Origin of the sequence: Virgibacillus siamensis, from assembly GCF_039522605.1 — a bacterium.
Taxonomy (GTDB): Bacteria; Bacillota; Bacilli; order Bacillales; family Amphibacillaceae; genus Lentibacillus; species Lentibacillus siamensis.
The window spans coordinates 1-115,343 of the sequence record NZ_BAAADS010000016.1 but is presented as its reverse complement, the minus strand read 5'-3'; the positions used below and the strand labels follow the sequence as shown (position 1 = coordinate 115,343).

The window sequence follows — 115,343 nt, the reverse complement described above, 5'->3', positions numbered from 1 at the left end:
CAGCAATCTGTTAACCAGTAATCTTCCAACAGGCACGACTGAAATCATTAAAGACATCAACCAAAAAGACCGCATCGTAACCTGCACATGGTAATTAAATCCATGCTTGGGCGCCATTTATCGAACACATAAAAAATATACTAGATTCGTAGTTTAAATCTATCAACCCCTGTCCATACTGTTGATAAATCAGTTGGAGAGGGGTTTTTGACGGTGAAGAAATTTATTATTGGCGCTATTATTATTTTTATTATCGTATTTTCCATGCCAATTAAAGGCATCAGTGAAGAGAACAGTTCGGAACTGGATGTGAAGGTCATTCCGGATGAAGCGATTCGACTCCGGATTTTGGCAAACAGTGACGGCGCGGCTGACCAGGCGCTGAAACGAATGGTGCGGGATGAGGTCAGTGAAGTTATTTCGAAATGGGTTAAGGATATTACAGATATCAATGAAGCAAGAAAGATGATTGAGAAACGGATTCCTGAAATAAAGCAAATCGTCGGTGATGTACTGAAACGGGAAAATAAGCAGTCCGAATATGATGTTAAATACGGCAAAAACATATCCTTTCCGGCTAAACTTTACGGTTCGTATATGTATCCGGCCGGTAAATATGAAGCGGTACTGATTACACTTGGTGAAGGCAAAGGCGCCAACTGGTGGTGTGTATTGTTTCCACCGCTCTGTTTTCTGGATTTTTCAAATGGAACGAGTGTGGCCAAGGCAGCACCCGAGTCGGATAAAGAAAAGAAAGAGTTGGAAGAAGAGGAAGAGCCTGTAGAAGTGAAGTTTTTTCTGTTTGAGTGGTTTGATTGGTTATAGGTTTGGAAGTTTCCGCATAAGATGATAGAAATACAATATTATCTTAAGAGGTGATGAGGATGAAACTTGTACCAGCAGATAAGGCACCGAAAAAAGAATTAACACGTTTTTTGGACAAAAATGAGAATGTGGACGGCGACTTACTTGTGGATAAAGGGTATGCCGTGGATGTGGATGGTCAAATTGAAGGGTGTTTTGTATTGGATGCTGTGGAAGACGGGATCTATTGGCTCAAACAGCTGTACATCACGAAAGATGCTGCGTCCAAGCTGCCTGTACTGCTTGAAGCTATTTTAACCCTGGCAAAAGAAAAGCAGGCGCAGAAAGTATATGTCCACAGTCATCAGCCAATGGTGGATATCTTACTGGAAGCATTGCAATTTCATCCACAGGCAGGGAGTGAATGGGTGGATAAGTACCCGATTGAAAAAGGAAATTGGTGGACATACAACGTTTCGTGAGTTATGCACAAAAACTGTGGATAATATGTGTGGAATCTGTGCATAAATTTAACGACTTATGAACATAGCAATTATATTAATACGTGTTTTGTGGATAGTCTGTGGATAAGTGTCTGCAGACTATTTATTTTGCCAAAAAAACATCGTTGGACTAGAATAAATTTACACAATAAGTTAAATAGAGTTAGCGAGGTACGAGCATGCGAGAAACAAAACGTTGGAATATAAATACAGATGATGGAGCAATCAAAGAGGCGGCTGCCCTGTTGAAACAAGGAAAAACGGTGGCATTTCCGACTGAAACGGTCTATGGTCTGGGAGCGGATGCCACTAGTCAACAAGCGGTTTCCGGAATTTTTCAGGCAAAAGGGCGGCCTGAGGATAACCCGTTGATTGCTCATGTGGCAACAAAAGACCAGCTGCGCGAATTGGTAACCGATTTGCCGCCGCTTGCGGAAACGCTGATAGATGCATTTACACCAGGGCCGCTGACAATGATTCTGCCGTCAAACGGAATTTGTGCAACGAATGTAACAGCCGGGTTATCCACAATCGGAGTTCGAATTCCGGATCATCCGGTCGCACATAAACTATTGAAAACGTGTGGAATTCCAATCGCCGCGCCAAGTGCCAATATTTCCGGAAAGCCGAGCCCGACCACCGCGAATCATGTCTGGGCGGATTTGCATGGAAAAATTGACGGGCTTGTGGATGGCGGTCCGACCGGAGTAGGTGTGGAGTCGACGGTTGTGGATTGTACACAGGATCTTCCCGTTATTTTACGGCCGGGCGGTATTACGAAAGAACAGATTGAACAGGTTACCGGCGCCGTCATGGTTGATCCGGCACTTGCAGGTTCACCTGACAAACCGAAAGCGCCCGGCATGAAATATACCCATTATGCACCGGAAGTTCCAATGTGGCTTGTGGAGGGATCCCCTGAAAAGATTCAAGCAGTTATCAACAGGGCACAGAAAGAACACAAGCAAGTCGGTGTGATGGCGAGCAATCAAACCGCAGAAAAATTGCAGGCCGATCAGATGATATCACTCGGCGGCAATATGCAGGAAATAGCCGCTAATTTATACGATGTATTGCGTGAATTTAAAAATGGGGATACAGATCTGATTCTTTGTGAAACATTTCCGACTGAAAATATCGGCCAGGCCGTGATGAACCGCCTAGAAAAAGCCGCTTCGGAATATATGAAGGAATAGCAGCAATCATAAACAGCCGAACCCGGTTTCCTTCTGTCATATTCACCTTTGGACATGCATATAGTGTAGTAGCATGTCCGGGGAGGAATGTGAATGACGGCTTATCAGATTGGGGAAATGGTTTCCCTCATATTCATGGCAATAGCGCTTGGGATGGATGCATTTTCTGTCAGTCTTGGGCTCGGGATGCGGGAAATTCGCCTGAAACGCATTGCCGTAATTGGCATCGTTATTGGATTATTTCATATCATCATGCCATTTATTGGAATACTATTAGGGCAAGTAATTTCGCAGCAAATCGGTCAATACGCGGTGCTTGCAGGCGGCTTGCTGCTTGTGGGAATCGGTGCGCAGACAGTTTTTTCAGCATTTAATCATGAAACAAGGAGATTTGTCCAGCCGGTAGGAGCCGGGTTGTTTATCTTTGCAGTCAGTGTGAGTCTGGACAGTTTTTCAGTCGGGCTCAGCCTGGGGATGTCCCAGGTTAAAGCAGTCATTGCACTATTGCTGTTTGGGGCGGCAAGTATGATTCTGACATGGACCGGCCTGATTTTGGGACGAAAAGTCCACGGACTGCTTGGCGTATACAGTGAAATTTTAGGCGGCAGCATTTTGTGCGGATTCGGGTTGAATATGCTATTTTGATGACTGATGGATTTTCTGCGGCTCAGCGGGAAATCTTTTTTATTGCCGATTTTCTCTGACATGTATTTTTTTCTGTGGTATAGTTTGTGTTATGGAAGTTTTAAAATGGGGGTTTCGAATGAATATTTTGTTCGTCTGTACCGGAAATACGTGCCGAAGCCCGATGGCCGAGGCGTTGATTCGACATAAAATGCCGGATGTCAGTGTACAATCGGCGGGGATTTTCGCGGTCAATGACCAGCGTCCGAATTCGAAAGCGATCAAGGCGCTGGAACAGAAAAACATTCCGATCGATGCCAGGTCACAGCCTGTTACGGATAGTTTGCTGGACTGGGCAGACCTTGTGATCACGATGACTACACAGCACAAGCAATCGCTGATTATGCAGCACCCTGACTTCCAGGATAAATATTATACATTAAAGGAATATGTTTCCGAAACTGACAAAAAAGTTTGGAACGAATTGACCAAGGCATATGCAGAATTGGAAGAAAAACGATCCAGTATCATTCAGGAAAACCAGCATCAGATCAGCAAGCCAAAGCTTGAAAAGAAATTGGCCGAAGAACTGGAAGATGACATAAAAAACATCCGATATCTGGAAGCGAATATTATTAATTATGATATTTCCGATCCGTTTGGCGGGAGTTTTGAAACATACCAGGAAACGCTTGACGAACTGGAGAAATATATCGGACTGCTAGTAAAGAAAATCAAGTGAGGATTAAGTGAACGAACCGGACATGGTTTCAGCGGAATGAAACGGAAATACTTAAAATTTAAGCGAAACTCGTGCATAATGGAAATAGATTGGAAACTACATTGAGAGGAGTGTACGAACCATGAAAGTCATTTTAACATCAGATCATGCCGGGGCAGCATTGCGTGAAGAAGTGCGGAATCTGCTTGAGGAAATGAATATCGACTATGAAGATACCGGCTGCTCATGTGAAACTTCTGTTGACTATCCGGACTATGCATTGCCTGCTGCTGAACGCGTGGCGAAAGGTGAATTTGACCGGGGAATATTCATTTGCGGTACAGGGATCGGTATGTCCATTTCTGCCAATAAAGTAAAAGGCATCCGCTGTGCACTGACCCATGACGTATACAGTGCAAAATTGACCCGTCAGCACAATGACTCCAACGTTCTCGCAATGGGTGAACGTGTGGTTGGACCGGGTCTCGCAACAGAAATCGCCAAAACATGGCTGGAAACAAACTTCGACGGTGGCCGGCATGCCAACCGGGTAGGGAAAGTTACTGCTTATGAAGATCAATAAAGCGAACCTTTTTATCATTGATAGCTGGCAGCTGCTCCCCATAATCAAGAGCGGGGATTTGCCGCCAGTTTAAAAGGCAGGCGATCAGCATGAACGATTTTATTCAGCAGGTTAGGCAGGATACCGAAGCTGTTTTGACAGAGTTTCAAAACAGCGGTTACGTGAAAAAAGATGACTTATTTGTAATCGGTTGCTCAACAAGTGAGGTTACCGGCAGCAATATCGGCACATCCTGGAGTGATGAAGCTGCAGCGGTGATGTTCAGTGTGCTGCGGGATATGCAGCAGCAAACAGGTGTTAAACTGGCTTTTCAATGCTGTGAACATTTAAACCGTGCGCTCGTTGTCGAAAAGGAAACGATGCAAAACCGGCATCTCGAGGAAGTCTCGGCAGTTCCAATGCCTGGTGCGGGCGGATCAATGGCATCTTATGCGTACCATCATATGGAGCAGCCAGTTGTGGTTGAAACGATCCAGGCTGACAGCGGCATTGATATCGGGGAAACGATGATTGGCATGCATCTGAAAAAAGTTGCCGTTCCGCTCCGTTTTAAGCAGCGGGCAATCGGCGAGGCACGAGTTAATGCCGCACGCACCAGACCGAAACTGATCGGCGGCAAGCGTGCAGTCTATGAACCTATGAATTAAGTAATGTACACACTACAAGGGGGAATAACGTTGGAACATGTAAAACAATCAGATCAGGAACTGTACAATGCAATGCAGGATGAAAAAAAGCGTCAGCAGGAAAAGATTGAATTAATTGCTTCTGAAAATTTTGTTTCCGAAGCAGTTATGGAAGCAATGGGCTCGGTGCTGACGAATAAATACGCGGAGGGCTACCCCGGCAAACGCTATTATGGCGGGTGTGAACATGTTGATGTTGTTGAGAACCTTGCCCGTGATCGCGCCAAAGAACTTTTCGGAGCAGACCATGCCAATGTGCAGCCGCATTCCGGTGCACAGGCGAACATGGCCGTTTACTTTACTGCACTTGAGCCGGGTGATACGGTGCTCGGTATGAGTCTGGATCATGGTGGACACCTGACCCACGGCAGTCCCGTAAACTTCAGCGGAAAGCTATACAATTTTGTGGACTACGGGGTGGAGAAAGAGTCTGAAAAACTGGATTATGATGCTGTTCTGGAAAAGGCCAAAGAAGTGCAGCCAAAAATGATTGTTGCGGGTGCAAGTGCCTATTCACGCGAACTTGATTTTGCCAGGTTCCGCGAAATAGCTGATGCGGTCGATGCATATCTGATGGTTGACATGGCACACATTGCCGGTCTTGTTGCAGCAGGCCTGCACGACAATCCTGTGCCACACGCACACTTTGTCACGACAACAACCCATAAAACGCTGCGCGGCCCGCGTGGCGGCATGATTCTTTGCAAAGAGGAATTCGCGAAAAAAATTGACAAAGCTGTTTTCCCTCGTATGCAGGGCGGCCCATTGATGCACGTTATCGCGGCAAAAGCGGCATCATTTAAAGAAGCATTGTCCGATGATTTTAAAGCATACAGCAAACAGATTGTGGTCAATGCCAGCACGCTCGCCGAAGCATTGGTCGCTGAAGGTGTGCGCGTTGTATCCGGCGGAACGGATAACCACCTGCTGCTTGTTGATGTAACAACGCTTGACTTGACCGGAAAAGTTGCCGAAAAAGTCTTGGATGATATTGGTATTACAGCAAACAAAAATACGATTCCGTTTGACCAGGAAAGCCCGTTTGTGACAAGCGGCCTCCGGATTGGCACGGCAGCCGTAACGACACGCGGCTTTTGTGAAGCGGAAATGAAGGAAATCGCATCGATTATTGCTCACACGCTGAAAAATCATGAAGATGAAGCAGCCTTGCGTGAAGCAGCAAATCGTGTCAAAGCGCTGACAGATAAGTTTCCATTATATGCTTAACAAATCAGGATGTTCCCTTGGACGGGGAGCATCCTTTTGTTGTCTGCAGCGGTGGGATTTGCAGGTGCATCAGTTCATTCTGTTTCTATTCCTTCCTATCAGCAACAATCGGATTCTTATCAGCAACTTTTGCAAATCTATCAGGAACTTTTATGATTCAATCAGGAACATTTGGGATTCTATCAGCGAAAACAGCACTTCTATCAGCATTTCATTTCAAATGAAACTCAGTGCAACATTAACTCTGACTTGAAAGCACCTCTTTTTTTCAGTACAATTTTAAAGATGCAACAAATAATGAAGGAGTGATCAGAAAATGGGTAAAGTGCACGTGCTGGATCATCCATTAATTCAACATAAGTTGACGTACATACGAGATAAAGATACAGGAACAAAGGAATTCCGTGAACTTGTTGACGAGGTTGCAATGCTGATGGCATTCGAAATCACACGTAATCTCCCGCTTCAGGAAAAAACAATCAATACCCCCGTTATGGAAGCACAGACGAAAGTGCTTGCCGGTAAAAAAATCGGACTGATCCCGATTCTGCGTGCCGGACTTGGTATGGTGGACGGGATGCTGAAATTGATCCCTGCCGCACGTGTCGGACATGTCGGGTTGTACCGTGATCCCGAAACACTTAAACCGGTTGAATACTATATCAAGCTGCCGAAAGACATCGAGGAGCGTGAACTGATTGTTATTGATCCGATGCTTGCGACAGGCGGGTCAGCAAATGACACCATTCACTCCTTAAAAAAACGCGGAGCAAAACAAATCCGCCTGATGTGTCTGGTTGCGGCTCCAGAAGGCGTTGAGGTAATCAAAGAAGAGCATCCGGATGTTGACATTTATCTGGCTGCACTCGATGATAAATTGGACGACCATGGTTACATCGTACCAGGGCTTGGTGATGCGGGTGACCGCCTGTTCGGCACAAAATAAAAGTGGAGTGAACTGACGATGGCTGGACGGATTAAAGTGATGACAACGTTCGGGACGAGACCCGAAGCAATAAAAATGGCTCCGCTTGTTCTCGAACTGAAAAAGCGGCCGGAAATGTTTGAGCCAATTGTGGCAGTAACCGCGCAGCATCGCGAAATGCTCGATCAGGTGCTTGATATTTTCGGAATAACACCGGATTTTGATTTGAATATCATGCGGAAAGAGCAATCCCTTGCGCAGATTACAACCCGCGCATTGGAGGGGCTTGATGAGATTATGAAAAAAACGCAGCCTGACATTGTGCTTGTTCACGGCGATACAACGACAACATTTGCCGCATCACTCGCCGGTTACTATAACCAGATTGCGGTTGGGCATGTGGAAGCGGGGCTCCGCACCTGGGATAAATATTCACCGTATCCGGAAGAAATGAACCGGCAGCTGACTGGCGTAATGGCGGACCTTCATTTCGCGCCAACGGAAAAATCGCGGCAAAATCTGCTCGCTGAAAATAAACGAGCCGACCGTATTTTCGTAACGGGCAACACCGCAATTGATGCATTGAAAACAACAGTCGATGAAGCGTACGCAAGCCCAGTGCTGGACGGTCTCAATGGTAAACGGCTGGTGCTTATGACGGCCCACCGCCGCGAAAATCTCGGCAAAAACATGCAGCACATGTTTCGGGCGATAAAGCGGCTCGTTGAAACCCATGATGATATCCAGGTGATTTATCCGGTCCATTTGAATCCGGTTGTCCAGGAGACTGCGAACGAGATACTTGGTAATGACGAGCGCATTCAGCTGATTGAACCGCTTGGGGTGGTGGATTTCCATAATTTCGCCGCCAGATCACATCTGATTTTGACCGATTCCGGCGGCGTACAAGAGGAAGCCCCGTCCCTCGGCGTTCCCGTGCTCGTGCTGCGTGATACAACGGAACGACCTGAAGGCATTGACGCTGGCACATTGAAACTCGCCGGCACCGACGAAGATGCTATTTTTGAAATGGCACATGAATTGCTGTCGAATTATGATGCTCATGAACGAATGGCCGCCGCGTCGAATCCATATGGCGATGGCCGGGCATCGGAGAAAATCGCCGATGCAATCGAGAAGTATTTTAAAGAAGCAGGAAGGTAAGGAGACCCAGTAAACGCGCTGGGTCTTTTTTCTTGTGGAATGGTGGAAGTGCAGCTACATGAATTTGGAAAACATCGACCGCACGGAGGCGAACATCAACCGCAGAACGCAAACATCGACTGCAAGACGGCGAACATCAACCGTTCGGAGGCAAACATCGACCGCAAGACGGCGAACATCAACCGTTCGGAGGCAAACATCGACCACAAGAGGGCGAACATCGACCGTTCGGAGGCAAACATCGACTGCAAGAGGGTGAACATCAACCGTTCGGAGGCAAACATCGACTGCAAGAGGGTGAACATCAACCGTTCGGAGGCAAACATCAACCGCACGGGGCCAAACATCAACCGCAGAACGCGAACATCAACCGCACTGGATCATTATCCGGCGCTTCACCTTCGAGCGCAAAAATTCGCACCTCGCCAATGCATGATTTTCCTTTTTTTACAAAACCTAACCGCAAAAAGGGGACATGATGCATGCGCTACATAATGATTCTAATTTTGACCGCAATTTCACTGCTGCCATCAACCACCGACGCAGCAATAAATCAAACAAGCGACAATAATAATAACAAGGCATCCGTCATCATCGAGGTGGAGGGCGACCCGCACGAGCATAAACAATATATTAACAACCACTATCCGTACGTTGAAGTGATTGCGGTTTATGACACGCTGTTTAATGGAATCGCGCTGAAAGCATCACCAAAGCGGTTTGAGCGGATGGGATCGCTGGATTTTATAAAAGCAATACATCCGACGACCGTCTTTGAAACGAATGTAACCCGCTCACAACAACCGGGCAAACTGACCGAATCAATGAAAAAAAATGCCGTGATCCCGGCAGCAATCAACAATACTGACTATACCGGTGACGGAGTGCAGGTTGCCGTGATTGATACCGGGATCGCATACAACCATCCGGATCTCACCGAAAACTATAAGGATGGGTTTGACCTGGTTGATCTGGATGGTGATCCGATGGAGACCCTTAAATCACAGGGGATTCCTACGATGCACGGGACACATGTAGCGGGAATTATTGCGGCTGATGGACAGATGACCGGCGTTGCGCCTGATGCGGATATCTATGCGTATCGCGCACTTGGTCCAGGCGGCCGCGGGACATCGGTACAGGTGATTGCTGCACTCGAGCAGGCAGTCCTCGATGGGGCGGATGTCATCAATCTTTCACTCGGAAATGCGGTTAATGGTCCGGATTTTCCGACGAGTGTGGCGGTTAATCGGGCGGTTGAAAAAGGTGTGACAGTGGTGATCGCGAACGGCAACAGCGGGCCGAAAAAATGGACAGTCGGATCACCCGCAACAGCCGCGAAGGCCATTTCAGTCGGAGCGGCGGCTCATCCGCAAAAGGTCCCGTATTTAAAAGAGAGTCTGCTTGATAAAAAAATCCCCTTGACGCTGATGGCAGGTTCACAGCCTTGGGAATTCACGACTGATTACGAGGTAGCACCGTTTTCCGGGAAAAATGTGCAGGGAAAAATAGCACTGATCGAGCGCGGCAAAGTACCATTTTATAAATTGGCAAAGCGGGCTGAGGAAGCTGGTGCAATTGCCGTGCTGATTTACAATAATACGAAGGGAAGTTTTCGCGGATCGGTTGAAAACACAGGCAACCCTGTTCGCATTCCAGTCGCGTCGGTTACGAAAGACGAAGGGGAATGGCTGCTTCAGCATACAAAAAATAACCATTTATATATGGACACCAATTATGCGACAACTAAATTGGATATTGCCGCATTCAGTTCGCGTGGTCCGGTAACCGTCAACTGGGATCTCAAACCGGATGTCAGTGCGCCGGGAACCAACATTTTGAGCACGGTGCCGGGCGGGTATATGCAGCTGCAGGGGACGAGTATGGCCGCACCGCATGTCAGTGGTGCGATAGCCTTAATCAGGGAAGCGCATCCTGACTGGTCAACGAAACAAATAAGTGGGGCTTTGAAGACAACGGCACACACAATCAGTGGAAAAAACGACACGCCAATCAGCCCGATTATTCAGGGGATGGGGGAAATTAATCCAAAAGCAGCGATCAACACCACTTCCATTTTGTACAACCCGCTGCTGTCGTATGGGAAGATTGATTCCTATAAAGAAACGAAAACGATTCATTTAAAAGTCGAAAACACCAGTAAACACCAGCAAACCTATACATTTAAAACTCCCGATATGAAGCGGGGCATCATGTGGCATTTACCGCTTTCCTTCACCATTCCGTCAGGGGAAACGAGAAAAGTGCCGGTGGAACTTAGTGTCAACAGCAGTCTTTTGGATAATGGCATTCACCAGGGCTGGCTGACCTTAAAGCAGGATGATAAAACATATGAGCTTCCATATCTGTTTATTAATCAAACTGCCGATTATCCAAAGGCAATGGGCTTCGGTTTTTCGCTGAAACCATTTTCTAATGAGAAGTACATGTATCAGATGTATGTTACCGAGCCTGCGGAAAGCGTTGAGGTGAATCTGTATAATCCGGATACGCTTATCTATGACCGGACCTTTTTAAAAATGGAGGATGTTGAAGCAGGAATGGTCAAGGGGCACTTAAAAAAGTCCGAGCTTGGAAAACCGGGTAAATACCATGCCGTCATTACCGTACATTTGAAAAACGGCCAAATTGAAAGTCACCAAACAGAGGTGACCATTGTGAAAAAACCCTAGTATCCGCATTCCGGCTATAAAATGATAAACTTCAATCACCGTTCACAGAATCGTCATTTTCTAGACAACAACTATCATTTATAATGTACAGTGTAAAAGAATTTTCAAACGGAATGCGGTCAGGCTGTGTATGCCACAGTAGCGAAAAAGTTGTCGAAAACAGCTGAAATTTGATTGTGTAAAATTGGCAGCAGACAAACTTTTTTTGATGTCATATTGTAATTGACATCGGACTGTGGCTAATGTACACTAGCGTAGTGTGGAATGGTAAGGTTTTCAGTGTAAACTGAAATAATTGTGTTTTTTAGTAGAAAAATCTTACTTAGTATAAAAAATCATTCCACCACTGCAGTGATATACCTCACATTGCTTCTTAAAATTTATGAGGAATCTACCCTGGATTTTTTTTGCCCTGATGTAATGGGCCGACCAGGTTTTTCTAATGTGGATGGCGGCAATCCAGTCTGGGTTCAACAACAATGCTGACTGGTTGCACAACATAATCAGGAGAAGAGTCAAATCATGTCAAACTATGATCTTATGATAACCCGTCAGCGAAAATGGATGTTTTACTTACTTGCAATATTGGTGCTGGGGGCCGGCTTTACTCCATATCCGCGAATTTTCCTCGGACTCCTGTTAGGAAGCACAGCCAGCTTTTACAATTTATGGCTTCTGCAAAAAAAGATTGATGATGTAGGAGAAGCAGTGGCCGAAAATAAGAAAGTAAAAGGTGTTGGCACATTGGGGAGGCTTGCGTCAGTCGCACTGGCAGTATTGATAGCACTTCGCTTTGAAGAACATTTCCACATTATAGCAGTAGTAGTTGGACTAATGACATCCTATATTGTCATTCTTGCAGATTTTTTTGTATCTGAATTTAAAAAGTAATGAGAGAGGGGTGAAAAAGTGGATCATGAAGCACCAATCATAGAAGATGTTTTTGGTATTTCCTGGCTGGACTTTAATATGTCCAACGTTCTGATGATTATAATTGCTTCAGCCATTGTATTTGTCATTTGTTTGCTGGCATCCAGAAGCCTGCAAATGAAACCGACCGGGGCCCAGAATGTGATGGAGTGGATTATTGACTTCGTACGGGGAATGGTCAATGATACGATGGAATGGAGTACAGGCAGGATTTTTCTGCCAATGGCACTGACACTGATCACATACATTTTTGTCAGTAACCTGATGGGTGTATTTACATTGGCAACATTCGGCAATGAATTATGGTGGAAATCACCGACATCTGATGCGGGAGTGACATTGACATTATCGGGGATGGTAATTATTTTATCAAACTACTACGGTGTCAAAGTCAAGGGCGGCAAGGAGTATTTCAAAGGATTCTTCAAACCGTTCCCAATATTTTTCCCAATCAAAATAATCGAGGAATTTGCCAACTCTTTGACACTGGGTCTCCGGTTATTCGGTAACATTTATGCGGGTGAGGTATTACTTGGATTACTCGCAGGATTGATGACTTCAGGAGCCGTTGGATTCATCGGTGGTGCAATTCCAATGTTGGCATGGCAAGGATTCAGTATCTTTATCGGTGCCATCCAGGCATTTATTTTTACATTGCTGACATTAGTATACTTATCGCAAAAGTTCAGTGATGATCATTAAGATTTATTTCGAATAATTGGTAATAAACCTGTTCATGCAGGATTAATAAAAATTACAAACATTTCTTGAGGAGGATTTTCAAATGGGAGTATTAGCAGCAGCAATCGCAGTTGGATTAGCCGCAGTTGGTGGCGGTATTGGTAACGGTCTTATTGCAAGCCGTACAGTTGAGGGGATTGCCCGTCAGCCGGAGCTTAAAGGACAGCTTCAAACGACAATGTTTATTGGTGTAGGTTTGGTTGAGGTTATGCCGATCATCGCAGTCGTTATCGCATTTATGGTTATGTAGTAGACGAACAGAATAGGCGGAGAAGATTTCTTCGCCATTTTATGTTGCACATGGAATATGAATTGCTGAAATGTTAGATGGAAGGAGTGAATACTGTGCCGACATCCACTGGATTTTCTACAATATATGCCGGAATCGGCGGGCTCCATGTTGGAGATATGCTTGTTCAGCTTGTTTTCTTCATTATTCTATTGTTGCTGCTTCGCAAATTTGCGTGGGGACCCCTAATGGGGATTATGCAGCAGCGTGAAGAATATGTGGCCAATGAAATAGAATCCGCTGAAAACAGCCGCAAAGAAGCTGAAAAAGCGCAGGAAGAAGCTGCAGCTCAATTGAAACAGACGAAGCAGGATGCGCAGCAAATCATTGAGGATGCAAAACGTACCGGTGTTAAGCAGGAGCAGGAGATTGTTCAGTCCGCAAAAGAAGAGGCTGAGCGAATCAGGCAGGCTGCACAGGAAGAAATTCAAAATGAGAAAGAAAAAGCAATCCAGGCATTGCAGGATAAAGTTGCTTCATTATCTGTTCTGATCGCAAGCAAGGTTATTGAAAAAGAAATTAGTGCACAGGATCAGGAAGAACTGATCAACGAATATATTAAAGAGGCAGGAGAAGAGCGATGAGTGAAGCAGTAGTTGCCAATCGTTATGCAGACGCTCTTTTCCAGATTGCCAATGAGCAAGGCAAAACAGAACAGCTGATGGAAGAATTTGATGTGCTGGGAGAAATTTTCCGGACTAATCATGAATTGAATGCATTTCTGGAGCATCCCCGCGTCAGTAATAGCCGGAAAAAACAATTTATCGGTGACGTGTTCAACGATTTTTCGGTCAATGTAAAGAACACACTGAAAATTTTGGTTGAACGCCATCGTACTGAAGTTATTCCTTCTATTATTGATCACTATATAAAACTGATGAATGATGCAAAAGGAATCGCTGAAGCAACTGTATACTCGGTTCGTGAATTGTCAGATGATGAACGGGAACAGCTTGAAAAAACGTTTGCGAAACGGTTGAACAAACAAATGGTCAAGCTGCAAAACGTTGTGGATCCATCCGTACTCGGCGGTGTGAAAGTACGTGTCGGAAATTCGATCTATGATGGAACCATCAGTGGCAAATTGCAACGGCTCGAGCGAAATATAGGTATTGCAAACTAAAGAAGATAGGGGTGAAATGGTATGAGCATCAAAGCTGAAGAGATCAGTAGTCTGATTAAACAGCAAATCGAGAATTATGACTCGGAAATTGAAGTGAGCGATGTCGGCACAGTTATCGAAGTCGGTGACGGTATTGCACGTGCTCATGGTCTTGATAACGTGATGGCCGGTGAGCTTCTCGAGTTCGCAAATGGTGTCATGGGCTTGGCACAAAACCTTGAAGAATCAAACGTCGGGATTGTCATCCTTGGACCGTTTACAGAAATTAAAGAAGGCGATGAAGTTCGCCGTACAGGAAGAATCATGCAAGTACCTGTCGGTGAGGAGCTGCTTGGTCGTGTTGTTAACTCGCTTGGTCAGCCAATCGATGGCAAAGGACCTGCGGAAACATCCAAAACACGCCCGATTGAATCAGCTGCACCTGGTGTAATGGATCGTAAATCGGTTGATGAACCGCTGCAAACAGGTATTAAGGCAATTGACGCACTCGTACCAATTGGACGCGGTCAGCGTGAATTGATTATCGGGGACCGTCAAACAGGTAAAACAACAGTAGCAGTTGATACCATTTTGAATCAGAAAGACCAGGACATGATTTGTATTTACGTTGCAATCGGTCAGAAAGAATCAACGGTCAGAAGCACTGTTGAAACATTCCGCCGTTATGGCGCACTGGATAACACAATCGTTGTATCTGCAGGTGCATCAGACCCTGCACCAATGCTTTACCTTGCACCATATGCCGGTGTATCAATGGGTGAAGAATTTATGTACAACGGCAAGCATGTACTTGTTGTCTATGATGACTTGTCCAAACAGGCGACGGCATACCGTGAACTTTCATTGCTGTTGCGTCGTCCTCCAGGTCGTGAAGCATTCCCAGGGGATGTATTCTACCTGCACTCCCGTTTATTGGAACGTGCAGCAAAGCTTAGTGATGCAAAAGGCGGCGGTTCTTTGACTGCACTGCCATTTGTTGAAACTCAGGCAGGCGACATCAGTGCGTATATCCCAACGAACGTTATTTCTATTACGGATGGACAGATTTTCCTGCAGTCAGATTTATTCTTCTCCGGTGTACGTCCGGCGATTAACGCAGGTTTATCCGTATCCCGTGTTGGTGGTTCCGCACAAATTAAGGCGATGAAAAAAGTTGCCGGTACATTGCGTCTTGACTTGGCATCATTCCGTGAACTGGAAGCATTTGCCCAGTTCGGGTCAGACCTTGATAAAGCAACCAAAGCAAAACTGGGGCGTGGTGAACGTACAGTTGAAATTCTGAAGCAGGGATTGCATAAACCAATGGCTGTTGAAAAGCAGGTTATGATTATTTATGCATTGACAAAAGGCTTCCTTGATGATGTTCCAGTAGAAGATATTACACGCTTTGAAGAAGAATTCCACATTTGGCTCGATGACAATCGTAAAGAGCTGCTCGCATCCATTCGCGATACAGGAAAACTTCCGGAAGCTGATGACATGAACGATGCAGTAGAATCTTTTAAAAAGAAATTTCTACCTTCAGATAAATAAACGAGGAACACGCAACCTTTTCATGAAAGGGCGGTGAAAAAGCTTGGCATCATTACGCGATATAAAAGCACGTATTCAATCAACAACCAAAATGAAACAGATCACGAAGGCAATGGAAATGGTATCTGCTTCAAAATTGAGCAAGGCTGAAATGAATGCAAAACAATTTGTACCATACAGCGAGAAGATGCAGGAAGTGGTCGGCAGCATTGCGAACGGCAACAAGAGTGCAAAGCATCCGATGCTGCAGGAGCGTGACGTTAAAAAGACCGGCTATGTGGTTATCACGTCCGACCGTGGTTTGGCGGGATCCTATAACAATAGTGTGCTCCGTAAAGTGTATCAAACAATCAATGAGCAGCACAGTTCAAAAGATGAATACACGATTATTGCTATCGGACGGGTTGGCTATGATTTTTTCAAAAAGAGAAACATGCCAATTGCCAAAAACATAACGGGACTTGGTGATCAGCCTGATTTCGCTGATATAAAAGCCATTGCATCGGGAACGGTTCAAATGTTTGTTGACGAAGAAATTGATAAGCTGATTTTAAATTACAGCCATTATATAAATGTAATTTCACATGAAGTTACATCGAAACAAATATTGCCGATTACAGATGTGGAAACACAATCTGCATACGGAAGTCAATATGAATATGAACCAGATCAGGAGCAAATCCTTGAAGTTCTGCTGCCGCAATACGCGGAAAGCCTTATTTACGGGGCATTATTGGACGGAAAGGCCAGTGAGCATGCATCACGGATGACCGCAATGCGCAGTGCAACCGATAATGCGGATGAAATTATCGATGACCTGTCATTGTCGTACAACCGTGCACGCCAGGCAGAAATCACACAGGAAATTACCGAAATTATCGGCGGTGTGGCTGCACTGGAATAGCTCTTTGACCAGTTCGAAAGTAAGTTAGGAGGGAAATCGATGAGCAAAGGACACGTTACACAAGTTATGGGACCGGTTGTTGACGTACGTTTTGATGATGACAATCTCCCTGAAATTTATAACGCGCTAACGATCAAAGCCAATGTGGACGGCCAGGATATCGACCTTACATTAGAGGTAGCACTTCATCTTGGTGACAACTCGGTCCGTACCATTGCGATGACATCGACTGATGGTCTGCAGCGGGGTATGGAAGTAGTAGACACAGGTGCGGCAATTTCCGTACCGGTTGGGGATGAAACACTTGGCCGTGTATTTAACGTACTAGGCGATAAAATAGACCTGGAAGAACCATTATCGGCGGATACGCGCAAAGATCCAATTCACCGCCAGCCGCCGGAATTTGAAGACTTGACAACGGAAACAGAAATCCTGGAAACAGGCATCAAAGTTGTTGACCTGTTAGCACCATATACAAAAGGTGGTAAAATCGGTTTGTTTGGTGGTGCCGGCGTTGGTAAAACCGTTCTGATCCAGGAACTGATTAACAACGTTGCACAGGAGCATGGCGGTATTTCCGTTTTCGCGGGTGTTGGAGAACGTACTCGTGAAGGTAATGACCTTTATTATGAAATGAGTGACTCCGGCGTTATCAAAAAAACGGCCATGGTGTTCGGACAGATGAACGAACCACCTGGTGCACGTATGCGTGTTGCACTGACCGGCTTAACAATGGCTGAATATTTCCGTGATGAGGAAGGACAGGACGTTCTGTTATTTATCGATAATATTTTCCGATTCACACAGGCAGGTATGGAAGTTTCCGCGCTGCTCGGCCGTTTGCCATCAGCTGTTGGGTATCAGCCGACACTTGCTACCGAGATGGGACAATTGCAGGAACGAATCACAACAACAGACAAAGGTTCAGTAACATCAATCCAGGCTATTTACGTGCCTGCCGATGACTATACAGACCCTGCACCGGCAACAACGTTTGCACACTTGGATGCAACAACGAACCTTGACCGTAAGCTTTCCGAGCAAGGTATTTATCCGGCCGTAGATCCACTTGCATCAACATCACGTGCATTGGACCCTGAAGTAGTCGGCCAGGAGCATTATGATGTGGCACGTGAAGTACAGCAAACACTGCAGCGCTACAAAGAACTGCAGGATATTATTGCAATGCTTGGTATGGATGAGCTTTCTGATGAAGACAAACTCGTCGTTGCACGTGCACGCCGCATCCAGTTCTACCTGTCACAGAACTTCCACGTTGCTGAACAGTTTACCGGCCAAAAAGGTTCTTATGTACCAGTAAGCGAAACCGTAAAAGGCTTCCGTGAAATTCTCGACGGGAAGCATGATGACCTGCCGGAAGACGCGTTCCGTTTGGTTGGACGCATAGAAGATGTAATTGAAAAAGCGAAAGACCTGGAATAAAGAAGAACACAGGCGACTGACCGGCGATGTATGGGCTGTTCTCTATTTCATTGCCGGTAGCCAAACCAGAATAATAACGAAGACGTAAAGGTATGACAAAAACTGGATATACTTCCATCTCGGATGTTTGTACCGTACCGTGGATTATATCCAGCATTCTACCTGTCTGAGGAGGGGTTACATTGAAAACACTAACTGTGAGTGTTGTTACTCCTGATGGGCCAGTATTGGAAGATGATTTTGAAATGGTAAGCTGCCGGGCAGAAGGCGGGGAACTCGGTATACTGCCCGGGCACATCCCGACTGTTGCTCCATTAACAATCAGTGTAGTACGATTGAAGCGCAGCAATGGATCCGAAAAGCTTGCCGTCAGCGGAGGATTCTTGGAGGTCAGACCAGAGAAAGCCACTATCCTTGCTCAATCTGCCGAAAGACCATCAGATATTGATGTTTCCCGCGCAGAAGAAGCAAAGACACGAGCTGAAAAACGCCTCCAGGCCAAAGAAGAAAACATCGACTTCCAACGGGCAGAATTAGCACTCAAACGAGCAATGAACCGTTTAGATATCGCTCAGTAACGAAAAAATCTCTTGTAACGATTGTTATGAGGGATTTTTTCATTTTTTGATCTGCATTGGCGAGTTCCGGCGGGGCATGGATTGCTCGGGGTGGTATATCGATCGCTAGACGCGGAATATCAATAGCGGGAAGCGGGACATCAACCACTAGAGGTGGAATATCGACCGCAAGAAGCGGAACATCAACCACTAGAGGTGGAATATCGACCGCAAGAAGGAGAACATCAACCGCCAGGGCCAAACATCGACCGCAATAGTCAGAACATCAACCGCACGGAGCCAAACATCAACTGCAATAGTCAGAACATCGACCGCACGGAGCGAAACATCAACTGCAATAGTCAGAACATCAACCGCCAGGGCTAAACATCAACAGTTAGAGCGAAACATCAACCGCAGAAGGCAGAATATCAACCGCAAGAGCCAAACATCAACCGCAGAAGGCAGAATATCAACCGCACGGAGCGAAACATCAACCGCAGAAGGCAGAATATCAACCGCAAGAAGCGAAACATCAACCGCAGAAGACAGAACACCGACCGCAAGAAGCAAAACATCAACCGTTCTCCATCCTAATATCTGCTGTACTATAGTTCAGCAACCGCCACAAATTGAATTGCAATAAATCCGCTGAGGTTCGGAAATTATTGTCGTTATTTCCCGGGAAATGATAGAAATAGTCGGGGCACAACGTAAACGGTCCTGATTGACAAGCGTCGCCATACATGGCAAAGTAACAGGTAGCAATTTTAAATTAGAATCCGGAAAGAGTGAAGGAAATGTTTTCGATTGGACAAATGGCACTTTTTAGTATGATATCACATTTGGTTTTTATCTTTATTACGTGGAGGGTCATGCAGACGATAAATTTTGATCCCCTAATTAGAAAAGGACGGGCGATGGAAGCAAAAATCTTACTGCTTTTTATAGCGATCGCAGTTGGTACGTCGATCAGCAACTTTTTCCTGAGCTTCCTGCAATGGTCCAGTGATCTGGTTTTTCTATTCTGATGTCAGCTGATCATCCATCACAAATAATGTCGATAGATTGACAGTTTAATATAGTATGTTTACCAGTCCCCCCGTTCATACTGATTGTATGATTTCGAGGGGGATTTTTAATGATGAAAAAAATTGTACTGATAACCTTAATTTTATTACTAGCCGCAAACAATGCTGTTGCTGTGTCTGTACAGTCTGATCCAATGACAGATTTGGCAGAGGTGATAGCTGATAGTAACCTGGAAGTGGATCAGTGGCAGGTTACATTGAAAGAAACAATTGAGTATGCACATGCTGAAAAAATATTGGACAGATTCCGGGCGAAAAATAGTTATTTAGTCTCTGGAGAAGAGGATGCGAACACTATAAAATATTCAGTTAGACACGTGCAAAAAACGAATGGTATTTCCGAATATTATAATGTTATTTTTCCTAAGGATACGACATACAATGTACAGTTCATTGCAGTTGTTAAGGGTGATGTCTGGAACAAGTCTGTACGGGAAAAATACGTTAATCGCATCAATTCGATTAAAAACGATTATTTCACCGGTAATCCGACAAAATTTGCTTGTATTGAAACATCATTTAATGATAAAATGAATGGTGTTTATGTTTTTAATAATCTGAAGCGGACGTTGAATTTGAAACATGTGAAGAAACAGGATGATACCGTAAAAAATTCCACGGTTAAAAAAATATTTTACGGGTATACACCACTATGGAATCAAAAGATTGACGTTGGAGATCGGCCGTTGAATTTCCAAATGGCGGTGAATAAAGGTGAAAACGGGAATACAGAACTTACAATTGGCACACCTATCCTGATTAATGAATATTAATATAGTGAAAATGTAACATAAGGAGAATTAAAATATGGAGAAAATCATCGTAAGAGGCGGGAATCAACTTAATGGTAATGTAAAGGTGGAAGGTGCAAAAAATGCAGTTTTACCTGTTATCACTGCCAGCATCCTAGCAAGCAAAGGAAACAGTGCTATTCATGACGTTCCGGTCCTGGCTGATGTGTATACCATCAATGAAGTTTTGCGTAATATGAATGCGAATGTACATTTTGAAAATAATACGGTGCATGTTGATGCATCCAATCCATTGACAACGGAGGCACCGTTTGAATATGTAAGGAAAATGCGTGCTTCTGTGCTTGTTCTGGGACCGTTATTGGCCCGCTATGGACATGCGAAAGTGGCGATGCCTGGCGGATGTGCAATCGGGTCACGTCCAATTGATTTGCATTTAAAAGGCTTTGAAGCAATGGGCGCACACGTGCATGTTGGCAATGGCTTTGTTGAGGTGGAATCAAATGGACGCTTGAAGGGTGCAAAAGTCTATCTGGATATGCCGAGTGTCGGGGCTACGGAAAATATTATGATGGCCGCTGCACTTGCTGAAGGAAAAACCATTATTGAAAACTGTGCAAAAGAACCTGAAATAGTCGACCTGGCAAACTTTATTAATAAAATGGGCGGAAAGGTTGTTGGTGCAGGCACGGAGACAATCCGAATTGAAGGCGTTGAGGAACTTCATGGCACGGAACATGCAATTATTCCGGACCGTGTGGAAGCAGGAACCTTTATGGTCGCTGCTGCTATAACAGGTGGAAATATTTTAATTGAAAATGCCGTAAGTGAGCATCTGCGCTCCGTCATTTCAAAACTCCAGGAAATGGACGTAACCATACTGGAAGAAAATAATGGTATTCGGGTTCTTGGACCGGACATTTTGAAACCAACTGATATCAAAACACTGCCACATCCCGGATTTCCGACCGATATGCAGTCACAGATGATGGCACTGATGCTTTGTGCATACGGCACGAGCGTTATTACCGAGACAGTATTCGAAAACCGGTTTATGCATGTCGAGGAATTTCGGCGTATGAACGCCAAGATGAAAATTGAGGGCCGCAGTGTCATTATTGAAGGTCCTTGCGAATTACAAGGTGCAGAAGTGGCTGCAACGGATTTGCGCGCAGCAGCAGCACTTATTTTAGCCGGCCTCCGTGCAGACGGATTTACCCGGGTTACGGAATTAAAACACCTGGACCGCGGCTATGTTGAATTTGCAGGCAAGCTAGCTGCCCTGGGTGCAGACATTGAGCGAGTAAATGAAGAAGGCGATCCAGTAAAGCTGAATGTTCAATCGGACGGATTACACGCTGAATTGAACTGAACAATTGAAGTTATATCTTATATAAAAAGGCAGGTGTGAATCAGGCATCTGCTTTTTTAAGCAGTTATGAAAGTATAAAATCCTTTCTTACTGCATAAGTGCAACTATGGCTGTCACCTAAAGGCTTGGTGACAACCAAGTTTTCTAATGTCAAAAATGAAATGATTTAAAAAACTCTGGCATTCACTAAAAAAGAAAGTGAATGCCAGAGTTTTTTATGTACGGAAACAGTTCAAATTTATCATTGAATTTCATAGATAATATGGTAGAATTGAAAGAAAATTACAAAATGAATGAGGGGGGAGTTGTATGAAGTTATATATTTCTGTCGATATGGAAGGAATAACCGGTCTGCCTGATTATACATATGTGGATTCAAGCGAACATAACTATGAACGGGCACGCAGAATCATGACGGATGAAACCAACTATGTGGCTGATGCAGCATTTAAATCGGGGTGTACCGATGTTTTAATCAATGACAGCCATTCAAAAATGAATAATATCCTGATTGATCAGCTGCATCCGGATGCAGCTTTAATAACCGGAGAAGTGAAACCGCTTTCGATGATGCAGGGAATTGATCATACCTATGCCGGGGCAATGTTTGTCGGGTATCATGCACAAGCAGGTCATTTTGGGGTAATGTCACATGCGATGATCCACGCGGTGCGAAATTTTTATATCAATGACAAGCCGATTGGTGAGCTTGGCTTTAATGCTTATGTCGCCGGTCATTTTGGTGTGCCGGTATTGATGGTTGCGGGTGATGATCAGGCAGCTAAAGAAGCGGAGGCATTCATTCCAAACGTTACAACAGCTGCTGTCAAAGAAACAATATCCAGATCAGCTGTTAAGAGTATGACACCGAAAAAATCCGGTGAACTGCTGACGGCGAAAGTCAGCCGGGCACTGGAAAACCGTGATCAGGTAAAACCACTGATTCCGCCAAAAAATCCAATACTCAAAATCGAGTTTAATAATCATGGACAGGCTGAGTGGGCAAATCTGATGCCTGGAACCATACTTATCGACGGAACGACAATCGTCCAATTTGAGGCGAAAGATATTCTCGAAGCGTACCAGGCAATGCTTGTGATGACCGAGCTCGCTATGCGCACAACTTTTTCATAGGAGTGGGACAGATGCTGCGATACATACTAAAAAGGTTTGCCATTATGGCGGTCACATTATGGATTATTGTTTCGCTCACATTTATTCTGATGGTCACCATACCCGGTTCACCATTAAATGAAGAACGGAGCACAACCGAGGCCGTCCAGCAAAACCTGAAAGAGCATTACAATCTTGATGAGCCGTTGTCCATTCAATATTTTCTCTATTTAAAATCAGTTGTGACACTGGATTTCGGACCATCCATCAAACAGCCGGACGCTACCGTGAACGAGTTGCTGAGCCGGGGATTTCCGGTCTCATTTGAACTGGGAATGATTACAATCCTGGTTGCTGTCATTTCCGGGATTATTCTCGGGATCATGGCTGCGCTCAGGCATAACGGGTTCATTGACTACTTTGCCATGAGTGTTGCTGTGCTGGGGATTTCCATTCCGAACTTTGTGCTGGCAACATTACTGATTCAGAAAATGGCGGTTGACTGGGAGATTCTCCCGGCAGCTACCTGGTCAAGCCCGGTGCATATGATTTTGCCGGTCATCGCCCTTGCCACAGGTCCAATGGCGATTATTGCACGGCTGACGAGGTCCACAATGCTGGAAGTCCTCACACAGGATTACATAAAGATGGCAAAAGCGAAAGGAATCTTTCCCTGGAAAATTGTCATTAAGCACGCATTGCGGAATGCACTCATGCCGGTTGTTACCATCATGGGAACATTGCTGGCCGGTATTTTGACCGGATCATTTGTGATAGAAAAAATCTTTGCCATTCCCGGCATGGGAAAATATTTTATCGAAAGCATTAATCAGCGGGATTACCCGGTTATCATGGGGACAACCGTTTTCTACAGCGCATTTTTGATTTTTTCCCTGTTTTTGGTTGATATCGTGTATGGAATACTCGATCCGCGGATTAAACTGCACAAAAAGGGAGGCAAATAATCTATGAAACTATCAGATGAAACAGCAAGCTCGTATTCTCCCGATAATGTGCCGGATGATTTATTCAAGTGGAAGGAAAAAGAACGGGGCGCAGCTGAAACTGTTGCACGGCCATCGCTTTCTTACTGGCAGGATGCGTGGAAGCGGCTCCGGAAAAATAAAATTGCCATGGCGGGACTGGTATTTCTGATTCTGCTTGCGATTATGGCAGTCATCGGTCCAATGGTCTCACCATTTTCGGTGAAAGAACAAAATTTACCGAATCAGTTTCAGCCGCCAAATGGTACACACTGGTTTGGAACCGATTCATTGGGACGCGATGTGTTTACAAGGACATGGTATGGTGCACGGATTTCCCTGTTTGTCGGTCTGATGGCGGCATTGATTGATTTTTTTGTCGGTGTTGTTTATGGCGGGGTTTCCGGTTATAAAGGCGGCCGCACGGATGATGTGATGATGCGGATTATCGAAATTCTTTACGGACTTCCATATCTGCTGGTCGTTATTATGCTGCTGGTTGTGATGGGACCGAGTCTTACCACGATTATAATTGCACTGACAGTAACCGGCTGGGTCGGGATGGCCCGGATTGTACGAGGGCAGGTGCTGCAAATTAAAAACTTTGAATTTGTGCTTGCATCGAAATCGTTTGGCACGAAAACATGGCGGATTATCCGGAAAAACCTGCTACCGAACACAATGGGTCCGATCATCGTGCAAATGACGCTGACAGTGCCATCAGCCATCTTTGCGGAAGCATTCCTCAGCTTTCTGGGTCTGGGAATTCAATCACCATATGCCAGCTGGGGCGTAATGGCCAACGATGCACTCGGCGCCATTTTATCCGGAAACTGGTGGACATTATTTTTCCCGGCGTTCTTCATTTCATTTACGATGTTTGCATTTAACGTATTAGGTGACGGGCTTCAGGATGCACTCGATCCGAAGCTGAGGAAGTAGGTGACAACATGGAAAAAATTTTGGAAGTAAACGATCTACACGTGACATTCACTACATACGGCGGGACCGTTAAAGCTGTCAGGGGGGTGAATTTTCATTTAAACAAAGGGGAAACACTGGCGATTGTCGGTGAGTCCGGCTGCGGCAAAAGCGTTACATCGAACGCGATTATGCGGCTGATTCCCGACCCGCCCGGTAAAATTTCCAATGGGACGATTCATTTTAACGGCGAGGATTTGACAAAGATTCCGGAAAAAGAAATGCGGGCCAAGCGCGGTGTTGATATTTCGATGATTTTTCAGGATCCGATGACCGCATTGAATCCGACGATCACAATCGAATCGCAGCTTGTTGAAGGGCTGCGGCAGCACCATCATGTATCACGCAAAGACGCACGGAAAAAGGCACTTGAGATGATGGATCTGGTAGGGATCCCCAATCCACGGGAGCGGCTCAAGCAATACCCGCACCAGTTCAGTGGCGGAATGCGTCAGCGGATTGTTATCGCGATTGCTTTGATATGCGAGCCGGAACTCCTGATTGCTGATGAACCAACAACTGCGCTTGATGTGACGATTCAGGCACAGATTCTTGAACTGTTTGATAAAATTCAGCGGCAAACCGGCGTCTCTATCATTCTAATCACACATGACCTTGGTGTTGTTGCGAAAATAGCCGACCGGATTGCTGTTATGTATGCGGGAAAAGTGATTGAAACCGGTACACGGCGGGAGATTTTTTACAACCCGGAACATCCGTATACAAAAGGGCTTTTGAAATCTGTCCCAAGACTCGATTTGCAGGAGGATAAACTGACCCCGATCGATGGGACACCACCGGATTTATTCTCACCTCCACAGGGATGTCCGTTTACAGCGCGATGTCCATTTGCAATGGAGGTGTGTGATAAAGTTTACCCCGCGATGACGGAGCTGAGTGATTCACACAAAGTGAACTGCTGGCTTCAGGATGAACGGGCTAAACAGCTTTTGGCTGAAACAGCCGTAAAATAATCTTGGAAAGGGGCAAATTGGTATGAAGAAAGGATTTTTATTATTTATTCTTGTACTGACAATTGCTGCGTTGTCTGCATGTACGACCGGCAGCGGCGGCAATGGGGATGATGGCGGCGAAAGCAGTAAGGACTCATCTGACAGCAGTGGTGAAAAAGTTTTATACATGAACAACGGGGAGGAACCGACATCCCTGAACCCGCCAGTCGGATTTGACTCTGTCTCCTGGAATGTTCTGAACAACCTGATGGAAGGATTAACCCGGCTGGGAAAAGACGACAAGCCGCATCCGGCCATGGCTGAAGACTGGGAGGTTTCGGACAATGGGAAAGTATACACGTTCCACCTTCGTGAAGATGCCAACTGGTCAAATGGTGATCCTGTAAGGGCACAGGACTTTGTCTATGCATGGAAACAGCTGCTGAATCCGAAAACTGGTTCACCTGCCGCGTTTCTCGGATATTTTATCAAAGGCGGCGAGGCGTATAACACTGGCGAGGGCTCAGCCGAAGATGTCATGGTAAAAGCCGTTGATGATAAAACATTGAAAGTCACACTGACGGCACCGACGAACTTCTTCCTGCATGTTGTCACAAATCCGGCATTTTTCCCAGTAAATGCCAAAGTGGCTAAAGAGAATCCGGATTGGTATACCGAAGCTGATTCGTTCGTGGCAAACGGACCGTTCAAATTGAAAAAGTGGGCGCATGAAAAAGAAATGGTAATGGTTAAGAACGATCAGTACTGGGATAAGGAAACAGTAAAGCTTGATAAAGTACACTGGGCAATGGTCAACAATCCGAATACCGAATATCAAATGTTCAAAAGTGATGAACTGGACATGACCAATATTCCATCTGATATGGCAGAACAGCTGATTGACGGTGATAATGTCGTAATCGAAAAACAGGCGGGATTATATTTTTACCGCTTTAACGTAAACAAAGAACCATTCCAGAATAAAAAAATCAGAAAGGCATTCGCACTGGCAATCAATCAGGAAAATATCGTAAACTATGTAACCAAAAATAAAGAGGAAGCCGCAAAAGCTTTCGTATCACCAGGATTTGAAGGGCCAAGTGGAAAAGACTTCCGGGAAGTGAACGGCGATCTTGTTAAATTTAACCCTGAAAAGGCGAAAAAACTGCTGGAACAGGGGATGAAGGAAGAAGGTTATGACAAACTTCCGAAAGTGACGCTTTCATACAATACGAGTGAAGGGCACAAGGCGATTGCCGTGGCGATGCAGGACATGTTCAGTGAAAACCTTGGTGTCAACGTCACATTGGAAAATACCGAATGGAACGTGTTCCTGGAAGCACAGAAAAACCTCAAGCATCAGCTGTCCCGAAGCTCATTCCTGTTTGACTATGCTGACCCGATTAACTTTCTGGAAAGCTTTACGACAGGACAGAGCATGAATCGTACAGGGTGGTCCAATAAGGAATATGACAAACTGATAGCACAGGCGAAAAAAGAAACAAACGAGGAAAAACGCTGGGAACTGATGTATGAAGCAGAAAAACTGCTTGCCGAAGAAATGCCGATCTTCCCGATTCATTACTATAATCAGGTGTTTATTTATAAAGACGACGTAACAGGCATCGTCCGCCACCCGGTCGGCTATCTTGAACTGAAGTGGGCAGATAAGAAGTAGTTTTCCTATTCGCAGGTCCATATTTTCCGTGCAACGGTTGAAGTTCATCCCCGTGCGGTTGATGTTCATGCCGTAGCGGTTGAAATTTCGCATTTGCGGTTGATGTTCATGCTTTAGCGGTTGATGTTCCACCACGAGCGGTCGATACTCAGCCATTCCTGGTTGATATCCGGACCTGAAGCCGTTCGATGTAAGCAGCAAATGGATAAGGACGACTATCAGTAAAAAAAGGAAAGAAGGAGCAATCTGAACGCTCCTTCTTCATCCATACATAACAGCTCATATGAGCATTTTCAACAGAAATAAGCAGAAAGAGGGGAAATTATGATCAGGCCACCACGGCTTAACAAGGGAGATACGATCGGGATAGTTGCACCGGCAAGCCCTATCGATACGGAGCGGCTGCAGCGGGCACTCTCTTTTTTTGAAAAAATGGGAATGCGTGTCAGGCTGGGCAGGCATCTTGAAAAAACACACGGCTATTTGGCCGGGACCGATGCGGAGCGGCTGGCGGATTTTCATGCAATGATTGCTGATACGCAGGTCAAAGCGATTATTTTTGCCCGCGGCGGGTATGGGACAGGGCGACTCGCCGGTGCACTTGATTATGATTTGATCCGGAACAACCCGAAAATTATTTGGGGATACAGTGATATTACGTATTTACATACGGCGATCAGGCAGGCGGCAAATCTTGTGACGTTTCACGGACCGATGGCTGTCTCGGACATTGCGGACGATGACTTTGATGCATACTCGGCCGGTTTGTTTCATCAGCTCCAAGAACCCTCATCCCTCTTCTATACGGAGTCTGTAGCCCCACTGCATGTTATATCTGATGGCGAAGTAACGGGCGAAATTGTCGGGGGTAACTTGTCGCTCCTGGTCAGTACACTTGGCACGCAGTACGAGATAGATACAGCAGGGAAAATTTTGCTGCTGGAAGATATCGGTGAAGCGCCATACCGGATTGATGGCATGCTGAATCAGCTCATGCTGGCCGGCAAACTTGAGCAGGCGACCGGAATCATTGTCGGTGATTTTGCCAAATGTGATCCGCCGGAAGAAAAGCCGTCACTGACATTGCAGCAGGTCTTCCATGAATATTTTGCTGATCATGAAGGTCCGGTTGTGTCCGGGTTCAAGATTGGCCATTGTATGCCGAATTTTTCACTGCCATTCGGAGTGCCTGCCACGTTATCCGCGACAAAAAAATCCCTGGTCATTGAACCGGGTGTCGAGTAACACGGAAAGGAGGAAACACGTATGCATATCCGGCAAGTTGAAACATTTCATGCGTCTATTCCGCTGAACAGTCCTTTTAAAACAGCATTAAGGACGGTGACGGTGGCTGAAACGGTTGTCGTAAAAATAACCTGTGACAACGGAATCATCGGCTGGGGAGAAGCGCCGCCGACACATGTGATCACCGGGGACAGCATGGCAAGTATCACGTATGCCATCAACAATATTTTTAAACCGCTGTTAGTCGGCGAGGCGATTCTTCATTATGAGCTGTTGTTTGAAAAAATCGATGCGAGCGTAATCGGCAATACGAGCGCCAAAGCAGCAATAGACATGGCGGTATATGATTGTATCGCCCAGCATGCATCGATGCCATTGGTGCAATTTCTCGGCGGGTATACCGATCAGGTCGAAACGGATTACACGGTCAGTGTAAACAGCGCCGAGGAAATGGCGGATGACGCGCAGCAGTATTTGGGTGATGGCTTTTCTGTTTTGAAAGTAAAAGTCGGTAAAGATACGATTGATCATGACATGAAACGGATCCAGGCGATTCGGAAGCGTATCGGATCAAGAGCGAAAATCAGGCTTGATGCCAATCAGGGGTGGCAGGCAAAAGAAGCTGTTCGCGCGATCCGCAAAATGGAGGAGCTTGACCTTAATATAGAACTGATTGAGCAGCCGGTTCACAAAGATGATTTTGAAGGGCTGAAATATGTGACGGACAATACCGCCACACCAATTATGGCCGATGAAAGTGTATTTTCACCGGACGATGCCAAACGGCTGCTGGAAATGCACGCGGCTGACTTAATCAATATAAAGTTGATGAAGGCAGGCGGGATCCATCACGCCATGAAAATGGCCAAACTTGCCGCTGTTTATGGTGTGACGTGCATGGTTGGCAGCATGATTGAAACGAAAATCGGCATCACCGCAGCAGCACATTTTGCAGCGAGTCAGCCGAATATCCGCTACTGTGACTTTGATGCACCATTAATGCTTGCGGGCGATTTGATTGAAGGCGGAATTACATATAACGGGAGTAAAATTTCACTTGGAGCTAAAGCTGGACTGGGGATCGAAACGGTCAACCCTGAATTTTTGGCAGATAAATTACTGCATAAGTACAATTAAGGTCGTCACCTAAAGGCTTGGTAACTTTAAAAAAGCAAAGGGGGATCAACAATGTCTAAACAAACGTTTGAACAACAGGCAGATGAAATGTGGGTGACTGCGGTCCAGGTTGCGACTGTATGGACAATGCCGGAATCAGCGCGTTCCATTGACCATCCGGGCCTCACCAATCCGACCGATATCGATCAATGGATGGATGTGCTGACCTTTGATAAGCGGGTGGCATTGTGTGATGAAAACCGGGTGCAATCACAGCTGTTGTACGGGGAATCCGTTATCATCACCGAAACGAAGGATGACTGGGCACACGTTGTCATTCCATCACAGCCGTCCAAAAAAGATCAGCAAGGCTATCCCGGCTGGGTGCCATTGAATCAGTTGAAAAAAGTGAGTAAAACGGAATGGGAGCAGGATAAAACGGCTGCTGTCCTATCTAAATTTGCCTGGCTTGAATCAGCGAATGGCAAACCAGTCATCAAACTCAGTTTCATGACGATGCTTCCGGTTATCCGTGAACAGGGAGAAAAGCTGGAAGTTGCCACCCCGGACGGCCCGCTTTATCTCCCGCGGCAGCACGCGGAAGTTTTTTCAACAGCAGATGGCATCAAACAGCAGCCCGGCCACAAACTGCTCCAAGCGGGCGAACGCTATATTGGACTTGATTATTTCTGGGGAGGCATGAGCGCATTCGGTTATGATTGCTCAGGCTTCACGTATGCGATGCACAAAGCAAACGGCTACCAGATTCCCCGGGATGCGGATGACCAGCTGGCAGCGGGCATGCATGTTGCAACGGATGACATTGAGCCTGGGGACCTGTTGTTTTTTGCCTATGATGAAGGAAAAGGCAGTCTGCACCATGTCGGGTTTTATTATGGCAATGGAAAAATGCTGCACTCCCCGCAGACCGGAAAAGGAATCGAATTAACCGAACTGCATGGTACGATTTATGAAAAAGAGCTTTGCGGTGCAGCTAGATACTGGCAGCAGACGGAGGGGAAATAATCATGAATGAGAAAATACTGGAAGTCAATACGCTCCGAAAATATTTTGATATGGGAAAAGGGACAAAGCTGCAGGCGGTAAATGATGTGACATTCCACATCAATAAAGGCGAAACATTTGGCCTTGTCGGTGAGTCAGGGTGCGGTAAATCGACAATCGGCCGGACCATCATGGGATTGTATGATAAAACGTCCGGGAATGTGTTGTATGATGGCAACGATGTCCATGCCATGAGCGAGAAAGAACGGTTCGGTTTTTACCGCAATATGCAAATGGTGTTTCAGGATCCTTATGCATCATTGAATCCGCGCTCGACTGTACGGGAAGTTATCGGTGAACCGATGGAAGTTCACGGCATGTTTAAAAATAAACGGGAGCAAATGGACCGGATTTATATGCTGTTGGAGGAAGTCGGCATGAACCGGGATCATGCAAACCGCTACCCGCACGAATTCAGCGGCGGGCAGCGGCAGCGGATCGGCATCGCCCGGGCCCTGGCACTTGATCCCGACTTCATTATCGCTGACGAACCGATTTCCGCGCTGGATGTGTCGGTGCAGGCACAGGTTGTCAATCTATTAAAAGAACTTCAGGAGGATAAAGGGCTGACATTTTTGTTTATCGCCCATGACCTGTCCATGGTGAAACAGATTTCCGACCGGATTGGTGTGATGTACCTCGGCAACATGGTAGAATTGACGAAAAGTGAAGCACTCTACAATAATCCATTGCATCCATATACGCAGGCGCTGCTGTCGGCAATTCCGATTCCTGATCCGGATATGGAAGACAGCAGGGAGCGGATTATTTTGCATGGTGAACTGCCGAGCCCGATTAATCCGCCAAGCGGCTGTGTGTTCCGGACACGATGCCCGATGGCGATGGATATATGTTCGGTGCAAAAACCGGAATGGCAGGAAATCGAACAGGATCATTACGTTGCCTGCCACCTTTACAATAAAGAAGCACCAGAACGCGAATCCGTATTAACGAAGCAGCAATAAGCTCATCGTTTTTCTTTCTCCGGTATGGTACGCGCAATCCGGACAATTGCTGAATGGGTGGTTGCATTTTTCCTATTCTATTGTTCTATTTTTCCCGATTTCGGTATATGTTTGATAGTAGGGATGCTAGAAATTATTCCGGTACGACATACCATAAGGGAGGCTGCCAATGAAGCACAAGAATATTCCAGATCATTGGAGAAAGAAGAAAAAGAAAAAGCATCATAACCTTTTACCTTTTAAGCAAAAAAACAACTATCTGAACGATCGCACTGCACCATGGAAAATACAGGGGATCCTTTTTTTCGCGACCATGGTTACCATTATCCTTATCATTCCGACCCTGATTGTTCTTCCATATGTAGCGGATAATGAACAGCATAATGCGGACGAAGCTGAATCGGATCAGGTGGACATTTCATTGGGTGATTCGCCATTTTCCGTAGCGGTCATGCGGGCAAGTTCCGAGAAAGTGGAAGATGTGCCACTTGAAACGTATGTTGCACGGGTTGTCGCATCGGAAATGCCGGCAGAATTTGAACTGGAAGCACTGAAGGCGCAGTCATTGGCTGCCCGAACATTCATTGTCAATCACATGGTCAGTCAGGATTCGTCCGGAAAATCGGATGTGACGGACACTGTCAGTGATCAGGTATATCACAGTAAACAGGAATTGCGTGACTTGCTCGAGGATGATTTTGAGTGGAAAATGGAGAAGGTAAAGAAAGCTGTCAAAGCAACGAAAGGCGAAATCCTGACTTATAATGATGCACCGATAACCGCATCATTCTTTTCAACAAGTAACGGATATACCGAGAACTCCGAGGATTATTGGGAAAATAAAGTGCCCTATTTGCGCAGTGTGAAAAGTCCCTGGGATAAGGGGTCACCTAAATTTCTTGATCAGGAAATTTTCACAATCGCCAAAGTGGAAGACGTGCTTGGTGTAAAACTTCCAAACTCCGGAGATATCAATATGGAAATTTCCCGGACGGAAGGAAAGCGAGTCGGCCAGCTGACAATTGCTGGTAAAAAGATTTCCGGAAGAAAAGTCCGTCAGAAGTTGGAACTGCAATCGAGTGACTTTACGATTGAACAGAAGAACGACCACCTGATTTTTACGACGCAAGGGTTTGGCCATGGTGTCGGGATGAGCCAGTACGGTGCAAACGGCATGGCAAAACAGGGCAAAACGTATAAACAAATCGTCAAGCACTACTACCAGGGCGTTGAAATCAGTTCGATCAACCAAACCGCACCAACGCTTGTGGCAAAATAATATGGATGTTGCGGTTTTCATGATATATTCCCCCGGGATGTAATGTCGTCCCGGGGGTGTTTTTAGGTTTTTTTCTGGAGATTTTGTTGTTACACAGTATTTATAATATGCGTAAAAATTTCACTTTTTTGTTACTCTCCAGCGCCGCAGCCCGTCTACACTTCGCTTTCCGGGGGCGGCTGGTGAGCCTCTCCGTGCTGACGCACTACGAGTCTCGCCTAGGCCTTAGCTCCCCCAGGAGTCTTCGTGTAGACGGGCTGCTAATAATATGTATTTAATAAAAACAACAAATAATTGTAATATTTAAAAGAACATCACAGAGAAGGAAATACATTTTACCAGCCCGGGTGAGCGGAGGGCAATGACTCCTGCGGGAACAGCACTTTTTCGAAGACCCCGCAGAGTGGTTTTCTCAAGGGGGCTGAGGCCGTGCCCGCGGAAAGCATCTGCCCGAAGCGATCCCGGGCGGTAGGGCGGGATGTAAATTATAGATAACGTTGAACTATTAAAAGTTGACAATATTTCTGAAAAGAGTCTTTCATTTTTGGGAACCCGGCAACTAGCAAACTACGCATCTCTGATGAGAAATTTCCATATAACGGCTTACTTTTCCCATGATTTCGGAAAAAATGCATGTTTTGCAACAATTTTTTTCACAAGATGTATAGATTTTCCTTTTTCTGCTCAGAATGGTTGTTGAGGTGATGAGATATGAAAGAGGAAAACAACGGTACTCCAAAAAATAAGTGGAGTCGCATTTTCAAGAAGAAGTGGTTCTTCCCGGCAGTATATTTAACGGTTGCTGCAGTTTTGCTGGCGTTTGTAGTATGGTATCAGAATCTGGAGAATCAGATGCCTGACATGGCTGAAGACCAGAAATCTACTGACTTCTACAATCCAGCCGAAAATCAAAATGAGGCACAACCCGTTATGGAGCAGCAGGAAGTCATCAAAAAGCCTGTTGTAAATCAGGATCAAGCAGAAATCGTAACTAAATTTTATGATTACAACGCAGATACGAAGGCCCAAAAAAGTGCACTGGTCCTGTACAACAATCGGTATTACCAGAGCAAAGGCATTAACATTAAGGCAGCAGAGGGCAAATCATTTGACGTCCTGGCCTCTTTAAGCGGAACAGTGAAGGAAGTCGAAAAAGATCCGCTGCTTGGACAAGTCGTTACATTGCAGCATGAAAACAAAGTCGTAACTCACTATGCAAGCCTTGGCGATGTCAGCGTAAAAGCAGGTGACAAAGTCAAGCAGGGTGACGTTATTGGAAAGGCCGGCGAAAACAGATTCGGTCAGGAGTTTGGAACCCACGTTCATTTTGAAATCAGAAAAAATGGCGAAGCGGTTAATCCGGAAAAATTCTTTAATCAGCCGGTAAGTAAACTGAATAAGGCTGCAGCGAAAGATTCCTCAAGCGAAAAGGCTGAAGAAAACGATGCTGCAACGGAAGAAAAGAACGCTGGTGAAACAGAAGACGGATCGAAAGACAGCGCTGAAAACAGTGAAAACAGCGATGGCACGAAAGATGACAATGCTGGAAGTGAAGATGCTGACGGTACAAAAGAAGATAGTTCCGACAGTGACAAGAACACCGGTGATTCGTCTGATAAGAATCAGGAAGATGCCAATAACGGTGCAGAAGACAATAATGCCACCGAAAACGACGCATCCGAATCATCTGCTTCATCTGCAAGTGCATAGGTTTTAAACGTGTGACCCTGGTATAGGATTATTACCAGGGTTATTTTTTTGGCCATAGGTGCAACGAAGGTTGTCACCGAAAGGCTTGGTGACAACAAAGTTTTCTAATCAGATTCCAATCAGCCTGCATGTAACGAAGCATTAGCCGGGAGAAGGGATTCTATGAAGATAAAGACTGGAATCCCTTCGTTTTTTTTAGGTAAAACTCGAAAATTGTCGAACGATTGTTGTGGATTTTGTGAAAATATATGGTATTATAATAGATAATAACTGAATTTGTTAAATATTGCAGAATTTTGTAGGAAAAAAGTCCTAAAATCCTAACATTCGGTTTTCCGGAAGAGGTGGCGCATCCATGTATTCTTTCAACATAAATATGCTGGCTGATTCGATAAATTCTTTGTCAACTAATAAAAAATTAACAATGGATCAGCTTGACCTTATCCTCTCACAGGAATATGACACCGAGACAGCAAGTACATTGATGCGCAAGCTGTGTCTGCAGTCAACTTCGGATGATGTCAGCAAGAAGGGCATGGAATTTTTGTACATGCATGGATTTTTTGAAGATCTGCAACGACTGATTGACAAAAACAAAGAGTCATCGAACGAATCGAATCAGAAATGGGCGGCCGTTTATCAGATTACGATTGACCGTAAATTGAGGCGGTACCCACCTGACGTACTGTTAAACTATGCCGAAAATTTTAAGACAGACGAGCCTGAACTGAAATGCATCATCGAATTCATCAAGATAATTATTTACTATGGGCTGAATCAATTCGGCAAACTGGGAAATTTTCTTGAAAAGCAGCAGGATTTATTCAAGCAGATTGATGACAGATTTCTGTTGTCCTTGTTCAACCAGCGCCTGAATCAAAACCTGTTCGGATATTATTTGGTCCGCAACGAAGTAATCATTGCCCGGAAGCACGCATTCCGTGTGCTGAATCAGACGACAAACCCCAAGACGAAAGTAAATATACACACAACACTGGGATTATCCTACATCTATGATACCTACTTCCAGGGGATATTCCACCTGTCAGAAGCAATAAAGATTACCAAAAAACATCATCTGGACACCTCCAGAAAGATTATTGAACAGCACAATATTCCGTTTTTATCGGCACACTTCAAGAAAGTCGACGGCATAGCATCACCAGATAAAAGCGAACAGGCACATATCGAAATCGCAAAGGGCAATTACGAAAAGGCTCAGGCCATTCTGAGTGAAATCGACATCGACAGTCCATTTAAAAAGTATTATCTCGGACTGGCAAATCAGGATCGAAATATTTTACTGCAATCCTACAACCATTTTATTGAAAAGCGCAGCGATTATTTTTTCAGCAGGCTGCCATTGAATGCACTGAAAGATCTCAGATGAACATGTGAAAAAAGGGCATAGCCATGGCCCTTTATATATAATAGGGTTTAGCTTTTCCAAAATTAAATAAAAACCGGAGAGGAGGAGATCCTGAAATGAAAAAATTAGTAGCTATTCTTGTAATCACTGGTATGGTATTAATGGGTGGAACAGCTGTATCAGCAGCACCAGCTGACGGCGGACCTATGTTAGATCCGGTGTTAGGCGATATGGACTAACATGAAATGCGCATAATTTTTTTCATTACAAGAGAGAAGAAATTACCGTAAAGAAATCTTCCTGGAAAAGTAAACCCTATTCCTCTATTTTATTCGAAGTGTTGCAACCTGTTTTGCAGCATTTTTAATTTGCAAAATTTGCAGCAGAATTTTTTCAGTACAGCTGCCCAAATCCCCCGATCTGAAAATACTGCCTGTCTTCATTTTCCAAAGATGCAATTTTAATCATATTCCCTCCTGCAGTGTAATAAAATGTTACAAACCAAGCATTCAGAAAAGTCTGAGGTGAAAGCATGTGTAGCTTTCCATCCATTTCAACCTTTTTCCATATACATATAAAATATAATAGCCGATTGCAATCCGCATACCAGTTATGGCTGCACAGCATGACGTGAAAGCAGATAAGTGAGCAGCACACTTTTATGTATCACCTTGTCTCAAACCACACCTCGGAAATATCCAACACAGGGAGGCGAATGGTGTGCACGATTACATCAAGGAAAGGACTATCAGGATAGGTGAATATGTCGTGGAGACGAGGAAAACCGTCCGTCTGATAGCGAAAGAATTTGGTGTTTCCAAAAGCACAGTCCACAAAGATTTAACAGAACGTTTGCCGGAAATAAACCCCAAACTATATAACAAAGTAAAAGATATACTTGATTACCACAAATCAATCCGCCATCTCCGCGGTGGTGAGGCAACCCGTAAAAAATACCGCATCACAACAACCACACCCGGCGAAGAAACGAAAGCAAAACCAGTGGGATAATCGGATGTCGAAATATGTATGAACACCTCTAGTCCGATGCCGAAAAAATGCAGTCGGATGAGCACCCCGCGTCGTTATGGCGGCGCTGTCATCAGCAGCATCAATACGTTCATAAAAGAAAGGAGGCCACAGACAGCAGTGATGTAAACTTAAAGGAGGTGGTATCCCGACAGAAGCAGGAGCAAACCGTACATCCGAGAACCAAAAACCCAGCCACCTGTGCTGGGTTTTTGGCGTGGAGCGATGGAGTACGGAATCTTTGAGCGGGCAACAACCGCACGGGGCAGAGACTCAGTAGTAGGAGTGGAACATCCGCTGCTGGGAGGTGAATATCAACGCCTGGGGCGAAACGTCAACCATTTGGAGTGGAACATCAACCGCACGAGGCGAAACATCAACCGCACAGGGTGAAACATCGACCGCAAAAGCGGGACATCAACCGTACAGGGCAAAACATCGACCGTAAAAGCAAAGCATCCTGCACCCGGAAAAGAACTCTTCCTTTATGAAAATGGACACTGCCAATTTAATAGGGAAAGTCACCATGAAGTGATTGTACTCTTGATTCAGGAATTGACAACTTCTGGGGATATTCTGCCAATGAAGGAGCAAAGTATTTCCTAGCGCTATTATTACCTGTATGCTTTAAATTCATGGAGTTCAGAATTCGGTAGGCGACTCTCGGGGATTCAAGCTGCAGGAATTCTCTGCACTCCCTGTTTGTCAAAGTGTCACCAAACAGCAGAAAATAATCAAGTATTCTTCGTACGTGTGCATCGGCATCGGTATGATTACATTTTGGACATCGCCATTCCCCATGATTATTAGAAACCATTTGGCTGAAATCACATTTTGTACAAGGAATTCCCGTCCTGAAATCTGATTTGTTAAGTCCGTGTAATTTTAATATATCTGATCGAAGGGGTGTATCTTTCTTTAAAAGGTTGTTACCAAGTTGATGCATCATGGAGGGTGGCATTGCCTCATTTGGATATAATTCCAACAGCCTGTTCAAATGGATGTGCAGACTTTCGTTATGAATAAAATTCTTATAAACTGCGGGATCCTTAGTGATATTATTAATTATTGTGGTGGGATAGGCTACTACGACAAGTGTTTCTACCGGTATTCCAAATAATCCATACTCCCCCAGTAATTCCTGTAAATGACTTTTTTGAGCCTCGGCTTGCAAAATGGGATCTTTATGAGCAGTCAATTTGCCGTTTACTTCCTGCGTCAATTGTTTTTGCTTGGAGTCATAATGGAGAGTACCTCTATTATTTTTAATTTCTAAAATGATGATGAGTTTCTTTGTAAGAAGAAGTGTGTCAATTTGAAAGTGAAATGAGGAAATTGGAAGACGAATTCCCTTTATAGTGATGCAATTTTTCATCGGATATGTGGAGAGTTTATAGTCTACATTCCTTTCGCCATCATAGCCTGCCTTGCTTCTCCTGTATTTTGAAATGATAAAACTGTCAACTCTGCTCCCTTGCAGCGACCTGAGTAAAGCTTCGTAACTCAGAAGATCGTATGATTTTAATCGAATATTGCTGTTCAGTGAAATCACTCCCTAATTTTAGCTTTTATCTTTATGTATTCATTTCGACAAAACTTCCCATTTTCCTCTTTTTTCTTATAAAAATTTGCAGGTTAGATGTCGCATCAATCACTGGGAGGAGAACATCAACCGCACGCGGGGAAGCATCGACCGCAAAAGCGGAACATCAACCGCACAGGGCGAAACATCGACCGCAAGCGACGGAACATCAACCGCAAGCGGCGAAACATCAACCGCACAAGGCAGAACATCAACCGCAAAAGCGAAACATCAACCGCACAAGGCAGAACATCAACCGCAAAAGCGAAACATCAACCGCAAGCGGCGGAACATCAACCGCACAAGGCAAAACATCAACCGCAAAAGCGAAACATCAACCGCAAGCGGCGGAACATCAACCGCACAAGGCAAAACATCGACCGCAAAAGCGAAACATCAACCGCAAGCGGCGAAACATCAACCGCACAAGGCAGAACATCAACCGCAAAAGCGAAACATCAACCGCAAGCGGCAAAACATCAACCGCAAAAGCAGAACATCAAAGCATTCCTGAATCCTGAGAAATTTTCCCTCTATATTTTTCATTTTGTGAAGTTATATGTTGAATTTTGTGGTAAAATATAATATTAGTAGCAATATGTGCTCGTATAGAGTGACGCGAGAAAGTTATTTGAGCAGGGAGGATCTGAGTTAATGTTTTCGAGGGACATTGGAATTGACCTTGGAACTGCCAATGTGTTGATTCACGTAAAGGGTAAAGGAATTGTTTTGAATGAACCGTCTGTTGTCGCTATGGATAAAACGACCGGCCGGGTGCTTGAGGTCGGGGAGTCGGCGCGCAGAATGGTGGGCCGGACACCAGGGAATATTGAAGCCATTCGCCCATTGAAAAATGGTGTGATTGCTGACTTTGATGTGACAGAAGCGATGCTCAAGCATTTTATAAATAAAATAAATGTCCGCGGATTTTTGTCGAAACCGAGAATGCTGATTTGCTGTCCGACCAATATTACAAAGGTTGAACAGAAAGCAATAAAGGAAGCCGCGGAAAAATCTGGCGGCAAGCGGGTCTATCTTGAAGAAGAGCCGAAAGTGGCTGCGATTGGCGCTGGGATGGAAATTTTCCAGCCGAGCGGAAACATGGTTGTTGATATTGGCGGTGGAACAACAGATGTAGCGGTTCTGTCGATGGGGGACATTGTGACAGCGGAGTCAATCAAGATGGCCGGGGATAAATTTGATGTGGAGATTCTTCAGTACATTAAGAAAAAGTACAAGCTGCTTATCGGCGAACGTACTGCTGAGGATATTAAAGTCAATGTAGGGACGGTCTTCCAGGGATCACGCAAGGAAGAATTGGACATTCGCGGACGTGATATGGTTTCCGGGTTGCCGCGTACGATTACCGTTTACTCAGCTGAAATAGAAGAAGCACTCCGCGAACCGGCTTCACTGATTACGCAGGGAGCCAAAACCGTATTGGAACGCACACCACCGGAATTATCCGCTGATATTATTGACCGCGGGGTTATTTTAACAGGCGGCGGCGCGCTGATTCATGGCATTGACCAGCTGCTGGCTGAGGAATTGAAGGTGCCGGTGTTCATGTCGGATGAGCCGATGCATTGCGTTGCACGCGGCACAGGCATTATGCTTGAGAACATCGATAAAGTTGACCGTAAAAAAATTGTTTAACTGAAATTTACTATAGGTATTCCGGGCAGGTTCATCTTTTAAGGGGGTGTCTCCCTTAAAAGGTGGAGTGGCATTATTTCCCCGGGAAAAGACGGACATGATTATAATACAATGTTCGTATCCATTTAATGCACAAACGAGTTGAGAATGGAGCGCATCAACCACATCAGCATGAAGTAAGTAAGGAGTTTGGAACCATGTCAACAAAATTGACCGAAAAACCTGCGGAGAAAAAGCAGAATAAACAGGCTGCCGAACAGGAAAAAGAATTGAATCAGCAGCAGGAAGCAGATACAGCAACTAAAGAACAGCAGGAAGTGGATAAAGCAACCCGCAAAGAACAGAAAAGAAGGCGCAAAGTAGAAAAACGGAACAACCGTAAACCAAGACGACGGATTTTTCCGATTTGGCTGCGCATTATTATAATACTCGTTCTTTGTGTCCTGGCTTTATTACTCGGGGCAATGGTTGGCTATGGAATTGTCGGGGACGGCGCTCCAGGTGATGCACTTGAACTGGAAACGTGGCAGCACATTGTTGATATTGTTTTGAAAAAAGAACAATAAGGATAAGCATGCCCACTCGTCTGGACATGCTTTTTTGCCTTTTTGGACAAATTTGGGCCAGCCATGGTTCCATTTGAAAAAATCTTGCCGGAGAAGGAGAGGAAACTGATGGACATTCAGGAGATTAAAAATACCATTCCACACCGCTATCCGTTTTTACTTGTTGACAAAGTGACAGACATGGAAGAGGGAAAACACATAACGGCAATCAAGAATGTGACCGCGAACGAGCCGTTTTTTCAAGGGCATTTTCCCAATTATCCGGTCATGCCTGGAGTTTTGATTGTGGAAGCACTGGCCCAGGCCGGCGCAATTGCCGTCCTTGGAATTAAGGAAAATCAAGGTAAAATCGGCTTTCTCGCCGGCCTTGATAAATGCCGCTTCAAGCATCAGGTGAAACCGGGTGATCAGCTTGAGCTGAATGTTGAAATCACCCGCATCAAAGGATCAATCGGCAAGGGAAAAGGTACGGCAACTGTCAACGGGAAAGTCGCCTGTGAAGCGGAAATTACATTCGCCATCCAATAGATACGTCATTTAAAAATATTCCTCCTGAAAACAGTATTACATTTCCAATTATGGATAAGCTATAGGCGATAGTGAACATCCAAGGAGGGATAACGATGAACAGGAAAATGCTCATCAAACTTGGTATACCAGTATTGGCACTGACGCTGGCAACCGGGTGTGCGAATGACGATAATCAGGATCCTGCACCGGACGATGAGGCCCCGTTGAACCAGGAAGATAATAATGGGGATCAAAATAATATGGAAAACGATCAGAATAATAATGACATGAATCAGGATCAGGATGGCGATATGAATCAAAATGGCACTGATGATGACGCTGACGACATTAACGGTGGCGATAATGATGGCAATATGGACGATGGCACAAAAGATGACAACGATAATAATCAGTAGTTCGCTATCATTAAAAGGTCTCCTGATCAGCAGGGGGCCTTAAATTTTTTGCACATTTTACGAACGTTTGTTTGCATATTCTTAAAAGTTGTGATAACATAAGAATCAGAAAAGCGTCTTAGTAAGTCTTCATATAACACAAAGGAAGTGTTGATATGGTACTGGCTGAACAAGTTAACGCGAAACCTTCTGAATACACTGCACTAATTCATGTGAAAGAAAACCCGACCGATTACCGTAAATCGAATGAGGATTCAAAAGGAAACGCCAAAACGAGGCTGCTCAAACGTATACCACTGGCAAAATTAATGGATTTAAAAGTGGATTATGCTTTTAAACAACTATTTGGTAACGAAAAGAATAAGGAGATTACGGTTGTCTTTTTGAACGCCATACTACAAAAAACCGGTCGCAACAAAATCAAGGATATTTCATTTGGAAATACAGATTTAGCGAATGAATATGCTGATGATAAAGCGTCCAGACTGGATTTGCTGGTTGTTACCGATGCTGGTGAATGGATTGACGTGGAAATACAGTTTGCGAATAAATATGACATGGTGAAACGCTCCCTTTACTATTGGTCCAAAACGTATCAGCAGCCACTTGAAAAAAGCATGCTATACAGCCAATTGCGTCCCGTAATCGCGATTAATATTTTAAATTTTGACCTTTTCAGTGAAACGAAAAATTTCCATACCACTTTTCATTTACATGAAGACGTGGAAAAGTTTAAGTTAACGGAAGTCATGGAGTTCCATTTTATTGAGATGAGTAAGTTAATTTTGGATTGGAAAAGTGATAAACTGAATCCAAGAGATGATATTCTGGCAAGATGGTTGTTGATGCTGGGAATGGTTGATCGCAGGACTGGAAAAGGCTATGAAGATATTTATTCGGAATTGGAGGAGATTTCCATGGACGATGAATTTTTGCGTAATGCTTTTCAAAACTGGGAAGAGTTAAGTATGACGCAGGAGCAGCGTATCGCATATGAGGGCCGGTTTAGGCGGCTTATGGATGAAGAAGTCTTCCGCCGCAAAATGGAAATAAAGCAACAGGAAATTGAACAATCAGAGCGAAGGCTGGCGCAATCAAGGCAGGAGTTCGATCAATTAAAGCACGAGGTGGAAGATTCGCAGCAGAATTTGAAGCAGAGAAAGCGGGACCTGGAACAATCCAAGCAGAATCTGGAGCAGAGAAAGCAAGGCCTGGAGCAATCCAAGCAGAATCTGGAGCAGAGAAAGCAAGGCCTGGAGCAATCCAAGCAGAGTCTAGAGCAAACAAGACAGGGCCTGGAACAATCCAAGCAAAATTTGGAGCAGAGAAAGCGGGACTTGGAAGAATCGCAACAGAATCTGGAGCAAACAAGGCATGACCTGAATCAATCCAAACAGAACCTGGAACAGTCCAAACAGGAAATGGACCAACGGGAAAAAATGATTGAACAACGCGACACTAAGTTAAGACAAAAGGAAGCAGCGGTTGAACAGAGAATGAATGAGATTGCTCGTAATCTTCTATCCAGAGGCATGAATGTTAAAGCTGTTGCAGAATCCACTGGTTTGTCAGAAGATATCGTTAAAGAAATCAAACAAGGATTATAAAGCCTGACAAATATGTACGGCACCATTGTCATGGGGTTGTACATATTTGCCGGTGAATATCTTTAAAAAGCACGTCCGAAATATGTATTGAAAAAATTTGGAAAAAAGTAATAGCTTATTCGCGGGAAACCTAGTACAATAGTCTTATAACATACTGGGAGGAAGGCATATGACAGCAGCAGACATGTCGCCCGTGTATTTCATTACACAAAAGACCAAGGCAATCCTGAACTTAGAAAACTCAAGCTATTACCGGTCACTAATTCTCGACTACCAGGGGGAACAGCATTCGCGTTATAAGCCGGAGCAAGTTATTGACCATAGTTGTTTACTTGATTTTTCGTCCCTTGATGGGCGCCGCAAGTCGATTCAAAGCATGTTGAAAATACATAGTAAAGTTCCGATTCCGGTTATTCCGAATAAGGGAATTTTTATGCTCCCGACCGCTTCTGTAAAAAATAAGGACTGTGTATGGCTTTCCTACTACCAGATTGAACGCTACGAACAACAAGGTGACCAGACATATGTTGAGTTCATGGATGGAACAGGGTTATATGTGAATGTGTCGGAAAAATCCTTCGATATGCAGTTTAAACGGACGGGTGAAGTGATTGCCAGAATGAGCCGCTCTGTCTTTTTTGAAAAAGGCATCTTTCCGTGGAATTCATGAGAAAACAGAATCGCCTGTTCATTTGGCACTGGGGCTGGACACGGCTTCAATACAAATTCAGGAAAAACTTCCGAATGCCGGGAGTTTTTTTATAAGGTAAAACCGACTGAATAAGAAAAACTTCGGCGGGAATGGTCCCCCCTCAAGCTCCTGAGGAATGTTAATTTTTTAAATGAAACCGAATGCAATGGAAATCGTACTACAGATGAAAACCACCCATTGATAATGTATCATGGAAGAATCGGGTTAATAAACAGGGAAGAGGAGTTCAGCGATGCGAAAAATGCTTTTATTGATAACTTTAGCGGTGTTGGTCTGCGTGCTTGCTGCATGCAATCAAGACAATCAGACAAGTGGGGAAAAAGAAGAAAAGGTGATACCGGTCGAGACGGAAAAGGCAGTTAAGGACGACCTGGTTGTAAAAAAAGATATTTACGGCCGCACTGCGCCGGCAAGCACTGCGCCGGTCATGGTGCAAACGCCCGGCGAAATCATCGAACTGGAAGTAAAAAACGGCGATAAGGTTGAGACGGATGACCTGATTGCAACGATCGACACAGCAAGAGGAAGTCAGCATATTTATGCTTCCACGGATGGTGAGATTGCCAAATTGAATGCCAGTGAAGGCTCCATGGTCTCAACCTCCGAACCGCTCGCGGTCATCGCTGATATGAGTGCGATGGAGTTGACGTTTACCGTAACGTCCGGGACGCAGGATCTTTTCAGTGAGGGAGATACATATACAGCTATTATGAATGATAAAAAATACGACGCGGAAATAACGTCCATCAGCTCGATGCCGGATGATACAGGATTATATCCGGTAACCGCCTCAATTGAAAAAGAGGATAACGACATTCTCGCAGGTATGGTCTCGGTCATGCACGTACCGGAAAAAACAGTGAAAAACACGATCATTGTGCCGACTGAAGCCGTTATGACGGAAAGCGGGCAGTCTTTTGTCTACACCGTACAGGGTGGCAAGGCAGCCAAAGTTAATGTAACCATTCAGGAGACCCAGTCAGACAAAACAGCTGTCAAAGGAGATGTAAAAAAAGGGGATAAAGTGGTAACGAGCGGCCAATTAACCCTGACAGACGGCAGTAAAGTTGAGGCAGTGAAAGCGGGGAATCAATCGTGAAGCTTGTAAATACATCCGTTAAACGGCCGGTCGGCGTCATCATGATTGTCCTTGCAATCATTGCGCTGGGCGTTGTCTCGGTGCGCAACTTAACGATTGACCTGTTCCCGAAAATTGAACTGCCTGTTGCAGTTGTCGCAACCAACTACGGAGACGCCGCCCCGCAAGAAGTGGAAAATTTAATCAGTAAGCCGATTGAATCATCAGTCAGCTCTGTTGAGGGGATTGAAACGGTCCAGTCACAGTCACAGGCAGGATCGTCGCTTGTGATGATGATGTTCAACAACGGCGTCGACCTTGACCAGGCGATGATTGACGTGCGGGAGAGTATTGATCAGGTGAAAGGCATGCTCCCTGAAGAAGCGGGTGATCCGAGCGTTTTACGGTTCAGCCCAGATCAGATGCCGGTCATGTGGGTCGGACTTACCGGTGATGATGCGGCAACACTGACCCAGGTCGCCGAAGACCAGATCGTACCATTTTTTGAACGGCAAGGCGGCGTCGCTTCAGTCACAGTAGAAGGAGCAAAGGAACGCGAAATCCAGCTCATTCTTAATCAGGCTGAACTGAAACAGTATGGGGTCTCTGCACAGACAATCGTCCAGTCATTGAACAATTCCAATCAGTCAGCGTCAGCCGGAGTCGTTAAAAAAGGAAATAAAGACCTGCAGCTTCGTGTGACCGGCGAATTTGAGTCCGTTGACGCGATTAAACAAACGATTGTCCAAACCCCGTCCGGTGCAACAATTCATATTGATGATATTGCCCAGGTGAAGGATACATATAAAGAAGAATCCACCAAAACGCTGGTGAACAGTGAGCCGGCAATTGTCCTGTCGATTATGAAAAAAACGGATGCTAATACGGTGGAGGTTGCTGAAAATATCAATCAGGGCATGACCGAAATTGAAGGCGAAATACCGTCCGATGTTAATCTGAAAACAATCATCGATACATCCGAATTTGTCAAAATGTCGATTAACTCAGTGGTGCAAAATATTATCATCGGCGGGATTATTTCAATTTTCATTTTGCTGCTCTTTTTAAAAAGTATCCGGGCGACGATTGTTATCGGTTTATCCATTCCAATCGCGATTATCTCAACATTTGCGCTGATGTATTTTACCGGCGAAACATTGAATGTCTTGACACTTGGCGGTTTGGCGCTTGGAATCGGGATGATGGTCGACAGCTCGATTGTTATTTTGGAAAATATTTATTCATACCGGAAAAACGGCTATTCATTAGTTGAATCAGCGACAAAAGGTGCATCGGAACTCGCTCCGGCTGTAATTGCCTCTACAACAACAACACTGGTCGTGTTTTTGCCGATTGTGTATGTGGAAGGGATCGCATCTGACTTGTTCACACCACTGGCGTTGGCCGTTTCTTTTTCACTGATTGCGTCGCTTGTGGTCGCCGTCACACTGGTGCCGATGCTGTCGTCAAAATTGCTGTCAAAAGCAATGGAGGAAGACGGACGCCGCTACTGGTTTGACCGCTTGCTCGGGCGGGTCAACAATGGTTACCGCAGTGTGCTGAAATGGGTGCTCGGCCACCGGAAAACAACGGTCGGCGGGACAATTTTGGCGATTATTGCGAGCCTTGCGCTGACACCAATGATTGGTGCGGAGTTCATTCCGTCATCTGATCAGGGACAAATGGAAATCAGCGTCGAAGCTCCCCCGGGCAGTACGCTGGATTATACCAATCAGATTGTCGGACAAATTAATGACGAACTAAAAGAATATGAATCCGTTATCGAAACCAGCTATGTCTCGGTCGGGGGCGGCGGCTTCGGCATGATGGGATCCAGCTCCAACCAGGCAACATTCACGATGCAGCTGATTCCGTCAACGGAACGATCGAAAACAACGAAAGATATCGTGCAGGAAATTAATTCGGACATCGAGCATATTCCAGGGGCTGACATAACGGTAAGTGCCGTCAGCAGCGGAATGAGCACCGGCGATCCGATCCAGATTCAGCTGAACGGACCGGAGCATCAGGTGTTGCGCGAACTGGCGGGAACGATTGTCGATCGGATTTCCGAAGTGGATGGTGTATACAATCCGACATCGGCAGCCGAACAAGGGGTGCCGCAAATGACGATTGCCGTGAATGAGGAGAAAGCTGCGATGCATGGATTGACCCAGCAGCAGATTATCAGCCAGATTCAGCTGCAATTCACCGGCCAGGTTGCCACGAAATATCGGGAGGCCGGCCATGAAATGAACGTGACGATGATGTTTCCGGAAAATGAGCGCAGCACCATCAGTGACTTGCAGAATATGAAGATCACATCGCAAAATGGTGCATCCATTCCGCTCGAGTCAGTTGCTGCGTTTAAGCAGGTCGAGGGGCCGGTCGTATTGCTTCGGGAAAATCAGCAGCCGCAAATGAATGTGACCAGTGATGTGGTGGATCGTGACCTGGCAAGTGTTGTCACAGATATTGAAGCGGAACTCGAGGCGATGAACCTGCCCGAGGGATACAGCTATGAAATTGGCGGGCAGGCACAGGATATGGCCGAATCATTCACGGATTTGTCCATCGCCCTGATATTCTCCATATTCCTGGTTTACGCGGTAATGGCCGTTCAATTCGAAAACTTCCTGTTCCCGTTCATCATCATGTTTTCACTGCCGGCAACCGTTGTCGGGGTTATGACAGGATTATTTATCACGGATCTGCCGCTCAGCATCCCGGCATTTATCGGAATCATTATGCTCGCGGGGATTGTCGTGAACAACTCGATTGTGCTCGTTGACTATATTAATATATTGCGGCGAAAAGGCATGGACCGTTATGAAGCAATTCTCTCAGCTGGACCAAGCCGCCTGCGCCCAATTTTGATGACGACCTTAACAACGATTCTGGCGATGATCCCACTGGCACTTGCACTCGGGGAAGGCGCCGAAATGCAGCAGCCACTCGCCGTAACGATTATTTTCGGACTCGGCATCTCCAGCATTTTCACATTGCTGCTGATCCCGGTTGTCTACACATTGCTGGATGACCTGACCGGAAAAATCACCCGGCGTAAAAGAAAGGCGAAATAATGTTGTGAGGAATTGCTCCCTGCTGCAGCGGCGGGGAGCTTTTGCCTCTGTTTCAAGCCGCATTAGGGGAATTTTTTGTGTGAGGTGTGGAATCCAATCGGGGAAGCACCGAAATAGAGCGAACAGGGCGCGGAATCGAGCGAGAAGGCATCAATTCCAATCGAGCAGCACAGGATACCAATCAATAAAATCTCACATGCATACCATCAAAAAAATCCCTGCTCAATTCACGTGAGTATGCTAAGATAAATCTAAAGGTAGACTAAGGAGAAATCATCATGGTTCTGACACTATCACGAGTTTTGAAGTTTATAAGCGGTGGTGCTGAAGGATTTTTGGGGATTCCGGTAATCGGGGAAGCCTTCATTATCACGACCAACTTTGGTGCGCTGATCATCATGTTCATCCTGCATCTGATGACACTGCTAATTGCACGGAATGAAGGCGGAAGTGTGATCGGCAGTCTCATCGGCATGGCTGCATCGGTGGTCGGGTATTTCGATGCGTTTTTCGGGATGCTCCTGCATTTGGCGGCGGGGCTGACGCTTCTTTTCAATGCGTTTTTTCGGGAAAAATAATCCGGCAGTGCAGCACCTACATGCGGAATTTGACTTTTTTAAACAACTGGTTGGCGACTTCGGTAAACATCAGGCCAATCGCGATTCCGCCTGCCAGCAGCATGACTTTTGCTGAAAATTGCACGGCGGTAAAATAATCATTTTCCACAAAATAGCGCATTGCTTCGTATGCCACACCACCTGGCACGAGTGGGATGATGCCTGAGACATTAAACACGATGACAGGCATTTTGAACGTCTTGGAACAAACCTGGCTTAACACCCCCGCAAGGATTGCCCCATATATCGTTGCGGGTACATCATGCATCCCGCCCAGCGTAAGGAAATAGTACAGGATCCAGGCTGCCATTCCGACAAAACCGCATTGCACAAGCGCATTCCGCGGTGCATTGAACAGCACACCGAACCCGGCCGATGCGATAAAACTTGTTAGAAGATGTGCTAAAACCGTCATTGGTCATGCTCCTTTCTAGAACACAAAAATCACGGCGACCCCGGCACCGATTGCGAATGCAGTCAGTACAGCTTCCGTCCCCTTTGATAACCCTGCAACTAAATGGCCTGCCAGCAAATCGCGAACAGCGTTGGTAATATGGAGGCCCGGCACAAGAGGCATAACCGCACCAATAATAATCCGGTCAAGATTGGCGCCAAAGCCGATATGAATAAATATAAATGCCAAAATCCCAATCAGCACGGATGCCAGAAAGTCAGATACAAAACTGACAGGTATCAATCTGCTGAATCCGAGCATGGCCCCATACGAAACACCACCTGTAATGAAAGCCGGCAAAACATCCGGCCAAATACCACCGAACATAAACGAAAACGCTCCGCTGACAAATGCTGCAGCAATTATTTGCATCCAGGCGGGAAATGAAAAACTGGCGTTATCGATTTCCTGCAACTGTTTTAGTGCTTCATCAATCCCGACCTCGCCGGCTGTGATTTTTCTGGAAACGCTGTTCACCTCCGTAATCTTATGCAAGTCGGTTCCCCGGTTTGAAATCCGAATGAAATTGGTCACCCCGGCAAAGTCCGCCGAAAAGTTAATGCCTGTCGGTGTCGCGTAGCTCTGTGCATTTTCAAGACCATATGCATTCGCAATTCGGTTCATCGTATCCTCGACCCGATATGTTTCTGCACTGCTCTCCAGCATAATCTTACCCGCCAGCATAGAAACCTTTGCAATCAAAATATCATCCTTCACGCCCGACACCACCTTTCCTGTACATATTATAAGTCGAGCGGAGCGTTTTGGAAAGTCATCGTGCTCCGGTTTGAAAAATTCGCGAAAGGTTTTTACCCTGTTTGTTGTTTAGAAAACTTGATTGTCACCAAGCCTTTACGTGACAGCCTTAGTTACACCTATGCAGTAAGAAGTTTTATACTTATCTGTAAAAAAAAGACACCCGGGAAAGGGCGTCCTGCAAGGTTATTTTTCGTATAAAATCGTCTGCGCAATCCCAATAAAATATTCCGATTCATCAACGATATGGTTGATGACAACTTTAGCCGTCTGATTGTTGGCAGCCGCCTCACTTTCCGTTTTCACCTGCCTGCAAAACTGGATGAATGCCACACTTTCCTGCAAACAGAACGATACCAGATCAAGCACCTGCTGATACAGCGCCGGCGCAACTTTATTATTGCTCCTGATCACCGACTCGATAAACCGCTTGACATGCTGATGCGTCGTGTTCAGCACTTCTTCCCAATGCTTGAGCGCATCCACATATTCCTGCTCCAGATTCGGCATCAATTCCCGCATGACCACCGTATGTTCCGACTCCTGCATTTTCCAAAACTCCGCCTCATCCAGCACCCGAAGCGGCATTTGACTTCCATAATAATATTGCATCTACCCAGCCTCCTGATGTTAAAAATTATTTGTCCAATAAAATGTATGCTTATGCGCAGTGGTTCATGCTTGTTTATGAAAAGATGGCTGATGATGGGTGGAGGCTGGTTAATCTCCAGGTAAGCGGGCGGAACATCAACCGCAACCGGTGGAACATCAACCGCACAAGAGGGAACATCAACCGCAACCGGTGGAACATCAACCGCACAAGAGGGAACATCAACCGCAACCGGTGGAACATCAACCGCACAAGAGGGAACATCAACCGCAACCGGCGAAACATCAACCGCAAGCAGCAGAACATCAACCACTGCCAATAATAAATGATCATCCAACTGGTACAAACCATTGCAGGATCATATCACTCGTCAATGCCCCTCCCATAACCACCATACCAGGAGCTGCACCCTATCAGTAGCTCCCGTTTGAAAAACTGCCCTTTACATTCATCTATTAATGCATTACTATATAAGTGAGTAATCACTCACACACTGAAAATAAGGAGGTTTCACACATGTCAACCTTCATCGAAATGAACAACATCGCACACAGTTATAACAAAGAGACCGTTTTAAAAGATGTAAATCTCAACATTCCGGAAGGGCAGCTTTTTGGACTGCTTGGGCCATCCGGGTCAGGAAAAACAACGCTGGTAAAAATACTGATAGGCCTGCTGACGCCCACAAGCGGAACAACTCGGATTGACAATGAAAAAATGCCGTCATTCAGCCTCATGCAGCAAATCGGCTACATGGCACAGGCAGATGCGCTGTACAGTGAATTGACGGCACGGGAAAATCTGCATTTTTTTGCAAGCATTTACCGCATTCCAAAAAAACATCAGAAAGAGCGTGTGACAGAAGCGGCCAGGGTCGTCAATCTTACTGACCATCTGGATAAAACACTGGAGAAATTTTCAGGCGGGATGAAACGGCGCATGTCCCTTGCTGTAGCACTCCTGCACCAGCCGAAACTCCTCATTCTCGATGAACCGACAGTGGGAATTGATCCGGTTCTTCGGGCATCGATCTGGGAGGATCTCCGTGACATGCAGAAACAGGGGACAACGATTGTTATCACTACCCATGTGATGGACGAAGCGGAAAAATGCGACAATCTCGCTCTTCTACGCGATGGATACATCATTGCACATGGCAGTCCCGACGAATTGAAGGAAAAAAGCGATACGGAAACATTAGAAGAAGCGTTTTTGAAATTTGGGGGTGCAAACCATGCGAATACGGGCAATCGTTAAACGGATTATTCAGCAGTTTTTGCGTGACAAACGAAGCATTGCACTCATGATGGTAGCACCGTTGCTGGTCATGACGCTGCTTTGGCTTGTATTGGACACGGAACAGTATGAACCGGCCATCGCAGTCAACGGGGTTCCCGCTCAAATGCAGACAGTCATGGAAGATGCGGACGCTGCCATCACTGAAATGAGTGAATCTGAGGCGGAAGAGGCACTGGAAGATCGGGAAATCGATGCATACCTGAACTTCTCGGACAAAAAAGTAATCATGGAAGGGAGCCAGCCATCCGCGACATCCGCAGTTAACCAGGTAATCAGCCAGGCGGTTAAACAGCTGAATACAAAGGCACCTGACCTTGATGTGGAATTCATGCACGGTTCAGCCGACTTAAATCTGTTTGATAACACTGGCTCTGTTCTGATCGGGTTTTTCGTATTCTTTTTCGTGTTCATCATCGGCGGGGTGTCATTTCTGCGCGAACGTACGCAGGGGACACTGGAGCGGCTTTTGGCAACGCCACTCAAACGCTGGGAAATAGTCTTTGGCTACCTTATCGGGTTCGGCATTTTTATCATTATCCAATCAGCTATCGTTGCAGCATTTTCCATTTATGTGCTGGGCATCTACATGGCAGGTTCTTTTGCAGCGGTACTCGCGATCACACTGCTGCTCGCCATAACCGCGCTCAGTCTCGCAACCTTGCTGTCAGCATACGCGAAAAATGAATTTCAGATGTTTCAGTTCATTCCGGTTGTCATCATACCGCAAGTGTTTTTCAGCGGTGTCTTCCCGATCGAATCGATTGAATGGATTGAAGCGATTGGAAAAATCATGCCGCTGACTTATGGTGCCGACGCACTGAAGGCAATCATGATTCGTGGCGCAGAATTATCCGCAGTATTACCTCAAATCGGAGTGCTGGTCGGCTTTTCCATCGTTTTCATTTTGCTTAATATCGTTGCCCTGAAACAACATCGCACATTATAAAAACAGGAGGGGACACCATTGAACGACATGCTGGAACTATTACGCAATGAAAAAAATATGACCCCCAAACAGATTGAAATCATCCGGGCTGCCATCGAGCTAATTTCGGAAAAAGGTTATTACAACACGTCAACAAGTGAAATCGCCAAACGGGCCGGGGTGGCGGAGGGAACCATTTTCCGCCATTACAAAACGAAAAAAGAGCTGCTCGTTGAAATCGTCACACCGGTCATCACCAATTTTGCCGCACCAATGTTTGCCGAAAAATTTGTTGATCAGGTGTTCAGAACGGACTTTGCTCATTTTAAAGATTTGATGTACGTGTTTATCAAAAATCGTTTTGAATTTGCGCAGTCCAACATTCCGTTATTAAAAATTGTTATGCAGGAGCTTGCATTTCACCCGGAAATCCAGGACGCCTACAAAAAAGTGTTCAAAGAAAAAGTCTATCCGGCTTTTAACCAGACATTGGATTTTTATAAAGAAAAGGGCGAACTGCAAAACCTGCCCAACGAAACGATGATCCGCCTGATTGTCCCCACGATCATCGGCTTCATGATCACCCGCTTCATCCTTCAGCCGGACAAAGACTGGGACGATGAAGCAGAAATCAGGAAGCTCATTACGGTAATTATGGGAGGTGTCGGCAGTAAAGAATGAAGTTGCTGTCACTTGTCGAATCTTGACAAGTGACAGGCACCACCTGAATGCTGTCGGAAATTCTTCGCCCGCACAATCCTTCTTATCCTCTGCAATCAAACTTTAATTTGCCACCCATACCCTTTATTCGATATAATTTAAGGTAATGCATCAACAATGTTCGACAAGTATATATTTTAGGAGATAAATTATGCTTAATTATACTGACCTGGCGATTGCATTTGCTATTTCGCTTGTTGCAACGTTCCTGCTGACATATCTTGTAAGGAAGCTTGCCTTTAAACTAAAGGTGGTTGATTTTCCGAATCACCGTAAAATACATAAAAAAGTGACACCAAGGCTGGGAGGTCTGGCTACTTTTGTCGGGGTGTTTTTAGGGATGCTTTATTTGCAGCCGCATCATGAGCATCTTTTGGAAATTTCGCTTGGGGCCATTGTTATTATCATTACCGGTGCACTGGATGACCGGTATCAGATCAGGCCGGTCATTAAACTGGCAGGACAGCTGATTGCGGCGTCATTTCTGATTTCATCCGGGCTCATTATCGAAAACATTACGATCCCGATTATTGGCCTGGTTGACCTTGGTTTCTTTAGTGTGCTGATTACGATATTGTGGATCGTCGGCATCACCAACGCCATCAATTTAATTGACGGCCTGGACGGGCTTGCCACCGGGGTTACGACCATTGCCCTGATCAGCATGTTTGTGATGGCGCTGATCGATATGCAAAGCATGCTGGCCGCATATATGTGTATCGTCCTGATTGGCTCCAACCTGGGCTTTTTGTTCCACAATTTTTATCCCGCAAAAATTTACATGGGGGATACCGGCTCCAACTTTCTGGGTTATATGCTCGCCGTGGTGTCCATCCTCGGGTTGTTCAAAAATATTGCCTTGTTCAGTTTCATTATTCCGGTGATTGTGCTGGCGGTGCCAATCTTTGACACAGCATTTGCCATTATCCGGCGTGCCTATAACAAGGAGAATATTATGATGCCTGATAACAAGCATGTCCATTATCAGCTGCTTTCCAAAGGATTCAGCCACCGGAAAACGGTACTGATCATTTATGCGTTCAGCGCGCTTTTCGGTGCCATGGCAATTCTGTTTTCCAAAGCATCCCTTTTTACGGCCCTGGTCATCACATTCTTTGTACTGGCGCTGATTCACCTGCTTGCCGAAGTAAGCGGCATTGCCTGGGGTGGAAGGCGTCCGATTATTGATACGATACAACGCGGATTGAAACGAAAAGAAAAAAATTCCGGAAAGGAGAATGAAGATGGGGCGTATTAAAAAAGCGATCATACCCGCGGCGGGACTGGGCACACGGTTTCTTCCGGCAACAAAAGCAATGCCTAAGGAAATGCTGCCAATCGTCGACAGACCAACTATCGAATACATTGTGGAAGAGGCGATTGGATCAGGTATTGAAGACATTATTATTGTGACCGGTAAAGGAAAACGGGCGATTGAAGATCACTTTGATAAATCATTTGAGCTTGAAGAAAACCTGATCAAGAAGGAAAAATTCGACCTGCTGGAACGAATACAGGCGAGTGCCAAAATCGATATTCATTACATCAGACAAAAGGAACCAAAAGGACTTGGTCACGCAATTTGGTGTGCCCGGAAATTCATCGGAAACGAGCCATTCGCCGTGCTGCTTGGTGACGACATCATCCAAAACGATAAACCGGGCCTCAGCCAGCTTATGCAAGAATATGAAAACACAAGTTCAGCTGTCATCGGGGTAAAAAAAGTTCCTGAAAATGAAACACATCGTTATGGTATTATTGATCCGATGGAGAAGTTCGGCAAACTCCATCAGGTCAAAAGCTTTGTGGAAAAGCCGGAACAGGGAACAGCACCATCAGATCTCGCTATCATTGGCAGATATATCCTGACGCCGCAAATTTTTGACTTCCTGGACGACCAGAAAATTGGTGCAGGTGGTGAAATTCAGCTGACCGACGCCATTCAGGAACTCAATCGGATCCAACGTGTATTTGCATTGGAAATAGAAGGGAACCGGTATGACGTTGGTGAAAAACTCGGATTCATCGAAACGACCTTGGAAATAGCTTTAAAGCGGGATGATTTGCGGGAGCCGTTAATGCAATATTTGGAGGAGCTTTATGAAAGACTTTTAAAACAAAGAGAAAAGATATAAACACAACTTGTAAACAAGACACGGCAAATGCTTACGTCTTGTTTTTCTTTATTTGAAAGCAAATTTTAATCTCTAATGTATTTCACAGCCAATAACGCTGAATTATTAACGGTATCCCGGTGTACATTAGTAATAGAGCTTTTGTGAAAACTGCCGATTTTTGATATTTTAGAGTGGTTATATAAAAAAAGAAGGAGACGAAGCATGGAAGAACGACAGACACTGAAACAATCATTGAAGCCACATTGGGTATGGGCGATTGCGCTTGGATCCTCAATTGGCTGGGGCGCGTTCGTACAGCCGACAACCTGGATGGAAGGATCCGGTCCGCTTGGCGTCATCATTGGCTTCTGCATCGGCGCACTTCTTATGATGCTTATTGCTGTAAGTTACGGTTTTTTGATAAAAAGTTTTCCGGTTTCAGGCGGGGAATTTGCCTATGCATTTATAAGCCTGGGACGTACACATGCATTTATCTGCGGATGGTTCTTGACACTAGGCTACATATGTATCGTAGCACTGAACGCGTCTGCATTTTCACTCATGTTTAAATTTGTTTTCCCGCCGTTGATTGAAAACATGCATTTGTATCAGGTTGCCGGCTGGGATGTTTATTTTACGGAAATCCTCATTGCATCGGTCACATTGGCTATATTCGGATATTTTAATATTAAAGGGACAGGGCTTTCCGGTCAGATGCAGTTTGTATTCTGCACAATTATGGTGATTGGTGTAATAGCCATCACATTTATGGTCGGTATACAGCCAGGAGCAGGGCTCAATAATGTAGCACCGCTGTTCCCGACAGAAACAACTACATTTGCAGCGATCATTTCGATTGTTGCCATCGCACCATGGGCCTATGTCGGCTTTGATAACGTACCACAGGCCGCGGAAGAATTTCATTTCTCATCCAGAAAGGCATTTATGCTGATTATCCTGGCCATTTTCTTTGCAGCCCTGTTATACAGTCTGATGATCATTGCAACATCGATGATTGCTCCATGGCAGGATCTGATTGCCCAAAATGAAGTGTGGGGAACAGGAGCAGCCATTCAGGATCTGCTCGGAACGATGGGACTCGTTATTCTGATGGTGGCACTGACCATGGGCATCTTCACCGGACTAAACGGTTTTATTATTTCATCAAGCCGTTTAATGTTCGCTATGTCGCGTGCCAAAATATTGCCGGACGTATTTTCCAAATTGCACCCGAAACATAAGACCCCATACGTCGGCATTATTTTCACGGTTATTGTCGCAATGCTCGCACCGTGGTTTGGTCGCGAGGTGCTCGGCTGGGTCGTTGATATGTCATCCATCGGCGTAACGATTGCGTATTTCTATACGTGTTACACGGCATTTTCACTGTTCAAATGGTCCAAAGGCAGGGAGTTCAATCCCAAAAAACATGTTGTTGCACCATTGAAAAAAACAATTGCCGGGCTTGGCATGCTTGCAAGTATTACATTCCTGGGACTGCTGCTTATCCCCGGCTCACCAGCGGCACTAGGCATGGAATCCATGATTGCATTAATTGCCTGGATTGCACTCGGATTCATTTTTTACTTAACGAAACGAACCGAGTTTAACAAAATTCCAAAAGAAGAATTGAACTACCTCATTCTTGGGAATAAAAAAGTGGAAGCGAAGAATAGAGGCTAAGACAAAAAGACAAGCGTGGTTCACACCATGAAAATTGGTGAAGGATCACGCTTTTTTACGTATATCCAAATCTGAACACACCAATAATTGACTGCAAAAGAACTTTTCATTTATGGCGTTGTAGTATATATGAAATTATAGTAAAAAAAGTTTACATTACTGTTTCAGCATACATCTTTTAACAATGTGTTCCGAAGTATTTTGATAGTGCAAGTTAAAGTTGACTGTACAGTTGAACTATTTCATTTGGAGTGTATCAATTCTATGGTTTTTAGCTCGCCGGTATTTTTGTTTCTATTTCTTCCCATCATGCTGGTTACCTATTTTCTTATGCCGCGTGCCTTGAAAAATTACTTGCTGCTTGCCGGAAGCTTGTTCTTCTATGCATGGGGTGAACCGGTATTGGTTGTCATCATGCTGTTATCAATCGGCATGAATTACGTTTTTGGTCTGGCTGTCGATGCAAACCGGGGTTCATCTGTAAAACTGAAATGGGTCATGGCCGTGATGATTGTTGCCAACCTTGGTATTCTGGTAGTTTTTAAATATGCGCAGTTTCTGATTGGGAGCGTGAATACGCTATTGTCGATATCCATTGAAATTCCGGATATTCCACTGCCAATTGGCATCTCATTTTTTACATTTCAGTCGGTCAGTTATGTCATTGACGTTTATCGAAAAGATGGAGAAGCACAAAAAAATCCTTTTAATGTAGGGCTTTACATTTCACTTTTTCCACAGCTGATTGCCGGGCCGATTGTCCGCTATCAAACAATCGCAGCGCAAATAAAGGAACGGCAGGAAACGATTGCAGGATTTGCATACGGTATCCGGCGGTTCATTATTGGACTTGGAAAAAAGATCATCATTGCGGACAGCTGCGGACGCATTGCCGATCAGATATTTGCCCAAAACCCGGCTGATTTTTCCACGGGACTGGCCTGGATCGGCATCATTGCATATACATTTCAAATTTACTTTGATTTTTCAGGTTATTCCGATATGGCAATTGGCCTTGCAAGAATGTTTGGATTTAACCTGTTGGAGAACTTCAATTACCCATATATTTCAAAATCCATCGGTGAATTTTGGCGTCGCTGGAATATATCACTTGGGTCGTGGTTTCGCGATTATGTCTATATCCCGCTAGGAGGCAATCGAAAGGGGGAGGTCCACACCTACCTCAATTTGCTGATTGTCTGGACACTGACCGGGGTGTGGCATGGCGCAGACTGGACGTTTGTGTTATGGGGGACTTATAACGGATTATTTATTATGCTGGAAAAAGCATTTCTCGGGAAAATGTTAAAACGGTCCAACCGGGCGCTTGCACATATCTATGCAATGTTTGTTGTTGTTACAGGTTTTGTTTTCTTCCGTTCCAATTCATTCTCGTATGCTTTTTCCTATCTGGGGTCGATGTTCGGCTTTAACGGCAGTGGCAGCTGGGGGATGGATGCATCGTTTCAGTTGGCTGAAAACGGCGTCATCTTACTTATTGCACTCGTTGCTTCAACCTCATTGTTGAAAAAGATTTGTGCATGGGTGGAAAACAAGGCAAAACAATCAGGTAGAATCCGTGCTGCAGGATATCGGTTTATGGCAACCAGCAGTTATTCGCTTGTATTGGTTACGTCCGTCGTTTATATGATTTCCAACACATTTAACCCATTTATTTATTTCCGTTTTTAAGTGTGACAGCTGGAGGGTTTATTGATGAAGAAATACAAGTTTACAGACCTAGCCATGATTATTGTTTTCCTATTGTTTATCTTTTCGTTCGGAGCTGGAACGCTGATAAGCTCTGATAAGGATACATCTATGGTGGAAAACCGGAAACTTGAACAGCGGCCGGATTTGACGCTAAACAAGATGATATTCGGAGATTATTTTCAAAAATTTAATGACTATTTCAGCGACCAGTTCATGCTGCGAAATAAATGGATTCAGGCAAACTCCAAGATAGAAAAGAACGTATTAAGGAAAAGGGTTGTCAATGATATTTATGTAGCCAAGGACGGTTATCTGCTTGAACCAATAACCAAACAGAAAGTCTCCCCGAAGAAAGCGACAGGTGAGGTTAACTCATTTACCCGCAAGTTAAATCAAAAGGGTGTTGATGTTTACTTTGGATTGGTTCCCCACAAAACAATCATGATGCAGGATAAGCTGCCGGAATACTTGAAAAGCCGTGGTGATAAGATGTCGGATGCTGTGATGAAGGGCTTTTCGGATCGTGTTCATGCCATGGATCTCCGGTCAGCTGTCAAAAAGCATATGGATGAAGAGAATATGTACTTTTATACGGATCATCACTGGAAACCGAAAGCAGCGTATTATGCATACAAATCAATTATCAGCACCATGGACAAAAAACATCCGGAGATTGGACAGCCGATTCCAAAGAATAAGTTTACATGGAAAAACAGCAAAAAACCGTCTTTCGGAACGTATGCAAAGAAAACCGGGAAAGCGTATGTCGAAAACCCGGACAGAATCCCGGTTGTACAGCCGAAGTTCGAGGAAAAGCCATATACGATTTGCTCGAAAGGATCCTGTGACAAGGATTTCTATGTAAAAAAGTATCTCAAATCTGATAAAACATTTGCCCCGCGTTATAAAGCATACTTAGGGGGCAGTCTGCCGAAAGTTACGATTACGAATCCGAATCAGCAGGATAGACGTAAGTTATTAATATTAAAAGATTCCTATGCCCATCCAATGATTCAATTCCTTGCCCGGCATTTTAAAGAAATTCATATGCTTGATCAGCGGCATAATGATATCAATGTTTATAAGTATGTAAAGAAGCATAACATTGACGATGTTTTATTCATTCATAATGTGAATACATTTATTAATAAGCCTTCCGTTCGGGATTTCAAAGGCAAAAATTAAAACGTAAGCGTGGTGAACCAGGGCACCACGCTTATGTTATGATCTGGCTAGTCCCTGATCATATCCAATGTCACAGCACGCCCGCCCATTGATGCCCAGTTTTTCTCAAAAAGAACGCGATTATAATGTTCTTCCTGGCCAGTGTGCGGGTCATTAACAATAACATCCTCCTCATCAGCTCCGATAATCACAACCGCATGTTCAAACTGGTGCCACTTAATCACATTTCCATCCGCATCAGTCCATGTTTTACTATGAAATGTTTGCTTTTGTTCAAGCGTTGTCCAAGCCAAAACCGGCGTACCAGCCCGTACAATATCCAGCAGCGCAGCGAACGATTGCCCCGTTAAATCCACCGTCTTGCCGGGCATATACTTCTCAGCTGTCTGCAAAATCGGCCCCTCAAACACACCAAAACTGCCTTCATCCGAGTAGGGATCCCCGACAAACAGCAAATCAGGGTTCGCCCCCAGCCATTCACCGTTAACAAACCGTACTTCATCACCTTTTGGCAATGCATCCGCCACATCATATTTACTTAAGTTAACCCCCGCCCAGTTCAGCAGCATGGCCAGTGCTGTCGCCTCACAGCCGGTCGGCAATTCCGGGTATTGGTACAACGTTGGAACTCCATTGATTTTCATGATTGATTCCCCCTGATTAAAATGTAACACAGATAACTGATGGACATGAGAAAAGCAGCTAAATATAGACAAAAAACGTGGGAATAATTTACTTCTCGGCAAATTTTTTATATGATAGGGTTAAAATACTTTTATAGGAGGTGTGACGTGAATAAAAAGAAAGCAAAGGCATGGGTTATAGTCGGCAACATTGTGGGAGTTATCGCCATCATATCCATTATTCTGTTACACAATTATAGTGACCGGCCATTTACAACCGATAATGAAGTGCTAAAAGCGGATAACCATGAAAAAATCGGACTAAAGAAAGACGTGGAAGCAAAAGCGAAGAATTCCAAAGAAAAAAATGAATCGGATAAGGACAAAAAGGATCAAGATAAACAAACAGATTCGGAAAATCAGGATGATGAGGAAGACACGGAGGAAGAGGATTCAACCGAAACAGACAGTGACGGTGATGGCCTTTCCGATGCCAAGGAAGAAGCAATTGTAACTAATCCCAACAGCTTTGACACGGATAGTGACGGGCTAGATGATGCAGAAGAACTGAATCGTGGTACTGATCCGAACTACAATGATTCCGACAGAGATGGCATAAGAGACGGAGATGAAGTGGAAAACGGGACAGACCCGTTGGAAGATGAGACTGTGTCGTATTCTTATTCGACTGAAGATAATACGAGTAGTGGTTCTTATGTGACGGAGAAAAATAATTCTTATGAAAAACCGGATAAGACCGTCAAGGAAGAGGAAAATAATCAACCTGAAAATGATAATAAAAAACAGGAAGATAAGCAGAAAGACACCAGTTCTGATGATAATAAGAATAAAGATAATCAGGACAAGGATAAGGATAAGGAGCAAAAATCCGACTCCAACTCCGATAATAAAGAAAATAATGAAACAGACAAGACCGATTCAGAGCAGGAATCAGACAGTGAATCAAATACGAAATAGAAAAGCTCCGATAAACATCGGAGCTTTTCGTTATAATTGGGTCTTCATAACAGCTTTTACTTGTGTATCCTCTGTAAATAAATTACTGACGAGATTTTCACTCGAATTTCCATTGGAATACTGGTTCCATGTGTCAGCAAATTGCCGTACTTGCTGCAGATCATATTTATCATTTCGAATAACATCAATAACTTCACGAGTTGTTTCCACAACCGGCCCGGGAACCATTTCTTCATAATCCTCCCAAAAACCGCGTGACTCCGCATATTCCTCTTGATCATACGCATAGAAAATCATCGGCTTTTGCAATAAGGCGAACTCGAATGGAATCGACGAATAGTCCGTGATTAAAATATCCGTTGCAACAAGTAAATGATTTATATTGGAATAACTCGATACATTTACAACAAAGCCCGGATATTTATTCTGGAAATTCCCATTCACTGCAGGGTGAAGCCGCAGCATTAAAATATATTCCCCTTTAAAGGCCCGATACATCTTATCAATATTTAAATGCAGTTCATTTACATTTAATTCATTGTCCCGATAAGTAGGAGCATATAAAATCACCTTTTTTCCCCGAATGGAGGGGTACTCCTCTTTAACTCGCTGTTTTGCCTGGCTCACAGCCCCCGTATCAAAAAAGAAATCCGTTCTCGGTATTCCGGATCTTAGTATACGATTGTTGCCGACAGCAAAACTCTCTCTGAAGATTGCCGCCATTTTTTCTGAACCGACCGCTACATGGTCAAACCGGTTGTAGACTCTTTTAAACCGGCTGTGAGCAAGCGAAGAACGGTTTTCGATGGATGGATCCTTCAGTGCAAACTGTTTAATTGCACCAGCCGCATGCCAGAGCTGAACACATTGGACATTCGATTTAAAGTTGGCAACGGCCAAAAAGGCAAAATAGTTGTCCACAATAACCTTTTGCGCTGTGGCAAGATGGTAAACAGAACGGAACCAGTCGAAAATGTTGGCTGTTTCAAAATCCATTGTCAGCCGTTCTGATCCAAAATCCGTTTTGCATTGAGAGGTCTTCAGGATAACAACCTGATCATCCGTCTGTCTTTCCAGTTCTTTCAGTGTAAACAAAAGATTATCCCCAAATGAAGCAACAAGAATAGTTTTCTTCTTTTGAGGAAATACTTTAAGGATGCTAAAGAAAATGTAAAAGACAGAAAGGTACAACGAAATAACAAATTCTCTAGCCATTGTTCGTCATATTTAGATCTTTTTTGATTTTGGTAGTTGAAATCCCAACAGTTCTTGGCAAGTAAACAACCTCACAATATTCTTTCAGGAAGTCAAATTTACCAGTCCAGTCATCTCCCATTACAAACACATCGATATCATGTTTTTGGACATCTTCCACTTTTTGTGCCCAATTACGTTCCGGGATTACTTCATCAACGTAGCGGATAGCTTCCAAAATTGCTTTGCGCTGTTCAAAGCTGTAGTATGCTTCTTTTCCTTTGATGGCATTGAATTCATCAGCTGAAATGGCAACAATCAAATAGTCGCCAAGCTCTTTGGCACGGCGCAGAATGTTGATATGACCAGTATGGAGCAAGTCGAATGTTCCGTACGTTATTACCTTTTTCATGTGAATAACCTCCGTGTATGATTGCGATTTATATTCATTATACTATAAATGCTTTACAATATCTTAACATATAATTATCAAATAATTATTTTATAACTACAAATCATTATACATTGAAAATGGGATAAAAAAAACAAGTAATTATTGTTATTATATTTCACTTTTACAACAAACATTAGATAATTTGTCACTTTTGTAAAAAAGATGTCAAATTCTGTTTTCAATACGTAAATTCGTTAGTATAATATTAAGATAGATTAATAGTATCATATTCTTAATAATCACATTACAAAAAATGATATCACATCACATCAATACTATTAGTCTAAAAGAATGGCATAAAGGAGTGATTTCACAAAAGGTTTTAAAAATTTATAATCAATATGGAGGTAGGAATGAAAAAACTCTCAATTCTATTAACTGTGTTGCTTATTTTTTCACTGCTGATACCAACTATCACATTTGCTGATGGATCAGAAAAAGAGGATGCAGTTAATATAAGTAAGACAGGGGAGCAGGCAGAGAAAAGTTTGTCACCAACCGTTAACGACAAAAAATCTAATGAGTTGGATGAAGAGACCGAGTCTTCTGAAGGAGATCGTGAAAACTCTAAAACTGTCAACGATTCTGAACCTGGTAAAGGTGAATCAGAAGACAAAGATGTAAACGAAAGTTCGGATAAGACAGTAAATGGAACTGAAAAAACTTCTGGTGATGAAAAGCAACAGGATTCTCTACATACTGATGATGATGAATTAAATTCCCAAATACGGGATCAAAAGTCAACATCAAATCAGAAGCAAAAAGATGGCAAGGTAGATGAAGAAAATCGTGTTAATTTGCAAAAAGATAAAAAAAGAGATGTGAAACTTCAACAGGATATTCAAGGAAAGAAGAAAGAAAAAGGTAATAAAAAAGATACTGAGGATAAGAAACAAGTGAAAAAAGAATCCTCTAAAGTTTCCACATTTAGCGCTCCTGCTATAAAAAAAACAGAAACTAGTAAACTTGGACAAATCTATAAACCCAATGTAAAAATTTATAAGGAATTGGGAGAATTAGATTCTGCGGTTAAAACAGGCTCGAATCGCACCAATAAAGTTTATTTCATCAAAAAGCAGGGAGAAGTAAACAATAGCCTGTATTATCTAATTAGTAACAAGCCGAGCAGCACAGAAGGTGTTGTAGGCTGGGTAAAGTCGTCAGACATTAAAACATACTCTCATGTAGGTGTTGATAGTAAATCAAAAACGTTCTACTTCAGGGACAAAAATAATATCAATATTTACGATAATGCATGGGGTGGAGTGAAAGACCGCTTATATCATGATGCTAACAACTTAAGAAATCAAAAGTTTGAGGTAAATCTTACTGAAAAGGTTGGTCAGGATAACATCTGGTATCGCGGAAGATTTAATGGAGCAACAAAAGACGTATGGGTCCATGAAAGTCATCTAACCATAGAAAATCCTGTTGTAATAGAAAATGTTAAAAAGACAAGCAGGCTTGGACAAATCTATGACTCTGAAGTAAATATATACAGGACATTAGGTGAGTCGGCTTCTGCAGTGAAAACAGGTTCAAGTCGTACCAATAAAGTTTATTTCATCAAAAAGCAGGGAGAAGTAAACAATAGCCTGTATTATCTAATTAGTAACAAGCCGAGCAGCACAGAAGGTGTTGTAGGCTGGGTAAAGTCGTCAGACATTAAAACATACTCTCATGTAGGTGTTGATAGTAAATCAAAAACGTTCTATTTCAGGGACAAGAATAATATCAATATTTACGATAATGCATGGGGTGGAGTGAAAGACCGCTTATATCATGATGCTGACAACTTAAGGAATCAAAAGTTTGAGGTAAATCTTACCGAAAAGGTTGGTCAGGATAACATCTGGTATCGCGGAAGATTTAATGGAGAAACAAAAGACGTATGGGTCCATGAAAGTCATCTAACCACAGAAAATCCTGTTGTAATAGAAAATGTTAAAAAGACAAGCAGGCTTGGACAGATCTATGACTCTGAAGTAAATATATACAGGACATTAGGTAAGTCGGCTTCTGCAATGAAAACAGGTTCAAGTCGTACCAATAAAGTTTATTTCATCAAGAAGCAGGGAGAAGTAAACAACAGCCTGTATTATCTAATTAGTAACAAGCCGAGCAGCACAGAAGGTGTTGTAGGCTGGGTGAAGTCTTCGGACATTAAAACATACTCTCATGCAGGTGTTGATAGTAAATCAAAAACGTTCTACTTCAAGGACAAGAATAACATCAATATTTACGACAATGCCTGGGGCGGGGTGAAAGACCGTTTATACCATGATGCGGATAATCTGAGAGGAAAAAAGCTTGAGGTAAATCTTACCGAAAAGGTTGGTCAGAATAACATCTGGTATCGCGGAAGGTTCAATGGAGCGACTAAAGATGTTTGGGTCCATGAAAGTCATCTGCTGAAATATAGGGAGCCAGTTGTGGAATATTCGAATTATGATATAACATTAAATGAGGCATTGAATATTCAAATGGGGATAGAAAATCCCCCACCACAGACTGACCTATACCGTAATGACCCAGCGTATATTCATAGTGATTATGTAACTGTTACTTCTTCTGCTATTATTAGTGGATCGGGGGTAAACATTAGGACATCCCCAGAGTTTGAAAATAATGTCGCATTTAACGTTGATTATGGAACCGAAATTACTATTAAGGATGAAGTAAAGGGTGACAGGTGGCAAGGCAGTACGAAGTGGTATAAGATTAAATATAAGAATCAAGGTTTGTTTGTACATGCTGATTTGGTGAATCCAAATAAACAGGTGGCAACCACAACAGCTGACTTGAATGTGCGGGCAATGGCAAAAATCCCTAGTCATATATATGGGGTACTTAATGAAGGGACAACCGTTACTATCATTGGAAATGATGGGGAATGGTACAAAATACCCTATCAAAAGTGGAGAAACGCGAAACGTGCAGATACTCGCAGATATTTAAACCCTAATAAATATGATATATTCCAACATTTGAACCTAGGGACAAGTACTAAAGCGACTGCATCAGAATTAAATGATTTTTTAAATGGAAAAGGTGTTTTGGAAGGAACAGGACAGGCTTTTATTAATGGTGGAGAAAAATACGCTGTAAATGAACTGTACCTGATATCCCATGCTTTACATGAAACTAACAACGGTGCATCAGATTTGGCTACAGGGACTAAAGTTGGTAAAGACAGAAATGGGAATGCAACAATGGTGACTTCCAAAAATAAAGACGATCTCACCAAGATTAGAACAGTTTATAACATGTTTGGAGTTGGCGCTAATGATGGTGCAGCCTTGGAGATGGGTTCCGAAAAAGCCTATAAAGAGGGTTGGTTCACCCCGGAAGCAGCAATCATTGGAGGCGCAAAGTTCATAGGAGAAGATTATATTCATAGTAAATATAATCAAAATACACTTTACAAAATGCGTTGGAATCCAATCGCTATGGATAACGGTGGATTTGCCCACCAGTACGCTACAGATATTGGCTGGGCGGTCAAACAGGTTGAAACCCTTAAAGCAATGTATGAATTTGTAAGTAATCCTTTACTGCAATTTGATATTGTTAATTATAGTTAACAATTTAAAAATCACCAAGCAAAATGGCTGCCCTTAACCGGGCAGCCATTTTATTCTTTCTTAAACTTTTCTGGTGTTACGAAGTCAGAGAAAAACCCGTCCACTCCTTTATCCAAGTATTTGTTCATTGTGTTAGTGCTGTTTAGGGTGTACATATATATTTTAATATTCTCTTTATTTAATTTGTCAATAAGCTTCTGTTTGGTTCTGCTTTTGGAAAGACTAACCGCGTCAATGCTATTCTTAAGGCAGAATTCTGTCAAAGAGTCTGGAGTGTATTTTTCACGACCAACAACGTACAATAAATCTTTAAAACCATGCTTTCGTATTGTCTTCACATCTTCTGTATAAAAAAATTGTGGAATAATTCTTTTTAAAGTGTTTTTATTTAATTTTTCAGTTGTTTCATTTATTTTCTTATAAAGCACTTTAGTATCCTCGGGAGATTCTACTTTTCCATCAAGTATTACATAAATATCCGGATACTCTTTCAATAATTCTAATACCATGTTGAAACTCATTGGCGTATATTTATTATAGTATGTACTATTCATGAACTCATTATATGTTGATGCTTCACTTAGGATTCCCAGTTCTTGTCCATAAGATTTATCCCATCCATGTCGAGCCACTAATTTATTGTCACTTGTAAGGGATAAATCAAACTCAAACAGTCTGAATCCATTTTTATAGCTATTTAAAAATGCCTCCTTACTATTGGTATATTTGTGATTGTTTATTCCGCCTCCCGCGTGCGCAATCAGTTGGTATTTCGTCCATGGATTTCCAGTTACTGACTCTTTACGACTTAGACAACCAACCAACAGTATAATTAATAAAAAAAGTATTACTAATCGTTTCAAAGGACCACCCCCAGTTATTACAAAAAACTAATAAAATATTAAGGTATAAACGCAACTACTTCAGGTGTTAGTCGGACACTGTAAGACAGTTCGGCTATTTTCCCAAAAACTCTACTTGTCGATTAGACATACGGATTTACAGTAGCTACTCTTCATTCACATTAAGTACCTTATTGTAAAACATTTCTAATGCACGATCGTTATATGCATTTATATCAAATTTTTTAACAGTTATTTTACCAGCCAGATAGTCATTCATAGCCCTTTTTAACCCCTCAATGCTGTTTTCACACAATTTGCCGTATCCACCCTCTAGTACTTCTTTGTTTGTTACTATATCAGTTGCAATGATAGTCTTACCCAGGGTTAAGGCTTCAAAAAGAACTAAGCCTTGACCTTCGTAGTTAGAGGGGAAGATAAAACAGTCAGAGCGCTTAAGGTATGGATATGGATTATCCTTATAACCAATCAAATGAACTGACTTTTGTAGATAAAGTTCATTAATGAGCGACAACAGCTTGGACTTTAGAGGCCCGTTTCCAAGTATTAGCAGTTGAGAGTTTTGGTTATCCTCTTGAACCTCTGCAAATGCACGAATTAATTTTTCCTGACCCTTTTCACCCGAAAGTCGACCGATTGTTATAAATACTGTAGTGTCTTTTGAAAATAACCCTTCGTCTGACTGATTCTCAAGAGGTAATGCGGATTTTTCTATGACACTTGTTGGGTTCTGTACATTTTCAATATAATCAAATTTTGATTTTGGTATACTGAAGGCTTTGCTTAAATTATGTTTATTCACTTCTGAAATAGATTTGGAAACAGAAATAATCTTATTATATTGCTTATAAAGTCTGAATATTTCTCGGATCTCCGGATACTTGTTTGTATGCTCATTATACATATCACTATGTGCGTATATCACATTCTTGCTATCTTGATGGGGAATGTTGGCCAATAAATTACTATAAAATAAAGAATAGCCGCTAAAATTAACAATATAATCAAATTTCACGCTGCCAAATAGGCGAAAGTATTCCCGCTGATATTCCACGATATTATTATGAATAATTTTATCCTTTGCATACTCTGTATTTTTCAAGTTCCTAATAAAGGTACCTTCATCACTCATGGTCATAGGCCCTTTTTTAGGTATTATATTAACATCGTCGTTTATTTTATTTAATAATTTCAGCCGTTCTGGATAATTAATAATTGAATCTGACAAAGTAACCGTTATGTCGTATTGTTTCTTGTCTATACTATTTACTAGACTAATAAATGCTGAAGTAATTCCATTTGGCTGAAAGCTACCCGCATAGAACAGTATTTTTTCCTTGGTAGTATCTTTATCGATGATGTCCACGGTAGTTTTATCAAATAAAAACCAATCAATTACCCGCTTAGACACATTACCATCATCCTTCATAACATATTTAGCTTTTGCTTCAAGATATTTATTAGTTGGTTGAAAGGATGTCAATAAAAGGTCTTGTACAGAGGCAATCATTTGATCGCTTGATTGAACAACTTCCCCAGGTAACTCCTTCAGATTTAAATATAAACCCCTTGTCTTTGTATATTCTTCATAGTCATATACATAGTGAATAATTGGTTTCCCGGTTACAAGAAAATCGAAGAATACACTGGAATAATCAGTTATGAGCACATCAGCAATTCCTAAAACTTCATTGATATCAAATTTGTTTGGGACTCCAATAATATTTGGTATCTTAATGTCCTGTAAAAGGTTTTCAGCAACTGGGTGTCCCTGAAAAATTACATTGACATCAAGATAACTGAGTTTTTTTAAGTCGCTTATCAACTTCTGAACATCGAACGTTTTCTTTGAAAGCTCACCACGCCAAGTAGGTGCATATAGAACTACTTTTTTGCCGTTGTTAATACCAAGTTTATCTTTTAATAAATTTGGATCTTTCATAGTTTTAAATGTTAAATCTATTCTTGGGTAACCGGTAATAGCTAACTCACCCGGATAAATTGATGCAACCTGATGCGGTATGAGCTGGTGTTCATATGTGTACAGATTAGGTACAAGCAAATGTGTAGCTTGTAAAAAATTACGTGTACCATTTACATAGTCCATTTTTGAAACTTTAACGTCATAGCCCAAGGTTTTCAACGGGGTTCCGTGCCAAGTGTTTAGATATCGTTGTCCATCTTTCAATATAAAGAAATAAGGAAATGCAGTGTCGTTAATTAATATGCTGGCTGTAGCTAAATATCTGTAATACATGTCTGTGTACCGAGTGATAAATAGAACGTTTGTCAAACTTTTATATTTATCTGGTACAATATCATAGTTATTTACGGTCCAGATAAATGTATAATCTTTGAACCTGTCATCTTCTAACATATACTTAAATATAGCTAGTGGATTTCCGGATACTCTGGTACCCGCCATACTTTCAAACAGTACTGTTTTTTCAGCTAGCTGCAGTTTTTCATAAAAAATATTGTAGCGCATTCTTCTTGGCATCTTATTGTTGCCGCTACGGTAAACATTGTTCACATAATCTACTATTAAATTGGCATCGTATAAGACATGTTCGTATTCCTTTGTATCACCGCTTTTATGCAATGCGTTCAGTAATTTTAGGTACCACTGATGATTATAATTACTACTCCGGGCAATTGCCTGTTTGTAGTAAACTACCGCATCTTTGAAGTTTCCGGTGGTTTCATAACACACAGCTATTCTAAAATGATATTTTGACCTTGTTTGATCCAAGCTTAAAGCTCTTTTATATGAAGAAATTGCTTTTTCTCTATCACCAAGTTTTTCATATAGCATTGCTAACCTGAACAATGGTTCTGCTTTTTCTATTTGATTGTATGACTTTATCGCCAAGTCGTATTGATTATATGAATGATGAAAAACTCCAATCCCTAATTGTTCACTATTATATTTTTTATCGTGCGCTATCGCCCTATCGTAAAAATACTGACTTTCTTTTAGATTACCCATTCGTTCAAACGATAACCCAGCCTTATAATGGACTTCTGAGAAAGTAATTATGGGTTCAATTTTGCGTTCCCACATATTGGATGCCTGTTGATAGGCTTCGGCAGCATCGGCAAACCTGTCTAATTCAAAATTTGTTTGACCCAATCGAATGTAGAATTTAGCTGTAGTGAAACCAAGTTCTTTCGCTATCATTAAACTTTCTTTGGCTTTATACCACTTTTTCTGAAGTACCAAGGCAACACCTAATATGTAATGTGTAGATGCTTTTTCTGGATTCAGTTCTATGGACTGGCGAAGATTGTCTTCAGATTCGACAAATCGTTTCAGCTGTATATTAATTTCCCCGCGCAAAGATAGATATTTAGCTTTATTATTTTTATTAGTTGTACCAAGTACGTAGTCAATAAGTTCGAGTGCTTGCAAGAATTTTTTTTCTTCGAATAGTTTTCGTGTATACTTGAAATAAATTAATTCATGGAAATCTGTGAATTCCTTATTACTATCATCATCTGTCTTAGTATTGATGGCGTTTTTAATTTGTTCTAGTGCCTGTTTGAATTTTTTATCATTGAACAATTTTTGAGCATACTTATAATAAATTTTTGCACGAAAATCCACGAACTTCCTGTTGTCATCTTCCTCTGTGCTAGCATCGATGGCGTTTTTAATTTGCTCAAGTGCTTGGTTGAACTTGTTTACCTTGTATAATACATAGCCATACTCGTAATATTGTGAAGGGTTTAAATCAAGATTGTTTGTCCCCAATGCCTTTGTGTAAAATATTTCTGCAACAGAATATTGTCCCTTATCCTTATATAGACGTCCAAATCCAATTAAAATTCTTTTTTTAAACTTGAAACTAACATTATCTTTTATTTTCTTTAATTTCATCTTTTGTGATTTACTTTCCATTTGCAAATTTAATACCTCTTTCTTGGGACCCTATTTTGCCATTTTATTTAAAATGTAAAAGCTAACTCAGATAGCCATATCGAAACATATTATATCTTAGTTTTTTTGATGTGGCTAATACTTCGCAAAATTTACTATAATATTTTTTCTTTGTTCTGTGATTTAAAAAAATGCTCTCCAAATACTCATGTAATACAATTAATTTAATCGGTTCAAGTGTTTTTTAACTACTTAATCATGCCTTTTCATTACTCCTCTCCTTCATATAGTATAAGCCTTTTGAATGTCAACTAATAAAGACTTAATTATTTCAATCAACGGTAACGTTATTTACTCTGTTAAAGCTATAATTTTTATTTTGTGATTCATCTATCTCTAGGATAAACTCTCAATAATTGTATACGACTTATTGTTACTATTAATTGTGATTACCAGTTTGTTTTGTTAGAATGTTGTTTCAATAATAACTCAGTTGTAATATCCAATGAAAAAGGAGTTTCGCATGCAATCATTATATTTACATATTGGCTTTCATAAAACGGCTACATCTTTTATGCAGCGGTCTATTTTTCCAAAGCTGAAACAAGTTAACTACATAAAAACAGGACAGATTAAGAAAGAACTCAGTAAGATTAGATATAGAAAAAAACTTTCCAATTTAGAAACTGAAAATCTGATGTATTATTTTAAAAGTTTTAATAATGGAAAGCCGATGTTGATGTCATTTGAAGGGTTGTCCGGGACACCATTGTCAGCTATCAAAAGGAAGCCACAATTGGGCATACTCAAAGACTTGCGCAGAATATTTCCTGAATCGGAGTTTGATGTCCATATTATTTTTGGAATTCGGGAACAGGTGGCATTATTAACCTCACTATATGTTCAATTTATTCACATGGGTGGTGTGATTGAACCAGAAGATTTCTTAAAAGATAGGCTTGTGAGAAATGGAGCAATTGATAATTTTCAATACCATCAATTTATACAGGAAGTGTACAATCTATTCGGAGAGGATCACACGTATATAATGATATATGAATATTTTAAGGAGAATTTTTCAGAGGAAATGCTAAAGATATTAAATTATATGGGTGAGTCAAAAGTTCCTAAGTACAAAAATGTCAGCCGAAATAAAAGTTATGGAACGAGCCAGTTGGCAATTGCAAAAAAATTAAATCGTTTATTTAAAAATCGTGCAAACCCAAATGGAATTATGCCATACTTCCATATTCCCAAATTCGGTAAAGTTTCACCAAGAAGGCTATTACAAAACGATTTAAGCTTTAGGTTACATTATAAACAATTTGAACTGACGGAAGATTTGCAAAACTCGTTGAAGAATCGGTACCTGGAAGGGAATAAAATTCTTGTAGATCGATATCTACCAAATCTCCCGATACAGTATTATAAATGATTAACTGTCCTCTCAATTAAAATAAACGGTGTTACACGCTGGGTAAAGTCCAAGGATATAATAACTTATCTTCTGATAGAAATATGAAAAGACTATGCGATAAAGCTCACATCCCTGGTCAGTGGGTATTAAGCTTTGGTGCCAGCGCATCAACTAAAAATCAACTAAAATAACAGCTGTTAAAGGTTTCTTGGAAATTTATCACCATCTATGGTAACATGAATTTTGATATTATTTCTCCATTATATTGTTATTAAATACAGATGCTTAACGGCATTTACAAATACTATGTACGTTATTTATTTTTTTGGAGGTTAGCAAATGCCACAAGTAAAGAAAGCGATTATACCCGCAGCAGGATTAGGAACAAGATTCCTTCCAGCCACAAAGGCAATGCCAAAAGAAATGTTGCCAATAGTGGACAGGCCGACAATTGAATATATTGTGGATGAAGCAATTGATTCAGGTATTGAAGACATTATTATAGTGACTGGCAAAGGGAAACGTGCAATTGAAGATCACTTTGATAATTCCTTTGAGCTTGAGGAGAATTTAGTACGGAAAGAAAAGTTTGAGCTGCTGGAAAAAATAAAAAGGACTGCTAAAATTGATATTCATTATATAAGACAAAAGGAACCAAAAGGACTTGGCCATGCTATTTGGTGTGCCCGTAAATTTATTGGTGATGAACCGTTTGCTGTCTTGCTTGGCGATGATATTATTCAAAGTAATCAACCCGGTCTAAGCCAACTTATTCAGCATTATGATAAGACAAACTCTTCTATTATTGGCGTGAAAAAAGTTCCTGAGACGGAAACACACCGATATGGCATAATTGATCCGTTGGAGAAATTTGATAAACTTCATCAGGTAAAAAGTTTTGTGGAGAAACCGGAGAAGGGAACTGCGCCTTCTGATCTTGCTATTATAGGTAGGTATATTTTAACACCAGAAGTTTTTGACTTTCTGGAGGATCAGAAGATTGGTGCAGGTGGTGAAATTCAATTAACAGACGCTATACAGGAATTGAATAAGATTCAACGTGTATTCGCACTTGAAATAAAAGGAAACCGCTACGATGTAGGGGAGCAGTTGGGATTCATTGAAACAACACTCGAAATCGCCTTAACAAGGGAGGATTTGCGCGAATCGTTAATAGAGTATCTGAATCAGCTTCATGAGAAACTTTCGAAACAAAAAGAGAATGTACGTCCTTAACAAAAACAAGATGTGTGCCCGTCACATCTTGTTTTTGTTTATAAAGAAGCTAAACTTAATCTCTCACTTATATTACTACGGATATCGAGCCATTAAATGAAAAATATTATTTTTAGAGGTGTGTTTGATACTTTATATTTTTTTGAAATTGGGCGTAAAAAGGAGACTCTCAGCATGGAAGAACGACATACGCTGAAAGATTACTAAGTCTACACTTGGGTATGGGCGATTTTGCCCGGATCCTTTGACCGGCTGAGGCACATTCATACGGCCGACAACTTGGATGGACGTCTCCGGACAATATAGGTTTGCTTTGGTGCACTTCTAATGATACTTATTGCTGAGAGTTGTGGCTTCCTGATCAAAAACTCACCGGTATCTTGGGAGTATGCATATGCATAAAATACACATGAATAAAATACATTGGCACTTTTGTAAAAACAGTGTCAATATTCAAAGTTAAGATACCAAATATAACAAAAGAAATAACCTGGGTAAATCATGCATACCCAGGTTATTTTACAAAGTCATGTACCTGTACTGGAAACCCTTCTATTCGTCCTTTAAATTCCTGTAATATTAAAGGGTTATTTTTTTGGTGGCATTCTTTTCAATTTTCCATGGTCATTTAAATAAGATTGGTACAGTTTTTCAACCCTATTATGAAACTCCCTGGATTGTAAATAATTATGGGAACGGGATCCCTCCAGGCAAAGCAAATAAAGGTCTTTTACATCTTGCGCCACGTCTACGCGTTTTTTGAAGTTCTCAACATTTGTTTTACTGTTGCTTGTCTGCAGGTTTGGATCAATAAACTCATCCAGATTTCTTTTCAATTTCATTTCATCCTTCGGCCACGGCAACTGCAGATTTTGGGAAATCTTGTGCATACAATTCAAACTGTCGTCAAAAAGCTCCTCATACTCAACGATAACTCGTTTACCACCGTTTGTGTTGCGTAGGGCAAGCAATGTACGTAATTGCCATTGCAGTTTTGCCCATGTTTCATCCCGGTTATAGGCTCTTTTGTAAGAGGATATTACATCTACGGGATTCCGAATGATGATTAAATAATGGGGTTCAATGTTGAGATCCTTCAAAATATCCTGCCACATCTCAAGGAATTCATTGTTACGTGGATCCTTCCACCCCCAGATTTCTTTATCAAGAAAATTTTCTTGAATATATTCCTTTAATTCTTGCTTATATGACTGGACTTTTTCACTGTGGTTCCAACCTTCGAAGAAAGGCCTCTTGCCGACATGGATACTTTTATGGGTTTGTACGATTTTTTTATTCTCAAAAAAGCCTTTCGGATTTGTGTTGTTCGTCTGAATGAAATCGGTGCCCAAATCAACACCGAGAAAGTCTATAGCCCGTGCCAGCACCGAAGTTCCGGAGCGTCCTGATCCCAACACTATAACCGCCTTATTTACCGGTTTCTTCTTTTTAATTGTTTTAATAACTCCGTAAATACAGGCAGTGATTCCGATTATCCATCCAATTATTTTCCATAAACTACTCTGTTTTTTGCGCACATTAATCATTCCTTTTATTAAATATCTGGCTAAAAAGATCAGTGAAAGGTTTCCTGTATATTGGATTTTTCAAATTTAAATTTTTGAAGGTTAATGTCTTAGTACAAAAAGCAATGTACGACATTAATCTGCTTTGTCTAATTCACGGAATAGATTCAGCCAGTTATCCGTATATTTTTCATAGCTAAATCGCTCAACGATTTCCACAGCACCTTCTGACAATTTAGCACGAACAGTGGGATCTTCCATAATCTTCACGATTTTGTCGGCAAGTGCTTTTTGATGACCTCTTGGAACGACGAAACCATCGATACCATTGCGAATAACATCCTTCGGGCCATACTTGAAATCATATGTTACTATTGGTGTTCCTGCTGCCATGGATTCATTAAAAACAAGAGGTGAACCTTCATAATCTGATGATAACACAGTGCATGCAGCACTTTGATATGTCGCAGTTGGGTCATTAGTGAACCCCATTAATTTTATGTTGCTCTCCATGTTGAGCTTATGAATCAGCTTTTTCAATTTTTTCTCTTCATCGCCAGATCCGTATATTTCCAGCCTTGCGTCAGGAATTTCCGCGACTACATGAGTAAAAGCACGGACTGCCTCATCCAAACGTTTCTGGGAATTATAACGGGACATCATTACCGCTAAATGTGGATTGACTTTAGTCGAAGATCGTTTCGCGTACGGACTTTTGGCCTCGTGGGGAATGACACGAAACCCACCAGAATTCCCAAACCGTTCTGTAATATCTTCTTTCTGCTCATGTGTAAGAAACACTACACGATCAAATTTATTATGATTATCCAGTAGAGTTTGCCAGCTACCTCGGATGTCTGAATCCTTTGTATAAGGTTTTTTGAAATGGTTATTATGCAGAATTGCAATTCTTTTTGCCTTTTCGGATGGAATGTTCAACAATATTTTATCAGTTGGCGAAAACCTTGAGTCGGACATTAGTGCAGGCTTTTTGATATTCGCAAGCTTCTGATTTACCCAGTAACTATATAGCTCAGTTAAATTAGCAAATTCCACAGGCTTTGGGTAAAAAAGCAGACAGCGACCAACTTGTTCCGAGTCTGGATTCACCCATGTTGTCAGAAAGCATTTACCACTGCGGCTGAAATAGCGATCTATCCGCGGTTTATTTTTTGTAAGATCATAATGACGAATTCTTACTAAGTAGCCTTTCTCATCATATTCTTCCCGACAAGTGCGATGGCGGCTTTCATTCATGTAATCGATAAAAGAAACCTGGCCGTTGGATTCAAATTTTTTATATTTGATGTACAGCCCGTCCTTATAGTAGCGATAAGCAGAACCATCATTAATTTCTACCAAACCTTTTTCTTTAACTTTTGGATTGGCAGCATACTTTGAATTAGGTTTTTCATTTTTGAATGGATTTAGGTCGGTAAAGCAATTTTTAACGGTGACCTTCTTGTTCAGTTGACCTAACTTTCGCAATTCATGTATGTTTCTTCTATGGACTCGTTGATAAAGAAGTGTCAATATTTGAACATCACCATAATGATTACTCAACATATTGGCTCTTCTCATGACTGCCTTTGTAAGGCCGCCTCTTTTCACATTAAGTGAATTAAATACAAAAACAGGAGAGTGTTTACGCACAGAAGTACCTCCTTCTAGTAATAATAATTAATTGTAGCTTTTTATAATAGTAAACCAAACTTTTTAAATACACAACTGTTGGATTGAATCATTTAAAAGAAAGCTAGTCCAGCTCTTCTGATTATCAGTGACACCTATTTCAAGATTGATACAGAGTAACTTTTCGCTTTTTTCCGAAAAGCGTTTATCGATTGGATAATTCTATCCGAATAATAAACGTTTTCTTTTTTGAATATGATATAGATTTTAGCATGCTTATTCAACTGATAATCCATTAAATGCTTTTTTAAAAAACGTCACCATGGAACTCAGTGTTTCCACTGGTAAAGAATGAATTTTCAGTTGAAATAATCAATACGGGGATAGTGTCTTACGTAAATTTCATTTTCATAAGCGCTGAATACATTGTGATTTTCTTTTAATGAATTTGGTTTTATCGTTGTAACCTACAGCTTTTTGTATTTGTTTGCATAGCTAGTGTACTATAAAATGCATCTAAATGTATATTTGTAAAATAAGTATAACGAATATATAATATGGAATAGACAATTTTCGCTATTGAGAGGAGTACACACTCAAAATGCCGGCAAATGAGCTAAGAAACAAAGTAATTACTAACATAGACGTTCACGGTCATGAATATACCATACATGTACCTTTCCGGAATGATTACCTCCCGAAAATGGAAGCATACTACTTTGCCTTAACACACAGTTACGGGGAGGAAGAAGTAGTAGTTCCATCAGTTATTGTATCTGAAGATGAGGAGTTTACACTATTTGAATTAAAATTTTCATTTAATGATAATATTGCCGATTTCACCGTGTATGAAATATGGGATTTATGTCTGTTCCGTAAAGCGGAGGAGGAAGAGGAGTATACCAAGGTAAGAATTAAAAGTAACTATGCCCCGTTAAGGTTCAATATGATTCTGCTCGAAGAAAAGGAAAAAATATTTTATCCGTTTACTTCGAGGAAGGGAAATGTTTCTTTTCGGATAAATGAATATACACTTTTCAGCAGTTTCGATAGTATTACCGTTGAAAATGAGACATTGAAATTCTCCGGGAACTATAATTTTGCGCCGTTGTTCCACGGATTGGGTTATCAGGTAAAAAGCTTGAATGTAATTGTAGTGAACAATCTGGATGATACAGAGATTAAACTGAACGTTGATGAAGAATTGCGAGAAGATCTTTATGAGCAATATAATGGTACAGAAATGCTAAGGCATGCCGGCTTTAAAGGTGAATTTCACTTTTCCGATTATATTATGTATGGATTGAAAAAATACTTTAAGTTTTATGTTGAACTAACTTATGAAAAAGATGGGGAAGAGTATACGATTCGCAGCACACGGGTTCGTGTTAACCATTATGCTAATCCGACAAAGAACAGAATCAAGAAAATTAACGGAAGCAAAGTGAGAATAAAAACGAAACCAACCAAAAAGTCAAAGTATTTTTCCTTACAAACTTCTGATTATAAATTGGTAAAAGAAATCTACAGAAAGCTGCGGTCATCATGGGTGAAAATAAGGCGAAGCGGTTCCCTGCAGAAAATGTATAAAGCTGCATTTATCCTACTCGGAAAACTGCCGGTCCGGAAAAACCTGGTCATGTTCGAAAGTTTCCTTGGCAAACAGTACAGTGACAGTCCGCGGGCTATCTACGAATACATGCTCGAACAAAATTTGCCTTATGATATGTACTGGAGTGTTGACCGCAGACATATGAAGTATTTTGAAGATAAGGATGTAAAATATGTCCGCCGTTTTTCACTAAAGTGGCTTGTGCTGATGGCAAGGGCAGGTTACTGGGTGACCAACAGCAGACTGCCTTTATGGATACCGAAGCCAAATCATACGGAATATGTCCAGACATGGCACGGGACACCATTAAAACGCCTGGCTGCTGATATGGATGAAGTGCACATGCCAGGAACAAATACGATTAAATACAAACAAAATTTCTTGAATGAAGCGAGCAAATGGGATTATCTCGTTTCCCCGAATGCCTACTCAACGGAAATTTTCCGTCGGGCATTTCAGTTTGATAAAAACATGATCGAGTCTGGATATCCACGGAATGACTTTTTGATCAATTCAAATGATGATGCGACCATATCAACGATTAAAGAATCGGCGGGACTTCCAGCTGATAAAAAGGTGATTCTCTATGCTCCTACGTGGAGGGATAATCAATTTTATGCGAAAGGGAAGTACCGTTTCAATCTGGAACTTGATTTGCAACAGATGAAAGAAGAACTTGGAGATGAATATGTCATTGCACTTCGTCTTCATTATCTGGTAGCAGAAAACCTTGACTTAAGCGGATTTGAGGATTTTGTTTACGACTTGTCCGCTCATGAGGATATCAGGGAATTATACCTGATTGCCGACATGCTGATTACCGATTACTCGTCTGTATTCTTTGATTACGCCAATTTAAAGCGTCCGATGATATTTTTCGTATATGACATTGACGATTATCGTGATAACCTGCGCGGCTTCTATTTTGATTTTGAGGAGAAGGCGCCTGGTCCATTAGTGAAAACAACGGATGAAGTGATTTCCGCGATTAAAGAAATTGATGTGAACGGCTATAAACCATCTCAAACGACTGAAACATTTTACAAACGGTTCTGTTATCTGGAAGATGGTCAGGCAAGCAAAAGGGCCGTGGAAGAAGTATTCGATAAATAATTTAGAGGGCTTGTGTTTACGATAAGCATGAGCCCTTTTTAATATTGTGTTTTGAGAACGTAAATTGTATAATTTAGTAATGCATGAATGTAATCAGCATGATTAAGAAATGATTGAAGGTTGAGAGGACAAGCATATGAATGCAGCGTTAACTGTTATTAAAGAGCAAGTCAAGCACTTTTATTTGATCAAAAGGCTTTCGATATATGAAATGAAAAACAGGAACCAGTCCAATTATCTGGGGATGGCCTGGGAATTGATTAATCCAGGTATTCAGATGTTGATTTATTGGTTTGTGTTCGGAGCCTTAAGGGATCGTGACGATGTCCATGTTGCACCGGGAGTTGAACCCAATTTCCTTTTTTGGCTTCTTGGTGGTTTTATTGTTTGGATTTTCTTTTTTAAATCGACAATTGATGGGTCAAAATCGATTTACAGCAGGTTAAAGCTATTGTCTAAAATGAATTTCCCAATGAGTATTATTCCAAATCTGGCAATATTTTCACGCTTTTATATACATTTAATGTTGCTCGGAATTGTAATCATTATCTTTCACTTTGCGGGCTATTTTGTGAATATATATTATTTACAGCTTATTTATTTTATGTTTGCATCGTATTGTTTTATATTTGCACTTTCACTGATTATATCAACACTTTCAACTATAATAAGGGATGTGCACATGTTTTTAAGCTCAACTCTGAGAATGGCATTGTATTTTTCGGGGGTTTTGTGGCCCTTCTCAATTCTGGACAGATTTCCTGACTTTGTGCCGGAATTGATGAAATTGAATCCTATTTACTACTTAATCAGTGGATACCGTGCTGCGTTATTTGGTACAGAATGGTATTTTATAACGAACTGGGAGTATACGTTGTTATTCTGGGCAGTGACCATCATATTATTTTTGATTGGTGCCAAAATACATGTCAAGTTCAGAAGACATTTTATTGACTTCTTATAAAAGGTTTGGAGATTAACATGGAAAATGAAAAAGCGATTATCGTAAATAACGTTTCAAAAAAATATAAACTATACAGCGGGACAAAAGAGCGCCTGTTGGATTTGATTACACCAAAACACTATGGTGAGGATTTTTATGCATTGAAAAATGTCAGTTTCGAAGCTGAAAAAGGTGATGTAATTGGATTTATTGGGATCAATGGTTCCGGAAAATCGACCCTGTCAAATATAGTTGCCGGAATTGTACCAGAAACGTCCGGATCCGTTCAGGTGAATGGGCATTCGGCATTAATTGCGGTTGCTGCAGGACTGAAAGGGGACCTGACAGGCAGGGATAATATTGAACTGAAATTGCTGATGCTCGGGTTTAACAAAAAAGAAATTGAAGAATTGGAACCGGGGATTATCGAGTTTTCCGAGCTGGAGAAATTTATCGACCAGCCGGTAAAATCCTATTCAAGCGGGATGAAGTCACGGCTAGGGTTTGCGATTTCCGTCAATGTGAACCCGGATGTCCTGATCATTGACGAAGCATTGTCAGTGGGGGACAAGGCATTTTCGGAAAAAAGTCTGGAAAAGATGATGGAATTCAAGGAAATGGGCAAAACGATGATTTTTGTCAGCCACTCGACTGGTCAAATGAAGCGTTTCTGTCAGAAGATCCTTTGGCTGGAGTATGGCATGGTGAAGGAATTTGGACCGGTGGAAGAAGTTATGCCGAAATATGAGGAATTCATTAAGAATTTCAAAAAGATGTCCAGGAAGAAACGACTTAAATATAAGAGAGACAGGTTGGCGGAGCAGGAGAGTAATCTAGCCGTAAGTTCTAAATAAAATTATTTTATGGGGAGTGTATTTTAATGAACATTCTTGTAACAGGTGGAACAGGGTATATTGGAAGCCATACAACAATTGAACTGCTGAACGCTGGCCATGATGTCATAATCGCCGATAATATGAGTAACAGTAACCAACTCGTGCTCGATCGAATTAAAGACATTACCAGTAATGAAGTAAAACTGTATGGTATAGATCTGTTGAATAAAAAGGAACTTGACCGGATATTTAAGGAAAATACCATTGATGCAGTGATTCACTTCGCCGGATATAAAGCTGTTGGTGAATCTGTGGAGAAACCGCTGAAATACTATAAAAACAATCTAATAAGTACGATTAACCTATGTGAAGTGATGGAAGAAAACAGTGTTTATAATTTAATTTTTAGTTCTTCCGCAACTGTGTATGGGAATCCAGATACAAATCCGATTCAGGAGTCATTCCCGACAGCCGCTCATAATCCATATGGACGAACAAAGCTGATGATTGAAAAAATGCTGATGGATGTAGCGGCTGTTAGTGACAACTGGAACATTTCACTTCTTCGATATTTTAACCCGGTTGGTGCACATTCCAGCAGTAAAATCGGAGAAGATCCAAACGGTATTCCAAACAATCTAATGCCGTTTATTACACAGGTGGCGGTTGGCAAGCTCGATGAATTAAAAGTGTTTGGCAATGATTATGATACACCGGACGGTACGGGTGTCAGGGATTATATTCATGTAGTTGATTTGGCAAAAGGTCATTTGAAAGCATTGGAACAAATTGAAAATAATAATGGACTTGAAATCTTTAACCTTGGAACCGGTCGCGGTTATAGTGTGTTGGAAGTTGTTGAAGCATTTGAAAAAGCTTCTGGAAAAAACATTCCATATGAAATTGCGAAACGAAGACCTGGAGATATTGCAACATGTTATGCTGACCCTTCCAAAGCGCTTAAGCAGCTTGGCTGGCAGGCCGAAAAAGGAATTTACGATATGTGCAAGGATGCATGGAATTGGCAGGAGAAGAATCCGAACGGTTATAATTCATAATCGATACGAGTTATTCCCGAAACGGAGGTGTTTTTTTAGCCAGACAGTCAAAATTCTCGCAGTGCAGTTGAATATATATAAGGTAATGAACAGGATGGTTTAATAGAAGTTTGCTTGGTCCGCCTTTCATACTTGCTTCATATAAATCGAGTACGTTGAAGAAATGAGGGAATTATCATGGATTCAAAAAAGTTTGTATTTATCTGCGGATTGCATCGGAGCGGAACAACAATACTTTTTAAGTTGCTTCGCGAGCAGGATCAGATTAGTGGTTTTAGTGGAACGGGCGTGCCCAGAGATGAAGGACAGCATCTGCAATCCGTGTACCCGTCCGCTAAAAAAGTCGGGGGAACCGGCAATTTTGCATTTAACAAAAAGGCACGTTTGGACGAAACATCAGAATTGATTACACCTGAAAATAAGGAACAGCTGCTTTCGGAATGGGGTAAGCATTGGGATTTGTCCAAGGATATATTGTTGGAAAAATCCCCACCCAATATCATCAGAACCCGTTTTCTTCAGGAGATGTTTCCTGAGTCGTATTTTATTATTATAAAAAGACATCCTGTTGCAGTTTCATTTGCAACGGACTCCTTTTCTAAAAAAACCTTTGAATTAGAAAGGCTTTTGGAACACTGGGTTGAATGCCATAGACAGGCTGAACAGGACATTCCATATCTAAAAAATGTCATGACCATCAAGTATGAAGACCTGGTTGCAGATCCTGAAAAGTTCATGGGTGATATTTCTGAACTGGTCCGGTTTAATGCAGACGACATTACATTGAATGTGAAATCCAACACAAACGATAAATATTTCAAGCAATGGCGTGAATTGCCGCAGGATGTGCGGAAATCATTGGAAGAAAAATTTGAAGAGCAAATAAACAAATACGGATACAGTTTTAAGGATGTTCAATAAACCGGAAGAAGACCAGTTCACAGTTAACTGGTCTTTTATTTAGGTGAGGTTGATAAAATAATTTAAGTATAATTATATTTTTGAAAGGTTGCTGCTAAATACTTACTCCCCAAAAATCCCCGGAGAATTCGAAAATACTCCATCCACTCCAAAGCCCAGCAATTCTTCATAACGTTCCTGATCACTGACTGTATACGGATAAACTTTATACCCCAGCTTCTTGCACTCCTCAACAAACGTTTGATCAGTGTACACTTGGTTCGGATGAATGCTGCTGATATGGAGTCCGCTGTTTTTGGCATAGTCCCATGCGTTCAGGATGCGATAGTAGAATAGCATGCCGAGCGGGATATCCGGATTGATTTCCTGTACCCTTTTTAAAGCCACATGGTCGAATGAGGAAATAATAAGATTATCTATTCGATTGTGGCGGGTAAGTGTTTCAAGCAGGATTTTTTCAATACCATCATAGATTACGGGAATATTTTTTATCTCAATATTTAACAGGATGCTGGAAGGCGTGATATCGAGTACTTCCTCAAGGGTTGGTAATGTTGTGCCTGCAAATTTTTCACCAAATCCGGAACCGACATCAATCTGTCTGATTTCGTCCAGCATGTAGTCTTTTATATTACCAGTGATATTACTGTTGAACCGCCGGAAATGATGATCATGGGAGATGACCAGGTGATTGTCTTTGCTAAGCTGAACATCTAATTCAATCGCTTTTGCGCCGTAATCCAGTGCCTTTTGAAAAGCTGGAATCGTATTTTCCGGTGCTTCTGTCAATGAGCCGCGGTGGGCAAAATTCAACGTCATGTTTAACCACTCCAATTCTCTATTAAAAAGCATAACATAATTTATTCATGGTATAGAAAAAAATGATGTGTGGGACCTCTTTTGACAGTTCATTCCTCTTTTCTGAATTCAATTATATCAGCCCGTGTCACAACACCACTCAACCATAACAGTACACCATATAGTAAAAATACTGCTAAACTTGTAACTGCAATCCTAAAAAATTCCGCTTCCATTGAAAAATCAAAGACGTAACCTGCAAACCAGACGACAACGGAAATCAGTACAACTTTAAAAATCCGCAACATGAAGTCATTTACTGAGAAATCATATGAATTTTTCAGTGTAATAAATAAAAATGCTACTGTCATGACCATCGATATACTGGTTGCAAGGGCGACACCACCGATCCCTATTAATGATGCCAACAGGAAACTCAGTCCGGCATTAATAAGAAGTCCAATGAGGCATGCGTACATTGCCACTTTGAAACGGCGTACGGCATAAAGGGCATTCATTAAAAAGTCTCGTATTGCAAAAAATGGCAGGGCGACTGCGAAAAAGAAGAAGGCACTCCATGTCAGTTTCAATGCTTCATCCCCGAACACACCCCGCTTGAACGCGAATTCGACGACTTGTTTTCCTTCCAGAAGCATGATGATTTCAAATGGGATGGCAATCACAAATATTAAAAACATCCCACGCTTGACCATCTGAATAAATCCTTCGCCTGGCTTAGATGTTTTTTCCACTAATGATGGATAAAAGACTGTAATCAATGGGGTCATAATCAGACTGACAGGAATCCAGACGAGCCGACTAGCGTAATTAATGGCGGCGACGCTCCCCGATGACAAGGTGGATGTAATGATTCGGTCAACGACATCATTTAACTGCAAAAAAAGGGCAGCAGCAATGATTGGAATGAACAGAACTAATCGGCGCCTTAGTTCAGGTGTAAAATGTACCTTTAAGCGGAATCCGGATTTTTTCAGTGGAGTGTATTGAATGATAAACTGCACGAATACGCCTGAAAGCACACCCACTGTTAAACCAATGACACCATATTGGACTGACAAAAAGACGATTGCCAGGATGACGAAAACATTCTGCACAGCAGGGGAAAGAGCAGGTAATAGAAAATGTTTACGTGAATGCAGAACCCCTGTTGAAATTGCCATGAAGGTTAAAAATACAATGGTCGGTGCAAGAGTTCTTGTCAAAGTGGTGCCCAATTCAAGTTGTTCACTTGAAAATCCCGGTGCCAGCAACTGCATGATGGAATCCGCAAATACAAACGTAAACAAGCTAAACCCAATTGCTGTCCATATAAAAACGGAACCAACCGTATTCAGATTGTTTCGGGCCAACTCTAAATTTTGCTCCTTATCTTTTATATAAAGTGGGATAATTCCAGCTTGTATCGCAGTGCCGATTGCTGTGAACATGATAAGCGGGATAATATTTGCCATAAAAAAAACATCTGCAACTTTCGATGTTCCAAAATATGCAGCAATCAAAGCTTCACGGCCGAATCCGAGCAATTTTCCGATGATGGACAGGATAGTAATGATGCCAAACGATCGCAACATCCTACTCATACCGCCACCTCACTCCCAATCCAAGAAACATAAACAAATACAGCACAAATGTCTTATCTTCTAAAATATTATAAACGATACCTGCAATCGTTCCGGCGACAAGCATCAAGAAATAAAATTCACCGCCCATGCCAGCTGTCCGCCAGAAAAACAACAGCATAAGCAGCGCACCGATCACACCGGTTTCAACCAGTATCTGCATGTATTGATTGTCGGTGTACATGCCTTCCCTGACATCATATTCATCATAAATTGGGGATTCATAAAATAAGGAAGCGGTGTCGCCGTATGTGCCAAACCCGGTTCCGACCACGGGATGATCCAGGAAAATTTGCATTCCCTTCAAAACAATATAAATCCGTCCGCTGCCCATGCTCTTCTCAATCGTCTCGCCGGAAAACATCTCTAAAAATCGCTCGACAAACAGGCTGGCATCCATTGATTCTGTATTCGAAACATCCTCGGCGGGCGCCTGCCTTCCATCAGACGTCAGCATGGACATGGCGTTTGCTGGAAAAAAAATGAGCAATACCGCCACCGCGAAGGCAAATGCCGTCCGTCCGATCATCCGCCAGTTCTGCTTAAGCAAACTTACAACGACCAGTCCAATCGCAAATGCCAGCAATGTTCCGCGCGAATAGGTGAGCACCACGGTTCCGGCGATCAGGATCAGCCCGGCGTATGTATGCCATGTAAATCGCCGGCGGAAAAAAATCACCAGAAAGAATACGATACATAAATAGGTTGCCAAAATGTTTGGGTTGCCGGTTGCCCCGTAAATCCTGCCGCTGTTGATGGCGGCCAGGTCCCACGCTTCCCAGCTGTCAGGCATCAGCCATGTCCGGTGCGAGACTTTGGCAATCAGGCCGTGCAGGGAAACGAGTACGCCCATTACAAATGAAATGGATACGACTTGCTGCAGAAAATCACGTGGTGAATCCAACCGCATTTCCCCGACAATATAAATCAGTAAAAAAGGCATGACAAACGTCCGCAGCTGTATGGCCACCGCCATTGGTTCGACTCCGTTTAACAAGGCGACAACCGCCCCGACTGCTATAAAGGCTAAAAAGTATCCAGTGAAGCGGTATTTTTTTAATAAGCCTGCCGGATCCCGGAAAAATATATGTAAAAACATCCCGATGATGACGACATCACCAAGGAATCGGAGTACTGGAATCAATTCGATCAATAACGTTCGTACCGGAAAATAAATAAGCAGCAAAAAGATACCGTACTTTTGATAAGTCATGGTAAACACTCCGATGTAAGGACTCAAATCTTAATGATTACATAACAATTATGGACAACTTCGGCGCATATATTCATAGTAGCGGGCCGTGTTCCAAGCTGAAAACATGATATTTAAGCCAGCCCTGTTTGTTCCTGGACCGGAAAGGCCGTGTCCCAAATGGTGCCAGCGCTTCCCATATGATCAAACACTTATATTTCCTGCCTGCTTTGGACATATTGATGATGGAATCATAAATGTGAAAAGGCGGCTGATCGGATGAAGATACTCCATTTAAATGCCGGGAATGAGACAGGCGGCGGCATGCACCATATTCTCGGGTTGCTCAACGAATTTAATGTCATGTCCAGGACGGAAACAGGTAATCCCGATGCCTTGAGTCCATTTAAATCCGGTGAATTCACGCTTGGTGTGCTGGAAAAAGGCGAGCTGCTGGAGCGGGCGCAACGGGCGGGCATTAACACGGTGCATTTTGCCAACCGGATCAAAATGAGCATCCCGCTGTTGCAGAAAATGAAAAACTACATTAAGAGAGAGCAAATTGACATCATTCATACACATGGGCCGCGTGCTAATGTGTATGCGAATTTACTTAAAAAAATGACGCCATTTACCTGGGTGGCAACTGTGCATAGTGATCCGTTTCACGATTTCATGGGGAAGGGGACGTACGGCAATTTTTTGAGCCGCGTGAATGTGCATGTGCTGAAAAACTCTGATCAGATTATCGCGATATCGGAAGCGTTTCGGACCAATTTGATCCAGGCGGGATTTCGCGATAAGCGGATTGTCACGGCATTGAATGGAATCGATTTTAACAAAAATTTGCCGCGACCCGCCAGCAGACAGGACTACGGATTTTCCAAGGATGATTTTATTATAGTGATGGTGGCGCGTCTGGAACCAATCAAAGGACATGATATCGCACTAAAGGCTTTTTCCGAACTTGCTGCCAAACATCCCGAATGCCAGCTTGTTTTGCTGGGTGAGGGAAGCCAGCTTACCCGGTTGAAGCTGCTTGCTAATGACCTGAACATCAGCAAAAATGTCCATTTTTTTGGTCATCAGCAGCAGGTCGATACTTTTTACCAAATCGCCGATATTACGATGCTCACGTCGTTCAGTGAAAGTTTCCCGCTTGTTTTGCTGGAATCGGCCAGGGCGAACACGCCGGTCATTGCCACCGATGTCGGCGGGGTCGGACAGCTGATTCAGGGTAAAAAACACGGCTGGAAAGTCCCGCCCGGCGACCCGCAGCAATTACACCGGGCGATGCTGGACGCTTTACTATTGAAGAAAAAGGGTATGTTACAACTAATAGGGGAAGAACTTTTTACACATGCTTCCGGAAAATTTTCCGTGCAGTCTTTCGCTGAAGAGATTTATAATGTATATTTAAATGTGGACAATTATCGGTTCAGAGCGAGCGGAAAATAAAAAACGGTAACGAATATTTATATAAGTACGCGTTCAAAAAGAGGAAGACAAAAAGTGCAGTGAAGAAATTCAACGCAATTTTTTGCCGGACTTGTTGAACAACCTCTATAAAACGTCCAATACGTCAGGAAAGTAAATTGAGGTGGGCTAAGTGCTAAAAATCGGGATTTTAGCCTTTTTACTGATGCTTGTTTCGTTAATCATCACACCGATGTTTATAAAATTCGCATTGAAAATTAAAGCCACAGATAAACCGGATCACCGAAAAGTACATACAGACCCAATTCCGACCCTTGGCGGCCTGGTTATTTTCACCAGCTTTCTGGTTGGCCTGGTCATTTTGCAGCCGTATAATGAATACCATGTGTCAATTGTAGTGGCATCATTCATTATTATCGGGCACAGTATCGTGGATGACGTGTACAACCTTACTCCGAAAATCAAGTTCGTCTTTCAGCTTGCAGCAGCATTGCTGGTTGTATTTTGGGGCGGATTGCAGGTGGAACTTGTCAACCTGCCATTTGCCGGCCAAGTTGAGCTGGGCTTTCTCAGCTCCATTGTTGCGATTGTTTGGATTCTAGGACTGACCAATGCGATGAATTTGATTGATGGACTGGACGGGCTTGCAGCGGGTGTTTCGGCGATTGCCTTGTTTACAATTGCCATGATGGCCATCTCGATGAACCAGGTATACGTTGCCACGATGGCACTGATTCTTTTTTTCAGTACTGTCGGTTTTTTGCGGTACAATTTTTTTCCCGCCAAAATATTTATGGGGGACACCGGCTCACAGTTTCTTGGATTCATGATTGCCGTACTCGCGCTGCTCGGGTTTAAAAATGTTACGATTATCTCATTCATTATCCCGATTTTCATTGCGGGGGTTCCGCTCTCCGACATCATCCTGGCAATTGTCAGGCGGAAAATTAATAAACAGCCCTTGACCAAACCAGACAGTTCACATCTGCATCACAGTCTCGTCCGAACAGGGTTTACCCACCGGCAGACTGTCCTGCTTTTGTATGGGCTCAGCATCATGTTTAATTTGGCTGCTGTGCTGTTTTCGATGACGACGGTCTGGGGTGCGGTGCTGATCTTCCTGATTGCGGTTATCGCTATTCAATTTTTAATCGAAAATCTCGAACTGATTAACAGCAATTTCAAGCCATTGACAAAAATGATGAACGCTATCCGGCGTAAATCAGAATAAATGAAAAACGAATTAATGGTAAGCTCTGCCGCTCCGGAAATATACTTCGCTTTCACTTTCGAGCATAAGTGCGACATCAGCCCAAGAAAATCACTTTCCCTGTGTCTTCTTTACCGCGGGCGGCTGTTGAGCCCTCCTCGTGCTTGGTGCTCGTCGTGTTGCAAGCATATTCGGAGAGGCAGCACTCCTCGCAACTCGTAGCGGATTCGGTTGAAGTAGTGCTCGTCGCACTGCGGGGTCTCATCTAGGCCTCTCTTCCCGCAGGAGTCTACGTATATTTCCTACGCTGGTCTCTAAATTATCGTCTTTTGAGTTACACTTTTTATTTTTCCAGCCTTTTATTTTAGGATAACCGTCATGAATCCAAAGGGAAGTAATGATAGTATCGCTTGACCTTGTATCTTTTCTTTGGAGATGGATCCTATCTCGCTATTTCTGCTATCCAGACTTTCTCCAGGTGTTCGATTATCGCCTATTAAGAAATAAGATCCGCTATCAACTGTTTTTTCAGGCATATCATGTGGTATTCCAGTTGCAAACTCACTTTCAATTGGTTCTCCGTCTACAAGAATTACCCCGTTTTGTATCGCTATTGTCTCGTTTGGCAGACCAATTATCCGTTTAATGACATCATAACCATCCCCGTCACGAAAAATCACAATATCATTTCGCTCTGGAGTATAAAACATATCACTGGTTAGAATGACATCCCCGTCACTTATCGTTGGGCTCATCGAGTTACCATTGATAATGGTTATGCCAATCACAAACCGGAAAACAAAAAATACAGCAGCAATGGATACAATAAACAACAACCAGCCGATCCAACCAGATTTTTCTTTCGCTATGTCATCTGATTGCTTCTTGTTTAACGCTAATTCGTGCACATTTTCGGTCATTTTTTACCAGCTTTCTTTTCTGTATTGGTGTCCGTAGTCTTTTTTGTTTTAGTGGATTTCTCCTTATCTTCTGCATCATCCAATGATTTCTTGTCTGATGAATTGGCAGCGTGTTTTGTATCTGACTGCTGCTTTTTTTCATTGGTTGAAGTTGAATCCTCTTTCTTTTGATTGTGCGTTTGTTTTGGCTTCTCTCCCGATTCATTATTTTGTTCGGTTTGCAGATTGGTTTGTTGATGGACAGCATTCATTTTATCAATTGCATTCTGTTGAATAGCATGTAATTGATTAATCACCCTTTTTTTCTTTTGCGCGTTATCGATATCGAAGTTTTGAATCAAATTATCTGTGTGTTTCTGTATAGCTTTTATTCTTTTTTTCTTTTCACTTTTTATTTGTTTATGTAATTCCTCTTCGGCGTTTTTAATTTCGTTTTTCAGAGTGTGTTTTAATCGTTTTGTCTGTTTTGCTTGTTCAGATGCCACTGTCTCTCTTATTTCATTTATTGCGGCGGTTTCTTGTTGATCAAACCAGTTTGTGATAATGGCTCCGATATCTTTATCTGCAAAGGCAACGTTTAAACTGCTCCCAACGATGACAAAAAACAAAGCAAAGCCGATTAGAAGTTTTAATGCGATAGGCTTCTTTTTTCTTTTGTACGTTTCCGTTCGCTTCTTCATCATAAAACCTCCATATTAAAAAGCCGAGGCCCCTCATTGAGAGAGACCTCAACGCTTTTAATTACTTGCCATCTGTTCCATCAATGCCAGCTACTACTTCGTCTAAAGCATCGATTGCACCATTTTCCAGTTCCTGGGCTTTCGAAGCGATGATGGATTGTTGTTCTGCAACAAGATCTTCTAATAATGTTTCAACTTTTCCGCGCACTTCATTAATTTCAAAGTCAATTTGGTTCTTCAGATTATGTGTTAGATTTGCTTCCCGATCATCTAAATCAGCTTGAAGTTCACCTTTAGCATTTTCGATTGCTTCCTCTAGTTCCGACACTGCATTTTCTTTTGCAGCATCCAGATCAGTTTTTACTTGCGATACAGCTTTGCTTCCCGTGTCACCAGTGTATTTGGTCAGGTCATTTTCAGCATACGCATATCCTTGATCACCAAGATTCTGTATTTGAAGCCAAGCATCCATATACACATCATAAAACGCTTTTTCCGCCTCGGATAATAGTTCTTCTTTTTTAGCTGTAACAGCTTCCATGTGATCTTCTTTTGCGGAGTTAATCGCATTTTTCGCATCCGTTGTTTCACTGTCAGCTGTTTCGTTGATATCGGTTTTTGCATCAGATTTCAGCCCATTGTATTCCTGTGCAAGTCCCGGGAGAAGGGATGCACCATATGCAGCTGCATCTTCTTTACTATCTTGAACAGCAGAATTAAATTGGCCATTGTACCAATCTTGTAACGCTTGCCCCGCATCCGTGTTTGCAAAAGCAAAACCTCCGCCCAGAACCAGGCTTCCTGCTGCTGTTCCTGCAATAATTTTTCCTTTAACTGTTTTCAAACCTAATTTCATCTGTAAATCTTCCTCTCAACATTTTTTTATTTTAATGAACTATGTAGTTCCATTAAAATCTCATTCGTCCAGCAAATCTTCTAAAAACACTTCGACATCTTCCTCGATTTCCGTTTTCACTTCCTGTTTTTGTTTTTGATAAAATTCGTTGAGTTCGCTTTTATTCAGGTCTTTTTTCGATTCTGTTAATTGAGAAAGGTAATCCTGTTGATGATTTTCGATTTCTTCTTTGGAGTTCGTAATCGTTAACAGCTGAAACAGTGTAATCTTTTCGTTGCTTTTATTAAAAAAAGATTCTTTTTCTGCCTTGGATAATCCAACTGAAAACGTTTCTGGTAAATTTGTCTGCATTTCCTTTTTCACTTTTTGCGAGGCGTTGTCAAACCAGTTGGGAACACCTTCTCCAGTTTTCGCATAGATAAATACACTTGATGATCCGATGAGCAACAAAACCATTAAAACGATAAACAGTGCTTTTTTCACTATCACCTATCCTTTCATCATCTTTTTGAGCCTAATTATTCAGGAATTTTAAATCATACGTCCTCACAACGCCTGATTTCCTTCTTTTGAGAGAACATATTCAGCTCACCTCTTCTCTAAAATGAACACAATTCCATTGATATGTCGCTTTTAGGTTATTTATTCATCTAATATGCTACTTTAGTTGTACAGGATTAAAAATTTCGTATCCCACATAACCGCCGAATGATAATGTGGTAGGTATTTGGAAGGAATGCTGATGCTATAAAAAAATACGTTTTTAGAAGGTTAATCGCAGAAAAAACGTGAGGACTTGGGCCTTTGTTTTTATTAAAAAAAAGCCTGAACCTTTTGGTACATAAGGTTCAGGCTTTTTGATTTCATTGCTGCAGTCCTGTTCAGGCTGGCAGTTTTCTAATAGTTAAAGGACTCATCATCATCCGTTGCCGACGTTTCTTCATTGGATCCATCGGCAGTTGCTGTTGTTTCAAGTTCAAGGTGCTGTTTAAGCATTTGTTTCGTTTCGGACAATGCAACCTCATCCAGCTGCCAGTAATACGTACCGTCGGGCTGATAATTGTGCCCTTCCAGTGTGTACGTATCAAAGCCAAGGCTGCCTTCACCGGTGCCATAAGAAATCAGGCTTTTCATTTCATCAAACGACATGTTTGTTGTCATGTTCGAGCCGACCGCTTCAATGATATCGTCAAATTTTAGAACCGAATTAATCGAAATCGCCTTTTTGATGACCGTTTTGATAATTTCCTGCTGCCGTTTGCCGCGCTCGATGTCATTGTCGAGTTTTCTGGTCCGGGCCAGGGCGAGCGCTTCTTCACCGTTTAATTTCTGTTCGCCAGGCATCAGGTGAATCGCACGTTCTTTATCCTGGGAATTCTGTTCATACAATTCGTATGGTACATCAACCTTGATCCCGCCAACTGCATTAACCACTTCGATGAACGCGTCAAAATTCAGCTTTACATAATAGTCGACCGGAATATCCATGAGCCGTTCGACCGTGTCAATCGTTGCTGGAATTCCGCCATATGCATGGGCATGGTTGATTTTGGTCTTGTAGCCGACTTCCGGAATGTACACGTATGAGTCACGTGGAATGCTGACCATCTTGACACTTTTCTTATCTTTGTTCAAAGTCGCAAGCATCAGTGTGTCGGTTCTGGAGTTGTTCTTGTTGTTGCGGACGTCACTAGCATCAACACCAACAATCAGGATGGAAATATTATCTTTTAACGGATCGACCGCTGATTCACGCAAATCCGATTTTTCCCGGCCGTGATTTTGATAGGAATCAGACAGGGTCGATTCGGCTTTGGCGTACAAATACCCAGCGTAACTCAGCCCGATAAAAACCAACAGTAACGGAATCAGAATAAAGTAAACCCGTTTCCGCAGTTTCCGTTTCTTCGTTCGTCTAACTACCCGCGTATCATTATTCATGTAAAAATTTCTCCTCTTTTAAATTTTACTTTATATTTATTAGGAAAAAAAACCGTTTAATGATATTATAATTCAAAAGTCATTGATTCATTTACATTATCTTAATAAAAGGCTAACGTTAATTTTACTATGAATCTGATTTATAGTAAATTTATTTTTTATTACAATCCCATTTCAACAAATTTAGACGAAACACGATGCAGAAAGGTTGCAAAAAATGAACGAAAATGTCGATACGGTGCGGATTATGAATCTGGACTTTATTAATACCACACAGGAAAATTTCCTGAACAATGTGCTGCATAAGCATCTGCAAAATGAGGAAAAGTGTTTTATTGTAACAGGCAATCCAGAAATTTCCATACGTGCACGGGAAGACCGGGAGTACCGGGACGCTGTGAAAGCCGCTGATTACGTCATCCCCGATGGTGCAGGAATCCTGATTGCGGCAAAATATATGAAACAGCCGATGCAGGAGCGTGTCGCCGGATATGATGTCATGCGCGATCTGCTGGCATATGCGAATGAACAGCGGCTGAGCTGTTATTTTCTCGGAGCCACGGAAGAAGTGAACCGGAAAGCTGTTGCTGCAGCGGAACGGGAGTACCCTGACTTACATATTGCTGGACGCCATCACGGTTTTTTTGACATGGATGATCCGTCCGTGGTGGAAGAGGTCCGCACGTCTGGAGCCGACATCGTGCTGGTGGCACTCGGACTGCCCCGCCAGGAATTATGGATCGCCCGCCATTTCGACACTTTCGATAAAGGTGTGTTTATGGGTGTCGGCGGATCGATTGATGTTCTCGCCGGCGAAGTCAAACGCGCCCCCGACTTCTGGATCCGGCTTAATCTCGAGTGGCTCTACCGCCTGCTGAAACAGCCATTCCGCTTCAAGCGTATTTTGAAAGTATTTGAATTTATGATGCGGGTGTTTTTGAAAAGAAGCTAGCTATGGAGCTGGCTTTTTATTTTGAGCGGATTCTCAGCACCTGCCCAGCAGCGTGATGAATAGGAAGTTCAGTTAAACGTGCGAAGTCCTGGCTCAAACGTGCGAATCTCCGTCCCAAACGTGCGAACTCAGCTCAAAACGTGCGAACCTCCGTCTCAAACGTGCGAACCCTCCCCCCAAGCGTGCACAATCGTTCTTTTTAACAGTACCCCAACATCCTCAACGAACAATAATAACCATTTCCCATCCATCAAACCCACTTCCATAAGGTCATTTTCTGCTAAAGCAGAAAATATCTTTTTTCTTTTACAATCGTACCTCCAAACCAAAAAAGTGGTATGTTCACATAAAAATATTTTTCCCCAAATAGCTGCCCCCTTATTTCACTGGCTCACGATTTATAGGGTGAAGGGAGGTGAACGACATGGCAGTAGCACAAATGGTGGCTTCGCGGCTGAGTTTGATTCTTGACGATGGATTGGATCCAGAGTCCGGCAAGCAGCTCTTCAAATCCAAAAGTTTCAATAACGTGAAAACAGAAGCAACCGCAGATCAGTTATTTGCGATTGCAGATGCTGTTGCACCACTGCAGCAGCGTCCGCTCGTTAACATCGAGCGTAAGGACAATTCCGAAATCACGCAGGCGTAAATGTAGTTGGCCAGGTTGATTCCGGAGTACGGATGAAAACGGAAGAAAAATTGGATTACCACATCGGCATTGCAGTCGAAATAAGGAGAGGGAGGAGGAACGACAATGAAAAAGCTTGAGCTTAAATTTTTGAATGAGTTGGGGAAGACTGTCACATATTCATTAGATAAACCGATTGAGCCGGTTGATCCTGCTGCAGTAAAAGCGGCAATGGATGAAATCATCAACCAGAACGCATTCTCAACGTCCGGCGGTGAGATTGTATCGATCAAAGGCGCCCGGGTTGTGGAGCGCAATGTAGAAGATATTGAGTTGGTGTAAATAATTTTTTAAAGGCCAGTGTGAGTTCCCCTCGTGCTGGCCTGATTTGTATCTAATTTGGTATTATACAATTAAATAAAATGTGCTAAGGAGGTGCTGAAAATGACTTCAGTAAGACTGATTCTGAAAAAGAATATAAACAATTCATGAATTTTATTGATTATCCTCCAGAACCCAGCAAATTTATAAAAGAACTGATTGAAAACTACGAGAAGCAAAAACAGAGACAATAATGCGGATCCGCCAGCAGACGCGCAACGGATATAAGTCTCCATCCCTCCCTTTAAAAATTTCCGACAACCATTTGACAAATTTCCACACAGATTGTAAAGTATTCTTATTATAAGGTCATCAGATGACCAGTTGATAGAGAAAGTTTTTTTATGAGCTATTGTAAGCGATTACGAATTTAGGGGAGGATGTTGAACATTGTTATTATTGGTGGCGTTAAGTGCGATTATTGCGCCGTTTGTTTTTCTGGTTATTTTCAGGCAGCCGGCAATTAAGGGGATGTTTTTCAGTGCCATTATTGTCATTGTGCTGGCTCTGCTTGTTTGGGGAATGGGCGGCGGAATTGTAACCGCTTCGATTTTACAGGGGATACATAAGGCGTTAACGATTCTATTAATCTTGTTCGGTGCGATTGTACTGCTGAACACATTGCAGCATACGGGTGCGGTGGACCGGATTAATGAAGGATTCCGTAATATTTCCAGTGATATGCGGGTCCAAGTAATTATCGTCGGCTTTCTGTTTGGCGCACTGATTGAGGGTGCGGCTGGATTCGGAACACCGGCAGCCGTGACTGGTCCGTTGATGGTTGCGCTTGGTTTCAATCCGATGGCTGCGGCTGCGCTGGCGTTGATTGCGGACAGTTCATCGGTGTCATTTGGCGCAGTGGGTACACCGATTCAAATTGGACTGAGTAACATTCCGGGGGCGAATTTGGAATTTTTTAATGAAATCGGTGTGAAGGTGACGCTGATCGATTTATTTGCCGGAACCTTTGTACCGCTTATCCTGGTTGTTATTTTGACGATGTTTTTTGGAAAAAAGAAAAGCATGAAAAATGTGTTTGAATTGGCTCCATGGGCACTGCTGATTGGCGTGGTTTACACGGGTTCGGCGTTATTATATGCGGTACTGTTTGGGCAGGAATTTGTCGCAATTTTAGCATCGTTAACCGGGCTGTTGGTGGCGACATTTACTACCAGAAAAGGTTTCCTGATGCCAAAAACGGCATGGAAGGATGCAGTGCGGGATGGTTTTGAAGTGAAAGCGGAGAAATCAGAAATGAGCCTGCTTAAGGCATGGTCTCCGTATTTGGTCGTGGTTGGGCTGTTGCTGATTACGAGAATCATCGATCCGATCAAAGAATTCACCTTAAAGTATGTAGATCTGACCTGGAAAAATATCCTCGGGTTTGAGGGTGTGACATCCGGTTGGGAAGTGTTATATTCGCCGGGAACAGTGCTGGTCCTGGCTGCGGTATTCGCGGTGATTATCCAGCGCAAGTCTTTTTCCAATTTTGCCAAGGCATCCAAAGAATCGCTGAAGTCCATTCTAACGGCGGGGGTGACCTTGTTTTCGACGCTTACACTGGTACAGGTGTTTACGAACTCGGGTATCAATGCAAACGATCTCATCAGTATGCCGCAATATATTGCTGAAGCACTGGCAGCGACATTTGGATCGGGCTGGGTTATGGTTGCTCCGTTCTTAGGTGAATTGGGTGCATTTATAACCGGCAGCAATACGGTGTCAACGCTGACTTTTTCACCAATTCAGTACAGTGTGGCGAACCAAACAGGGATGAACACGCAAATTATCCTTGCACTGCAGGTAATTGGTGCTTCAGCCGGTAATATGATTTGCGTGCACAATGTTGTGGCGGCTTCCACGGTCGTTGGGATGAACGGCAAAGAAGGTGATGTCATCCGCAAAACATTGATCCCGGCGATTGGATACGGCATTTTGGCAGGTATTGGCGGGTTGATCATCATGAGTATTTTGTAAGTTGCGCCGTTTCAGGAAAGGCCACTTTCATTCTCGATTTCTTTCAAGTAAACTTGGTGTAACGAATAAGTGGTAAGGTGGAACATACTATTGGATATCAAACCGATCAAAACGCGTAAAATATATGAAGAAGTATCCGATTCATTCATCGAGATGCTGAAGTCAGGTGAACTTCAGCCTGGTGACAAGCTGGATTCTGTGGAGCAGCTGGCGAAAAGCTTTGATGTCAGCCGCTCCGCAATCCGGGAAGCATTGAGCGGGCTGCGGGCCATGGGAATCGTGGAAATGCGTCAGGGAGAAGGAACCTACATTAAGGAGTTTGACGCGTCCAAATTTTCCTTGCCTGTCGCAACGGCTTTGATCATGAAGCGGGACGATATAAAAGAATTGTCCGAAGTCCGGAAGATTCTGGAGGTTGGTGCGGTTGAATTGGCTGCCCAGAACCATTTGCCGCATGAATTGGAGCCAATCGAAAAAGCACTCATGGATATGAAAGGTGCCAAGGGAAGAGGAGATGTGGGCGAGAAGGCAGATCTCGATTTTCATCTGGCCATCGCCAAAGCGTCCCATAATGACATGCTGATCAATTTGATGAGCAGTGTCTCGGATATCATGGTGGAATCCATGCGGGAGACCCGCCGCCTGGTGTTGTATTCTGAGGAAAAGAGCCAGCAGCTGTATAAGGAACACGAGCAGATCGTGGCAGGAATAAAATCCCGCAATCCTGATGGGGCAAAAGATGCGATGCTGAATCATTTGGTAGGCGTGGAGCGGGTTATAGCGGAGTATATTGATTGAGGGTGTTGTTGTGGTGGATGAGTTTTTAATCGAGCGGGGCAGCATCTGAATCGAGCGAAAAGCACTCGAAGTCGAGCGAGGGAGCACTGGAATCGATCGAGGTGGCACCGGAATCGATCGAGCAGCAAGTGAAATTGAGCAAGCGTAAACCCCTGCTCGCGCCAACTATCAAAATTCTATCAGGCTTTATTCATCATAAAGTCTTTTCACTTATGCAAGACATATGATGACCTGCTTTTTAAAATACGGAGGTGTCAAGATTGAAAGTTTCGTTGTTTATTACGTGTATGTGCGATATTTTTTCATCAAACGTTGGGAAAGATACCGTGGAACTGCTGGAGAAGGTTGGCTGTGAGGTTGAGTTTCCGGAGGCGCAGACGTGCTGCGGGCAGCCGGCATTCAACAGCGGTTATTTGGAAGATGCCAAGCAATCTATGAAACAAATGATCAAGGCTTTTCAGTTTTCGGATTATGTTGTCGGGCCATCGGGTTCCTGTGTGGGCATGATTCAGGAATATCCGAAAGTTTTCAAGGGTGATATCGTCTGGGAGGAAGAGGCGAACAAGCTCGCAGCCAAAACATATGAGCTGACCCAATTTCTGGTTGATGTGCTCGGTGTTACAGACGTTGGCTCGACATTCAGGGGAAAAATTACGTACCATCCATCCTGCCACATGACGAGGATTCTTGGCGTGAAAGATGCCCCGATGACACTGCTGAATCATGTGCAAGGGGCTGAGGTGATTGAACTCCCCCTTAAGGAAGATTGCTGCGGATTTGGCGGAACATTTGCCGTGAAAAATTCGGTCATATCCGGTGAAATGGTCAAAGAAAAATCGCGTCATGTTTCGGAAACTGGTGCGGAATATTTGGTTGGTGGTGACATGGCCTGTCTGATGAATATCGGCGGTCGTATGAAACGGGAAGGCAAGGATGTCAAAGTCGTGCATATTGCGGAGATTTTGAATCGTTAATTTTTTACACAAGAAGCTACTACAATTTTTCAACTGGAGGGAAGCGCTTTGGGTATTAAAATAGGGGATGCCCCGTATAATGAACGCGTTGCGGAAGGGGTGGAAAATGACTTTATGCGTCAGGCCGTTTCTTCTGCACAGGGTCGTTTCCGGGACGGCCGGCAAAAACAGGCGGATGAGCTTGGCAATTGGGAAGATTGGCGCACACTGGGCGAGGAAATCCGGACGCATACATTGGAAAATATCGATTACTATTTGCAGCTTTTGAGTGACAATGTGTCCGAACGCGGCGGGAATGTATTTTTTGCCGAAACCCCTGAAGAAGCGAACGAATACATTCAAAACGTCATCAAGGAAAAGAACGCCAAAAAAGTGGTCAAGTCGAAGTCGATGGTGACGGAAGAAATCGGCATGAATGAAGCATTGGAAGAGGTCGGTGCGGATGTGGTCGAATCCGATCTGGGCGAATGGATTTTGCAGCTGGATGAGGATCCGCCATCACATATCGTCGCGCCTGCCATTCATAAAAATAAGGAACAGGTCCGCGAAACGTTTGAACAGAAAAAGGGCTACAACAAAACGGAAGATCCGGAAGAACTGGCTTCGTTTGCCCGCGAACAGCTGCGTAAGGAATTTATGTCGGCTGATGTCGGCATCACCGGCTGTAATTTTGCCGTTGCCGAATCCGGCGCGGTGACATTTGTGACAAACGAGGGAAACGCCCGTATGGTCACGAGTGTGCCGGACACACAAATTTCCGTGATGGGAATGGAGCGGATCGTGCCGACATGGGAGGACCTTGATGTACTGGTCAGCTTGCTAACCCGCGCGGCGGTCGGGCAAAAACTGACCAGCTACGTGACATCGATTACCGGTACCCGCTTGGAAGGGGAGACAGATGGTCCTGAAGATTACCATCTCGTCATTGTCGATAATGGCCGCTCGAAAATTTTAGGAACGGAATTTCAATCAGCGTTGCATTGCATCCGTTGTGCGGCGTGTATTAATGTCTGTCCGGTCTATCGTCATGTCGGCGGTCATGCATATGGGTCGGTTTATCCCGGTCCAATCGGCGCAGTTCTGACCCCGCTGCTGGACGGTTACGAAGATCATAAGGAATTGCCGTACGCATCATCACTATGCGGCGCGTGTACCGAAGTTTGTCCGGTAAAAATTCCGCTGCATGAACAGCTGATCCGGCACCGACAAATCATCGTGGAAGAAGAAGGCATGGTTCCCGTATCCGAGCAAATCGCGATGAAAGGTTTCGCCAAATGGGGATCAAGTCCGGCCGCATATAAAATGAGCGCATCCGTGGCACGAACCGCGATGAAGCCGTGGTCAAGGGACGAAAACATTTCCAATGGCCCTGGTCCGTTAAGCGACTGGACGGTCAACCGTGATTTTCCTGCACCAGCCCGGCAGACATTCCGGTCCTGGTACAAAAAACGCAACAAGGAGGGACGCGCGAAATGACGATTCAAAACAGAGAATCTTTCCTTGATAATCTCGCAACTAAAATGGGACGCCCACGCCGGCGGGAAGGGGTGGAGCGCCCGAATTGGAGCGTTCGCCCGCAAGATGAAGTGCTTGCCGGCGCGACAAAAGATGAGCTGGTGGACGTGTTGCAGGAGCATTGCAGCGTCATCCACACAAATTTTAAACGAACTGATAGGGAAGGCCTGCTGACGGTGCTGCGCGAGACCATAGATGAATTTGATGGTAAAAAAATCGTCGCATCGAACGACTCGCGGAATAAAACTTTTGGTCTGGATGAACTGTACAGTATTTTGGGTGCGGAAGGTAATGACGTTCATCATTGGGACGAGACAAAAGGTGAGAAAAACATGCGCGTTGCCGAGCAGGCCGATGTCGGCATATCGTTCAGTGACATCACGCTTGCCGAATCCGGCACCGTTACGTTATTCAACAACAAACACAACGGCCGCTCCATCAGCCTGATGCCAAGAGCGTATATCGCAATCATCCCGAAAAGTACCATTGTGCCACGCATGACCCAGGCGACGCAGCAAATCGACGCGGAGAATGCAAAAGGCAATGACGTGTCATCCTGCGTAAGCTTCGTAACCGGCCCAAGCAACAGCGCCGACATCGAAATGAACCTGATCGTCGGCGTGCACGGGCCAGTGGAAGTGACGTATATTGTGGTGGATGATTGATTTGATGGTAATGCGTGTGGTGAGTTGAGGTGCGGGACATGTGGTAGAGGGCGCGGGTTCTGGCGAGGGACGTGCGGGATTAGTGGCAGAACGTGCGAACTTGCAGGTGAAACGCGCGAACTAAGGCTTCAAACGCGCGAACTTGGGCGTGAAACGTGCGAACTGGGCCTCCAAACGTGCGAACTGGGCCTCCAAACGTGCGAACTTGGGCGTGAAACGTGCGAACTGGGCCTTCAAACGTGCGAACTCAGGCCCCAAACATGCAACCCCGCGCCGAAACACGTGCAAGCTGATACCGGAACTATGGCTGAAACGCGCAAACAACAGCAGAAAATGACACGTGAAATCCCGGCAATTCAATTCATGCGAAATCATCCATGCATACTACAATACAATCAATATGTGTACATTTGTACCATATGTGGTATAATTAATATTGAAAAACATATCCTATTAAAAACCGCCTCATGCTCCAACATGAGACGGCTTCAATAGACCAACCCCGTCAAGAGGGGGTAGGCACTAAGGAACATGATCCCTCAGAACCCTGGCTTAGGTGAATGAGGGGTTATTTTTTATGGTTTGTGTTTGACATCATAAACGCGATGAGCATCCCAAAGGATATCATCAGCGTTAATACAGTCTCTACAGCCATATGCATCACCTCCTCTTTGGGAAGTATCCCAAAAAGAACAGTGTGCCCAACCCCTCATGCGAAGCCAATCTATTTCTAATAGTATACCATATTTTTCGTTGAGTTGGACTCATACAAAATGTTTTCCGGTTTAAAGATTTTTTAACAGATAGTTTTGTGAAAAAGCCGGATTTCACTTATAATATAAAATATGAATTGTGGCGGAGAGATGGGTCCATCAAAGGATATACGCTGGCGGCAACGGTTTGAAAACTTCAAGCGGTCATTCAAGTTGTTGGAAAAATACGCAAATGCCGGTGCTAAGAATGAATTGGAGCGTGCTGGTATTATTCAGTTTTTCGAAATGACATTTGAATTGTCGTGGAAGCTGCAAAAGGATTATTTGGAAGCGCAAGGCTATGTGATTGAAAGCCCAAGGGACGCAATAAAGCAGGCATATCAGGCGGAACTGATTGATGATGGCCATGTGTGGATGGATGCACTTGCGAAGCGGAATCCGACAACGCATATATATGACGAGGAAATGGTGAAACAATTCGTTGATGAAATAGCAGGTACTTACCTGCCGGCCATGAAACATTTATATGAAAAATTGTCAGAGGAGAAGTAGTCATGTTTGGCTTAACAGATAAAGATATAGAGTTAATTACTGAAGCAATAGATGGCGTTGATGAGATTGAAAATGCGTTCATATTTGGAAGCCGGGCGCTAGGAAATTATAAAAAAGGTTCGGATGTGGATATTGCAATCTGTGGACGTAATGTGACGCGCGATACAGCAGCAACGTTAAATGACACGTTAAATGAAGAGCTTCCGCTGCCATACTATTTTGATATTCTGGATTATAACGCAATATCGAATCATAATCTGACAGCGCACATTGAGCAATACAGCATTCAAATCTATGAAAGGGATCAACATAAGCGAAAAATATAAGAAAGCAATCCAATCAGGCTGAGAGGGTTGCTTTCTTATTTAGTTGAATTTGCGGCGGTGGTGGAAAAAATAGGAGAGATCGGTTTGAAACGGGTGAGAACAGCACAAAAACGGAACGGAACAAATTGCTAGCGCAATCTGTCCCGCCGCTAAATCATGCCCCTTTTCGCACACTTGCATCCTTACTATATCGCTTCGTAAACGCTACCGCCATCAGCGAAATAACTGCAGTGACGATAATAAATACTGCTATTGGTGTCCAGGCGTCGTTGAATTGTCCGAGCAGCCATGTCGCAATCAGCGGAGAGGTTCCGCCGGCCATTGCGGCACCGATCTGGTATCCGAGTGAGATGCCGGTGTAGCGTACTTTTGTTGAAAATAAATCCGAAAACATCGTGCCAAGAACTGCTGTGATTGGCGGCCACACAATCCCGAGTGCGAGCACGCTTGCCAGAATGACTGCCCAGTCCTGCCCGACAGACAGCAGTATGAAGTATGGAAATGCGTACAGCACCATCGCGATGCAGCCGATCACATAAATTTTTTTACGGCCAATTGCATCGGAAAGCCGCCCCATCACCGGTATCATGATTGCCGTAACAACAGTTGCAATCGTAATCGAATTCAGGACGGTAATCTGGTCATAGCCCAGTGTGCCGGTTGCGTAACTGACGACGAACGTTGCGAAAATATAGAATGGAGCGGTTTCGACCACTTTCGCCCCGACTGCGATCAGCACCTCACGCCAATGATATTTTAATGTATCAACAACCGGTAATTTGGCAACCTGCCCGGATTTTTTCGCTTCTTCAAATTCCGGGTTTCATTGATGCCGGCCCGAATCCACAACCCGAACACGACCAGGAGTGCACTCAAAATGAACGGAATCCGCCAGCCCCACGTCATAAACGCTTCATGTGGCAGCAGACTCATCATGGTCAGGGTGAATGTTCCGAGCACCAGCCCGATTGGAACGCCCATTTGCGGGATGCTTCCGAACAGTCCTTTTTTGCCTTTCGGAGCATATTCGACCGCCAGCAAGAGCGATCCGCCCCATTCGCCGCCGAGTCCGAGCCCCTGTATGAGGCGAAGTATGATTAGCAGTATCGGTGCTGCCACGCCAATTTGCGCATATGTCGGCAAAAGCCCTATCAGAACAGTCCCTCCGCCCATCAGTGATAGCGTAATAACTAGTGTTTTCTTTCGGCCGATTCGATCCCCAATATGCGAAAAAATGATGCCGCCCAGTGGCCGTATGAAAAATGTTAATGAGAACGAGAGATATGCGAGCATCAGTGCAACAATCGGGTCGGATGACGGGAAGTATAATTCGTCGAGTACAAGCCCGGCAACGGTTCCGTATAAAAAGAAATCAAACCATTCAATCGAACTTCCGACTAAACTTGCGGTCAACACTTTGCGCTTCAATTTTTTGTCCATCTATCGTTTTCCCCCTTGTTTTATAAAAAATTTTTACGGCGTCGTGCCAAACCCGTCTTCTTTCGCTTTTTGATAGACGCCTTTCGCTACTTCCAAATCAAAATAAGCTGCCCCCACCGATTTGAAAAACGTAATCTGTTCCGGAGTTTTACGAACGAGTGAATCGTCCCGTGAAAAATCATTCAATTCTCCGTACACGTCAGCAAAACTCCATTCCCCTGATTTTGCTGCGTGGATAAGTTCGCCGGCTTCTTCCTTTACACTTGTCAGATCGTCCACCGCGATGATTGATGCTTTTTTAATGGTACTTAAATCAACCTCCTGCATGCTTGGCAAAAACGAGCCGACTCCGTTGATGTGCGTTCCTTTTTGCAAGTCATTGCCGTCAAAAATCGGTGTTTTCGACCGCGTTGCACAGTTAATGATATCCGCTTTTTTCACTGCTTCTTTCACGTTATCGACAATCTGGATATCGGCGTCTACTCCAAAATCCTTCAATTTATCTTGGAAAGTGTGTGCTTTTTCTGCCGTGCGATTGAAGAGTAGAATTGTCCCAATATCGCGTGCTTCCAAAACGCCTAACACCTGTTCAAAAGCCATCGCGCCGGTTCCAATCACACTTAACGTTCTGGCATCTGCCCGTGCCAGTTTGCTTGTTGCAATACTGGTCAATGCCCCGGTGCGCAGTCGTGTTAAAAAAGACGCATCCATCGTGCATAAATGCTGGCCGTCAGAAGCGTCCGACAGCATCAGCACGCCCTGTGTAGTTGGCTTTCCTTCATCAGGATTGTTTGGAAAAATATTGACTACTTTCACCGAAGCAACCTGATTTTCCAGATCCGCAGACGGCATATACAAAGCGGATGCCTGTTTGTCGGGAAGTTCAATTACTGTCCGGTGCGGATTTTGAATCATCCCGTTGTTCTTCGCGACCAGACCTTGCTTGATAGCACGAACAGCATCCCGCATAAAGTAGTTGTCCTGAATCTCCTGATCTGAAATAAACAGCACGTAAATCATCCTTTCCATTGGAATCGGTTGCATTTTTTCTATACTGCTTAAATTTTGTTCCAAAGTGATGTATAATTTAACTGTCACTTAAATTATTTAAAATATAATACAATTCATTATAATTTGTCAAATCCTATTGAAGAATTATGGTATAGTTAGAAAGGAGGGATTCATGATGACGGATGAATTGGGCGTAAAAATAAAAGAGTTAAGGAAGCAGCAAAAACAAACGTTAAAGCAAATATCTGAAGAAACAGGCCTGTCCATCAGTTTCCTGTCACAACTGGAGCATTCCAAAACTTCAGCAACACTGGAATCACTGAAAAAAATTTCAGATGCACTTAACGTAAATCCAAGCTATTTTTTTGCTAAACCGGCGACTGGAACAACCCCGACAGTAGTACGACATGAAAGTGTAGATGCTGAGCTGACGGAAAATAAATTCATATACCGCGATTTATCAGGTGGAATGGAAGCCCCATTGTTTTCGCCGATTCTGATCATCCTCAATCCGGGCGATAACCGCGGCAGCAATTTTTCCCATAAAGGGCAGGAATTTTTGTATGTGCTGGAGGGCACACTGACGATACATATCGAAGGAGAGGAACATGTGCTGCATCCGCATGATTCCATATTCCTGCAGTCATCAAAATCCCACTACTGGCTCAATAAAACCGACCGGACGATCAAATTTTTGTGCGTTTCGGCAGTGGGATAAGAGATTGGTTGTGGGTGGCGAATATCTGTTGTTTGGGAAAGGATTATGCGTGAGGATAAGATAGTATGAACCGGGTGTAAAGTGTACAATGTCAGCAAATGTGGTATAATTATTATAGAAAAACATATATTATTAAAAACCGCCCCATGTTAGAGCATGAGACGGTAAAATGGACCAACCCTTCAAGAGGGTTAGGCACCTTAGGAGAAAATGATCCCTCGGCGCTCGGTGAAAAGCATAGAGGGATTATTTTCTGTTGTTATCTCCCATAATGAACGTTACTAACATCCCGAAAGATATCATTAACGTTAATACAGTCTCAACAGCCATATGCACCACCTCCTCTTTGGGAAGTATCCCAAAAAGAACAGTGTGCCTAATCCCTCATGCGAAGCCAATCCATTTCTATCAGTATACCATATTGTAACTTCATTTCTGTGAATGAAGTTTATTTTATTTTGGTTGATTTTCGGCTATCAACTGGACAAGAAATTACCGATTATAAAATGAAAATCCTGCCCCTATTTTAGGACTTTTGTATTATAATAGGTGTATACAGAAGGGGGGGGGGTTTTATCCAATATGAGCGTTTGATGATAAAAATAATTTATAACCAAAAAAAATGATCTTCCTCTGGAAAGAAAAGATCACCAACAAAACTAAAAAGAATATCTGCTTAACGCATATTATTTTTTATTCGTATTACCTTGCTTTCTTTTGGCTCATCGTTTTATACGCAACGATAATACCCGTGCTACATAGGATAAGCATAGTTAAAAAACTACGCTCTCCAAGGCTATTGATATTGGTCACAAACGCGAACAATAGTGCAAGAGCACCTAAACCAACAAAGAAATATTTTTTATTCTCACCAAATGCGCGTGATAATAACCAAACCACCGCAAAAAACGCTGCAAATAAACCAATTTGAATTAACACATTAACACCTCACTTTCAGTTCTATCTTGGCTGTGCCCAAACCCAAGGTGTCGCCCATCTGAATGTTAGTTCTGTTCCCCTCCAGCTCGTGTTGTCTCTGATTTCTCTGTACATATAGTGATTACCAACAGCCATAAGCACAGCAGCTACCGATGCCGGAGCAGCTCCAAGAATTCCTGCCAAAGCTGCAACCGTAGCCCAGTTGAAACTCCAGTCAGAAAAATAGTTTTTCCAATGTTGAGCTTCGCTATACGATAAGAACCACTCAACCCCCCACCAATGGGAATCTGTATAATCCATTGGTTTGATAATACCACTATCGTTTGTTTGGGTAGTTGTTAGATTGCTTTTTATAGAATCGAGATTGATTTCTCCCTTTTGTACAGATTCGTTTATTTTATGAACACCTTTTAGGAAATAATCATAAACAAAAGGTTTCACTACATCTTTTGCTTTTGAATCGATTACAAGTTTATTTCCTTTTTTTACAATAAAATCTTCCATTATTTCAGTTGCTTTGATAAGTTTTAAAGACTGGGATTCAGTATACTCATTACCCATCCCATAAACTGTTTTTGTATTGTCTGTAGAGGTTTTGGCCAAAGTTTCTAACGGTAACATTCCAACAAGTAGTACTGTGGACATTAGAATGAAAAAAGATTTCCTTAACATAAGTATATCAACCTCCTAGATTATTTGTCTATCACTGTAACACGAACGTAATATTAAATCACTGTATTTTGTGAAAATTAAATACTTTGGACTATTTTTTTGTGATAAAATATTTTTGGCAGTACAAAAATAGCACGTCTAAACACCTAATTTTTCCAACTATACTTTATATGGGAAAAGGAGTTATAAAATTTAAATAAAGCAACTCTCATTTACGATGTTTAATCTGATGACCGAAACAACCATTCATGCTGAAACCTAAGAAGCTGCCAATCTCGATATATTATAATCAACCTTAACAACAAAAGGGGAACAGGGTGCACCTTTTTTCTCATTCCCTTTAAGTATTACCTTACTGACATTAAACTGTCTCTAGGGTTAATTTGTTTCCGGGCGGCTGGAACAAAAGTTTCATAGTCTTCAGCATTAGTAATGACAATAGGTGAGTGATGTTAAGTTATACCCATTATTGGTGGCGGCATCATATTTATACATAAAAGCTGACCCTTGCATGAACAGCAACACAAATAAGTAAAGAAATTTTCATTACAAATAAAACAGCGAAGGAAAATCAGTGTAATAGATTCTTAATCTAGCTGTAACTGTATAATTCAACCTCCTGTGGTAGTATATGGCTTGACTGAAATTTAAAGGAGGAAATTTGAATGAAAAAGTTAGCCACAGCGCTTGCTGCCGGCGTCTTTATTGCCGGTGCAACAGTTACTACCGCATCAGCTGCAGCGTATGAGGTGGAACAAGGCGATACACTTTGGGCAATTGCACAAGAACATGGAACATCGGCTGAACAATTGCAGGAAATCAACGACTTAAAGAATACAGTTATCTATCCAAACCAAACATTAAATATAAATAAACAAAACAACAGCATGTATCAGGTGAAGAGCGGCGATACATTATATGGCATAGGGCAAGCGAATAATGTGTCCGTTCAGGAAATAATCGCCTGGAACAAACTGTCATCCAGCTTAATCATACCCGGACAGGAACTTAGTCTAAGCGGTGAAAATGTGAGCGAGGATACAGCAGAGGAACAAGAACAAAGTACTGAAGCTTCAGCGTCAGAAAGTACAGCAAGTGAAGCAGATACCTCGTCCAATAATGAAGAGGCGGAAGCAACAAAAACTGCGGATACAACGAAGCAGAGTACAGACAGTCCTGAAGGTAGAACCATTACCGTTTCAGCATCTGCCTATACAGGCGATTGTGCGGGATGCTCAGGTGTAACCGCAACGGGTGTTGACTTGAATGCAAATCCAAATGCAAAAGTAATTGCAGTCGACCCGAGCGTGATTCCATTGGGTTCAAAAGTATATGTGGAAGGTTATGGTTATGCTACTGCTGCTGATGTCGGCAGTGCCATCCAGGGTAATAAAATTGACGTTCATGTTTCATCTAAAAGCGAAGCATATGAGTGGGGCGTACGTACAGTTGATGTAACAATCGTAGAATAATAGAATAGGCTTCATAATAAAATGGGGAAGTATCCGTCTTGGGTGCTTTCCTTTTTTTAATGCCAAAGGGCGGAACGTGAAAAAATCGAAATGACAATCAACGGAGCGTCTGTTTACAGTATGGAAAGGGGGTCCCGTTCATTGCATAGTCGTTATTCTTAGCCCCTTCAGCTTCCAAAAAACTTCAAACCGATTGCAAGCAATAACCCTTCATACCTGATACCATAGGAGAATAATAGACAGTTAGGGTGATCCGGTTTATGATAAAAATTTACATACTTTTATTACTGGTCATGCTGATGTGGGGCTTGAATGTATCGGCAATTAAGGTGCTTGTTGCAGCAATTGATCCGATACTGCTGACGTCATTTCGGGTCATGACGGCAGGGCTGATGGTACTGGTGATTTGTAAAGTGATGGGCATTTTCCGCCTGCCGTACAAACATGAGTGGCTGACGATTTTATACATAGCGGTTTTCAATGTTATCTTGCATCATTCACTCGTGGCGCTCGGACTGGAGATTACATCGGGCATTAATGGTGCGCTGATTTTGGGTATGATGCCGCTGGTGACGGTGATGATGGCGTTTATCGTGCTGCGGCAGCGGATTACGTGGCTGCGGACATCTGGTTTCCTGCTCGGTTTTGTGGGTGTAGTGATTACGACGCTGTCCGGTGCCGGCGGGCTGGCTGCGATTTCGCTTGGGGACGTGTTTGTTTTGCTAGGTGTGCTTGTGCAGGGGTTCAGCTTTATGCTGATCAGCAAGCTGAAGCCGACACTTGATCCGCGCTTGGCAACCGGGTATATGCTTGCACTTGGCGCCACCGTTATTTTTATCGTAAGCCAGACATTGGGAGCGGAAGTTCAGGAAATGACAAAATTGATCGACTGGCAGCTTGGTGCGGTCTTCCTGTTCAGTGCCATTTTCGCAACGGCGTTCGGCCACATGACGTACAATTATGCGATAAAAAAAGTCGGCCCGGCTGAATCGGCTATTTTTATAAATTTGAACACGCTTTTTGCAGTGACAGGCGCGGCGGTATTTTTGAATGAAGTCATCAAAATTAATCATGTCGTCGGATTTTTGTTCATCCTGTGCGGCGTGTTCATTGGAACGGGAGCTTTGGAACATGTGTTGCAGAGCAGAAGACAAAAGAGTGCGAATCCGTGAATGTGCGGGATTGGTGTGAGGGGAGCAGTTGATTGGGCATCGACTGGAATGAGTGGAACATCGATCGGTAAGAGCGGAACATCGACCGCAAGAGCGGAAACATCAACCGTAAGAGCGGAAACATCAACCGTAAGAGCGGAACATCGACCGCAACGAGCAGAACATCGACCGCAAAAGCGGAAACATCAACCGTAAGAGCGGAACATCGACCGCAAAAGCAGGAACATCGACCGCAAAAGTAGAAACATCAACCGCCAAAGCGGAAACATCAATCGTAAGAGCGGAACATCGACCGCAACGAGCGGAGCATCAACCGCCAGAGCGAAACATCGACCGCAACGAGCGGAACATCAACCGCCAGAGCGAAACATCGACCGCAACGAGCGGAACATCAACCGCAACGAGCGGAACATCAACCGCACAAGGCGGAACATCAACCGCACAAGGCGGAACATCAACCGCCAGAGCGAAACATCGACCGCAACGAGCGGAACATCAACCGCAAAAGCAGAAACATCAACCGTAAGAGCAGAACATCGACCGCACAAGGCGAAACATCAACCGCAAAAGCGGAACATCGACCGTAAGAGCGGAACATCGACCGCACAGGGCGAAACATCAACCGCACAGGGCGAAACATCAACCGCAACAAATGGAAAGAGCAAAATGCTGAAGCTTTTCACCTCAAAAATGCTATCATGGTTGTGGCTCCATAATATCTGCAGGCATCAGCGCTTCACCTGTGCATTTTGTTCAAAAACTCGAAGCAGCTGCTGCCGTTAAAAAATTTACAAACAAGCAGAAAGGTTGATATAGATGGAAAAATACCGCATAAATCCAGATAATGGGCTGGAATTTGGTCTGTATACATTAGGGGATCATCTGCCGGATCCGACAACAGGGGAGCGGATTTCCGCCCAGCAGCGCATCCATGAAATTATTGAGTTGGCCCAGCTGGCTGAACAGGCGGGGATTGATTTTTTCAGTGTTGGCGAGAGTCATCAGAATTATTTTACAACGCAGGCGCATTCGGTTGTGCTCTCGGCGATTGCGCAGGCGACGGAAAAAATAAAAATTTCCAGTTCGTCGACGATCATCAGTACGCTTGATCCTGTAAGAGCGTATGAGGATTTTGCCACGATTGATCTGATTTCAAAAGGACGTGCGGAGATTGTTGCCGGGCGCGCATCACGGGTGGGAAATTTTGATTTGCTCGGGTATAATCTGCGTGATTATGAGGAGTTGTATGAGGAAAAATTTGATCTGCTCCGAACAATTAATGAGGAAGAAGTGGTCAATTGGAGCGGGCAGTTCCGTGCTCCCCTAAGAAATGCCAAAGTGCTCCCGCGACCACAAAACGGTTCGATGCCAATCTGGCGGGCTGTCGGCGGTCCACCGGCAAGTGCCATTAAGGCAGGGCGCGCGGGCGTTCCGATGTTCCTGGCTACACTTGGCGGGCCGGCCTCATCATTTAAGCACTCGATTGATGTGTATCGTGAAGCGGCGGAAAACAATGGCCATGATCCGGCTGAACTGCCTGTCGCGACAGCGGGATTTTTTTACACAGCGGAAACGACCCAGCAGGCGCAGCAGGAAACGTACCCGCATATTAATAACGGGATGAAACTGACCAATGGTCGGGGCTTTCCGAAGCAGCATTTCGCGCAGGGCGCCGATCCGCGGGACGTGATGAACATCGGCAGTCCGCAAGAGGTGATCGAAAAAATTCTGTATCAGCACGAATTGTTCGGGCATCAGCGCTACATTGCGCAAATGGATTTTGGCGGGGTGACGTTCGACAAGCTGAAGCGGAATATTGACACGATCGGAACAGAAATTCTTCCGGCGCTAAAAAAATACACATCCAACAAGTAGGAGGCAGCACACATGCAAATAGTCGTATTATCAGGATCAACAGTCGGCTCCAAAACCAGAACCGCGATGGATCGTACAGTCAAAGCCGTTCATGATAAATATCCCAGCCATGATGTTACCCTGATCGATCTGGCCGATTACGATATCCAGTTCAGTGACGGGCGAAATTACATGGAGTATGATGGGGACACGAAATATGTAACACAGTCCATTATGGAGGCGGATGCCGTCATCATCGGCACGCCAATTTTCCAGGCATCCATTCCGGGAACATTGAAAAATATATTCGATTTACTACCGGTGGACGCTTTTCGCGACAAGGTGGCCGGCATGCTCGCAACGGCTGGTTCCCCCAAGCATTATTTAATCCTGGAAAACCAGTTGAAGCCGATTTTGGGATACATGAAAGCACAAATCCTTCAATCGTATGTATTTATTGAGGAAAAAGATTTCGATCGCAAAGAAATTGTTAATGACGATGTTTTATTCCGGATTGACCGGTTAGTTGAGGATACAGTTATTTTAGCGGAAACGTATCAACAAATACGTGAGGCGAAAGAAGCGGAATATGATTTTTAAGTGGATGTGTACAAGCAATAATTTCGTGTTATAATGAACATAGAAATGATTCCGTTGAATAAACTAAATAAAGGCCGTGACGCTGTAACGTCAACGGCCAGAACAATAGTCGAATCCCCTGCCAAGGGGGGTCGGCGTTGGTGAGAAATAGACCTCGACCAAGTGAGCCGTTAACTCAAGGGAGGTCTATTTTTTGTGGACAATTGTAGTAACAAGCGTCCCAAACGCAAGCATTAAAAACAGCGTTTCAAACGGTGTCATAAGCGTTCACCTCCTGTCCGCTCCCAGCTGGAGCATGGAGGCAACGCCAACCACCCTTGAGAAATCCAATCTATTGTGTTTTTCATTATAACACGTGTGGCCTTGGGATGTTAGGAAAGAGTGCGTTTACTTAATGAAATATTCAAACATTGTTCGTCCATTTTATGGCTAACGGCCAAAAAAGTGTGAAGCCCGACTAAATTTGCGGGTGATGTGAGTGTGGCCTGATGTGCATTTGCGGCAGATGGCCTTTCGCCGATGGAATAGCGAAAAGCGCCGTTAGAATTTAAAATTCGCCGATAGAACATGGTTTTTCGCCGTTACAACACGCAAACTCGCCGATAGAAGACTTGAACTGAAATCGACCGTCCGCGGCGATAAATCAACCAACCCTGGCCTGGAATCAACCGTCCAACCTTCATGATACGGGAATCGTCTTATTAACCCGGAAGAAACTGAATATGTTTTTTAAATGAGTCAATTTCATAATTGCTCTTTTTAAAAATACAAAGACCTGCAGAATTTAAAAAATTGTATTTTTAA

At 43.2% G+C, this 115,343-nt stretch carries 109 protein-coding genes and 1 pseudogene (1 of these 110 running past the window's edge); 86 read left to right on the top strand and 24 right to left on the bottom strand.

The genetic code is table 11. From position 1 onward, the window contains the following. The 40 genes from prmC to ABD010_RS11570 form a co-directional block, all read left to right on the top strand. Positions 1–94 carry the final stretch of a peptide chain release factor N(5)-glutamine methyltransferase gene (gene prmC / locus ABD010_RS11765; protein WP_343813234.1) on the top strand. 761 nt of this gene lie to the left of the window's left edge, so 94 of the gene's 855 nt are visible here — the last part of the coding sequence; its start codon lies off the left edge, out of view; it ends in the stop codon at positions 92–94. A gap of 119 nt (positions 95–213) precedes the next feature. Beyond that, positions 214–825: a stage II sporulation protein R gene (spoIIR, locus tag ABD010_RS11760; protein WP_343813232.1), complete on the top strand. Its 612-nt coding sequence runs from the start codon at positions 214–216 to the stop codon at positions 823–825. Positions 826–884: 59 nt separating this feature from the next. Continuing rightward, a complete protein-coding gene (locus ABD010_RS11755; protein WP_343813230.1) occupies positions 885–1,286 on the top strand; it encodes a GNAT family N-acetyltransferase in 402 nt (133 codons plus the stop codon). A 200-nt stretch (positions 1,287–1,486) separates the two neighbouring features. Then, positions 1,487–2,503: an L-threonylcarbamoyladenylate synthase gene (locus ABD010_RS11750; protein WP_343813228.1), complete on the top strand. Its 1,017-nt coding sequence runs from the start codon at positions 1,487–1,489 to the stop codon at positions 2,501–2,503. Positions 2,504–2,596: 93 nt separating this feature from the next. Continuing rightward, positions 2,597–3,148 (top strand): manganese efflux pump MntP, encoded by a 552-nt coding sequence (locus ABD010_RS11745; protein ID WP_343813225.1) that lies wholly within the window; start codon positions 2,597–2,599, stop codon positions 3,146–3,148. Positions 3,149–3,266: 118 nt separating this feature from the next. Next, complete coding sequence (locus tag ABD010_RS11740) at positions 3,267–3,869, top strand: low molecular weight protein arginine phosphatase (RefSeq protein ID WP_343813223.1); 603 nt, start codon at positions 3,267–3,269, stop codon at positions 3,867–3,869. A 121-nt stretch (positions 3,870–3,990) separates the two neighbouring features. Then, the gene (gene rpiB, locus ABD010_RS11735; protein WP_343813221.1) at positions 3,991–4,431 is read left to right on the top strand and encodes a ribose 5-phosphate isomerase B; all 441 of its coding nucleotides are present in this window, start codon (positions 3,991–3,993) and stop codon (positions 4,429–4,431) included. A gap of 101 nt (positions 4,432–4,532) precedes the next feature. Then, positions 4,533–5,078, top strand: a complete 546-nt coding sequence (locus ABD010_RS11730; protein ID WP_343813395.1) for a TIGR01440 family protein — start codon at positions 4,533–4,535, stop codon at positions 5,076–5,078. Positions 5,079–5,108: 30 nt separating this feature from the next. Then, complete coding sequence (locus tag ABD010_RS11725; protein ID WP_343813219.1) at positions 5,109–6,344, top strand: serine hydroxymethyltransferase; 1,236 nt, start codon at positions 5,109–5,111, stop codon at positions 6,342–6,344. A gap of 316 nt (positions 6,345–6,660) precedes the next feature. Beyond that, entirely contained in the window at positions 6,661–7,290 is a 630-nt protein-coding gene (gene upp, locus ABD010_RS11720) for a uracil phosphoribosyltransferase (RefSeq protein ID WP_343813217.1), read from the top strand. Between the two features lie 18 nt (positions 7,291–7,308). Further along, positions 7,309–8,433, top strand: a complete 1,125-nt coding sequence (gene wecB / locus ABD010_RS11715; protein WP_343813215.1) for a non-hydrolyzing UDP-N-acetylglucosamine 2-epimerase — start codon at positions 7,309–7,311, stop codon at positions 8,431–8,433. Between the two features lie 48 nt (positions 8,434–8,481). Beyond that, a complete protein-coding gene (locus tag ABD010_RS11710; protein WP_343813213.1) occupies positions 8,482–8,928 on the top strand; it encodes a hypothetical protein in 447 nt (148 codons plus the stop codon). Then, complete coding sequence (locus tag ABD010_RS11705) at positions 8,916–11,126, top strand: S8 family serine peptidase (protein WP_343813211.1); 2,211 nt, start codon at positions 8,916–8,918, stop codon at positions 11,124–11,126. Before ABD010_RS11710 ends, ABD010_RS11705 begins: the two co-directional genes overlap by 13 nt. A 522-nt stretch (positions 11,127–11,648) precedes the next feature. Beyond that, a complete protein-coding gene (locus ABD010_RS11700; protein ID WP_343813209.1) occupies positions 11,649–12,017 on the top strand; it encodes an ATP synthase subunit I in 369 nt (122 codons plus the stop codon). Between the two features lie 18 nt (positions 12,018–12,035). After that, positions 12,036–12,758, top strand: coding sequence for a F0F1 ATP synthase subunit A (gene atpB / locus ABD010_RS11695; RefSeq protein ID WP_343813207.1), 723 nt, complete (start codon positions 12,036–12,038; stop codon positions 12,756–12,758). Between the two features lie 82 nt (positions 12,759–12,840). Beyond that, positions 12,841–13,047, top strand: coding sequence for a F0F1 ATP synthase subunit C (atpE, locus tag ABD010_RS11690; protein ID WP_174614935.1), 207 nt, complete (start codon positions 12,841–12,843; stop codon positions 13,045–13,047). A 77-nt stretch (positions 13,048–13,124) separates the two neighbouring features. Continuing rightward, positions 13,125–13,670: a F0F1 ATP synthase subunit B gene (gene atpF / locus ABD010_RS11685; RefSeq protein WP_343813202.1), complete on the top strand. Its 546-nt coding sequence runs from the start codon at positions 13,125–13,127 to the stop codon at positions 13,668–13,670. Then, complete coding sequence (locus tag ABD010_RS11680) at positions 13,667–14,209, top strand: F0F1 ATP synthase subunit delta (protein WP_343813200.1); 543 nt, start codon at positions 13,667–13,669, stop codon at positions 14,207–14,209. Before atpF ends, ABD010_RS11680 begins: the two co-directional genes overlap by 4 nt. Positions 14,210–14,230: 21 nt before the next feature. Further along, a complete protein-coding gene (atpA, locus tag ABD010_RS11675) occupies positions 14,231–15,742 on the top strand; it encodes a F0F1 ATP synthase subunit alpha (RefSeq protein ID WP_343813198.1) in 1,512 nt (503 codons plus the stop codon). Between the two features lie 43 nt (positions 15,743–15,785). After that, entirely contained in the window at positions 15,786–16,646 is an 861-nt protein-coding gene (gene atpG / locus ABD010_RS11670) for an ATP synthase F1 subunit gamma (protein WP_343813196.1), read from the top strand. A 39-nt stretch (positions 16,647–16,685) separates the two neighbouring features. Next, entirely contained in the window at positions 16,686–18,089 is a 1,404-nt protein-coding gene (gene atpD, locus ABD010_RS11665; protein WP_343813194.1) for a F0F1 ATP synthase subunit beta, read from the top strand. 182 nt (positions 18,090–18,271) lie between these two features. After that, positions 18,272–18,667 carry a F0F1 ATP synthase subunit epsilon gene (locus ABD010_RS11660; RefSeq protein ID WP_343813192.1) on the top strand — a complete coding sequence of 132 codons (396 nt, stop codon included), beginning with the start codon at positions 18,272–18,274 and terminating at the stop codon, positions 18,665–18,667. Positions 18,668–19,446: 779 nt separating this feature from the next. After that, entirely contained in the window at positions 19,447–19,677 is a 231-nt protein-coding gene (locus ABD010_RS11655) for a DUF1146 family protein (RefSeq protein ID WP_343813190.1), read from the top strand. Positions 19,678–19,787: 110 nt separating this feature from the next. Next, positions 19,788–20,510: a YwmB family TATA-box binding protein gene (locus tag ABD010_RS11650; RefSeq protein ID WP_343813188.1), complete on the top strand. Its 723-nt coding sequence runs from the start codon at positions 19,788–19,790 to the stop codon at positions 20,508–20,510. Between the two features lie 34 nt (positions 20,511–20,544). After that, the gene (murA, locus tag ABD010_RS11645) at positions 20,545–21,861 is read left to right on the top strand and encodes a UDP-N-acetylglucosamine 1-carboxyvinyltransferase (RefSeq protein ID WP_343813186.1); all 1,317 of its coding nucleotides are present in this window, start codon (positions 20,545–20,547) and stop codon (positions 21,859–21,861) included. Positions 21,862–22,170: 309 nt separating this feature from the next. Further along, complete coding sequence (locus ABD010_RS11640; RefSeq protein WP_343813184.1) at positions 22,171–22,995, top strand: M55 family metallopeptidase; 825 nt, start codon at positions 22,171–22,173, stop codon at positions 22,993–22,995. Between the two features lie 11 nt (positions 22,996–23,006). Further along, positions 23,007–23,939, top strand: a complete 933-nt coding sequence (locus ABD010_RS11635; protein WP_343813182.1) for an ABC transporter permease — start codon at positions 23,007–23,009, stop codon at positions 23,937–23,939. 3 nt (positions 23,940–23,942) lie between these two features. Next, positions 23,943–24,899, top strand: a complete 957-nt coding sequence (locus ABD010_RS11630; protein WP_343813180.1) for an ABC transporter permease — start codon at positions 23,943–23,945, stop codon at positions 24,897–24,899. Between the two features lie 8 nt (positions 24,900–24,907). Beyond that, on the top strand, positions 24,908–25,912 hold the full coding sequence (locus ABD010_RS11625) for an ABC transporter ATP-binding protein (protein WP_343813178.1): 1,005 nt from the start codon (positions 24,908–24,910) through the stop codon (positions 25,910–25,912). 22 nt (positions 25,913–25,934) lie between these two features. After that, the gene (locus ABD010_RS11620) at positions 25,935–27,569 is read left to right on the top strand and encodes a peptide ABC transporter substrate-binding protein (RefSeq protein WP_343813176.1); all 1,635 of its coding nucleotides are present in this window, start codon (positions 25,935–25,937) and stop codon (positions 27,567–27,569) included. Between the two features lie 324 nt (positions 27,570–27,893). Then, entirely contained in the window at positions 27,894–28,814 is a 921-nt protein-coding gene (locus ABD010_RS11615) for a S66 peptidase family protein (RefSeq protein ID WP_343813174.1), read from the top strand. A gap of 21 nt (positions 28,815–28,835) precedes the next feature. Then, complete coding sequence (locus ABD010_RS11610; RefSeq protein ID WP_343813172.1) at positions 28,836–29,951, top strand: mandelate racemase/muconate lactonizing enzyme family protein; 1,116 nt, start codon at positions 28,836–28,838, stop codon at positions 29,949–29,951. 51 nt (positions 29,952–30,002) lie between these two features. Continuing rightward, positions 30,003–30,956 carry a C40 family peptidase gene (locus ABD010_RS11605; RefSeq protein WP_343813170.1) on the top strand — a complete coding sequence of 318 codons (954 nt, stop codon included), beginning with the start codon at positions 30,003–30,005 and terminating at the stop codon, positions 30,954–30,956. A gap of 2 nt (positions 30,957–30,958) precedes the next feature. Continuing rightward, the gene (locus ABD010_RS11600) at positions 30,959–31,960 is read left to right on the top strand and encodes an ABC transporter ATP-binding protein (protein WP_343813168.1); all 1,002 of its coding nucleotides are present in this window, start codon (positions 30,959–30,961) and stop codon (positions 31,958–31,960) included. 169 nt (positions 31,961–32,129) lie between these two features. After that, positions 32,130–33,239 carry a stage II sporulation protein D gene (gene spoIID, locus ABD010_RS11595; RefSeq protein ID WP_343813166.1) on the top strand — a complete coding sequence of 370 codons (1,110 nt, stop codon included), beginning with the start codon at positions 32,130–32,132 and terminating at the stop codon, positions 33,237–33,239. A 711-nt stretch (positions 33,240–33,950) separates the two neighbouring features. Then, positions 33,951–34,949, top strand: coding sequence for a stage II sporulation protein SpoIIQ (gene spoIIQ, locus ABD010_RS11590; RefSeq protein ID WP_343813164.1), 999 nt, complete (start codon positions 33,951–33,953; stop codon positions 34,947–34,949). A 355-nt stretch (positions 34,950–35,304) separates the two neighbouring features. After that, a complete protein-coding gene (locus ABD010_RS11585; protein ID WP_343813162.1) occupies positions 35,305–36,339 on the top strand; it encodes an AimR family lysis-lysogeny pheromone receptor in 1,035 nt (344 codons plus the stop codon). A 95-nt stretch (positions 36,340–36,434) separates the two neighbouring features. Continuing rightward, entirely contained in the window at positions 36,435–36,557 is a 123-nt protein-coding gene (locus ABD010_RS11580) for a hypothetical protein (protein ID WP_343813160.1), read from the top strand. Positions 36,558–37,038: 481 nt separating this feature from the next. Next, the gene (gene spoIIID / locus ABD010_RS11575) at positions 37,039–37,329 is read left to right on the top strand and encodes a sporulation transcriptional regulator SpoIIID (RefSeq protein WP_343813158.1); all 291 of its coding nucleotides are present in this window, start codon (positions 37,039–37,041) and stop codon (positions 37,327–37,329) included. Positions 37,330–37,654: 325 nt separating this feature from the next. Next, complete coding sequence (locus ABD010_RS11570) at positions 37,655–37,795, top strand: hypothetical protein (protein ID WP_343813156.1); 141 nt, start codon at positions 37,655–37,657, stop codon at positions 37,793–37,795. 60 nt (positions 37,796–37,855) lie between these two features. Here the strand turns inward: ABD010_RS11570 and ABD010_RS11565 are convergent, their stop codons facing one another. Beyond that, positions 37,856–38,899 carry a nuclease-related domain-containing protein gene (locus ABD010_RS11565; RefSeq protein WP_343813154.1) on the bottom strand — a complete coding sequence of 348 codons (1,044 nt, stop codon included), beginning with the start codon at positions 38,897–38,899 and terminating at the stop codon, positions 37,856–37,858. Between the two features lie 87 nt (positions 38,900–38,986). On the opposite strand from ABD010_RS11565, the gene ABD010_RS11560 reads away from it, so the two are divergent. The 10 genes from ABD010_RS11560 (at position 38,987) to ABD010_RS11515 (ending at position 49,135) form a co-directional block, all read left to right on the top strand. Then, complete coding sequence (locus tag ABD010_RS11560) at positions 38,987–39,514, top strand: hypothetical protein (protein ID WP_343813152.1); 528 nt, start codon at positions 38,987–38,989, stop codon at positions 39,512–39,514. 69 nt (positions 39,515–39,583) lie between these two features. After that, positions 39,584–40,585 carry a rod shape-determining protein gene (mreB, locus tag ABD010_RS11555; RefSeq protein WP_343813150.1) on the top strand — a complete coding sequence of 334 codons (1,002 nt, stop codon included), beginning with the start codon at positions 39,584–39,586 and terminating at the stop codon, positions 40,583–40,585. Positions 40,586–40,782: 197 nt separating this feature from the next. After that, on the top strand, positions 40,783–41,151 hold the full coding sequence (locus ABD010_RS11550) for a DNA-directed RNA polymerase subunit beta (protein ID WP_343813149.1): 369 nt from the start codon (positions 40,783–40,785) through the stop codon (positions 41,149–41,151). A gap of 108 nt (positions 41,152–41,259) precedes the next feature. Next, positions 41,260–41,679: a 3-hydroxyacyl-ACP dehydratase FabZ gene (fabZ, locus tag ABD010_RS11545; RefSeq protein WP_343813148.1), complete on the top strand. Its 420-nt coding sequence runs from the start codon at positions 41,260–41,262 to the stop codon at positions 41,677–41,679. Between the two features lie 95 nt (positions 41,680–41,774). Continuing rightward, a complete protein-coding gene (locus tag ABD010_RS11540) occupies positions 41,775–42,077 on the top strand; it encodes a hypothetical protein (protein ID WP_343813146.1) in 303 nt (100 codons plus the stop codon). A gap of 155 nt (positions 42,078–42,232) precedes the next feature. Further along, positions 42,233–43,684 (top strand): Rpn family recombination-promoting nuclease/putative transposase, encoded by a 1,452-nt coding sequence (locus tag ABD010_RS11535; protein ID WP_343813144.1) that lies wholly within the window; start codon positions 42,233–42,235, stop codon positions 43,682–43,684. A 169-nt stretch (positions 43,685–43,853) separates the two neighbouring features. Continuing rightward, the gene (locus tag ABD010_RS11530) at positions 43,854–44,354 is read left to right on the top strand and encodes a competence protein ComK (protein WP_343813143.1); all 501 of its coding nucleotides are present in this window, start codon (positions 43,854–43,856) and stop codon (positions 44,352–44,354) included. Positions 44,355–44,628: 274 nt separating this feature from the next. Then, a complete protein-coding gene (locus ABD010_RS11525; protein ID WP_343813142.1) occupies positions 44,629–45,495 on the top strand; it encodes an efflux RND transporter periplasmic adaptor subunit in 867 nt (288 codons plus the stop codon). Further along, positions 45,492–48,557 carry an efflux RND transporter permease subunit gene (locus tag ABD010_RS11520; protein WP_343813141.1) on the top strand — a complete coding sequence of 1,022 codons (3,066 nt, stop codon included), beginning with the start codon at positions 45,492–45,494 and terminating at the stop codon, positions 48,555–48,557. The genes ABD010_RS11525 and ABD010_RS11520 overlap by 4 nt, the downstream gene beginning before the upstream one ends. A gap of 278 nt (positions 48,558–48,835) precedes the next feature. Further along, entirely contained in the window at positions 48,836–49,135 is a 300-nt protein-coding gene (locus ABD010_RS11515; protein WP_343813140.1) for a hypothetical protein, read from the top strand. 16 nt (positions 49,136–49,151) lie between these two features. Here the strand turns inward: ABD010_RS11515 and ABD010_RS11510 are convergent, their stop codons facing one another. From ABD010_RS11510 to ABD010_RS11500, 3 genes are all read right to left on the bottom strand, one after another. Further along, on the bottom strand, positions 49,152–49,589 hold the full coding sequence (locus ABD010_RS11510) for a threonine/serine exporter family protein (protein WP_343813139.1): 438 nt from the start codon (positions 49,587–49,589) through the stop codon (positions 49,152–49,154). A gap of 15 nt (positions 49,590–49,604) precedes the next feature. Continuing rightward, a complete protein-coding gene (locus ABD010_RS11505; RefSeq protein WP_343813138.1) occupies positions 49,605–50,345 on the bottom strand; it encodes a threonine/serine exporter family protein in 741 nt (246 codons plus the stop codon). Positions 50,346–50,570: 225 nt separating this feature from the next. After that, positions 50,571–50,996 carry a DUF2935 domain-containing protein gene (locus ABD010_RS11500; RefSeq protein WP_343813137.1) on the bottom strand — a complete coding sequence of 142 codons (426 nt, stop codon included), beginning with the start codon at positions 50,994–50,996 and terminating at the stop codon, positions 50,571–50,573. A 29-nt stretch (positions 50,997–51,025) separates the two neighbouring features. Here ABD010_RS11500 and ABD010_RS11495 point away from each other — a divergent pair, with 29 nt between their 5' ends. From ABD010_RS11495 to ABD010_RS11455, 9 genes are all read left to right on the top strand, one after another. Further along, complete coding sequence (locus tag ABD010_RS11495; RefSeq protein ID WP_343813136.1) at positions 51,026–51,316, top strand: hypothetical protein; 291 nt, start codon at positions 51,026–51,028, stop codon at positions 51,314–51,316. A gap of 194 nt (positions 51,317–51,510) precedes the next feature. Next, on the top strand, positions 51,511–52,251 hold the full coding sequence (ccmA, locus tag ABD010_RS11490) for a heme ABC exporter ATP-binding protein CcmA (protein WP_343813135.1): 741 nt from the start codon (positions 51,511–51,513) through the stop codon (positions 52,249–52,251). Continuing rightward, positions 52,229–53,239 (top strand): ABC transporter permease, encoded by a 1,011-nt coding sequence (locus ABD010_RS11485; RefSeq protein WP_343813134.1) that lies wholly within the window; start codon positions 52,229–52,231, stop codon positions 53,237–53,239. The genes ccmA and ABD010_RS11485 overlap by 23 nt, the downstream gene beginning before the upstream one ends. Before the next feature lie 27 nt (positions 53,240–53,266). Further along, complete coding sequence (locus tag ABD010_RS11480; protein ID WP_343813394.1) at positions 53,267–53,899, top strand: TetR/AcrR family transcriptional regulator; 633 nt, start codon at positions 53,267–53,269, stop codon at positions 53,897–53,899. 190 nt (positions 53,900–54,089) lie between these two features. Further along, positions 54,090–55,196 carry a glycosyltransferase family 4 protein gene (locus tag ABD010_RS11475; RefSeq protein WP_343813133.1) on the top strand — a complete coding sequence of 369 codons (1,107 nt, stop codon included), beginning with the start codon at positions 54,090–54,092 and terminating at the stop codon, positions 55,194–55,196. Continuing rightward, entirely contained in the window at positions 55,183–56,073 is an 891-nt protein-coding gene (galU, locus tag ABD010_RS11470; protein ID WP_343813132.1) for a UTP--glucose-1-phosphate uridylyltransferase GalU, read from the top strand. The genes ABD010_RS11475 and galU (ABD010_RS11470) overlap by 14 nt, the downstream gene beginning before the upstream one ends. A gap of 204 nt (positions 56,074–56,277) precedes the next feature. After that, entirely contained in the window at positions 56,278–57,738 is a 1,461-nt protein-coding gene (locus tag ABD010_RS11465) for an APC family permease (protein WP_343813131.1), read from the top strand. Between the two features lie 264 nt (positions 57,739–58,002). Further along, positions 58,003–59,430, top strand: a complete 1,428-nt coding sequence (locus ABD010_RS11460; protein WP_343813130.1) for an MBOAT family O-acyltransferase — start codon at positions 58,003–58,005, stop codon at positions 59,428–59,430. A 24-nt stretch (positions 59,431–59,454) separates the two neighbouring features. Further along, positions 59,455–60,636, top strand: a complete 1,182-nt coding sequence (locus ABD010_RS11455) for a DHHW family protein (RefSeq protein ID WP_343813129.1) — start codon at positions 59,455–59,457, stop codon at positions 60,634–60,636. 47 nt (positions 60,637–60,683) lie between these two features. Here the strand turns inward: ABD010_RS11455 and ABD010_RS11450 are convergent, their stop codons facing one another. Beyond that, complete coding sequence (locus ABD010_RS11450) at positions 60,684–61,280, bottom strand: C39 family peptidase (RefSeq protein WP_343813128.1); 597 nt, start codon at positions 61,278–61,280, stop codon at positions 60,684–60,686. Between the two features lie 147 nt (positions 61,281–61,427). On the opposite strand from ABD010_RS11450, the gene ABD010_RS11445 reads away from it, so the two are divergent. Continuing rightward, the gene (locus tag ABD010_RS11445; protein ID WP_343813127.1) at positions 61,428–62,237 is read left to right on the top strand and encodes a hypothetical protein; all 810 of its coding nucleotides are present in this window, start codon (positions 61,428–61,430) and stop codon (positions 62,235–62,237) included. Between the two features lie 30 nt (positions 62,238–62,267). Here ABD010_RS11445 and ABD010_RS11440 read toward each other — a convergent pair whose 3' ends face one another. After that, positions 62,268–63,452, bottom strand: a complete 1,185-nt coding sequence (locus ABD010_RS11440) for a CDP-glycerol glycerophosphotransferase family protein (RefSeq protein WP_343813126.1) — start codon at positions 63,450–63,452, stop codon at positions 62,268–62,270. Beyond that, positions 63,445–63,843, bottom strand: coding sequence for a glycerol-3-phosphate cytidylyltransferase (tagD, locus tag ABD010_RS11435; protein ID WP_343813124.1), 399 nt, complete (start codon positions 63,841–63,843; stop codon positions 63,445–63,447). The genes ABD010_RS11440 and tagD overlap by 8 nt, the downstream gene beginning before the upstream one ends. Before the next feature lie 395 nt (positions 63,844–64,238). Between tagD and ABD010_RS11430 the strand changes: the two genes are divergently transcribed. Continuing rightward, positions 64,239–67,469: an SH3 domain-containing protein gene (locus tag ABD010_RS11430; protein ID WP_343813122.1), complete on the top strand. Its 3,231-nt coding sequence runs from the start codon at positions 64,239–64,241 to the stop codon at positions 67,467–67,469. 50 nt (positions 67,470–67,519) lie between these two features. Here the strand turns inward: ABD010_RS11430 and ABD010_RS11425 are convergent, their stop codons facing one another. Then, a complete protein-coding gene (locus tag ABD010_RS11425) occupies positions 67,520–68,332 on the bottom strand; it encodes a phosphatidylinositol-specific phospholipase C/glycerophosphodiester phosphodiesterase family protein (RefSeq protein ID WP_343813120.1) in 813 nt (270 codons plus the stop codon). A gap of 145 nt (positions 68,333–68,477) precedes the next feature. Next, on the bottom strand, positions 68,478–72,233 hold the full coding sequence (locus ABD010_RS11420) for a CDP-glycerol glycerophosphotransferase family protein (RefSeq protein WP_343813393.1): 3,756 nt from the start codon (positions 72,231–72,233) through the stop codon (positions 68,478–68,480). 502 nt (positions 72,234–72,735) lie between these two features. On the opposite strand from ABD010_RS11420, the gene ABD010_RS11415 reads away from it, so the two are divergent. Continuing rightward, on the top strand, positions 72,736–73,647 hold the full coding sequence (locus tag ABD010_RS11415; RefSeq protein ID WP_343813118.1) for a hypothetical protein: 912 nt from the start codon (positions 72,736–72,738) through the stop codon (positions 73,645–73,647). Between the two features lie 321 nt (positions 73,648–73,968). Beyond that, positions 73,969–74,865, top strand: coding sequence for a UTP--glucose-1-phosphate uridylyltransferase GalU (gene galU, locus ABD010_RS11410; protein ID WP_343813116.1), 897 nt, complete (start codon positions 73,969–73,971; stop codon positions 74,863–74,865). A gap of 587 nt (positions 74,866–75,452) precedes the next feature. Here the strand turns inward: galU (ABD010_RS11410) and ABD010_RS11405 are convergent. Both ABD010_RS11405 and ABD010_RS11400 read right to left on the bottom strand, forming a co-directional pair. Then, the gene (locus ABD010_RS11405) at positions 75,453–76,403 is read right to left on the bottom strand and encodes a sulfotransferase family protein (protein WP_343813114.1); all 951 of its coding nucleotides are present in this window, start codon (positions 76,401–76,403) and stop codon (positions 75,453–75,455) included. A gap of 123 nt (positions 76,404–76,526) precedes the next feature. Further along, complete coding sequence (locus ABD010_RS11400) at positions 76,527–78,044, bottom strand: glycosyltransferase (protein ID WP_343813112.1); 1,518 nt, start codon at positions 78,042–78,044, stop codon at positions 76,527–76,529. A gap of 580 nt (positions 78,045–78,624) precedes the next feature. Between ABD010_RS11400 and ABD010_RS11395 the strand changes: the two genes are divergently transcribed. The 5 genes from ABD010_RS11395 (at position 78,625) to ABD010_RS11375 (ending at position 84,506) form a co-directional block, all read left to right on the top strand. Continuing rightward, the gene (locus ABD010_RS11395; protein ID WP_343813110.1) at positions 78,625–80,748 is read left to right on the top strand and encodes a CDP-glycerol glycerophosphotransferase family protein; all 2,124 of its coding nucleotides are present in this window, start codon (positions 78,625–78,627) and stop codon (positions 80,746–80,748) included. 136 nt (positions 80,749–80,884) lie between these two features. Further along, positions 80,885–81,712 carry an ABC transporter permease gene (locus ABD010_RS11390; RefSeq protein WP_343813109.1) on the top strand — a complete coding sequence of 276 codons (828 nt, stop codon included), beginning with the start codon at positions 80,885–80,887 and terminating at the stop codon, positions 81,710–81,712. A 17-nt stretch (positions 81,713–81,729) separates the two neighbouring features. Then, on the top strand, positions 81,730–82,545 hold the full coding sequence (tagH, locus tag ABD010_RS11385; RefSeq protein WP_343813107.1) for a teichoic acids export ABC transporter ATP-binding subunit TagH: 816 nt from the start codon (positions 81,730–81,732) through the stop codon (positions 82,543–82,545). A 26-nt stretch (positions 82,546–82,571) separates the two neighbouring features. Then, positions 82,572–83,585 (top strand): UDP-glucose 4-epimerase GalE, encoded by a 1,014-nt coding sequence (gene galE, locus ABD010_RS11380; RefSeq protein ID WP_343813105.1) that lies wholly within the window; start codon positions 82,572–82,574, stop codon positions 83,583–83,585. 177 nt (positions 83,586–83,762) lie between these two features. Then, positions 83,763–84,506 (top strand): sulfotransferase family protein, encoded by a 744-nt coding sequence (locus ABD010_RS11375; protein ID WP_343813103.1) that lies wholly within the window; start codon positions 83,763–83,765, stop codon positions 84,504–84,506. A gap of 102 nt (positions 84,507–84,608) precedes the next feature. Here ABD010_RS11375 and ABD010_RS11370 read toward each other — a convergent pair whose 3' ends face one another. The 3 genes from ABD010_RS11370 to ABD010_RS11360 form a co-directional block, all read right to left on the bottom strand. Continuing rightward, on the bottom strand, positions 84,609–85,325 hold the full coding sequence (locus tag ABD010_RS11370; protein ID WP_343813101.1) for a glycerophosphodiester phosphodiesterase: 717 nt from the start codon (positions 85,323–85,325) through the stop codon (positions 84,609–84,611). Between the two features lie 89 nt (positions 85,326–85,414). Further along, a complete protein-coding gene (gene murJ / locus ABD010_RS11365; protein ID WP_343813099.1) occupies positions 85,415–86,905 on the bottom strand; it encodes a murein biosynthesis integral membrane protein MurJ in 1,491 nt (496 codons plus the stop codon). Further along, positions 86,898–88,157 carry an O-antigen ligase family protein gene (locus tag ABD010_RS11360; RefSeq protein WP_343813097.1) on the bottom strand — a complete coding sequence of 420 codons (1,260 nt, stop codon included), beginning with the start codon at positions 88,155–88,157 and terminating at the stop codon, positions 86,898–86,900. The genes murJ and ABD010_RS11360 overlap by 8 nt, the downstream gene beginning before the upstream one ends. Before the next feature lie 258 nt (positions 88,158–88,415). Between ABD010_RS11360 and ABD010_RS11355 the strand changes: the two genes are divergently transcribed. Together ABD010_RS11355 and ABD010_RS11350 are read left to right on the top strand one after the other, a co-directional pair. Then, positions 88,416–89,594 (top strand): glycosyltransferase family 4 protein, encoded by a 1,179-nt coding sequence (locus tag ABD010_RS11355; protein ID WP_343813096.1) that lies wholly within the window; start codon positions 88,416–88,418, stop codon positions 89,592–89,594. Between the two features lie 151 nt (positions 89,595–89,745). After that, positions 89,746–90,804 carry a glycosyltransferase family 4 protein gene (locus ABD010_RS11350; protein WP_343813095.1) on the top strand — a complete coding sequence of 353 codons (1,059 nt, stop codon included), beginning with the start codon at positions 89,746–89,748 and terminating at the stop codon, positions 90,802–90,804. Between the two features lie 338 nt (positions 90,805–91,142). Here the strand turns inward: ABD010_RS11350 and lepB are convergent, their stop codons facing one another. The 5 genes from lepB to ABD010_RS11325 all read right to left on the bottom strand — a co-directional run bounded on the left by lepB (position 91,143) and on the right by ABD010_RS11325 (position 95,180). Next, complete coding sequence (gene lepB / locus ABD010_RS11345) at positions 91,143–91,703, bottom strand: signal peptidase I (protein WP_343813094.1); 561 nt, start codon at positions 91,701–91,703, stop codon at positions 91,143–91,145. Beyond that, positions 91,700–92,386, bottom strand: a complete 687-nt coding sequence (locus ABD010_RS11340; protein ID WP_343813093.1) for a hypothetical protein — start codon at positions 92,384–92,386, stop codon at positions 91,700–91,702. Before ABD010_RS11340 ends, lepB begins: the two co-directional genes overlap by 4 nt. Before the next feature lie 58 nt (positions 92,387–92,444). Beyond that, positions 92,445–93,239, bottom strand: coding sequence for a hypothetical protein (locus tag ABD010_RS11335; protein WP_343813092.1), 795 nt, complete (start codon positions 93,237–93,239; stop codon positions 92,445–92,447). 60 nt (positions 93,240–93,299) lie between these two features. After that, on the bottom strand, positions 93,300–93,722 hold the full coding sequence (locus ABD010_RS11330; protein ID WP_343813091.1) for a hypothetical protein: 423 nt from the start codon (positions 93,720–93,722) through the stop codon (positions 93,300–93,302). 414 nt (positions 93,723–94,136) lie between these two features. After that, on the bottom strand, positions 94,137–95,180 hold the full coding sequence (locus ABD010_RS11325; RefSeq protein ID WP_343813090.1) for an LCP family protein: 1,044 nt from the start codon (positions 95,178–95,180) through the stop codon (positions 94,137–94,139). Positions 95,181–95,397: 217 nt separating this feature from the next. Between ABD010_RS11325 and ABD010_RS11320 the strand changes: the two genes are divergently transcribed. The 10 genes from ABD010_RS11320 to ABD010_RS11275 all read left to right on the top strand — a co-directional run bounded on the left by ABD010_RS11320 (position 95,398) and on the right by ABD010_RS11275 (position 104,661). After that, on the top strand, positions 95,398–96,132 hold the full coding sequence (locus ABD010_RS11320; protein ID WP_343813391.1) for a WecB/TagA/CpsF family glycosyltransferase: 735 nt from the start codon (positions 95,398–95,400) through the stop codon (positions 96,130–96,132). Between the two features lie 424 nt (positions 96,133–96,556). Continuing rightward, the gene (locus tag ABD010_RS11315; RefSeq protein ID WP_343813089.1) at positions 96,557–96,781 is read left to right on the top strand and encodes a DUF1659 domain-containing protein; all 225 of its coding nucleotides are present in this window, start codon (positions 96,557–96,559) and stop codon (positions 96,779–96,781) included. Positions 96,782–96,886: 105 nt separating this feature from the next. After that, entirely contained in the window at positions 96,887–97,102 is a 216-nt protein-coding gene (locus ABD010_RS11310; RefSeq protein WP_343813088.1) for a DUF2922 domain-containing protein, read from the top strand. Positions 97,103–97,531: 429 nt separating this feature from the next. Beyond that, positions 97,532–99,118, top strand: coding sequence for an L-lactate permease (locus ABD010_RS11305; protein ID WP_343813086.1), 1,587 nt, complete (start codon positions 97,532–97,534; stop codon positions 99,116–99,118). A gap of 90 nt (positions 99,119–99,208) precedes the next feature. After that, positions 99,209–99,916 carry a FadR/GntR family transcriptional regulator gene (locus ABD010_RS11300; protein ID WP_343813084.1) on the top strand — a complete coding sequence of 236 codons (708 nt, stop codon included), beginning with the start codon at positions 99,209–99,211 and terminating at the stop codon, positions 99,914–99,916. 260 nt (positions 99,917–100,176) lie between these two features. Continuing rightward, a complete protein-coding gene (locus ABD010_RS11295; RefSeq protein ID WP_343813082.1) occupies positions 100,177–100,890 on the top strand; it encodes a (Fe-S)-binding protein in 714 nt (237 codons plus the stop codon). Positions 100,891–100,938: 48 nt separating this feature from the next. Beyond that, positions 100,939–102,366 carry a LutB/LldF family L-lactate oxidation iron-sulfur protein gene (locus ABD010_RS11290; RefSeq protein WP_343813080.1) on the top strand — a complete coding sequence of 476 codons (1,428 nt, stop codon included), beginning with the start codon at positions 100,939–100,941 and terminating at the stop codon, positions 102,364–102,366. Further along, on the top strand, positions 102,363–103,070 hold the full coding sequence (locus ABD010_RS11285; RefSeq protein WP_343813078.1) for a LutC/YkgG family protein: 708 nt from the start codon (positions 102,363–102,365) through the stop codon (positions 103,068–103,070). The genes ABD010_RS11290 and ABD010_RS11285 overlap by 4 nt, the downstream gene beginning before the upstream one ends. 863 nt (positions 103,071–103,933) lie before the next feature. Continuing rightward, positions 103,934–104,335 carry a nucleotidyltransferase substrate binding protein gene (locus tag ABD010_RS11280; protein ID WP_343813076.1) on the top strand — a complete coding sequence of 134 codons (402 nt, stop codon included), beginning with the start codon at positions 103,934–103,936 and terminating at the stop codon, positions 104,333–104,335. Positions 104,336–104,337: 2 nt separating this feature from the next. Further along, complete coding sequence (locus ABD010_RS11275; RefSeq protein WP_343813074.1) at positions 104,338–104,661, top strand: nucleotidyltransferase domain-containing protein; 324 nt, start codon at positions 104,338–104,340, stop codon at positions 104,659–104,661. A gap of 154 nt (positions 104,662–104,815) precedes the next feature. Here the strand turns inward: ABD010_RS11275 and ABD010_RS11270 are convergent. Further along, a pseudogene (locus ABD010_RS11270) lies at positions 104,816–106,101 on the bottom strand (MFS transporter). A 33-nt stretch (positions 106,102–106,134) separates the two neighbouring features. Continuing rightward, positions 106,135–107,145, bottom strand: coding sequence for an ornithine cyclodeaminase family protein (locus ABD010_RS11265; protein ID WP_343813072.1), 1,011 nt, complete (start codon positions 107,143–107,145; stop codon positions 106,135–106,137). Positions 107,146–107,287: 142 nt separating this feature from the next. On the opposite strand from ABD010_RS11265, the gene ABD010_RS11260 reads away from it, so the two are divergent. Then, positions 107,288–107,830 carry a helix-turn-helix domain-containing protein gene (locus ABD010_RS11260; RefSeq protein WP_343813389.1) on the top strand — a complete coding sequence of 181 codons (543 nt, stop codon included), beginning with the start codon at positions 107,288–107,290 and terminating at the stop codon, positions 107,828–107,830. A 702-nt stretch (positions 107,831–108,532) separates the two neighbouring features. Here the strand turns inward: ABD010_RS11260 and ABD010_RS11255 are convergent. Both ABD010_RS11255 and ABD010_RS11250 read right to left on the bottom strand, forming a co-directional pair. Continuing rightward, on the bottom strand, positions 108,533–108,769 hold the full coding sequence (locus ABD010_RS11255; RefSeq protein WP_343813070.1) for a hypothetical protein: 237 nt from the start codon (positions 108,767–108,769) through the stop codon (positions 108,533–108,535). A gap of 21 nt (positions 108,770–108,790) precedes the next feature. Continuing rightward, entirely contained in the window at positions 108,791–109,441 is a 651-nt protein-coding gene (locus tag ABD010_RS11250; RefSeq protein WP_343813068.1) for a hypothetical protein, read from the bottom strand. A gap of 665 nt (positions 109,442–110,106) precedes the next feature. Between ABD010_RS11250 and ABD010_RS11245 the strand changes: the two genes are divergently transcribed. From ABD010_RS11245 to ABD010_RS11225, 5 genes are all read left to right on the top strand, one after another. Further along, positions 110,107–110,913 (top strand): LysM peptidoglycan-binding domain-containing protein, encoded by an 807-nt coding sequence (locus ABD010_RS11245; RefSeq protein ID WP_343813066.1) that lies wholly within the window; start codon positions 110,107–110,109, stop codon positions 110,911–110,913. A 260-nt stretch (positions 110,914–111,173) separates the two neighbouring features. Then, on the top strand, positions 111,174–112,085 hold the full coding sequence (locus ABD010_RS11240; RefSeq protein ID WP_343813064.1) for a DMT family transporter: 912 nt from the start codon (positions 111,174–111,176) through the stop codon (positions 112,083–112,085). A gap of 15 nt (positions 112,086–112,100) precedes the next feature. Next, positions 112,101–112,280 carry a hypothetical protein gene (locus ABD010_RS11235; protein ID WP_343813062.1) on the top strand — a complete coding sequence of 60 codons (180 nt, stop codon included), beginning with the start codon at positions 112,101–112,103 and terminating at the stop codon, positions 112,278–112,280. Between the two features lie 621 nt (positions 112,281–112,901). Then, positions 112,902–113,960 carry an LLM class flavin-dependent oxidoreductase gene (locus ABD010_RS11230; RefSeq protein WP_343813060.1) on the top strand — a complete coding sequence of 353 codons (1,059 nt, stop codon included), beginning with the start codon at positions 112,902–112,904 and terminating at the stop codon, positions 113,958–113,960. A gap of 12 nt (positions 113,961–113,972) precedes the next feature. Continuing rightward, positions 113,973–114,539, top strand: a complete 567-nt coding sequence (locus ABD010_RS11225) for an NADPH-dependent FMN reductase (RefSeq protein ID WP_343813058.1) — start codon at positions 113,973–113,975, stop codon at positions 114,537–114,539. Positions 114,540–114,725: 186 nt separating this feature from the next. Here the strand turns inward: ABD010_RS11225 and ABD010_RS18380 are convergent, their stop codons facing one another. After that, positions 114,726–114,800 (bottom strand): putative holin-like toxin, encoded by a 75-nt coding sequence (locus tag ABD010_RS18380; RefSeq protein WP_390350964.1) that lies wholly within the window; start codon positions 114,798–114,800, stop codon positions 114,726–114,728. Between the last annotated feature and the right edge of the window lie 543 nt (positions 114,801–115,343).

Bases quoted from the DNA above. Each gene is read 5' to 3' on its own strand.
- ABD010_RS11755 (WP_343813230.1), top strand. From the start codon at position 885: ATGAAACTTGTACCAGCAGATAAGGCACCGAAAAAAGAATTAACACGT.
- ABD010_RS11750 (WP_343813228.1), top strand. From the start codon at position 1,487: ATGCGAGAAACAAAACGTTGGAATATAAATACAGATGATGGAGCAATC.
- ABD010_RS11745 (WP_343813225.1), top strand. From the start codon at position 2,597: ATGACGGCTTATCAGATTGGGGAAATGGTTTCCCTCATATTCATGGCA.
- ABD010_RS11740 (WP_343813223.1), top strand. From the start codon at position 3,267: ATGAATATTTTGTTCGTCTGTACCGGAAATACGTGCCGAAGCCCGATG.
- rpiB (WP_343813221.1), top strand. From the start codon at position 3,991: ATGAAAGTCATTTTAACATCAGATCATGCCGGGGCAGCATTGCGTGAA.
- upp (WP_343813217.1), top strand. From the start codon at position 6,661: ATGGGTAAAGTGCACGTGCTGGATCATCCATTAATTCAACATAAGTTG.
- wecB (WP_343813215.1), top strand. From the start codon at position 7,309: ATGGCTGGACGGATTAAAGTGATGACAACGTTCGGGACGAGACCCGAA.
- ABD010_RS11705 (WP_343813211.1), top strand. From the start codon at position 8,916: ATGCGCTACATAATGATTCTAATTTTGACCGCAATTTCACTGCTGCCA.
- ABD010_RS11700 (WP_343813209.1), top strand. From the start codon at position 11,649: ATGTCAAACTATGATCTTATGATAACCCGTCAGCGAAAATGGATGTTT.
- atpE (WP_174614935.1), top strand. From the start codon at position 12,841: ATGGGAGTATTAGCAGCAGCAATCGCAGTTGGATTAGCCGCAGTTGGT.
- atpF (WP_343813202.1), top strand. From the start codon at position 13,125: ATGGAAGGAGTGAATACTGTGCCGACATCCACTGGATTTTCTACAATA.
- ABD010_RS11680 (WP_343813200.1), top strand. From the start codon at position 13,667: ATGAGTGAAGCAGTAGTTGCCAATCGTTATGCAGACGCTCTTTTCCAG.
- atpA (WP_343813198.1), top strand. From the start codon at position 14,231: ATGAGCATCAAAGCTGAAGAGATCAGTAGTCTGATTAAACAGCAAATC.
- atpD (WP_343813194.1), top strand. From the start codon at position 16,686: ATGAGCAAAGGACACGTTACACAAGTTATGGGACCGGTTGTTGACGTA.
- ABD010_RS11655 (WP_343813190.1), top strand. From the start codon at position 19,447: ATGTTTTCGATTGGACAAATGGCACTTTTTAGTATGATATCACATTTG.
- ABD010_RS11650 (WP_343813188.1), top strand. From the start codon at position 19,788: ATGATGAAAAAAATTGTACTGATAACCTTAATTTTATTACTAGCCGCA.
- murA (WP_343813186.1), top strand. From the start codon at position 20,545: ATGGAGAAAATCATCGTAAGAGGCGGGAATCAACTTAATGGTAATGTA.
- ABD010_RS11640 (WP_343813184.1), top strand. From the start codon at position 22,171: ATGAAGTTATATATTTCTGTCGATATGGAAGGAATAACCGGTCTGCCT.
- ABD010_RS11635 (WP_343813182.1), top strand. From the start codon at position 23,007: ATGCTGCGATACATACTAAAAAGGTTTGCCATTATGGCGGTCACATTA.
- ABD010_RS11630 (WP_343813180.1), top strand. From the start codon at position 23,943: ATGAAACTATCAGATGAAACAGCAAGCTCGTATTCTCCCGATAATGTG.
- ABD010_RS11625 (WP_343813178.1), top strand. From the start codon at position 24,908: ATGGAAAAAATTTTGGAAGTAAACGATCTACACGTGACATTCACTACA.
- ABD010_RS11620 (WP_343813176.1), top strand. From the start codon at position 25,935: ATGAAGAAAGGATTTTTATTATTTATTCTTGTACTGACAATTGCTGCG.
- ABD010_RS11615 (WP_343813174.1), top strand. From the start codon at position 27,894: ATGATCAGGCCACCACGGCTTAACAAGGGAGATACGATCGGGATAGTT.
- ABD010_RS11610 (WP_343813172.1), top strand. From the start codon at position 28,836: ATGCATATCCGGCAAGTTGAAACATTTCATGCGTCTATTCCGCTGAAC.
- ABD010_RS11605 (WP_343813170.1), top strand. From the start codon at position 30,003: ATGTCTAAACAAACGTTTGAACAACAGGCAGATGAAATGTGGGTGACT.
- ABD010_RS11600 (WP_343813168.1), top strand. From the start codon at position 30,959: ATGAATGAGAAAATACTGGAAGTCAATACGCTCCGAAAATATTTTGAT.
- spoIID (WP_343813166.1), top strand. From the start codon at position 32,130: ATGAAGCACAAGAATATTCCAGATCATTGGAGAAAGAAGAAAAAGAAA.
- spoIIQ (WP_343813164.1), top strand. From the start codon at position 33,951: ATGAAAGAGGAAAACAACGGTACTCCAAAAAATAAGTGGAGTCGCATT.
- ABD010_RS11585 (WP_343813162.1), top strand. From the start codon at position 35,305: ATGTATTCTTTCAACATAAATATGCTGGCTGATTCGATAAATTCTTTG.
- ABD010_RS11580 (WP_343813160.1), top strand. From the start codon at position 36,435: ATGAAAAAATTAGTAGCTATTCTTGTAATCACTGGTATGGTATTAATG.
- ABD010_RS11560 (WP_343813152.1), top strand. From the start codon at position 38,987: ATGTCGCATCAATCACTGGGAGGAGAACATCAACCGCACGCGGGGAAG.
- mreB (WP_343813150.1), top strand. From the start codon at position 39,584: ATGTTTTCGAGGGACATTGGAATTGACCTTGGAACTGCCAATGTGTTG.
- ABD010_RS11550 (WP_343813149.1), top strand. From the start codon at position 40,783: ATGTCAACAAAATTGACCGAAAAACCTGCGGAGAAAAAGCAGAATAAA.
- fabZ (WP_343813148.1), top strand. From the start codon at position 41,260: ATGGACATTCAGGAGATTAAAAATACCATTCCACACCGCTATCCGTTT.
- ABD010_RS11540 (WP_343813146.1), top strand. From the start codon at position 41,775: ATGAACAGGAAAATGCTCATCAAACTTGGTATACCAGTATTGGCACTG.
- ABD010_RS11535 (WP_343813144.1), top strand. From the start codon at position 42,233: ATGGTACTGGCTGAACAAGTTAACGCGAAACCTTCTGAATACACTGCA.
- ABD010_RS11530 (WP_343813143.1), top strand. From the start codon at position 43,854: ATGACAGCAGCAGACATGTCGCCCGTGTATTTCATTACACAAAAGACC.
- ABD010_RS11525 (WP_343813142.1), top strand. From the start codon at position 44,629: ATGCGAAAAATGCTTTTATTGATAACTTTAGCGGTGTTGGTCTGCGTG.
- ABD010_RS11515 (WP_343813140.1), top strand. From the start codon at position 48,836: ATGGTTCTGACACTATCACGAGTTTTGAAGTTTATAAGCGGTGGTGCT.
- ABD010_RS11510 (WP_343813139.1), bottom strand. From the start codon at position 49,589: ATGACGGTTTTAGCACATCTTCTAACAAGTTTTATCGCATCGGCCGGG.
- ABD010_RS11500 (WP_343813137.1), bottom strand. From the start codon at position 50,996: ATGCAATATTATTATGGAAGTCAAATGCCGCTTCGGGTGCTGGATGAG.
- ccmA (WP_343813135.1), top strand. From the start codon at position 51,511: ATGTCAACCTTCATCGAAATGAACAACATCGCACACAGTTATAACAAA.
- ABD010_RS11485 (WP_343813134.1), top strand. From the start codon at position 52,229: ATGCGAATACGGGCAATCGTTAAACGGATTATTCAGCAGTTTTTGCGT.
- ABD010_RS11480 (WP_343813394.1), top strand. From the start codon at position 53,267: ATGCTGGAACTATTACGCAATGAAAAAAATATGACCCCCAAACAGATT.
- ABD010_RS11475 (WP_343813133.1), top strand. From the start codon at position 54,090: ATGCTTAATTATACTGACCTGGCGATTGCATTTGCTATTTCGCTTGTT.
- galU (WP_343813132.1), top strand. From the start codon at position 55,183: ATGGGGCGTATTAAAAAAGCGATCATACCCGCGGCGGGACTGGGCACA.
- ABD010_RS11465 (WP_343813131.1), top strand. From the start codon at position 56,278: ATGGAAGAACGACAGACACTGAAACAATCATTGAAGCCACATTGGGTA.
- ABD010_RS11460 (WP_343813130.1), top strand. From the start codon at position 58,003: ATGGTTTTTAGCTCGCCGGTATTTTTGTTTCTATTTCTTCCCATCATG.
- ABD010_RS11455 (WP_343813129.1), top strand. From the start codon at position 59,455: ATGAAGAAATACAAGTTTACAGACCTAGCCATGATTATTGTTTTCCTA.
- ABD010_RS11450 (WP_343813128.1), bottom strand. From the start codon at position 61,280: ATGAAAATCAATGGAGTTCCAACGTTGTACCAATACCCGGAATTGCCG.
- ABD010_RS11440 (WP_343813126.1), bottom strand. From the start codon at position 63,452: ATGGCTAGAGAATTTGTTATTTCGTTGTACCTTTCTGTCTTTTACATT.
- tagD (WP_343813124.1), bottom strand. From the start codon at position 63,843: ATGAAAAAGGTAATAACGTACGGAACATTCGACTTGCTCCATACTGGT.
- ABD010_RS11430 (WP_343813122.1), top strand. From the start codon at position 64,239: ATGAAAAAACTCTCAATTCTATTAACTGTGTTGCTTATTTTTTCACTG.
- ABD010_RS11420 (WP_343813393.1), bottom strand. From the start codon at position 72,233: ATGGAAAGTAAATCACAAAAGATGAAATTAAAGAAAATAAAAGATAAT.
- ABD010_RS11415 (WP_343813118.1), top strand. From the start codon at position 72,736: ATGCAATCATTATATTTACATATTGGCTTTCATAAAACGGCTACATCT.
- galU (WP_343813116.1), top strand. From the start codon at position 73,969: ATGCCACAAGTAAAGAAAGCGATTATACCCGCAGCAGGATTAGGAACA.
- ABD010_RS11395 (WP_343813110.1), top strand. From the start codon at position 78,625: ATGCCGGCAAATGAGCTAAGAAACAAAGTAATTACTAACATAGACGTT.
- ABD010_RS11390 (WP_343813109.1), top strand. From the start codon at position 80,885: ATGAATGCAGCGTTAACTGTTATTAAAGAGCAAGTCAAGCACTTTTAT.
- tagH (WP_343813107.1), top strand. From the start codon at position 81,730: ATGGAAAATGAAAAAGCGATTATCGTAAATAACGTTTCAAAAAAATAT.
- galE (WP_343813105.1), top strand. From the start codon at position 82,572: ATGAACATTCTTGTAACAGGTGGAACAGGGTATATTGGAAGCCATACA.
- ABD010_RS11375 (WP_343813103.1), top strand. From the start codon at position 83,763: ATGGATTCAAAAAAGTTTGTATTTATCTGCGGATTGCATCGGAGCGGA.
- ABD010_RS11370 (WP_343813101.1), bottom strand. From the start codon at position 85,325: ATGACGTTGAATTTTGCCCACCGCGGCTCATTGACAGAAGCACCGGAA.
- murJ (WP_343813099.1), bottom strand. From the start codon at position 86,905: ATGAGTAGGATGTTGCGATCGTTTGGCATCATTACTATCCTGTCCATC.
- ABD010_RS11360 (WP_343813097.1), bottom strand. From the start codon at position 88,157: ATGACTTATCAAAAGTACGGTATCTTTTTGCTGCTTATTTATTTTCCG.
- ABD010_RS11355 (WP_343813096.1), top strand. From the start codon at position 88,416: ATGAAGATACTCCATTTAAATGCCGGGAATGAGACAGGCGGCGGCATG.
- lepB (WP_343813094.1), bottom strand. From the start codon at position 91,703: ATGACCGAAAATGTGCACGAATTAGCGTTAAACAAGAAGCAATCAGAT.
- ABD010_RS11340 (WP_343813093.1), bottom strand. From the start codon at position 92,386: ATGATGAAGAAGCGAACGGAAACGTACAAAAGAAAAAAGAAGCCTATC.
- ABD010_RS11335 (WP_343813092.1), bottom strand. From the start codon at position 93,239: ATGAAATTAGGTTTGAAAACAGTTAAAGGAAAAATTATTGCAGGAACA.
- ABD010_RS11325 (WP_343813090.1), bottom strand. From the start codon at position 95,180: ATGAATAATGATACGCGGGTAGTTAGACGAACGAAGAAACGGAAACTG.
- ABD010_RS11320 (WP_343813391.1), top strand. From the start codon at position 95,398: ATGAACGAAAATGTCGATACGGTGCGGATTATGAATCTGGACTTTATT.
- ABD010_RS11315 (WP_343813089.1), top strand. From the start codon at position 96,557: ATGGCAGTAGCACAAATGGTGGCTTCGCGGCTGAGTTTGATTCTTGAC.
- ABD010_RS11310 (WP_343813088.1), top strand. From the start codon at position 96,887: ATGAAAAAGCTTGAGCTTAAATTTTTGAATGAGTTGGGGAAGACTGTC.
- ABD010_RS11285 (WP_343813078.1), top strand. From the start codon at position 102,363: ATGACGATTCAAAACAGAGAATCTTTCCTTGATAATCTCGCAACTAAA.
- ABD010_RS11280 (WP_343813076.1), top strand. From the start codon at position 103,934: ATGGGTCCATCAAAGGATATACGCTGGCGGCAACGGTTTGAAAACTTC.
- ABD010_RS11275 (WP_343813074.1), top strand. From the start codon at position 104,338: ATGTTTGGCTTAACAGATAAAGATATAGAGTTAATTACTGAAGCAATA.
- ABD010_RS11265 (WP_343813072.1), bottom strand. From the start codon at position 107,145: ATGCAACCGATTCCAATGGAAAGGATGATTTACGTGCTGTTTATTTCA.
- ABD010_RS11260 (WP_343813389.1), top strand. From the start codon at position 107,288: ATGACGGATGAATTGGGCGTAAAAATAAAAGAGTTAAGGAAGCAGCAA.
- ABD010_RS11250 (WP_343813068.1), bottom strand. From the start codon at position 109,441: ATGTTAAGGAAATCTTTTTTCATTCTAATGTCCACAGTACTACTTGTT.
- ABD010_RS11245 (WP_343813066.1), top strand. From the start codon at position 110,107: ATGAAAAAGTTAGCCACAGCGCTTGCTGCCGGCGTCTTTATTGCCGGT.
- ABD010_RS11240 (WP_343813064.1), top strand. From the start codon at position 111,174: ATGATAAAAATTTACATACTTTTATTACTGGTCATGCTGATGTGGGGC.
- ABD010_RS11230 (WP_343813060.1), top strand. From the start codon at position 112,902: ATGGAAAAATACCGCATAAATCCAGATAATGGGCTGGAATTTGGTCTG.
- ABD010_RS11225 (WP_343813058.1), top strand. From the start codon at position 113,973: ATGCAAATAGTCGTATTATCAGGATCAACAGTCGGCTCCAAAACCAGA.